The organism is Pelomonas sp. Root1237 (assembly GCF_001425055.1).
In the GTDB taxonomy this organism is placed as follows: domain Bacteria; phylum Pseudomonadota; class Gammaproteobacteria; order Burkholderiales; family Burkholderiaceae_C; genus Pelomonas.
Window position 1 is genome coordinate 168577 of sequence record NZ_LMDK01000017.1, and the last position, 111445, is coordinate 280021.

103 protein-coding genes, 2 pseudogenes and 1 riboswitch (2 of these 106 running past the window's edge) are annotated in these 111445 nt (G+C 67.9%); of the genes and pseudogenes, 62 read left to right on the forward strand and 43 right to left on the reverse strand.

The features are described from left to right. A protein-coding gene (locus ASC91_RS18735) for an MORN repeat-containing protein (RefSeq protein WP_056200125.1) crosses the window boundary here: on the forward strand, window positions 1-814 show its final stretch. The gene continues 893 nt to the left of window position 1, outside the view; the window shows 814 of its 1707 coding nt (coding positions 894-1707); its start codon lies off the left edge, out of view; its stop codon occupies window positions 812-814. Between the two features lie 65 nt (window positions 815-879). Further along, the gene (locus tag ASC91_RS29575; protein WP_056200133.1) at window positions 880-1068 is read left to right on the forward strand and encodes a hypothetical protein; all 189 of its coding nucleotides are present in this window, start codon (window positions 880-882) and stop codon (window positions 1066-1068) included. Between the two features lie 278 nt (window positions 1069-1346). On the opposite strand, the gene ASC91_RS18745 is transcribed toward ASC91_RS29575, so the two are convergent. From ASC91_RS18745 to ASC91_RS18760, 4 genes are all read right to left on the reverse strand, one after another. Beyond that, window positions 1347-2198, reverse strand: a complete 852-nt coding sequence (locus ASC91_RS18745; RefSeq protein ID WP_056200136.1) for a hypothetical protein — start codon at window positions 2196-2198, stop codon at window positions 1347-1349. Between the two features lie 69 nt (window positions 2199-2267). Next, window positions 2268-2843, reverse strand: a complete 576-nt coding sequence (metW, locus tag ASC91_RS18750) for a methionine biosynthesis protein MetW (RefSeq protein ID WP_056200139.1) — start codon at window positions 2841-2843, stop codon at window positions 2268-2270. Beyond that, on the reverse strand, window positions 2840-4012 hold the full coding sequence (locus ASC91_RS18755; RefSeq protein WP_056200142.1) for a homoserine O-acetyltransferase: 1173 nt from the start codon (window positions 4010-4012) through the stop codon (window positions 2840-2842). Before ASC91_RS18755 ends, metW begins: the two co-directional genes overlap by 4 nt. Window positions 4013-4053: 41 nt before the next feature. Then, a riboswitch (SAM riboswitch) is annotated at window positions 4054-4129 on the reverse strand. Between the two features lie 3 nt (window positions 4130-4132). Next, a complete protein-coding gene (locus ASC91_RS18760) occupies window positions 4133-5704 on the reverse strand; it encodes a methyl-accepting chemotaxis protein (RefSeq protein ID WP_056200145.1) in 1572 nt (523 codons plus the stop codon). 130 nt (window positions 5705-5834) lie between these two features. Between ASC91_RS18760 and ASC91_RS18765 the strand changes: the two genes are divergently transcribed. From ASC91_RS18765 to ASC91_RS18780, 4 genes and pseudogenes are all read left to right on the forward strand, one after another. Further along, window positions 5835-6464 (forward strand): TetR/AcrR family transcriptional regulator, encoded by a 630-nt coding sequence (locus ASC91_RS18765; protein WP_056200148.1) that lies wholly within the window; start codon window positions 5835-5837, stop codon window positions 6462-6464. A gap of 9 nt (window positions 6465-6473) precedes the next feature. Further along, window positions 6474-7415 carry an HlyD family secretion protein gene (locus ASC91_RS18770; protein ID WP_082532812.1) on the forward strand — a complete coding sequence of 314 codons (942 nt, stop codon included), beginning with the start codon at window positions 6474-6476 and terminating at the stop codon, window positions 7413-7415. Continuing rightward, window positions 7412-8161, forward strand: a pseudogene (ccmA, locus tag ASC91_RS18775) (heme ABC exporter ATP-binding protein CcmA); the annotation flags it as partial. The gene ASC91_RS18770 and the pseudogene ccmA, both read left to right, overlap by 4 nt. 83 nt (window positions 8162-8244) lie before the next feature. Then, window positions 8245-9372, forward strand: a complete 1128-nt coding sequence (locus ASC91_RS18780) for an ABC transporter permease (protein ID WP_056200152.1) — start codon at window positions 8245-8247, stop codon at window positions 9370-9372. On the opposite strand, the gene ASC91_RS18785 is transcribed toward ASC91_RS18780, so the two are convergent. After that, window positions 9373-9999 (reverse strand): glutathione S-transferase family protein, encoded by a 627-nt coding sequence (locus ASC91_RS18785; RefSeq protein WP_056200154.1) that lies wholly within the window; start codon window positions 9997-9999, stop codon window positions 9373-9375. Between the two features lie 120 nt (window positions 10000-10119). Here ASC91_RS18785 and ASC91_RS18790 point away from each other — a divergent pair, with 120 nt between their 5' ends. Continuing rightward, window positions 10120-10752 carry a DUF6515 family protein gene (locus tag ASC91_RS18790; RefSeq protein ID WP_157281813.1) on the forward strand — a complete coding sequence of 211 codons (633 nt, stop codon included), beginning with the start codon at window positions 10120-10122 and terminating at the stop codon, window positions 10750-10752. Between the two features lie 89 nt (window positions 10753-10841). Here the strand turns inward: ASC91_RS18790 and ASC91_RS18795 are convergent, their stop codons facing one another. Then, window positions 10842-11840 (reverse strand): XdhC family protein, encoded by a 999-nt coding sequence (locus ASC91_RS18795; protein WP_056200158.1) that lies wholly within the window; start codon window positions 11838-11840, stop codon window positions 10842-10844. A gap of 119 nt (window positions 11841-11959) precedes the next feature. Here ASC91_RS18795 and ASC91_RS18800 point away from each other — a divergent pair, with 119 nt between their 5' ends. The 4 genes from ASC91_RS18800 to ASC91_RS18815 all read left to right on the forward strand — a co-directional run bounded on the left by ASC91_RS18800 (window position 11960) and on the right by ASC91_RS18815 (window position 16185). Further along, window positions 11960-12451, forward strand: a complete 492-nt coding sequence (locus ASC91_RS18800) for an ester cyclase (protein WP_056200161.1) — start codon at window positions 11960-11962, stop codon at window positions 12449-12451. Window positions 12452-12567: 116 nt separating this feature from the next. Then, on the forward strand, window positions 12568-13044 hold the full coding sequence (locus ASC91_RS18805) for a (2Fe-2S)-binding protein (RefSeq protein WP_200955308.1): 477 nt from the start codon (window positions 12568-12570) through the stop codon (window positions 13042-13044). Between the two features lie 2 nt (window positions 13045-13046). Further along, the gene (locus ASC91_RS18810) at window positions 13047-15404 is read left to right on the forward strand and encodes a xanthine dehydrogenase family protein molybdopterin-binding subunit (protein WP_056200164.1); all 2358 of its coding nucleotides are present in this window, start codon (window positions 13047-13049) and stop codon (window positions 15402-15404) included. Between the two features lie 10 nt (window positions 15405-15414). After that, entirely contained in the window at window positions 15415-16185 is a 771-nt protein-coding gene (locus tag ASC91_RS18815; protein ID WP_235532029.1) for a xanthine dehydrogenase family protein subunit M, read from the forward strand. Here ASC91_RS18815 and ASC91_RS18820 read toward each other — a convergent pair. Beyond that, the gene (locus ASC91_RS18820; protein WP_056200170.1) at window positions 16182-16850 is read right to left on the reverse strand and encodes a hypothetical protein; all 669 of its coding nucleotides are present in this window, start codon (window positions 16848-16850) and stop codon (window positions 16182-16184) included. The genes ASC91_RS18815 and ASC91_RS18820 overlap by 4 nt on opposite strands. A 72-nt stretch (window positions 16851-16922) precedes the next feature. On the opposite strand from ASC91_RS18820, the gene ASC91_RS18825 reads away from it, so the two are divergent. From ASC91_RS18825 to ASC91_RS18835, 3 genes are all read left to right on the forward strand, one after another. Continuing rightward, complete coding sequence (locus ASC91_RS18825) at window positions 16923-17393, forward strand: (2Fe-2S)-binding protein (protein WP_056200173.1); 471 nt, start codon at window positions 16923-16925, stop codon at window positions 17391-17393. 166 nt (window positions 17394-17559) lie between these two features. Beyond that, the gene (locus ASC91_RS18830) at window positions 17560-19887 is read left to right on the forward strand and encodes a xanthine dehydrogenase family protein molybdopterin-binding subunit (protein ID WP_056200177.1); all 2328 of its coding nucleotides are present in this window, start codon (window positions 17560-17562) and stop codon (window positions 19885-19887) included. A 149-nt stretch (window positions 19888-20036) separates the two neighbouring features. After that, a complete protein-coding gene (locus ASC91_RS18835; RefSeq protein WP_056200180.1) occupies window positions 20037-20738 on the forward strand; it encodes a PEP-CTERM sorting domain-containing protein in 702 nt (233 codons plus the stop codon). Window positions 20739-20979: 241 nt separating this feature from the next. Here the strand turns inward: ASC91_RS18835 and ASC91_RS18840 are convergent, their stop codons facing one another. The 4 genes from ASC91_RS18840 to ASC91_RS18855 all read right to left on the reverse strand — a co-directional run bounded on the left by ASC91_RS18840 (window position 20980) and on the right by ASC91_RS18855 (window position 28323). Continuing rightward, on the reverse strand, window positions 20980-21693 hold the full coding sequence (locus ASC91_RS18840) for a queuosine precursor transporter (protein WP_056200182.1): 714 nt from the start codon (window positions 21691-21693) through the stop codon (window positions 20980-20982). A gap of 293 nt (window positions 21694-21986) precedes the next feature. Next, complete coding sequence (locus ASC91_RS18845; RefSeq protein ID WP_056200186.1) at window positions 21987-25292, reverse strand: PAS domain S-box protein; 3306 nt, start codon at window positions 25290-25292, stop codon at window positions 21987-21989. A 2-nt stretch (window positions 25293-25294) separates the two neighbouring features. Then, the gene (gene pyrF, locus ASC91_RS18850; protein ID WP_056200190.1) at window positions 25295-26098 is read right to left on the reverse strand and encodes an orotidine-5'-phosphate decarboxylase; all 804 of its coding nucleotides are present in this window, start codon (window positions 26096-26098) and stop codon (window positions 25295-25297) included. Continuing rightward, complete coding sequence (locus tag ASC91_RS18855) at window positions 26098-28323, reverse strand: bifunctional diguanylate cyclase/phosphodiesterase (protein WP_056200193.1); 2226 nt, start codon at window positions 28321-28323, stop codon at window positions 26098-26100. The genes pyrF and ASC91_RS18855 overlap by 1 nt, the downstream gene beginning before the upstream one ends. 73 nt (window positions 28324-28396) lie before the next feature. Between ASC91_RS18855 and ASC91_RS18860 the strand changes: the two genes are divergently transcribed. Then, window positions 28397-28906, forward strand: coding sequence for a GNAT family N-acetyltransferase (locus tag ASC91_RS18860; RefSeq protein WP_056200196.1), 510 nt, complete (start codon window positions 28397-28399; stop codon window positions 28904-28906). A 160-nt stretch (window positions 28907-29066) separates the two neighbouring features. Here ASC91_RS18860 and purB read toward each other — a convergent pair whose 3' ends face one another. From purB to ASC91_RS18885, 5 genes are all read right to left on the reverse strand, one after another. Further along, window positions 29067-30443, reverse strand: a complete 1377-nt coding sequence (purB, locus tag ASC91_RS18865; RefSeq protein ID WP_056200199.1) for an adenylosuccinate lyase — start codon at window positions 30441-30443, stop codon at window positions 29067-29069. 33 nt (window positions 30444-30476) lie between these two features. Then, complete coding sequence (locus tag ASC91_RS18870) at window positions 30477-31520, reverse strand: M48 family metallopeptidase (protein WP_056200202.1); 1044 nt, start codon at window positions 31518-31520, stop codon at window positions 30477-30479. Window position 31521: 1 nt separating this feature from the next. Then, the gene (locus ASC91_RS18875; RefSeq protein ID WP_056200205.1) at window positions 31522-32697 is read right to left on the reverse strand and encodes a YjgN family protein; all 1176 of its coding nucleotides are present in this window, start codon (window positions 32695-32697) and stop codon (window positions 31522-31524) included. A gap of 101 nt (window positions 32698-32798) precedes the next feature. Then, window positions 32799-33824, reverse strand: coding sequence for a M48 family metallopeptidase (locus tag ASC91_RS18880; protein ID WP_056200208.1), 1026 nt, complete (start codon window positions 33822-33824; stop codon window positions 32799-32801). Then, window positions 33824-35011, reverse strand: a complete 1188-nt coding sequence (locus ASC91_RS18885; protein WP_056200210.1) for a YjgN family protein — start codon at window positions 35009-35011, stop codon at window positions 33824-33826. Before ASC91_RS18885 ends, ASC91_RS18880 begins: the two co-directional genes overlap by 1 nt. 426 nt (window positions 35012-35437) lie before the next feature. Here ASC91_RS18885 and ASC91_RS18890 point away from each other — a divergent pair, with 426 nt between their 5' ends. Beyond that, window positions 35438-36061, forward strand: a complete 624-nt coding sequence (locus ASC91_RS18890) for a glutathione S-transferase family protein (protein ID WP_056201274.1) — start codon at window positions 35438-35440, stop codon at window positions 36059-36061. On the opposite strand, the gene ASC91_RS18895 is transcribed toward ASC91_RS18890, so the two are convergent. Beyond that, window positions 36058-36705, reverse strand: a complete 648-nt coding sequence (locus ASC91_RS18895) for a response regulator transcription factor (RefSeq protein WP_056200213.1) — start codon at window positions 36703-36705, stop codon at window positions 36058-36060. The two genes, ASC91_RS18890 and ASC91_RS18895, sit on opposite strands and share 4 nt — an antisense overlap. A gap of 128 nt (window positions 36706-36833) precedes the next feature. Continuing rightward, the gene (locus tag ASC91_RS18900; RefSeq protein WP_056200216.1) at window positions 36834-38492 is read right to left on the reverse strand and encodes an FMN-binding glutamate synthase family protein; all 1659 of its coding nucleotides are present in this window, start codon (window positions 38490-38492) and stop codon (window positions 36834-36836) included. Window positions 38493-38836: 344 nt separating this feature from the next. On the opposite strand from ASC91_RS18900, the gene sppA reads away from it, so the two are divergent. Further along, window positions 38837-40717, forward strand: coding sequence for a signal peptide peptidase SppA (sppA, locus tag ASC91_RS18905; protein WP_056200219.1), 1881 nt, complete (start codon window positions 38837-38839; stop codon window positions 40715-40717). 42 nt (window positions 40718-40759) lie between these two features. On the opposite strand, the gene ASC91_RS18910 is transcribed toward sppA, so the two are convergent. Then, on the reverse strand, window positions 40760-41380 hold the full coding sequence (locus ASC91_RS18910) for a glutathione S-transferase N-terminal domain-containing protein (protein ID WP_056201277.1): 621 nt from the start codon (window positions 41378-41380) through the stop codon (window positions 40760-40762). 54 nt (window positions 41381-41434) lie between these two features. Between ASC91_RS18910 and ASC91_RS18915 the strand changes: the two genes are divergently transcribed. From ASC91_RS18915 to ASC91_RS18925, 3 genes are all read left to right on the forward strand, one after another. After that, a complete protein-coding gene (locus tag ASC91_RS18915) occupies window positions 41435-41914 on the forward strand; it encodes a hypothetical protein (RefSeq protein WP_056200222.1) in 480 nt (159 codons plus the stop codon). Next, complete coding sequence (locus tag ASC91_RS18920) at window positions 41911-43395, forward strand: hypothetical protein (protein WP_056200224.1); 1485 nt, start codon at window positions 41911-41913, stop codon at window positions 43393-43395. Before ASC91_RS18915 ends, ASC91_RS18920 begins: the two co-directional genes overlap by 4 nt. 116 nt (window positions 43396-43511) lie before the next feature. After that, the gene (locus tag ASC91_RS18925; protein ID WP_157281815.1) at window positions 43512-44090 is read left to right on the forward strand and encodes a hypothetical protein; all 579 of its coding nucleotides are present in this window, start codon (window positions 43512-43514) and stop codon (window positions 44088-44090) included. A gap of 18 nt (window positions 44091-44108) precedes the next feature. Here the strand turns inward: ASC91_RS18925 and ASC91_RS18930 are convergent, their stop codons facing one another. The 3 genes from ASC91_RS18930 to ASC91_RS18940 all read right to left on the reverse strand — a co-directional run bounded on the left by ASC91_RS18930 (window position 44109) and on the right by ASC91_RS18940 (window position 46561). Next, window positions 44109-44411, reverse strand: a complete 303-nt coding sequence (locus ASC91_RS18930; RefSeq protein WP_056200232.1) for a putative quinol monooxygenase — start codon at window positions 44409-44411, stop codon at window positions 44109-44111. Continuing rightward, window positions 44408-45817: an amidase gene (locus tag ASC91_RS18935; protein ID WP_056200235.1), complete on the reverse strand. Its 1410-nt coding sequence runs from the start codon at window positions 45815-45817 to the stop codon at window positions 44408-44410. Before ASC91_RS18935 ends, ASC91_RS18930 begins: the two co-directional genes overlap by 4 nt. Window positions 45818-46024: 207 nt before the next feature. Further along, a complete protein-coding gene (locus ASC91_RS18940; RefSeq protein WP_082532814.1) occupies window positions 46025-46561 on the reverse strand; it encodes a peroxiredoxin in 537 nt (178 codons plus the stop codon). Window positions 46562-46656: 95 nt separating this feature from the next. Here ASC91_RS18940 and ASC91_RS18945 point away from each other — a divergent pair, with 95 nt between their 5' ends. Further along, a complete protein-coding gene (locus ASC91_RS18945; protein WP_056200238.1) occupies window positions 46657-47529 on the forward strand; it encodes a hypothetical protein in 873 nt (290 codons plus the stop codon). Here the strand turns inward: ASC91_RS18945 and ASC91_RS18950 are convergent. The 3 genes from ASC91_RS18950 to ASC91_RS18960 form a co-directional block, all read right to left on the reverse strand. After that, window positions 47511-48296, reverse strand: coding sequence for a DNA-binding domain-containing protein (locus ASC91_RS18950; RefSeq protein ID WP_056200241.1), 786 nt, complete (start codon window positions 48294-48296; stop codon window positions 47511-47513). The genes ASC91_RS18945 and ASC91_RS18950 overlap by 19 nt on opposite strands. Beyond that, entirely contained in the window at window positions 48293-49114 is an 822-nt protein-coding gene (locus ASC91_RS18955; protein ID WP_056201283.1) for a DUF692 domain-containing protein, read from the reverse strand. Before ASC91_RS18955 ends, ASC91_RS18950 begins: the two co-directional genes overlap by 4 nt. Window positions 49115-49247: 133 nt before the next feature. Then, the gene (locus ASC91_RS18960; protein WP_056200244.1) at window positions 49248-49502 is read right to left on the reverse strand and encodes a hypothetical protein; all 255 of its coding nucleotides are present in this window, start codon (window positions 49500-49502) and stop codon (window positions 49248-49250) included. Between the two features lie 226 nt (window positions 49503-49728). Between ASC91_RS18960 and ASC91_RS18965 the strand changes: the two genes are divergently transcribed. Genes ASC91_RS18965 through ASC91_RS18980 form a run of 4 tightly spaced genes read left to right on the forward strand, consistent with a single transcriptional unit; the run spans window position 49729 to window position 54281 of the window. Further along, the gene (locus tag ASC91_RS18965; protein WP_056200247.1) at window positions 49729-50610 is read left to right on the forward strand and encodes an N-acetylmuramic acid 6-phosphate etherase; all 882 of its coding nucleotides are present in this window, start codon (window positions 49729-49731) and stop codon (window positions 50608-50610) included. Further along, complete coding sequence (locus ASC91_RS18970; RefSeq protein WP_056200250.1) at window positions 50607-51887, forward strand: MFS transporter; 1281 nt, start codon at window positions 50607-50609, stop codon at window positions 51885-51887. The genes ASC91_RS18965 and ASC91_RS18970 overlap by 4 nt, the downstream gene beginning before the upstream one ends. Then, window positions 51884-53017, forward strand: a complete 1134-nt coding sequence (locus tag ASC91_RS18975) for an acyltransferase family protein (protein WP_056200261.1) — start codon at window positions 51884-51886, stop codon at window positions 53015-53017. The genes ASC91_RS18970 and ASC91_RS18975 overlap by 4 nt, the downstream gene beginning before the upstream one ends. A 4-nt stretch (window positions 53018-53021) precedes the next feature. Further along, window positions 53022-54281 (forward strand): glycoside hydrolase family 10 protein, encoded by a 1260-nt coding sequence (locus ASC91_RS18980; RefSeq protein WP_056200265.1) that lies wholly within the window; start codon window positions 53022-53024, stop codon window positions 54279-54281. Window positions 54282-54290: 9 nt separating this feature from the next. On the opposite strand, the gene ASC91_RS18985 is transcribed toward ASC91_RS18980, so the two are convergent. Continuing rightward, entirely contained in the window at window positions 54291-56066 is a 1776-nt protein-coding gene (locus ASC91_RS18985; RefSeq protein WP_056200268.1) for a S8 family peptidase, read from the reverse strand. A 182-nt stretch (window positions 56067-56248) separates the two neighbouring features. On the opposite strand from ASC91_RS18985, the gene ASC91_RS18990 reads away from it, so the two are divergent. Next, on the forward strand, window positions 56249-57520 hold the full coding sequence (locus tag ASC91_RS18990) for a glycerophosphodiester phosphodiesterase family protein (RefSeq protein ID WP_056200271.1): 1272 nt from the start codon (window positions 56249-56251) through the stop codon (window positions 57518-57520). Window positions 57521-57526: 6 nt separating this feature from the next. On the opposite strand, the gene ASC91_RS18995 is transcribed toward ASC91_RS18990, so the two are convergent. Next, window positions 57527-58009 carry a GNAT family N-acetyltransferase gene (locus ASC91_RS18995; protein ID WP_157281819.1) on the reverse strand — a complete coding sequence of 161 codons (483 nt, stop codon included), beginning with the start codon at window positions 58007-58009 and terminating at the stop codon, window positions 57527-57529. Between the two features lie 49 nt (window positions 58010-58058). Next, on the reverse strand, window positions 58059-58622 hold the full coding sequence (locus ASC91_RS19000; protein ID WP_056200277.1) for a flavodoxin family protein: 564 nt from the start codon (window positions 58620-58622) through the stop codon (window positions 58059-58061). 184 nt (window positions 58623-58806) lie between these two features. On the opposite strand from ASC91_RS19000, the gene ASC91_RS19005 reads away from it, so the two are divergent. Next, a complete protein-coding gene (locus ASC91_RS19005; protein WP_056200280.1) occupies window positions 58807-59457 on the forward strand; it encodes a hypothetical protein in 651 nt (216 codons plus the stop codon). A gap of 19 nt (window positions 59458-59476) precedes the next feature. Here ASC91_RS19005 and ASC91_RS19010 read toward each other — a convergent pair whose 3' ends face one another. After that, entirely contained in the window at window positions 59477-61000 is a 1524-nt protein-coding gene (locus ASC91_RS19010; protein WP_056200283.1) for an aldehyde dehydrogenase family protein, read from the reverse strand. Window positions 61001-61402: 402 nt separating this feature from the next. On the opposite strand from ASC91_RS19010, the gene ASC91_RS19015 reads away from it, so the two are divergent. Together ASC91_RS19015 and ASC91_RS19020 are read left to right on the forward strand one after the other, a co-directional pair. Further along, on the forward strand, window positions 61403-63151 hold the full coding sequence (locus ASC91_RS19015) for a PQQ-dependent methanol/ethanol family dehydrogenase (RefSeq protein WP_056200286.1): 1749 nt from the start codon (window positions 61403-61405) through the stop codon (window positions 63149-63151). 174 nt (window positions 63152-63325) lie between these two features. Beyond that, window positions 63326-63634 carry a high-potential iron-sulfur protein gene (locus ASC91_RS19020; protein ID WP_056200289.1) on the forward strand — a complete coding sequence of 103 codons (309 nt, stop codon included), beginning with the start codon at window positions 63326-63328 and terminating at the stop codon, window positions 63632-63634. A 622-nt stretch (window positions 63635-64256) separates the two neighbouring features. On the opposite strand, the pseudogene ASC91_RS28935 reads toward ASC91_RS19020, so the two are convergent. After that, a pseudogene (locus ASC91_RS28935) lies at window positions 64257-64541 on the reverse strand (phage integrase N-terminal SAM-like domain-containing protein); the annotation flags it as partial. A 203-nt stretch (window positions 64542-64744) separates the two neighbouring features. On the opposite strand from ASC91_RS28935, the gene ASC91_RS29580 reads away from it, so the two are divergent. The 10 genes from ASC91_RS29580 to ASC91_RS19065 all read left to right on the forward strand — a co-directional run bounded on the left by ASC91_RS29580 (window position 64745) and on the right by ASC91_RS19065 (window position 75631). Continuing rightward, window positions 64745-65119 (forward strand): hypothetical protein, encoded by a 375-nt coding sequence (locus ASC91_RS29580; protein WP_157281821.1) that lies wholly within the window; start codon window positions 64745-64747, stop codon window positions 65117-65119. 562 nt (window positions 65120-65681) lie between these two features. Further along, window positions 65682-67214, forward strand: coding sequence for an IS1182 family transposase (locus tag ASC91_RS19035; protein WP_056200297.1), 1533 nt, complete (start codon window positions 65682-65684; stop codon window positions 67212-67214). Window positions 67215-67398: 184 nt separating this feature from the next. Further along, a complete protein-coding gene (locus ASC91_RS29585; RefSeq protein ID WP_157281823.1) occupies window positions 67399-67701 on the forward strand; it encodes a hypothetical protein in 303 nt (100 codons plus the stop codon). Between the two features lie 494 nt (window positions 67702-68195). After that, window positions 68196-68639 carry a hypothetical protein gene (locus ASC91_RS29590; RefSeq protein ID WP_157281825.1) on the forward strand — a complete coding sequence of 148 codons (444 nt, stop codon included), beginning with the start codon at window positions 68196-68198 and terminating at the stop codon, window positions 68637-68639. A gap of 49 nt (window positions 68640-68688) precedes the next feature. Further along, window positions 68689-69123, forward strand: a complete 435-nt coding sequence (locus tag ASC91_RS19040) for a hypothetical protein (RefSeq protein WP_157281827.1) — start codon at window positions 68689-68691, stop codon at window positions 69121-69123. Between the two features lie 470 nt (window positions 69124-69593). Further along, window positions 69594-69998: a ribonuclease E inhibitor RraB gene (locus tag ASC91_RS19050; protein ID WP_162247820.1), complete on the forward strand. Its 405-nt coding sequence runs from the start codon at window positions 69594-69596 to the stop codon at window positions 69996-69998. Window positions 69999-70428: 430 nt separating this feature from the next. Beyond that, a complete protein-coding gene (locus ASC91_RS29595) occupies window positions 70429-70818 on the forward strand; it encodes a hypothetical protein (protein WP_157281829.1) in 390 nt (129 codons plus the stop codon). A 1211-nt stretch (window positions 70819-72029) separates the two neighbouring features. Next, the gene (locus tag ASC91_RS29600) at window positions 72030-72287 is read left to right on the forward strand and encodes a hypothetical protein (protein ID WP_157281831.1); all 258 of its coding nucleotides are present in this window, start codon (window positions 72030-72032) and stop codon (window positions 72285-72287) included. A gap of 76 nt (window positions 72288-72363) precedes the next feature. Next, entirely contained in the window at window positions 72364-72924 is a 561-nt protein-coding gene (locus tag ASC91_RS19060) for a hypothetical protein (RefSeq protein WP_056200311.1), read from the forward strand. A 271-nt stretch (window positions 72925-73195) separates the two neighbouring features. Beyond that, window positions 73196-75631 carry a glycoside hydrolase family 2 TIM barrel-domain containing protein gene (locus ASC91_RS19065; RefSeq protein ID WP_056200314.1) on the forward strand — a complete coding sequence of 812 codons (2436 nt, stop codon included), beginning with the start codon at window positions 73196-73198 and terminating at the stop codon, window positions 75629-75631. A gap of 316 nt (window positions 75632-75947) precedes the next feature. On the opposite strand, the gene ASC91_RS19070 is transcribed toward ASC91_RS19065, so the two are convergent. From ASC91_RS19070 to ASC91_RS19100, 7 genes are all read right to left on the reverse strand, one after another. Then, window positions 75948-77105 carry a hypothetical protein gene (locus tag ASC91_RS19070; RefSeq protein WP_056200317.1) on the reverse strand — a complete coding sequence of 386 codons (1158 nt, stop codon included), beginning with the start codon at window positions 77103-77105 and terminating at the stop codon, window positions 75948-75950. A 142-nt stretch (window positions 77106-77247) separates the two neighbouring features. After that, window positions 77248-77949 (reverse strand): hypothetical protein, encoded by a 702-nt coding sequence (locus ASC91_RS19075; RefSeq protein WP_056200319.1) that lies wholly within the window; start codon window positions 77947-77949, stop codon window positions 77248-77250. A gap of 2 nt (window positions 77950-77951) precedes the next feature. Beyond that, a complete protein-coding gene (locus ASC91_RS19080; protein ID WP_056200322.1) occupies window positions 77952-78446 on the reverse strand; it encodes a hypothetical protein in 495 nt (164 codons plus the stop codon). Continuing rightward, complete coding sequence (locus ASC91_RS19085) at window positions 78443-79051, reverse strand: hypothetical protein (RefSeq protein ID WP_056200327.1); 609 nt, start codon at window positions 79049-79051, stop codon at window positions 78443-78445. The genes ASC91_RS19080 and ASC91_RS19085 overlap by 4 nt, the downstream gene beginning before the upstream one ends. Beyond that, window positions 79051-79695, reverse strand: coding sequence for a hypothetical protein (locus ASC91_RS19090; protein WP_056200330.1), 645 nt, complete (start codon window positions 79693-79695; stop codon window positions 79051-79053). Before ASC91_RS19090 ends, ASC91_RS19085 begins: the two co-directional genes overlap by 1 nt. Beyond that, window positions 79692-80627, reverse strand: coding sequence for a pyrroloquinoline quinone biosynthesis protein PqqB (gene pqqB, locus ASC91_RS19095; protein ID WP_056200333.1), 936 nt, complete (start codon window positions 80625-80627; stop codon window positions 79692-79694). The genes ASC91_RS19090 and pqqB overlap by 4 nt, the downstream gene beginning before the upstream one ends. Window positions 80628-80859: 232 nt before the next feature. Next, the gene (locus ASC91_RS19100; protein ID WP_235532030.1) at window positions 80860-82980 is read right to left on the reverse strand and encodes a sigma-54-dependent Fis family transcriptional regulator; all 2121 of its coding nucleotides are present in this window, start codon (window positions 82978-82980) and stop codon (window positions 80860-80862) included. Window positions 82981-83220: 240 nt separating this feature from the next. On the opposite strand from ASC91_RS19100, the gene pedF reads away from it, so the two are divergent. The 7 genes from pedF (at window position 83221) to ASC91_RS19135 (ending at window position 93804) form a co-directional block, all read left to right on the forward strand. Continuing rightward, window positions 83221-83682, forward strand: coding sequence for a cytochrome c-550 PedF (pedF, locus tag ASC91_RS19105; protein WP_056200338.1), 462 nt, complete (start codon window positions 83221-83223; stop codon window positions 83680-83682). Then, a complete protein-coding gene (locus ASC91_RS19110) occupies window positions 83679-84500 on the forward strand; it encodes an ABC transporter substrate-binding protein (RefSeq protein ID WP_082532818.1) in 822 nt (273 codons plus the stop codon). The genes pedF and ASC91_RS19110 overlap by 4 nt, the downstream gene beginning before the upstream one ends. Window positions 84501-84535: 35 nt before the next feature. Continuing rightward, window positions 84536-86653, forward strand: coding sequence for a TonB-dependent receptor (locus ASC91_RS19115; RefSeq protein WP_056200344.1), 2118 nt, complete (start codon window positions 84536-84538; stop codon window positions 86651-86653). Window positions 86654-86666: 13 nt separating this feature from the next. Further along, window positions 86667-87608 (forward strand): beta-propeller fold lactonase family protein, encoded by a 942-nt coding sequence (locus tag ASC91_RS19120; protein ID WP_056200347.1) that lies wholly within the window; start codon window positions 86667-86669, stop codon window positions 87606-87608. Window positions 87609-87629: 21 nt separating this feature from the next. After that, window positions 87630-90116 carry a TonB-dependent receptor gene (locus ASC91_RS19125; RefSeq protein WP_056200351.1) on the forward strand — a complete coding sequence of 829 codons (2487 nt, stop codon included), beginning with the start codon at window positions 87630-87632 and terminating at the stop codon, window positions 90114-90116. Window positions 90117-90354: 238 nt separating this feature from the next. After that, window positions 90355-91485 (forward strand): porin, encoded by a 1131-nt coding sequence (locus ASC91_RS19130; protein WP_056200353.1) that lies wholly within the window; start codon window positions 90355-90357, stop codon window positions 91483-91485. 210 nt (window positions 91486-91695) lie between these two features. Continuing rightward, window positions 91696-93804: a TonB-dependent siderophore receptor gene (locus ASC91_RS19135; protein WP_082532819.1), complete on the forward strand. Its 2109-nt coding sequence runs from the start codon at window positions 91696-91698 to the stop codon at window positions 93802-93804. Window positions 93805-93826: 22 nt separating this feature from the next. On the opposite strand, the gene ASC91_RS19140 is transcribed toward ASC91_RS19135, so the two are convergent. Continuing rightward, window positions 93827-94555 (reverse strand): ABC transporter substrate-binding protein, encoded by a 729-nt coding sequence (locus ASC91_RS19140; protein WP_056200356.1) that lies wholly within the window; start codon window positions 94553-94555, stop codon window positions 93827-93829. A 360-nt stretch (window positions 94556-94915) separates the two neighbouring features. Between ASC91_RS19140 and ASC91_RS19145 the strand changes: the two genes are divergently transcribed. Continuing rightward, a complete protein-coding gene (locus ASC91_RS19145; protein WP_056200359.1) occupies window positions 94916-95581 on the forward strand; it encodes a type 1 glutamine amidotransferase domain-containing protein in 666 nt (221 codons plus the stop codon). Window positions 95582-95658: 77 nt separating this feature from the next. Here the strand turns inward: ASC91_RS19145 and ASC91_RS19150 are convergent, their stop codons facing one another. Further along, a complete protein-coding gene (locus tag ASC91_RS19150; protein WP_056200362.1) occupies window positions 95659-96219 on the reverse strand; it encodes a cytochrome b/b6 domain-containing protein in 561 nt (186 codons plus the stop codon). Between the two features lie 111 nt (window positions 96220-96330). Between ASC91_RS19150 and ASC91_RS19155 the strand changes: the two genes are divergently transcribed. Then, a complete protein-coding gene (locus ASC91_RS19155) occupies window positions 96331-96576 on the forward strand; it encodes a hypothetical protein (RefSeq protein ID WP_056200365.1) in 246 nt (81 codons plus the stop codon). Between the two features lie 211 nt (window positions 96577-96787). Then, window positions 96788-96922 carry a hypothetical protein gene (locus tag ASC91_RS30680; protein ID WP_268795277.1) on the forward strand — a complete coding sequence of 45 codons (135 nt, stop codon included), beginning with the start codon at window positions 96788-96790 and terminating at the stop codon, window positions 96920-96922. A gap of 137 nt (window positions 96923-97059) precedes the next feature. On the opposite strand, the gene ASC91_RS19160 is transcribed toward ASC91_RS30680, so the two are convergent. Next, window positions 97060-98406 carry a hypothetical protein gene (locus tag ASC91_RS19160; RefSeq protein ID WP_157281835.1) on the reverse strand — a complete coding sequence of 449 codons (1347 nt, stop codon included), beginning with the start codon at window positions 98404-98406 and terminating at the stop codon, window positions 97060-97062. 134 nt (window positions 98407-98540) lie between these two features. Here ASC91_RS19160 and ASC91_RS19165 point away from each other — a divergent pair, with 134 nt between their 5' ends. From ASC91_RS19165 to ASC91_RS19180, 4 genes are all read left to right on the forward strand, one after another. Next, window positions 98541-99377, forward strand: a complete 837-nt coding sequence (locus ASC91_RS19165) for a class I SAM-dependent methyltransferase (protein ID WP_056200370.1) — start codon at window positions 98541-98543, stop codon at window positions 99375-99377. 192 nt (window positions 99378-99569) lie between these two features. After that, the gene (locus tag ASC91_RS19170; protein ID WP_056200374.1) at window positions 99570-100016 is read left to right on the forward strand and encodes a hypothetical protein; all 447 of its coding nucleotides are present in this window, start codon (window positions 99570-99572) and stop codon (window positions 100014-100016) included. 204 nt (window positions 100017-100220) lie between these two features. Next, window positions 100221-100955: a hemerythrin domain-containing protein gene (locus ASC91_RS19175; RefSeq protein ID WP_056200377.1), complete on the forward strand. Its 735-nt coding sequence runs from the start codon at window positions 100221-100223 to the stop codon at window positions 100953-100955. Window positions 100956-100967: 12 nt separating this feature from the next. Then, window positions 100968-101366, forward strand: coding sequence for a hypothetical protein (locus ASC91_RS19180; RefSeq protein WP_157281837.1), 399 nt, complete (start codon window positions 100968-100970; stop codon window positions 101364-101366). Window positions 101367-101488: 122 nt separating this feature from the next. On the opposite strand, the gene ASC91_RS19185 is transcribed toward ASC91_RS19180, so the two are convergent. Further along, the gene (locus ASC91_RS19185) at window positions 101489-101770 is read right to left on the reverse strand and encodes a hypothetical protein (protein ID WP_056200383.1); all 282 of its coding nucleotides are present in this window, start codon (window positions 101768-101770) and stop codon (window positions 101489-101491) included. 169 nt (window positions 101771-101939) lie between these two features. On the opposite strand from ASC91_RS19185, the gene ASC91_RS19190 reads away from it, so the two are divergent. The 3 genes from ASC91_RS19190 (at window position 101940) to ASC91_RS19200 (ending at window position 104947) form a co-directional block, all read left to right on the forward strand. Then, window positions 101940-102611, forward strand: coding sequence for a hemolysin III family protein (locus tag ASC91_RS19190; protein WP_056201287.1), 672 nt, complete (start codon window positions 101940-101942; stop codon window positions 102609-102611). Between the two features lie 389 nt (window positions 102612-103000). Further along, window positions 103001-104593, forward strand: a complete 1593-nt coding sequence (locus ASC91_RS29605) for a hypothetical protein (protein WP_056200386.1) — start codon at window positions 103001-103003, stop codon at window positions 104591-104593. A 48-nt stretch (window positions 104594-104641) separates the two neighbouring features. Continuing rightward, window positions 104642-104947 carry a DUF1330 domain-containing protein gene (locus tag ASC91_RS19200; RefSeq protein WP_056200388.1) on the forward strand — a complete coding sequence of 102 codons (306 nt, stop codon included), beginning with the start codon at window positions 104642-104644 and terminating at the stop codon, window positions 104945-104947. Window positions 104948-104954: 7 nt separating this feature from the next. Here the strand turns inward: ASC91_RS19200 and ASC91_RS19205 are convergent, their stop codons facing one another. Next, entirely contained in the window at window positions 104955-105863 is a 909-nt protein-coding gene (locus ASC91_RS19205; protein WP_157281839.1) for a hypothetical protein, read from the reverse strand. A 429-nt stretch (window positions 105864-106292) separates the two neighbouring features. Between ASC91_RS19205 and ASC91_RS19210 the strand changes: the two genes are divergently transcribed. The 4 genes from ASC91_RS19210 to ASC91_RS19220 all read left to right on the forward strand — a co-directional run bounded on the left by ASC91_RS19210 (window position 106293) and on the right by ASC91_RS19220 (window position 108148). Continuing rightward, on the forward strand, window positions 106293-106505 hold the full coding sequence (locus ASC91_RS19210; protein ID WP_056200393.1) for a cold-shock protein: 213 nt from the start codon (window positions 106293-106295) through the stop codon (window positions 106503-106505). Between the two features lie 77 nt (window positions 106506-106582). Then, complete coding sequence (locus tag ASC91_RS28950) at window positions 106583-106798, forward strand: hypothetical protein (RefSeq protein WP_082532821.1); 216 nt, start codon at window positions 106583-106585, stop codon at window positions 106796-106798. Between the two features lie 88 nt (window positions 106799-106886). Then, window positions 106887-107153 (forward strand): translation initiation factor IF-1, encoded by a 267-nt coding sequence (gene infA / locus ASC91_RS19215; RefSeq protein WP_056200396.1) that lies wholly within the window; start codon window positions 106887-106889, stop codon window positions 107151-107153. A 122-nt stretch (window positions 107154-107275) separates the two neighbouring features. Continuing rightward, on the forward strand, window positions 107276-108148 hold the full coding sequence (locus ASC91_RS19220; protein WP_056200400.1) for an alpha/beta hydrolase: 873 nt from the start codon (window positions 107276-107278) through the stop codon (window positions 108146-108148). Here the strand turns inward: ASC91_RS19220 and ASC91_RS19225 are convergent. Continuing rightward, window positions 108126-109250 (reverse strand): low specificity L-threonine aldolase, encoded by a 1125-nt coding sequence (locus tag ASC91_RS19225; RefSeq protein WP_082532822.1) that lies wholly within the window; start codon window positions 109248-109250, stop codon window positions 108126-108128. The two genes, ASC91_RS19220 and ASC91_RS19225, sit on opposite strands and share 23 nt — an antisense overlap. Window positions 109251-109384: 134 nt before the next feature. On the opposite strand from ASC91_RS19225, the gene ASC91_RS19230 reads away from it, so the two are divergent. Together ASC91_RS19230 and ASC91_RS19235 are read left to right on the forward strand one after the other, a co-directional pair. After that, window positions 109385-110059: a DUF3348 family protein gene (locus ASC91_RS19230; protein ID WP_056200403.1), complete on the forward strand. Its 675-nt coding sequence runs from the start codon at window positions 109385-109387 to the stop codon at window positions 110057-110059. After that, window positions 110059-111445: the 5' portion of a hypothetical protein gene (locus tag ASC91_RS19235; protein WP_056200406.1), read on the forward strand. It continues 1127 nt past the right edge of the window; 1387 of the gene's 2514 nt are visible here — the first part of the coding sequence; it begins with the start codon at window positions 110059-110061; the stop codon falls past the right edge of the window. The genes ASC91_RS19230 and ASC91_RS19235 overlap by 1 nt, the downstream gene beginning before the upstream one ends.

Sequence of the window (111445 nt, forward strand, 5' to 3'; positions counted from 1 at the left end):
CCCGCCTGGGCTGCGCCAGGCAGCAGCCGCACCGATCACGCCCCTCGCCCAGGCCACAGCAGCGCCGGTGCCGGTTCCCGAGCCCAAGCTTTTCGATCGCATGGCCGGTGACACGCGCTACGTTGGCCAGTTCGTGCGCAATGACGACGACACCGTCACGGGCTCCGGTCGCGTCGAGTGGAAGAACGGCGACGTCTACGAAGGCCCGCTGCTGCGCAGCCAGCGCCAGGGCGTCGGCGAGATCCGCTGGGCCGCCGGCCAGCGCTACAAGGGCGACTGGGTGGCCGACCGCGCCACCGGCCGCGGCACCATGAGCTTTGCCAACGGCAATCACTACGAAGGCACGTTGATGGACGGCCAGCCAGAGGGCGAAGGCAAGCTGACCTATGCCTCGGGCGACGTCTACAGCGGCCAGATCCGCCAGGGGCTGCCGCATGGCCGCGGCAGCTATGTCTGGATGAGCGGCCAGCGCTACGAGGGCGAATGGGTCAACGACAAGCCACAGGGCCAGGGCAAGATGCGCTTCAGCAACGGCAACCAGTACGAAGGCCAGATGGCCGCCGGCCTGCCCCAGGGACGCGGCCGCATGATCTTCCCTGGCGGCGACGTCTACGAGGGCGAGTTCGACGCCGGCAAGGCCCACGGCCAGGGCAAATACGCCTGGCGCAGCGGCGAGCGCTACGAAGGCGCCTGGGCGCGCGGCCTCAAGCATGGCCAGGGCACCTTCCACTGGCCCAGCGGCGATCGCTGGGAAGGTGTGTTCAAGGACGACGAGCGCACGGACGAGGGCTTCATGGTGCGCAAAGGCAGCTGAGGGACGGCCCGAGACTGCCGCCTCCGTTACGCTTGCCCCATCAGCTTTTCTTTTGGAGATCCACGATGAAGACCCTGCTCACCGCCCTCGTCACCGCCCTCGCCATCGCTGCCCCGGCGGCCGAGGCGCGCGTGGCCCAGCACCACAAGACCAGCCAGGCCAGCAGCGGCATCCATGCCAAGACCGCCGCCAAGAAGACGACCAAGGCCAAGCACAAGAAGGCGGCCAAGAAGGGCCACAAGAAATCGGCCTGAGCTGCTGAAACCTAGGAGGCTGTCGGGCTTGGGGTCGGGTGCGCGCCAGGGCGAGTTGCGGGGTGAGACAAGGCGCGGGCGAGGCGTGTGGCGGGCCACACAACGAGTTCGCAACGCCGGATCGCCCCGCAAATCGCCCTGGCCCTGCGGGTTGGGCCTGCAAGGGCGCCGATCCTGCGTTGCAAATGCTCGCGGTACGCCCGGTACCGCTGCGCTTTGCGCCTTGTCTCAGCACCCTGCAGGCCCAACGCGCACCCGACCCCAAGCCCGACAGCCTCCTAGGGCCGGATGAAGTAGCGCGCCGGGATAGCACGCGTTGCCTCACTCAGCCCGGGGTTGTCGATCTGCAGCACGCGGCGCTCGGCCAACCGGGCCTGCGCGAGCCCCGCATGCCGGGCAGCGAACAGCGTGTTGAACGAGCCGTCTTCGAAGGCCCGCGTCAGCCCCTCGGTGATGGCCGCGTGGCGCTCGCCGTCCCCGCGACGCACGAAGAGCAGGCGCGCGAACGGGTAGACCAGGGCGAGGTCGGGCTCCACGACAACATCCGGCGCCAACGCCTGCCATTGGGTCAGCAGGCCGTGGATCTCGTTCAGGCCCAGGGGCAAGTAGTCGAAGCGGCCCGCCTGCAACTGGCGGAACAACGTCGGCAGATCGCTGCCGCTAACAACCCCCAGGCCGGCGGCGAGCAGCAACTGCGTATCGGGCCAGTCCTGGCCCTGACCGGCACGCAGCCGGGCGAGGCCGGCCAGGTCGTGCACCGCGCGGAACGCGGGCACCATGCCGGCACGGACCAGCAACAGTCGCCAGCCACTGAGGCCTCGGTCGACAGGCAGGTGCACCGGCTGAAAACGGGCTTCGAAGGCTCGACTGGTGCCCATGTCTATCACGTCGATTTCGCCCGTCTCAAGCTGGTACAGCGAGCGCCGGTAGTTGGTGGACGTGGGCGCCAGCAACAGCTCGAAGGGCCGCCCCCATTTCTGCAGCGCCAGGCGCAGCCCTTGGAAGCCGAAGGCCTCTTCGCCCTGGTCGTTGACGCGCGGGTAGACGAAGCGCAGCGGCGCGGCCTCAGCCCGCACCCAGGGCGCCACACCGGCAGCCAGCATGGAGGCGAGGAAACGAGCGCGCAACATGTAGCGAGCCTAGCGAATCAAGGCGCGCCGTGGGCTAGGGTTTGAGTCCGTTGCGCGCCGGCCGGGTGCTCACTCTCGTTCGAACTTGAACACGGCCACGCTGGCCATCAGATTGGGCCGCGTGCGCACCACGCCGCCATCCTGCAGGCCGAAACTGTCCAGGATCTTGAGCCGGTTCTTGCGCGCCAGCACGCCGAAGTCGGCAAAGGTGCCGACGCGGATATTGGGTGTGTCGTACCACTCGTAGGGCAGGGCTCGGGTGACTGGCATGCGTCCGAACAGCACCTGCAGCCGGTTGGGCCAGTGGGCGAAGTTGGGGAAGCTGACGATGCCCATCTTGCCCACGCGCGCCGTCTCCTTGAGCATGGCCTCGGCGTTGCGCAGGTTCTGCAGCGTCTCCAGCTGCAGCACGACGTCGAAGCTCTGCTCCTCGAAGATGGCCAGGCCCTCTTCCAGGTTGCGCTGGATGACGTTGACACCGCGCTTCACGCAGGCCAGCAGGTTGGCGTCGTCCAGTTCCACGCCGTAGCCGCTGCAGCCCTTGTGCTTGATGAGGTGCTCAAGCAGCTCGCCGGTGCCGCAGCCCAGGTCGAGCACACGTGAGCCGGGCGGCACCAGCGCCGCGATGGCCGGGTCGAAGCTCATATGGCCACCCCCTTCAGCTGCAAGCCGGCGGGCCGCTCCAGGCTCGTGGCGATGCGCTCGAAATAGGCCCCCAGCACACCGTGATAGCGCGGATCGTCGAGCAGGAAGGCGTCGTGACCATGCGGCGCGTCGATCTCCGCATAGGACACGTCCAGCCGGTTGTCGAGCAGGGCCTTGACGATCTCGCGTGAACGGTCGGGCGAGAAGCGCCAGTCGGTCGTGAAGCTGACGATGAGGAACTTGGCGCGAGCGGTTGCGAAGGCGCGCGTCAGGTCGCCGCCATGCTCGGAGGCCGGGTCGAAGTAGTCGAGCGCACGGGTGATGAGCAGATAGGTGTTGGCGTCGAAGTAGTCGCTGAACTTGTCGCCCTGGTAGCGCAGATAGCTCTCGATCTGGAACTCGATGTCCTGCGTCGAATAGCCCAGCGCACCGCCCTTGAGCTCGCGGCCGAACTTCTCGGCCATGACGTCGTCGCTCAGGTAGGTGATGTGGCCGATCATGCGTGCCACCCGAAGGCCACGCTTGGGCACCACGCCGTGGGCGTAGAAGTGGCCGCCGTGAAAATCGGGGTCGGTGACGATGGCGCGGCGCGCGACCTCGTTGAAAGCGATGTTCTGCGCCGACAGATTCGGCGCGGTCGCGACGGCAATGCAGTGGCTCACGCGCTCGGGATAGCGCAGCGCCCAGTCCAGCGCCTGCATGCCGCCCAAGGACCCACCCAGCACGGCTGCCAGCTTCAGGATGCCGAAGCGCTCGACCAGGCGGGCCTGGGAATCCACCCAGTCCTGCACGGTGATGACGGGGAAGTCGGCGCCCCAGGCCCGGCCCGTGGCGGGGTTGACATGCATGGGGCCGGTCGAGCCGAAGCAGGAACCGAGGTTGTTGACGCCGATGACGAAGAACTTGTCGGTGTCCAGCGGCTTGCCCGGGCCGATGAGGTTGTCCCACCAGCCCTCGCTCTTGGCTTGGCCGGCCAGGGTGCCGGCGACATGGTGGCTGGCATTCAGCGCATGGCAGACCAGCACGGCATTGCTGCGCTCGGCATTGAGCTGGCCATAGGTCTCGACCATCAGGTCGTAGGCCGGCAGGCTGGCCCCGCTGCGCAGCGGCAGCGGTTCGTCGAAATGAAAACTCTGCGGCGACACGTCGCCGACGCTACGGCCCGTCATGGCCTTACTCCAATAAAAAACCGGCGCCACTGTTGCGGGACGCCGGCTGATCGGAGCCCTGTTTAGCGGCATTTATTGAGCGCCCGCAATCCGGAACAAATCGGCGCTATGCGGCGGATTCTAGGCGTTCCCGTCGAGCCTGAACTGCGCCACCGCGCCCGTCAGCAACTGCAGCTGCTGGCGCAGGCTGTCGGCGGCGGCGGCAGACTCCTCCACCAGCGCAGCGTTCTGCTGCGTCATGTGATCGAGCTGGCTGACCGCGCCGTTGATCTGGCCGATGCGCGAGCTCTGGTCGGCCGCACCGGCCGCCACCTCGCCGATCATGTCGCTGACCTTTTGCACGTTGTCGACGATCTCCTGCATGGTGGTGCCAGCATGCTGCACGAGCCGGGAGCCCGTCTCGGTGCGCTCCAGGCTGGCCGCGATCAGCGACTTGATCTCGCGCGCCGCGTCGGCCGAGCGCTGCGCGAGCAGGCGCACCTCGCTGGCGACGACCGCGAAGCCGCGCCCCTGTTCGCCGGCGCGCGCCGCCTCGACGGCCGCGTTCAGCGCCAGGATGTTGGTCTGGAAGGCGATGCTGTCGATCAGTCCGAGGATGTCGCCGATGCGGCGCGAACTGGTGTTGATCTGCTCCATCGTCGCGACGACGTCGGCCACCTCCTGGCCGCCGCGACGCGCGACTTCGGCTGCGCCTTCGGCCAACTGGCGAGCCTTGCCGGCGGCATCGGCGCCATGGCGCACGCCGCTGGTCAGGTCTTCCATCGAACTGGTCGTCTGCTGCAGGCTGGACGCCGCCTGCTCGGTGCGCTGGCTCAGGTCCTGGTTACCCGACGCGACCTCGGTGCTGGCCGTCTCGATGCTCATCGCCGAGGTCTTCACCTGCCGCACCAGGTCGCGCAGGCTGGATTGCATCGCATCCAGGGCGCGCAACAGCTCGGAGGCTTCGTCGCGACCGACGATGCGGATGGCGTTGTTCAGGTCGCCGCTGGCGATGGACTGGGCCACGCTGCCGGCATAGCGCATCGGGCTGGTGATGGTGGACGAGTTGATCAGCGTGAGCGGCACGACGAGCACCATGACGAGGACCAGCACGGCCAGCGATCGCCAGGCGATGCGGCCCATCTCGGCGCCGAACTCGGCCTCGGTGGCCTTGGCCTGGGCATCGATGAGGGCGGCGATGCTCTCAACGCGCTTCTCGGTCTCGCGCATCGCTGCCTTGGGCCGGTTCAACATGCGGTCGGCCACCTTGGCGGTGTCAAAGCCGCCGGCCTCGATCTGGTTGAGCACCGGCTGGGCCGCCGTGCGGTAGTCCTGCAGGAACTTCAGCGCCTCGGCCGCCACGGCCTTGTTCTCCTCCCGCGTGCCCTCCTGCAGGCCCTGCAGCGCCGCTACCAGACGCTGGGCTGCGGCGTCCCAGCGCTGGCGGAACTGCTTGACCTGCTCGGGCGTCTCGTAGGCGATGACCATCTCCTTTTCCTCCAGCCGCACGTCGGCCAGCCCCTGGCGGATGGCGGCCAGGTGCTGCAGGTCGCGCATCGCATGCGTGGTGACGTCGACATTGAGCGCCATCAGCTGGCGGCCGCCAAGCAAGCCGGTCACGCCCAAAGCGGCAAACATCAGCAGCACCAGCAAGATGGCCCCGTGCATGCGGGTGCGGATGGTGAAGCTGCGCATCCAGGTGGCGAGGTCCATGTTCGTGTCTCCTAGTTAGGCCGCTTGGGCAGCGGCCTCGTTGCCTGCATGCTAGTGAAGCGGCTACTGATGGCAAGCGACCTTTTGCCGCAACTTGTGGTTACTGAACACTTGACCAATAATCGCCGACATGCCCCGCCCCAGCCAGGATCAGGATCAAGCCCTGCTCGCCGCCGGCGCCGCCCTCTACCCGGGGCTCGGCTGCGCGGGTCTGTCGGTGCGCCGCGTGGCCGAGGCGGCCGGCGTCAACCCGGCCATGGTCCACTACCACTTCGGCAGCAAGGACGCCTTCCTGCGCGCCTTGCTGCAGCGGCATTACGAGGAGATGTTCAGCGCGCTGTCGCTGAGCAGCCAAGGTGAAGCCGATGTCATGGAGCGACTGGCCACGGCCCTGCTGGGCGTGGCGCGCTTTGTGCGCGAGCACCGGCCGCTGATCGCGCGGGTCTGGGCCGATGCTCAGGCCGGTCAGGGCGTGGCCCAGGATTTCTTGCGCGCCAACGCGCCGCGCCACCTGGGCGTGCTGCTTGCCCTGCTGCAGGAGGCCGAGGCGCGCGACTGCCTGCCGCGGCAACCGCTGCTGACACGCTTTTCCTTCCTGATGGGCGCAGTCGTTGCGCCGCTGATCCTGGTCGGCGGCATGAAATCCATCGATGTGGTCCCCCCCGCGCTGCTGGCCGCGGTGGACGACGAAGTGCTGTCGGATGCGGCCTTGCAACGGCGCATCGAATGGGCGCTGCTCGGCCTGGCCAGCGGCGTCTGAGGAGTCGACATGAAACGAATCCTTCCCTTGCTCGCCGTGCTGCTGGTCGGCTGCGGCGACAAGCCGCCCGAGGGCTGGACGGGTTATGCCGAGGCCGAATTGGTCTATATCGCGCCGCCGGTGGCCGGTCGGCTGGCCACGCTGGCCGTTCGCTCCGGCGAGGCCGTCACCGCCGGCCAGGCGCTGTTCGAACTGGACGCGACACCCGAGGTCGCGGCCGACGCCGAGGCCAGCGCACGCGCGCGAAGCGCGCAGGCCCAGGCACAGGATGCCGACAAGGGCCGGCGCGGCCCTGAGCTGGCCGTCACGAAGGCTCAACTCGACCAGGCCCGCGCTGCTGAACGCCTGGCCAGCATCGACCTGACGCGCCAGCAGGAGTTGCTAGGCCGGGGCTTCGTCGCCCAGGCTCGCGTCGACGACGCCGCGACGGTGCTGGCTCAGGCCCGTGCTCGCGTGATGGAGCTGGACGCCGCGTTGCAAGTGGGCCGGCTGCCGGCGCGGGATGACGAGCGCAATGCCGCCCGCGCTCTGGCCGACGCAGCCCAGAGCGGCCGCGCGCAGACAGCCTGGCGCGTCGAGCAGAAGCGCCAGAGCGCGCCCATGCCGGCGCGCGTGCAGGACGTCTTCCTGCGTCCCGGCGAGTGGGTGGCCGCCGGCCAACCCGTGCTGGCCCTGCTGCCGCCGGCCAACCGCAAGGCGCGCTTCTACGTGCCGCAGTCGGCGCTCGGCGGCTTGAAGCTGGATGCGCCGGTGAACTTGCGCTGCGACGGCTGTGGCGCAGCCATTGCGGCGCGCATCAGCTTCATCGCCGCCGGCCCGGAATACACGCCACCAGTCATCTATTCCAACCAGCAGCGCGACAAACTCGTCTTCCTTGTCGAGGCGCGGCCGGTGAAGGCCGAGGACGCGGAGCGCTTGCATCCGGGGCAGCCGTTGGATGTCACGCCATGACGGCGCCGAGCGCAGGGCCGCCCCAAGCCGGCGCGCATCCCCTCGGGGGATCGGGCGCGGTACACCGCGACCGAGGGGCCAGCGACCTCGAGCTGGCCATTGATGTCCGGGGGCTGAGCAAGTCCTACGGCAACCGCAAGGTGGTCGACGGCGTCGACATGCAGGTCGCCACCGGCCGCATCGTCGGCTTCCTTGGCCCCAATGGCAGCGGCAAGACGACGTCGTTGCGCATGCTGTGCGGGCTGCTGACGCCCGACGCCGGGGAAGGGAAGGTATTGGGCCTGGACTTCCGCCGCCAGGCCGCCGAGGTCAAGCGCCAGGTCGGCTACATGACGCAGAAGTTCGGCCTCTACGAAGACCTGTCGATCCGCGAGAACCTGGACTTCATCGCGCGGCTGTTCTCGATGGAAAACCGCAAGCAAGCCGTCGACGATGCGCTGGAGCGCCTGGGCCTGAAGAGCCGCGAGAAGCAATTGGCCGGCGCGCTGTCCGGCGGCTGGAAGCAGCGCCTGGCCCTGGCCGCCTGCCTGCTGCACAAGCCTCGCCTGTTGCTGCTGGATGAACCCACGGCCGGCGTCGACCCCAAGGCGCGGCGCGAGTTCTGGGACCAGATCCGCCAGCTCGCTCAGGAGGGCATCACCGTGCTCGTGTCCACCCACTACATGGACGAAGCCGAGCGCTGCGACGAGCTGGTCTACATCGCCTACGGCCGCGTGCTGGCGCGTGGCACGGCAGCATCCGTCGTGCAGGAGGCGGGCGCCAAGGATCTCGAAGACGCCTTCGTCAAGCTCGTCGGCCAGGCCACTGACAACTATTCGGAAGCGCACTGATGCAGTCCCTGGCCCGCATCGTCGCCATCGCGCTGAAGGAAGTGCAGCAGATGCTGCGCGACAAGCTCACCTTCGCGATGGCGGTGGGCGTGCCCATCATGCAGCTGGTGCTGTTCGGCTATGCCATCAACACCGACCCCAAGGGCCTGCCCACGGCCGTCGTCTCGCAGGACACCAGCCCGATGGCACACAGCCTGGTCGCGGCGCTGCAGACGAGTGGCTACTTCCACATCGTCGAGAGCGGCATCGCGGAGTCGCGCGGGGACGCGCTGCTGCAGAGAGGCGACATCCAGTTCCTCGTCGTCGTACCGGACGACTTCGGCGCCCGCGTCGTGCGCGGCGAGAAACCGGCCGTGCTGATCGCGGCCGACGCGACCGACCCGTCGGCCGGCGGCAACGCCATCGCCGCGCTGAGCCAACTCGGCCAGACGGCGCTGAACCGCGACCTGCGCGGTGCCCTGGGCTCGCGGGCCCCGCAGCCCCTGCCCTTCGAGGTGCGCATCCAGCGCCGCTACAACCCCGAAGGCCTGTCGCGCTACAACATCGTGCCCGGGTTGGTCGGCACCATCCTGACGATGACCATGGTCATGCTGACGGCGCTGGCCATGACGCGAGAACGCGAGCGCGGCACGATGGAGAACCTGCTGGCCACGCCGGTGCGGCCCTTCGAGGTCATGGCCGGCAAGATCCTGCCCTATATCGTGCTGGGCTATGTGCAGCTGGGCGTCATCCTCGGCGCGGCCTTTGCGCTCTTCAACGTGCCCATGGTGGGCAGCGTGACGCTGCTGCTGGCCATGATCGGCGTCTTCATGCTGGCCAACCTGGGCGTGGGCTTCACCTTCTCGACGCTGGCGCAGAACCAGCTGCAGGCCCTGCAGCTGACCTTCTTCTTTTTCCTGCCGTCCATGTTGCTGTCGGGCTTCATGTTCCCTTTTCGCGGCATGCCGCAATGGGCGCAATACCTGGGCGAGGTGCTGCCGCTGACCCACTTCCTGCGCATCGTGCGCGGCGTCATGCTCAAGGGCTCGGGCGCAGCCGAGCTGCTGCCGGAGTTGTGGCCCATGCTGGCCTTTCTGGCCGCGGCGGGTGGCATCGCATTGCTGCGCTACCGGCAGACTCTCGACTGATCAATAGACGGGATCCGGCAGCTTTTCCTTGGCCACGACGCGCTGCGTTGCCGCCCGCTCGAACACCCGCTTCAGATAGGCGCCCAAAGCCGGCCGCGTCTTGGCCGGGTTGGCCTGCATGCGCGTCCAGCGGCACAGCATGAAGGCCAGCGGGTCGATGGCCGTGAATTGGTCACCCAGGAACCAGTCGCCGCCATGGCGGGCCAGCTCGGCGTCCATCTGGTCCAGCATGGGCGCGATCTGCGCCTCGGCACGGGCCTTCACCTCGTCGGCGTTGGCGGCCATGCGGTCGGGGTAGAAATAGTGGATCAGCATGGCCTGCAGCGTGTTGGTCAGCCAGACCATCCACTTGTAGTACTGGGCCCGCTCGGCGGTGCCGGGCGCTGGCGCAAAGCCGGCGTGGCAGTCGGCCAGATGCATCAGGATGGCGGCCGTCTCGTAGAGCACGAGATCACCGTCGACCAGCACGGGGATCACGCCGTTCGGGTTGAGCTTCAGATAGGCCGGCGACTTGTGCTCGTTGTTGGCACGGTCCACCTGGCGCAGCGTGTAGGGAATGCCCATTTCCTCGAGCAGGAGATGGGGCGCGAAGCTCGCGTTGCTGGGGTAGTAAAACAGTTCGATCATGGCGGTGCGACAGGCTGGGAACAGGAAGCGGTGAACTTTACGTGGCCGCAATGCCACCGCAGTGCACCCGCGCGACGCTGACGGCGTTGGCAATCCACCCCTGACTTCGGGTTGAAGACGATGAAGACTCTGCTCCATTCCTCTGCTGCGGCCCTGCTGGCGCTGACCGCTGTTCTGGCCGCACCGGCCGCCCACGCCGACGTGCGCGTTCGCGCCAACATCGGCATGGTGTTCGACAACCGCTACCACCACGACCACTACTACCCCGCGCCCGGCTATGTGGCACCCCACGTGCCCTACGGCTCGGTCATGATCGGCGCCGGCCCGGGGCGCTACTGGTTCCACGGCGGCGTCTGGTACCAGCCCTATGGCCCGCGCTACCGCGTCGTGCTGCCACCGGTCGGCGTGGTCATTCCGCTGCTGCCACCGGCCTATGTCACGCTGACGCTGAGCGGCCTGCCCTACTACTACGCCAACGGCGTCTACTACCGGCCGGTGCCGGAAGGCTACGTCGTCACGACACCGCCGCCCGAAGCCGCCACGGCCCAGGTGATGCCGGCACCTGCGGCCCCGGCGCCGAGGCCCGAACCCATCGTCTATCCGCGCAACGGCCAGTCGCCCGAGCAACTGGAGAACGACCGCCGCGACTGCAACCGCTGGGCGACGACTCAGCCGAACGCGCAGGCCGACAGCAGCGTGTTCAACCGCGCCATCGAAGCCTGCATGGACGGCCGCGGCTACACGATGAAGTAACGCCTCTCTGGGGCCGAGCGCCGGGCCGCTCCCAAGCCGGCCCGTCAGGCGATGTGCTCGCGGCTCAACGCCGCGAGCATCGCCGTCCCCTAGGGGGACCGACCAGGCGCGTCCGCGTTCAGCGAGACGCGACTGGGCGAGGGGCGCCCGTACCTCACGGCGGTCATCTCCGCCAGGATGCTGAGCGCAATCTCCGGCGGCGTGCGCGCACCGATGTCCAGGCCGACGGGGCCATGCAGGCGATCCAGCTCCGCATCGGTCAGCCCGAAATGCTCGCCCAGCCGCGCACGGCGCTTGGCCTGGTTGACGCGCGAGCCGATGGCGCCCACATAGAAGGCCGCGCCCTTGAGCGCCTCCATCAGCGCGAGGTCGTCCAGCTTGGGGTCGTGCGTCAACGCCACGATGGCCGTGGCGCCATCGGGCTTGAAGGCGATGACGACGTCATCGGGCATGTCGCGCGTCAACGTGACGCCAGGGATGGCGAAACCATCGGCGTACTCGGCGCGCGGGTCGCAGACGGTGACGCCATAGCCCAGTGCCAGCGCCATCTGGGCGAGGTAGTCGGTCATCTGGCCGGCGCCGATGACGAGCAAGCGCCATTGCGGGCCATGGTGGCTGACGAGCTGGGTGTCGGTCAGCGTCAAGGTGTCGGCACCCGGCTCGGCGTCGGCCAGCGTGGCGATGCCGGTTGCCAGGTCCAGCGTGCGGCGCACGCGCTCGCCGCGCTCCAGCCGTGCCAGCAACGCGTCGACACCCGACTGCGGCCCCAGTGGCTCCAGCATCAGCTCCAGCGTGCCGCCGCAGGGCAGGCCGAAGCGGCGCGCCTCCTCGGCGCCAACGCCGTAACGCAACGGCGTCGGCCGGGCCAACTTCAAGCTGCCCGCACGCAATTGGGCGACCAGGTCGTCCTCGATGCAACCGCCGGACACCGAGCCGGCGATCAGCCCGTCGTCGCGAACGGCCACCAGCGACCCGACCGGCCGCGGCGCCGAGCCCCAAGTGCGCGTGATCGTGCCCAGCACGACGCCACGTGCCTCGGCCCGCCACGCGGCGGCCGTGCGCAAAACGCTGAGATCGAGGTTGTCCATGTCTTGTCGGTGAGGTCAGCCGCCACCATACCGCGAGCGGCGCCAGCTTGCAGCGACCATGACGTGCGGCCACACACGGGCCGCTTCCTACACTGGCCAACCCTCGTTGAAAGTCCCTCATGAAGAAAGCCTTTCTCGCCACCCTCCTCTTTGCCAGTTTGGCCAGCCTGGCCGGCTCGGCCCTCCCCCAGCTGCCGGTCCAGGCCCAGCCCGACCACGCCAAGCTGCTGGCCAGCAGCGACCCCAAGCTCGCGGCCAACAAGCGCCTGGTTTACAACTTCTGGCGCGAAGTCTTCGAGGGCGGGCACATGGAGCTGGCGGACCGCTACCTGGCCGAGTCCTATATCCAGCACAACCCGGAGGTGCCGACCGGGCGCGCCGGCTTTGTCGACGTGTTCTCCAAGGTCGCCACACCCAAGCCCATCGAGGCCCGCGTCAAGGCGCCGCTGGTTGCCATCGTGGCCGAGCGCGATCTGGTGATCCTCAGCTTCGTCAGCGAGCTGCCCGACCCCAAGGACGCCACCAAGACCTACACGACCACCTGGTTCGACATGTTCCGCATCGAGAACGGCAAGATCGCCGAGCACTGGGACCCCGACACCAAGCACTGACACCCGCCGGGCAGCTGACTGCCCATCTATAGGGGTTTGCGCAGCCCCTGCCTGCCCGACGGCAGGCGACGATAGCCTCGCGACGGCCACCCAGGCCGCACCGAGGAGACATCGAGATGGGCATTCCTATCAAGCTGGCAATAAACGGGCGGACGGTGAGCCGCGAGGTCGCGCCCGACCAGTTGCTGGTGCAATTTCTGCGCGAAGACCTGGCACTGACCGGCACCCATGTCGGCTGCGACACCGCGCAATGCGGCGCCTGCACCGTCCACTTGAACGGCCGGGCGGTGAAGTCCTGCAGCATGCTGGCCGTGCAGGCCGACGGCGCGGCGGTAACCACCATCGAAGGCCTGACTGGCGCCGACGGCGTCTTGCATCCCATGCAGGCCGCTTTCAAGGAATGCCACGGTCTGCAATGCGGCTTCTGTACGCCGGGCATGGTCATGAGCGCCATCGATCTCGTGCAGCACCACGACTGTTCCAGCGAGACCGCCATCCGCGAGGGGCTGGAGGGCAATCTCTGCCGCTGCACGGGCTATCAGAACATCGTGCGCGCCGTGCAGGTCGGTGCCCAAGCCATGAAGGGAGCCTGACCATGAACGCACCCAAGGAAGGCTTCATCGGCCAGAGCGTCAAGCGCCGCGAGGACGCGCGCTTCCTGACCGGCCGCGGCCAGTACACCGACGACATCGTGCTGCCACGCCAGACGTTCGGCGTCTTCGTGCGCAGCAGCCACGCCCATGCGCGGCTCCAGCGCGTGGACACCGCCGCGGCGAAGGCGGCCGAGGGCGTGCTGGGCGTCTACACGGGCGAGCACTTCCGCGACGTCGGTGGTCTGCCCTGCGGCTGGCTGATCAACAGCATCGACGGCACGCCGATGAAGGAGCCCAAGCACCCCATCCTGGCTGACGGCAAGGTGCGCTACGTGGGCGACGCGCTGGCCCTGGTCGTGGCCGAGACCCTGGCCGAAGCCAAGGCCGCGGCGGCGCTGGTGGAGGTGGACTACGAGGAGCTGCCGGCGGTAGCCGACACGGCCACGGCGGCCGGCCACGCGGGCACGGTGCACGACGAAGCCACGGACAACCGCTGCTACACCTGGGGCTGCGGCGACAAGGCCGCGACCGACGCGGCTTTTGTCAACGCGCCGCACATCACCAAGCTCCAGTTCCGCAACAACCGCCTCATCCCCAACGCCATCGAGCCACGCGCCGCCAACGCCAGCTACGACCCCAGCAGCGACCACTACACGCTCTATGTGGCCAACCAGAACCCGCACGTCGAGCGCCTGCTGATGTGCGCCTTCGTGCTCGGCATTCCCGAGCACAAGCTGCGCGTCGTGGCGCCCGATGTGGGCGGCGGCTTCGGCTCCAAGATCTTCCTGTACGCCGAGGAGACGGCGCTGGTCTGGGCCAGCAAGCAGCTGGGCCGGCCGATCAAGTGGACGGCCGAGCGCAGCGAGAGTTTCCTCAGCGACGCCCATGGCCGCGACCATGTGACGACGGCAGAACTGGCCACCGACAGCAACGGTGCCTTCCTGGCCATGCGCGTGCACACGACGGCCAACCTCGGCGCCTACCTGTCGACCTTCGCCTCCTGCGTGCCGACCATCCTGTACGCGACGCTGCTGGCCGGCCAGTACACGACGCCGAAGATCTACGCCGAGGTCACCGGCGTGTTCACCAACACCGCGCCGGTGGACGCCTACCGCGGTGCCGGCCGGCCCGAGGCAACCTATGTCGTCGAGCGGCTGGTGGAAACGGCCGCGCACGAGCTCGGCATCGATCCCGCCGAGATCCGCCGCCGCAACTTCATCAAGGAGTTTCCCTACGCGACGCCAGTCGGTCTGACCTATGACATCGGCGACTACGACGCCACGCTCACGCAAGTGCAGCAGCTCGCCGACGTGGCGGGCTTCGCGGCCCGCAAGGCCGTCAGCGCGGCCAAGGGGCTGAAGCGCGGCATCGGCTACTCGACCTACATCGAAGCCTGCGGCCTGGCGCCGAGCAATGTCGCCGGGGCGCTCGGCGCGCGCGCCGGCCTGTTCGAGGCCGCCGAGGTGCGCGTGCATCCAACCGGCAAGGTCACCGTCTTCACCGGCAGCCACTCGCATGGCCAGGGCCATGAGACGACCTTCGCGCAGGTCGTGGCCGACCGCCTCGGCATTCCGCTGGAAGACATCGACATCCAGCACGGCGACACCGGCAAGGTGCTGTTCGGCATGGGCACCTATGGCAGCCGCTCCCTCGCCGTGGGCGGCGCGGCCATCGTCAAGGCGGTGGACAAGGTCATCGCCAAGGGCAGGAAGATCGCCGCCCATCTGCTGGAGGCGGGCGAGGGCGACATCGAGTTCAAGGACGGCGAGTACCGTATCGCCGGCACCGACCGCGCCATCCCCTTCGCCCAGGTGTCGCTGACGGCCTACGTGCCGCACAACTACCCGCTCGACAAGCTGGAACCCGGCCTCAACGAGAACGCCTTCTACGACCCGAGCAACTTCACCTATCCGGCTGGCAGCTATGTCTGCGAAGTGGAGGTGGACCCCGCCACCGGCGTCGTGCGCATAGCCCGCTTCAGCGCGGTGGACGACTTCGGCAACATCGTCAATCCGATGATCGTCGAAGGCCAGGTGCATGGCGGCTTGGCGCAGGGCATCGGCCAGGCGCTGCTGGAGCATGGCGTCTACGACCCGGAATCGGGTCAGCTGCTCACGGGCAGCTACATGGACTACGCGATGCCGCGCGCCGACGACCTGCCGAGCTTCACCGTGCAGACAGCCAAGGGCACGCCCTGCACGCACAACCCGCTGGGCGTGAAAGGCTGCGGCGAAGCCGGCGCGATCGGCTCGCCGGCCGCCGTGATGAACGCGATCTGCGACGCCATCGGCGTCAAGGACCTGGCCATGCCGGCCACGCCGTGCACGGTCTGGACGGCGCTGCAATCGGCCAAGGCCTGAGGAGATGACGATGAACTACCAAGCCGCATCCTCCGTCGCCGCCGCCCGCCTGGGCGCGGAAGACAAATTCCTGGCCGGTGGCCAGTCCCTGCTCGGCGCCATCAAGCTCGGCCTGGCCGCGCCCGCAGGCCTGGTCGACGTGCGCCGCCTGCCCGAGTTGCAGGGCATCACGGTCGATGCCAAGACCGTGCGCATCGGCGCCGCGACGACGCACGCGACGGTCGCCGCCTCAAGCGACGTGCAGCGCGCCATCCCCGCGCTGGCCGACCTGGCCGGCCGCATCGGCGACCGCCAGGTGCGCAACGTCGGCACGCTGGGCGGCAGCCTGGCCAACAACGACCCCGCCGCCTGCTACCCGGCCGCCGTACTGGGCTTGGGCGCCACCATCCACACCAGCAGCCGCCAGATCGCCGCCGACGACTTCTTCCAGGGCCTGTTCACGACGGCGCTGCAGGACGGCGAGCTGATCACCGCGGTCAGCTTCCCCATCCCGAAGGCGGCCGCCTGGCAGAAGTTCAAGCAGCCGGCCTCGCGCTTCTCGCTGGTGGGCGTGTTCGTGGCGCGCCTGGACGGCGGCGTGCGCGTGGCGGTCACCGGCGCTGGGCCGGGTGTGTTCCGCTGCAGCGAGCTGGAGACGGCGCTCGGCCGCGACTGGAGCGCGGCCGCGGCACGTGCGGTCAAGGTCAGCGCCGATGGGCTGAACAGCGATCTGCACGGCACGGCGGCCTATCGTGCGGCGCTGATCCCGGAGCTGGCCGCGCGGGCCATCGCAGCGGCTTAGCTCGCGGTCTTTTCGCTCTCCTGCGCCGCCACCACCGCCTCGCGCCACAGCCGCGAGGGAATGAAGGTGCGCAACTGCTCCATGGCCTTGTCGATCAGGGCCGGGTGCAGGCCATGGTCGAGATGGGGCAGCAGATCGGCCGTCACATCGGCACCGAGGTCGACCAGGGACTGGGCTGCGTCCACCAGGTGGCGGTAGGGGAAGCGCTGGTCCGCCAGCCCATGCAGCAGGTGCACGCAGACGTCCTGCGGCGCATGCTCCGGCCGGGCCAGGTAGCCGCCGGCAAAGGCCAGCACGCGGCCGACGAGTTCGGGTTCGGCCTGCACGGCCTCCAGCGCCAGCAAAGCGCCGTCGCCAACACCGGCCAGCGCAACGCGCTGCCAGGGAAGATCCAGTTTGCGGGCCTCCAGGCGCAGGCGCTCGATCAGATGGGGCAGCGCGGCGCTGACGCCCTCGGCGCCGGGCGCAGCGTCCAGCCACCAGCGGCAGCGGCCCTCGGCGTCGCGCAGGGGCGGGTGCAGATTGAGCGTCAGCGCGTTGGGATATTGGGCATGCAGGGCCGCGGCCAGCGGTGCGAGGGTGTCGGGGCCATCGGGGGCGATGCCGCTGTCAGGGAGCAGGGCGAACAGCAGGCCGGGCGCTGTTGCATCTTGAGGGAGGCTCATGACGCCATTTTCGGTCCTGCCCGCTATCCTGCGCTGCTGTTTTGATGTTTCGCCCCACCCGGGCCCGCCTTGATGGAACTGAAAGTAAACGGCCAGGCCATGACGCTGCCAGGCATCGCCAGCGACCCGGCGATGCCGCTGCTGTGGGCGCTACGCGACGGCCTGAACCTGACCGGCACCAAGTTCGGCTGCGGCATCGCCGCCTGCGGCGCCTGCACGGTGCATGTCGACGGCGCAGCAACGCGTTCCTGCGTGACGCCGGTGGGCGCTGTGGCGGGCAAGTCCATCACGACCATCGAAGGCCTCGCAGGCAAAGACCATCCCCATGCATTGCAGCTCGCCTGGCTGGCCGAGCAGGTGCCGCAATGCGGCTACTGCCAGAGCGGCATGCTGATGGCCGCCGCGGCGCTGCTGGCCAAGAACCAGGCCCCCAGCGACGCCGACATCGACGCGGCGATGACCAACCTCTGCCGCTGCGGCACCTACCCGCGCGTGCGCGCCGCGATCAAGCAAGCGGCCAGACAGATGAAGGCCAAGCCATGAGGCGGGCCGAGCGCAGGGCCGCTCCCGAGCCGGCCCGCATCCCCTCGGGGGCTGAGGCCCGACTTCGCCAGCCCGGTGGGCTGGCGATGCCTGCCGAAGAGCTGCGGCACCGACCGCAGCGCGGCCTGCAAGGCCGACCGATGTACCCATCGGGCGAGGGGCCGACATGAAGCGACGGACGCTGCTCTTGACCGGGGCTGGCGCGTTGGGGGCGCTGATCGTCGGCTGGGGCTTCATGCCGCCACGCTCACGCCTGGGCAACGCCCACACGCTGCCGCCGGTCAACGGCGAGGTCGGGCTGAATGGCTGGATCAAGATCGCCGCCGATGGCACTGTGCTGCTGGCCATGAACCGCAGCGAGATGGGCCAGGGCGTGCATACCGCACTGGCGCAGCTGGTGGCCGAAGAGCTCGACGTGCCGCTGCACACGGTGCGCCTGACGCCAGCCGGCCATGACGCCATCTACGGCAATATCGCCACCTCCCTGGGCAATATCCCTTTCGGTCCACGCGACCACGAGCGCCGCGCCTTCAGGTTCTCGTCCTGGGTCACGGCCAAGGTCGCTCGCGAGCTCGGGCTGAACCTGACAGGTGGCTCCTCGACCGTCGCCGACGCCTGGGATGCACTGCGCCTGGCGGCCGCCACGGCGCGCGCCCAGTTGCTGGGCGCCGCGGCGCTGAAGCACAAGCTGCCGGTGGCCGAGCTGTCGGTCAAGGCCGGCGTCATCCACCATGCAAGCGGCGCGCTCAGCCACTATGGCGAGCTCGCCACCCAGGCGGCGCTGACACCGCCTGGCGACGTGGCGCTGAAGCCGCGCAGCCAGTGGACGCAGATCGGCCAGGCCCTGCCGCGCCTGGACCTGGCCGCCAAGGTGGACGGCAGTGCGCGCTTCGGCCTGGACGTGCGCGAGCATGGTCAGGTCTTCGCCACCATTCGCCACTGCCCCATGCTGGGCGGCGGCCTGGGGCCGGCCAACGTCGACGCGGTGCGCGCGCGGCCCGGCGTGCTGCGCGTCGTGGCCCTCGGCCCCATCGCGGGCTCCACGGCGGCCTATGCCGTCGTCGCCCGCACCACTTGGCATGCCTTGGAGGCCGCCAAGGCGCTGGACGTGCAATGGCAGCCGCCGCCGAACGGCAGGCTGGATTCCAGGGCCATCCTCGCGTCGCTGGAGAGTGAGGCGCGCCGCGCCCACGAAGCCGGCGATGGCTTCGCCTTCCTGAAGCAGGGTGATGTGAAAGCCGCGTTGGCCGGGGCCGCGACGAAACTGGAGGCTATCTACAGCGCGCCTCATCTCGCTCACGCCACCATGGAGCCGATGAATTGCACGGTCCAAGTGCTGGACGGCCACGTCAGCGTCTGGGCGCCGACCCAGGTGCCGGGCTTTGCGCGCGACATCGCCGCGCGCGTGGCCGGCGTGACGCCGGAAGCGGTGACGGTGCACGTGACCTATCTCGGCGGCGGTTTCGGCCGGCGGCTGGAGGTGGACTTCATAGCCCAGGCCGTGCGCGTCGCGCTGGAGATGGGCGGGCTGCCGGTGCAGTTGGTCTGGTCGCGCGAGGAGGACATGACGCACGACTTCTATCGCCCCGCCGAGGTGGCCGTGCTGCAGGGCGGGCTGGACGCCCAAGGCCGCCCTGTGGCGCTGGCCATCACCAATGCCGCGGACGCCCTGCTGCCGCGCTGGGCCGAGCGCGTCATGCCCGGGCTGGCGCCGACGCTGGACGTGCTGAACCGCAACGCCTTCCCCGATGGCCGCGCGCCGGCCGCCCTCTTCAAGCGCGGCGACGCGCCCGACAAGACGGCCTCCGAAGGATTCTTCGACCTGGCCTATGCCATCGCCAACACGCGCGTCGCCCACCAGGCCACGCACAGCGGCGTGCCGGTCGGCATGTGGCGCGCCGTGGGTCATTCCCACCACGCCTTCTTCAAGGAAAGCTTCATCGACGAGATGGCCCACGCCGCCAAGGCCGATCCGGTGGCCTTTCGCCTGGCGCTGCTGGAGGGCCTGCCGCGCCACCAGGCCGTGCTGAAGCGCGCGGCCGAGGCGGCCGGCTGGGGGCAGCCACTGCCAACGGGCGTGGCGCGTGGTGTGGCCGTGCACGAGAGCTTTGGCAGCGTCGTGGCCCAGGTCGTGGAAGTGACGCGGAACCAGGGGCCCAGCGTGAAGCGGGTCGTCTGCGCCATCGACTGCGGCACTGTCGTCAACCCCAGCATCGTCGTGCGCCAGATGGAGAGCTGCATCGTCTTCGGGCTTACAGCCGCGCTGTGGGGACGCATCGACATCGTGGGCGGCGAGGTGCAGCAGAAGAGCTTCCCCGACCACCCGCTGATGACGCTGGCCCAATGCCCTGTCATCGAGACCCATCTGATGCCCAGTGACGGCCTGCCCAGCGGCGTCGGCGAGCCTGGCTTGCCGCCGGTTGCGCCAGCCCTGGCCAATGCCTGGTTCGCGCTGACGGGCGAGCGCCGGCGCAGCCTGCCGCTGCGGGCCTGAGGGCAGCCGCCCCCCTCGTTCACGGGGTGTCGATGCAGCTGACAGTCGTGCTCTCCGTCGCACGAAGCGGCCGCTTACCGCCCAGGAAGAATGGGCAATGGCGCGAAGTTTGCGTGCCGTAGATCATTTCTTCTTTCGAGGGCGGCGCCATGAGAACTCTTCAGCATCTGCTTGCCACCGCCCTCCTCGCGGGCACCGCGTTTGCCCAGGCCGCACCCGTCTACTGGACCGACTGGCAAAGCAGCAATCCCAACGCCGCCGGCTTCGAGGGCTATGGCGTCATCACGACGACCACCGCCACGGTCAACGTGACCTATACCAACCGCCAGGGCGTCGGTTTCTACGACACCGGCAGCGGCTTCGACTATTGGGCCTACGGCACGTCCTACACCAGCAGCGCCGTCGACAACCGGCCTACCGGCTCTGACCAGATCGCACTGGCGGCTGCCGGCTCACAGACGCTGCACTTCTCCCAGGCCATCGCCAATCCGGTGTTTGCCTTCATCAGCCTGAACGGCAACGGCTACGGCTTCGACCAGGACTTCGACATCCTCAGCGTCGGCTGCGGCTACTGGGGTTGCGGCAATGTCACCAAGAACGTCATCGACCACGGCGGCGGCGTGTTCGAGTACCAGCTTATCGGCAGCGGCGAGCCCCACGGCGCCATCCGCTTCAAGGGCAGCTTCGACACCGTCACCTGGAACAGCCTGACCAACGAGTACTGGAATGGCTTCACGGTTGGCGTGCAGGGTACGGCGGTCGAGGTCTTCGGCCTGCCCGAGCCCACGGGCCTGGCGCTGACCAGCCTGGCACTGGTCGTCGCGGTCGGCGCGCGCCGTCGCCGCAGCTGAACCCACAGTCCTCCATGAAAAACGGCGGCCCGCGGGCCGCCGTTTTGCTTTGGGCCCGCGGTATTCCGGACCAAGCGCCGGGCCTGCCATTGGCCAGAGGCCAATGGCCTTCCGTAGGCACAAGCAGTCCGCAGGGACTGCTTGTGTCCGGCTCCAGTTCACCAAGCCGGCCCGTCTGACGATGTGCTTGCCGGTCGATCCGGCAAGCATCGCCGTCCTCCAGGGGGACCGGGCGAGGGGCTCACACTTTTATCGAGAACGGGTTGAAGTTGGTGCCGCGGTCGTAATGGTCTTCACCTTCGGCGCGCTTCAGGAAGGCGACGACCTTGGCAGTCAGCGGGTACATGACGGCCTCCCAGATGGTCTTGAACAGGTACTGCGTGACGATGACGGCGAAGAGCTGGTCGTTGGGCCAGATGCCGTAGAAGGCGATCAGGAAGAAGACACCCGTGTCGACCAGTTGGCCCACCACCGTGGAGCCGACGATGCGTGCCCACAGCATGCGGCCCTGCGTCGCGATCTTCATCTTGGCCAGCACGAAGCTGTTGGCAAAGCTGCCGCAGGCAAAGGCGATCATCGAACCCGCGACGATGCGCCAGGTGTTGCCGAACACGGCGTCCAGGTGCGGCTGGTAGGCCGCCATGAAGTCGTTCTGCGCCGGCGGCAGGTTGACGACGACAAAGGCCATGAAGGCCGAGAACACCAGGGCGCCAAAGCCGGCCCAGACGACGCGGCGGTCGCGGCCGTAGCCGTAGACCTCGGTCAGGATGTCGCCAAAGATGTAGCTGATCGGGAAGAAGAACAGGTCGGCGCCGAAGGTGACCGTGCCGATGACCGGCAAGGTCAGCTGGGCCGCCTTGGCCGCACCGATCAGGTTGGAGCACAGCAGCACGCAGACGAAGGCCGCCATGATCAAGTCGTAGTACTTGAAGCTGCGGGGCGCTGATGGGGTCATGGGGCTCCTCCTGTTGGAGCCGGCATTGTCAGTGCGATAGGGCCTGTTAACGCTATGGCAAGGGGTGGCGAAGGCCATCCGCCAGGGGCCAATCAAGGCGCAGCGCGCCGCCCGCATTGATATGCGGGCCAGCGGTGCAACGCGGAGTGGCCCCTGGCGGATGGCCTTCCCTTTGGGTTGTGGCCAGCAAAGCCGCGCGCGGCGTTGCAAATCCTCGCCGGGCACCCGGCCCGGCTGCGGTTTGCGCCTTGCCCGTGGCTTCGCTGGTCACAACGCGACCCCTTGCCATAGCGTTAGCAGGCCCTCGTGAGACGCAGCAAGGTCTGATGCAGCTTGGGCGTGTCGATCGGCTTGGTCAGGAAGTCGTTCATGCCGGCGGCGAAGGCATCGTCGCGCTCCGAGATCAGGGCCGCCGCCGTCAGCGCGACGATCGGCAGCTCGGCAGCCGAGAAATGCTTGCGCAGTTCGCGCGTGGCATCGTGCCCGCCCATGACGGGCATCTGCACGTCCATCAGCACAATGTCGAAGGGCTTGCCGACGCTGGCCGCGGCCAGCACGGCCTCGATGGCCTGGCGGCCGTCGCTGGCCTGGGCGACCTCCATGCCCCATTGCTCCAGCTGAGCCACGGCGATCAGCATGTTGACCGGGTGGTCCTCGGCGATCAGCACGCGCCGGCCATGCAGGGCCTCATGGGTCGCGCTCTGGGCACGCGTCTCGCGCGGCTGGTGGGCCATGGGCGCCGGCGCGGCGGGCAGGGGCAGTTCGGCCCAGAAGGCCGAGCCCTCGCCCGGGGCGCTGTTGACGCCGACTTCGCCGCCCATCAGCATGGCGAGTTCGCGGCAGATGGACAGGCCCAGGCCCGTGCCACCGAAGCGTCGCGTCGTCGACTCGTCGGCCTGGGTGAAAGGCTGGAAGAGCCGGCCCTGCTGTTCGGTCGCGATGCCGGGGCCGGTGTCGCGCACCTCGATGTGCACCCACTCGCCGGCGCTGCCGCGCGCGTTGGCGGGCAGGGCCTTGACGCTGACCGTGACGCCGCCGGTCTCGGTGAACTTCAGCGCATTGGTCAGGTAGTTGGACAGGATCTGGCGCGTGCGCAGCGGGTCGCCGAAGACCCAGCTCGGCAGGGCCGGGTCGATCTCGACGGCGAAGGTCAGGCCGCGCGCCTGGGCCAGCGTGAGGTAGGCCAGGCGGATGGAGGCGAGCAGCTCGCGCAGCGAGAACGGCTGGCTCTCCAGCGTCAGCCGCCCGGCCTCGATCTTGGACAGGTCCAGGATGTCGGAGATCAGCCCGGACAGGCTTTCGGCGCTGTCCATCATCTGGTTGAGATAGTCGCGCCGCTGCTGGTCGGAGAGGTCGGGCTGCTGGGCCAGGCGGCCCAGGCCGAGCAGGCCGTTGAGCGGCGTGCGGATCTCATGGCTGGTGTTGGCCAGGAAGGCGCTCTTGGCGCGGCTGGCGGCCTGGGCCTCGTCCTTGGCGTGGGCGAGCTGCTGCTCGACGCGGCGGCGCTCGGTGACGTCCTCGATGATCCAGATCGTGCCGCCGCGGCTCGGGTGGGCCGGGTCGACGGCCTGGGCGAGCAGGCGGGCCAGGAAGGTGGAGCCGTCGCGGCGGCGCATGATGCGCTCGGCCTCGACCTGCTGGCCGCCCGCGAGCTGCGGCCCGAGGTCGCGGCCCACGGCCTGCCACTCCTCGACGCCGGGCCAGACGACGCTGCCATGCTGGCCGATCAACGCGCCGCGCTCCCAGCCGAACATGGCCTCCACGCGCGGGTTGGCCAGCACGAACTGCTGGTCGCGCGTGAGGGCAATGCCGATGGACGCGTTCTCCAGGATGGCGCCATGCACGAGGCGGGTGCGCTCGCTCTCGCTCACGTCGCGCGCATACAGCACGAGGTAGTTCTGCCCGTCCATCTCGAAAGGCGCGACCGACACCAGCATGGAGACGGCGCTGCCGTCCTTGCGGCGGAAGCTGATGGGCACGTTGTTGGCGAGGCCGTCGCGGTGGATGGCCTCGCGGATGGCGGTGCGGTCGGCGGCGTTGTGCCAGATGCCGATGTCCTCGGCCGTGCGGCCCAGCACCTCGGAATTGCTCCAGCCAGTCAGGCTTTCGAAGGCCTTGTTGACCATCGCATAGCGGCCGCTCTCGGCCTCGGTCAGCGTGATGACGTCGGGGCTGGTGGCCACCAGGTGCGACAGCAGGCCCTCCGAGCGGCGCAGCGCGTCCTGGGCGCGGCTCTGCTCGGTCTGGTCGGTGAAGAAGGTCAGCGTGGCCGGGCCCGAGGCGGTCTCGACACGCACGCTGGTGGCCTGCACCAGGCGGCGCCGCCGCGACAGCGTGCGCAGCCGGTACTCGGCCATGGGCTGCATCGCGCCCGGGGCCATGCCCTCCAGCCGTGCGGCCTGCTGGCGGGCGGTCTCGTCGTCACCAGGCTCGTAATGGCTGAACAGGTCCTGCCCGATCATGCTGGAGCGCTGTGCGTAGCCGAACATCGCCATGGCCGCCGGATTGGCGTCGACGACGCGGCCCCAGCGGTGCAGCACCAGCGGGCTGGGCGAGCGGCGAAACAACTCGCGGTAGCGCGTCTCGGTCGCCTGCACGGTCTGCTCGGCGGCCACTTCGCCCGTCACGTCACGGCCCACGCCCCAATAGCCGCGGAAATTGCCCTGCGCGTCAAAGCGCGGCTCGCCACTGATGGAGACCCAGCGCGCGCTGCCGTCCATGCCGACGCGTCGCGCCACCATGCCATGGAAGGGTCGGTGCGATTCGAGATCGGCGCGGTGAGCGTCGAGCTCGTCATCGGACAGGCCCATGCCGTCGATTTCCCACGGGGTCTTGCCCAGGCGGGAATTGAGGTCCAGGCCCGAGGTGCCGGGCCTTTCCTCGGCGACATGGGTGAAGCGGAACTCACGGTCCATCTCCCAGTACCAGTCCACGGCCATGCCCAGCAGGCCGCGGAAACGCGCCGTGCGCTCGTCGGCCTCGGCCAGCGAGCGCTTGACCATCCTCAACAGGCCCAGGCCGGCCACCAGGCCCGAGCCCAGCAGGCCGAACTGCACGATGACACGCAGCACGAGGCTGGACGCCCCCATGGGATGCGTGACCCAGCCCAGTGCCTCGCCGGCGCCAAGGCCCGCCAGCGCGACGGCGCCCAGCAACGTCAGCACGGCGCCGGCAAACAGGCCCAGCAATCCCGTGGCGAAGGCGACGACCAGACTCATCAGCGGCAGGCACAGCGACCACAGGCCCAGGTCGCGCGACACGGCAGCGGCCACCGGCAGGGCCAGTACCAGCGCCATCATGCCCAGCGTGATGAGAGGCTGTTCCTTGCGGCGCGGCGCGCGCGAGAGCACGACCAGGCGCAGCAGGGCCAGCACCGAAATCAGCAGCGCCAGCGCCACCGGCGGCCAGCCGTCCAGCCATTCACCGCGCTGGCGCGTGAGCCACAGCAGCGCGGCCACCGGCACGAAGACCGGGCCGCAAGCCATCAGGAAGACCAGCGAGGCCTGCCAGCGCATGCTGGTTTGCAATCGTTCCCGCTGCTGCTCGGGCGGTTCGGCGTGCCCGACGAGGCTGCTGAGTTCTTCGCCGGTTCGCACCATGTTCAGACGAGCGACAGTCTGGTGGCTTCGGCCACGGCGCGGGCGCGCTCGGCGAAATCGGCACCGCTGCTGGCGTAGAGGATGGCGCGCGAGGAGTTCACGACCAGCGGCGCACTGCGGCCCGCGGCCTGCACGACGGCCGCCGCATCGCCACCCTGTGCGCCAACGCCCGGCACCAGCAGCGGCAGGGTCGGCGCGAGCTCGCGCACACGGGCGATCTCGCCAGGGTAGGTGGCGCCCACGACAAGGCCGAGCTGGCCATTGCGGTTCCACTGCGTCTCGGCCAGATGGGCCAGATGCTCGAACAGGCGCGGTTGGCCGGGCACGTCGGCCAGGCGCTGCATCTGCCAGTCGTCGCCACCCTTGTTGGAGGTGCGGCACAGCAGGATGGCGCCCTTGCCTTCATAGGCGAGGTAGGGTTCGACGGAATCGAAGCCCATGAAGGGCGACAGCGTGACGGCGTCGGCCTGGTAGCGCACGAAGGCCTCGCGGGCGTATTGCTCGGCGGTGGAGCCGATGTCGCCTCGCTTGGCGTCGAGGATGACGGGCACGCCGGGCGCGACCTCGTGGATGTGCGAGATGAGGCGCTCGAGCTGCCCTTCGGCGCCGTGGGCGGCGAAGTAGGCGATCTGCGGCTTGAAGGCACAGACGAGATCCTTGGTCGCGTCGACGATTGCCGCGCAGAAGTCATAGAACTTCGACGCGTCGCCGGCCCAGGCGCCCGGCAGCTTGGACGGCTCGGGATCGAGGCCGACGCAAAGGCGCGATTGGGGAGTCAGGGCTTGGAGCTGGGCGACGAAGGTCATCAGTAGGCGGAAATGGGAAGGGTTCGGGCAAGGACGAATTCTGCAAAGGCCTCGGCCGGCAGCGGCCGGCTGAACAGATAGCCCTGCACGGCATGGCAGCCCTGGCGGCGCAGGAAGGCGAGCTGGCCCTCGGTCTCGACCCCCTCGGCCAGGGTCTGCAGGCCCAGGGCGCCGGCCATGCGGATGACGGCGTCGACGATGGCGCGGTCTTCGGCGTCGTCGGTCAGGTCGCGCACGAAGGACTGGTCGATCTTGAGCTTGCTGACGCGGAACTTCTTCAGATAGCTCAGCGATGAGTAGCCGGTGCCGAAGTCGTCGATGGACAGATGCACGCCGCGGGCATGCAGTTCGTTCATGACGGTGATGGCGACGGCCGGGTTGTCCATGGCGGCGCCCTCCGTCAGCTCCAGCTCCAGGCGCCCGGCCGGCATGCCGACCTCGTCCAGCACGCGGCCAACGAGCTCGGGCAGGTCGTCATGGCGGAACTGCACGGCCGACAGGTTGACGGCCATCGTCAGCCCGGGCAGGCCGGCGGCATCCCAGCGACGCAGCTGCGACAGCGCTTCACGCAGCACCCATTCGCCGATCGGCAGGATCAGGCCTGAGGTCTCGGCCACCGGGATGAACTCGGCCGGCGAGACCCAGCCCAGCTCGGGATGGTTCCAGCGCAGCAGGGCTTCGGCGCCGACGATGGTGCTGTCGCCATCGGCATCCAGCGAGAACTGCGGCTGGTAATGCAGGCTGAGCTGGTTGCGTTCCTGGGCGCGGCGCAGCGCGTTCTCCAACTGCAGGGCACGGGCCGACTGGGCCTGCATCTCGCTGGTGAAGAAGCGGTAGGCGTTGCGGCCGTCGCGCTTGGCGCGGTACATGGCCGCGTCGGCGCATTTGCACAGCGTGTCGAAGTCGTCGCCGTCGGTCGGGAACATCGCGATGCCCATGGACGGCGTGACGGTCAGCTCCTGCTGCTCGACGTGAAAGGGCGCGCTGGCCAGCGCCATCAGCTTGGTGGCCAGGTGGGCGGCGCCAGCGATGTCGGTCAGCGGCAGCACCAGCACGAACTCATCGCCACCCATGCGGGCCACGGTGTCCTGCTCGCGCACCGCGCCACGCAGCCGTGAGGCGAGCTGGGTCAGCAGGCTGTCGCCGACGCGGTGGCCGAGGGAGTCGTTGACGTTCTTGAAGTGGTCCAGGTCCAGGAAAAGCACGGCCAGCGGCTCGTCGCCGCGGCGCGCAATGTCGATGGCCTGGCTGGCGCGGTCGGCCAGCAGGTGGCGGTTGGGCAGGCCGGTCAGGCCGTCGAACAGGGCCAGGCGCTCGGCGCGTGCCTCCGCCGCCTGCTGCTCGGCAATCTTGAGCTCCAGGGCTGCGACGGTCTGGCTGAGCTGCTCGGTGCGCTGCACCACCAGGGCCTCAAGCTGGGCCTTGGCCTGCACCAGCTCCAGCTCGGCCTGCTTGCGGGCGGTGATGTCCTGGGTGATCCAGATCGAGCCGCGCGACAGGTCGCTGCGGTCAATGGCCTTGCTGCGCACCTCGCAGTAGATGGAGGTGCCGTCCTTGCGGGCGAGCAGCATCTCGGCGTGGAAGGCGTCGCCGCGCGCCAGCGGCGCGTAGCAGGCGTCGCCAGCGGCCTTCCAATCCTCGTCGGTCAGGTACCAGGCGCGCGACAACTGGCCGTCGAGCTCGCCCGGCGCATAGCCGAACAGTTGCTCGAAGGCGCGGTTGCAGCGCGTCACGCGGCGGCCGCGCAGGAAGACGATGCCGACCATGGCGTGGTCGAAGATGAGCTGCTGCTCGGCGTGCAGGTCCTGCAGCGTGGCATCGGCCAGCTTGCGCTCGTGGATGTCATCGACGATCCAGATCGAGCCGTCGGCCGGGTCGTCGGCATGGATGAGGCGGCCCGTCAGATGGGCCCAGAACAGCTCGCCGTTCTGGCGCCGCATCAACTGCTCGTCGCGGAAGGTTTCGCCGGCGGCCAGCACCGGGTAGGCCCGGGCGCCCAGGCTGCGGGCGTCCTGCTCGCTCTCGTACAGCTCCAGGCTGCTGGTGCCAACGGCCGCATCCGGGCTGTCAAAACCGAAGATCTCGGCGTAGCGCTGGTTGCAGCGCACCAGGGTGCGCGCCTTCACGAAGACGACGCCGACGCCCGCGTTGGCCAGGATGACATCCAGTTCGCGCAAAGCCTGGCTGAGCGCGGGGTTGTCGCTGGAGTCGGGCGCGAAGCTCATGAACGGGCTATACGGCGGCAGGGGTCCGGTGGGCGGGCAGGAATTGGAGCATGACCGGTTATTGTCTGACCTCATGCATATCCTGGATACCGAACGCCTGTCGCTGCGTGAATTCACACCGCTAGACGCGCCCTTCCTGCTCCGCCTGGTCAACGAACCGGGCTGGATCCGCAACATCAACAACCCCGGCGTGCGCACCGTCGACGACGCCCTGGCCTGGGCCGAGGGGCGGCTGTTCAAGGCCTACCGGGAGCTCGGCCACGGCTTCTGGGCCCTGGAGCGGCGCACCGACGGCGTGCTTGTGGGCATGTGCGGCCTGTTCAAGCGCCCCGCCCTGCCCGAGCCCGACCTCGGCTATGCGCTGCTGGCCGAGCATGAAGGCAATGGCTACGCGCTGGAGGCGGCGCAGGCCTGCGTGGCGCATGCGAAGGCGGCGCTGGGCTGGCCGGTGCTGATGGCCATCACGGCCGTTGACAACACGCCCAGCGTGGCCCTGCTGGGCAAGCTGGGCTTCATCGAGCAGGGCCAGGAACAGCTCGAGGGCTACAACGATCTCTCGAGGGTGTTCCGCTTGGCTCTCTAGCCAGTTGGGGACAGAGCKRCTCGCTTGCGCTCGCTCGGTCTGTCCCGCAAAGCTTCCCTAATCAGTTGGGGACAGAGCTACTCGCTTGCGCTCGCTCGGTCTGTCCCGCAAAGGGACAGAGCTACTCGCTTGCGCTCGCTCGGTCTGTCCCGCAAAGCCATTAGATTCGCTTGGCCAGGTCTTGCGCCAGGCCGGTGTAGCTGCCCGGCGTCATCTTCAGCAACCGGGCCTTCTCGGCCTTGGGCAGGTCCAGCCCTTCGATGAAGGCGCGGATGGATTCCTGCGTGATGGCCTTGCCGCGCGTCAGCTCCTTGAGCTGCTCGTAGGGGTTGGGCAGGCCGAAGCGGCGCATGACAGTCTGGATGGGTTCGGCCAGCACTTCCCAGGCGGCGTCAAGGTCGTCCGCGAGCGCGGCTTCGTTCACTTCCAGCTTGCCCAGGCCCTTGGCCAGCGAGTCGTAGCCCAGCAGCGCATAGCCCAGGCCGACGCCCATGTTGCGCAGCACGGTGGAGTCGGTCAGGTCGCGCTGCCAGCGGCTCACCGGCAGCTTTTGGCTCAGGTGCGTCAGCACCGCGCTGGCCAGGCCGAAGTTGCCTTCCGCGTTCTCGAAGTCGATGGGGTTGACCTTGTGCGGCATCGTCGAGCTGCCGATCTCGCCGGCCTTGGTGCGCTGCTTGAAGTAGCCCAGGCTGATGTAGCCCCAGACATCGCGCGACCAGTCGATCAGGATGGTGTTGGCGCGCGTGAACGCGTCGAACAGCTCCGCCATGTAGTCGTGCGGCTCGATCTGGATCGTGTACGGGTTGAAGCTCAGTTTGAGCTGCTTCTCGATGACGGTCTTGGAGAAGGCTTCCCAGTCGTGCTTGGGCCAGGCCGACAGGTGGGCGTTGAAGTTGCCGACCGCGCCATTCATCTTCGCCAGCGGCTTGACGGCGGCGATGCGGGCGCGCGCCGTGACCAGGCGCGCCACCACGTTGGCGATCTCCTTGCCCACCGTCGTCGGGCTGGCCGTCTGGCCGTGCGTGCGGGACAGCATCGGCACGGCGGCGAACTGGTGGGCCATCTTGCGCAGCGTGGCGACGATGCCGTCCAGCGCCGGCAGCATGACCTCGTCACGCGCGGCCTTCAGCATCAGCGCGTGGCTGGTGTTGTTGATGTCTTCGCTGGTGCAGGCGAAGTGCACGAACTCGGACGCGGCGAGCAGTTCCGGCTGGCCTTCGAAGCTGCGCTTGATCCAGTACTCGACCGCCTTCACGTCGTGGTTGGTCGTGCGCTCGATGGCCTTGATCTCTTCCGCATCGGCCTCGCTGAACTTCTTGACGAGCCGGCGCAGGCGCGAGCGGGCGGATGACGACAGCGGCTTGAACTCCTTGAAGCCGGCGTCCGACAGCGCGATGAACCACTCCACCTCGACCTGCACGCGGCGGTGCATCAGGCCGTACTCGGACAGCAGCGGGCGCAGGGCGGCCACCTTGGCGGCGTAGCGGCCGTCCAGCGGCGAGAGGGCGCTGATGGCGGAGTATTCGGACGTTGTCATGGCGGGCCGGCGGAGCGTGGAAAACCCGCGATTCTAGTTTTTGGGGGCTGCGGGGCCTTCGGCCTTGAAGAAGGCGATGCGCTCACTGTCGCCAGGATGGGAGCTGAACGCAATGGCCAAAGGGCTCTCGGCACCGCCATACTTTTCGCGGATGCGTTCGAAGAAGACAGCGATGCGCGCCGGGTCGACACCGCCCCGGCTGGCCAGTTCGCGGGCAAAGGCGTCAGCTTCGCGCTCGTAGTCGCGTGAGTAGCCTTTGGTGAGCAACGCGATGGGCAGACCATTGAGCAGGCTGGAATAGTCGCCCAGCCACAACGCCGTGACGGCGGCCGTGACGCCCGCGCGCAAGCCCATGCGCAGGCCGTGGCGGTGCCTGACATGGCCGGCCTCGTGGGCGAGGATGGTCAGCACCGCGTCGGGCTCGCCCTTCAGCATTTCGAGGAGTTCGTCGGTCACGCACATTTGCTCGCCGGGCAGCGCAAAGGCATTGGGTCCCAGCGCAGGGGTGGTGCGCCGGAAATGCAGCTGCCAGTGCTCAGGCAGGTCGCGCATGCCGGCAGCGCGCGCCGTGGTCAGCATGCGCTCGAAGCGCTGGCGCCAGGCCTGCTGCTCTGCCTCGCTGAGCTGGGTGGGTCGCACCATCTGCCTGTCGATCAGCGCCATGGCCTGCTCGCCGATTGGCTGCTCGGCGCTGAGGGGCACGCGCTCGACGAGGCGGTCGCTGGCCCAGGGCAGGCCCCAGCGCCAACCAGCAGCGAGCAGCACCGTGAGCAAGGCCAGAGACATCAGCGCCAGATGCCAGCTGAGTTGCCAGCGCGCGACGAGGCCCGGCAGTTGGCCGATGCTGTCGGCCCAGGCGTCGAAGGCGGCGGCATCGGGGAAGCTGATCACACCCGCGCCGCGCAGCAGGATCTGCCTTTGGCCATGGCGCATCCGCTCGGGCCATTGCACCTGATCCAGCGGGGTGGCGCGGTCGCCGAAGCGCAGCGCGCCGTTGTGGAGGCTCACCTCGACGGGCTGGGCCATGCCGCATTGGCCGTCGAACCAACGGCCGGTGATGAAAGTCGATGCGCTCATGTCAGAGCCCCACGTCCATGCCGAAGAAATCTCCCGCCACCTCGCCGCTGGCGTCGGTGCGCTCAGTCCCGGCAGGCGCCACCCATGTGGCCGGGTCCGTGCTGCTCTCGATGCTCACGGACTCCAGCCGTAGCCGCATGGTGGCGATGACGGCGAAGGGCCGGTACAGGCCCAGCGTGGCGACGATCAGCAGCCAGTTCTTCAGCGTCAGCCCCCTCAGGCCGGAGAGTTCGCTGCGAAAGCGCAGGGACGCGCTGTGGGTATTGCCCCAGACGAGGTTCTGGATGCGCGAGGCGTAGTAGGGCAGCACGACGCTGCCGACGAACAGGTAGAGCATCCCCGCCCAGGCAAGCCCGAAATAGGTGCTGCTACCCTTGGCGTCGATCTTGCCGGTGGTGGCCAGCCCCAGCAGGCTGCCCAGGACGAAAGTGCATATCGAGACGACCACCAGCATCAGCACCGCCAGCATGACGGACTTCAAGCCGACGAAGTAGACCGAGCGCGTGTGCAGCCGGATGCCACTGTGCTTGCCGGCGATGCGGTAGCCGCTGTTCTGGTAGCGCTTGATCAGCGCCGTGGACCAGGGCGCCGCCAGCAGGGCGGCCAACTGCAACGCCTGCCCGAGCCAGGCCAGGACGCCGCCGCCTGGGCCCTCACCCTTCAGGCTCCAGGCCAGCGCCAGCGCGGCAGGCACGAACACCGGCAGGTAGGCGAGATAGGCTGCGCCCAGCGACCCCTCAAAGCCCATCCGCAAGCCACGCCAGCTGGTGTTGCCGAGGCGGAACTGCATCGATGCCCGCCACAGCGCCGGCCAGGCGGCACCCGCCAGCACGAAGGCCAGCAGCGCCGCCATGGGCGAGAACTCTCCAGCAAACGTGTAGACGAGCATCAGCACGGCCATCAGCACAAAGCCGCGGAACATCTTCCACGCGTCGCCGTGGAAGGCGAGCGCTTCGCCGTCGATCAGCGTGTTGGCGTAGAGGTAGCGGATGCGTCGCATCTTGGCGAACGGCAGGTAGAGCCCGCAGCTCAGCAGGATGAACAGCAGGTTGACGGCCCAGATGCGGAAGTACTCGCTGCCGGAGCCGGTGAAGCGGATCTCGAGAACACGCGGCGCGGGCTCGGCGTTGGGCGGGGGCAGATCGGCCGTCGTCGGGACGGCTGCGGCGGTGTGCATGGAAACTCCCTGGGTGAAGGCGCCGCCGTCTGCTGCAGCGGGCTGCCCGTGACTGTGGCATTGCCGGCGCGCGTCACGAGCTCCGCTCGCGACGTGATTGTTCACCGCTGACTGAAGAAGGCGATGCGCTCCTCGTCTGCGGGGTGGGACGAGATCGCGATGGCCAACGGGTTGTTGTCCACCGTTGCATGCTTCTTGGCCAGACGCTCGAAAAACACGGCCATGCGCGAGGTGTCCACGCCGCCGGCCCGGGCCAGCGTGCGGCCGTAGAGGTCAGCCTCGCGCTCGTTGTCGCGCGAGTAGGCGTTGCTCGCCAGCAAGGCCGGCGCCGCGGCAAGCAGCGTGGAGAAGTCGCCCACGATGACCGAGGCGACGACGCCGACCGCACCCGCCCGCAGCATCAGCCGCAGGCCGTGACGGTGACGCACGTGACCCAGCTCGTGCGCCAGCACGGTCATCACCGCGTCAGGCTCGTCGGCCAGCAGTTCCAGCAACTCGTCGGTGATGACGATGTCGCCGCCGGGCAGCGCAAACGCATTCGGTCCCAGCGCCTTGCCCCCGTTGCGGAAATGGATCTCGAAGCGCTCCGGCACCGCCGGCCCACCGTCAGCGTGGGCTCGCGCGATGGCCTTGGTCCAACGGTCTTGCCAGACCTGTTGCTGGGCCGCGCTGAGGGCGCTCGGCTTGAGCCAATCGCCGTCCAGACCGTTCAACAAATGCTCGCCCAGGGTCCGCTCAGCGGATTGGGGCAGCGCGTCGACGGCGGTGTCGACCGCCCACGGCAGTCCCCAGCGCCAACCCGCTGCCAGGCCCGCCGCCAGCAACACCAGCGCCAGCAGCGCCAGCAGCCAGCTCTGCTGCCACTGCACGATGGCGCTGTCACTGCGACCGGACGCGCTCGCCCAGGCATCAAAGGCCGTGGCATCGGCAAAGCTCAGCAGGCCGCCGCCAGGCAGCAGGATCTGGCGCTGGCCATGGCGCTGGCGTTCGGGCCAGGTCAGGCCTGACAGCGGCGCGCTCTGCTCACCGAAGTGCAGCGTCGCACCGTCCATCCAGACCTCAATGGGCCGCGCGCGGGCGCTGCGCCCATCAAACCAGTCCGCGGCGAGGCGGGGCGAAGCATCCATCACAGGCCCATGTCGATGCCGAAGAAGTCGCCGGCGATGTCGCCCGTCGCGTCGGCGTGGCCGGCATGGGCTGCGGCCACCCAGTCGGCCGGGTCTTCGTCGCAGCCGATGCTGACGGCCTCCAGGCGCAGCCGCGCCGTGGCGATCGCCGCGAAGGGCCGGTACAGGCCCAGGGTCAGGCCGGTCAGCAGCCAGTTCTTCAGCGTCAGGCCGAACAGGGACGAGAAGCTCAGCGTGCTGCGAAAGCGCAAGGCTTCGCTGCGCGTGCCGCTCCAGGCCAGGTTCTGCATGCGTGCGGCGCTGTAGGGCATGACGACCGCGAAATACAGCAGGTAGGCGAGCAGCACCCCAAAGCCCAGCGCGGCCATGCTGACGACACGACCCATGCTCTGCTGCATGGTGCTGCCCAGCGCGACGAACAACGCGATCAGCACGCCGGAACCGATCATGGGCAGCAACGAGACGCCGATGGTCTTCAGCCCGAGCAGATAGACCTTGGCCACCGACAGCTTGAGCCGGGCATGCTGTCCGGCGATGCGGTAGCCGTTGTGCTGGTAGCGCTTGAACAGGGTCAATGACCAAGGCATCAGGACCATCATGCCCAGCAGGCCGACGACGTTCAGCCACAGCGCGGGCGTCATCTCCTTGGCCGTGCCTGCGTCTGCGGAGGCCATCAGTGCGGTGCCGGCGACCATGGCGATGGCCGGCAGATAGCTGGGTGCGCAGGCCAGATAGGCCCCTTGCAGCGACCCCTCGAAGCGCAGGCGCAGGCCGCGCCAGCTGGTGTTGCCCAGGCGAAACTGCATCGAGGCCCGCCACAGGGCCGGCCAGACGGCGCACAGGATCAGGAAGGCGATGAAGGCCGCCAGCTGCGACAGCCGGCCCGCGCCGCTGTAGACACCCATCAACACGACCAGCAGCACGAAGCCGCGGAACATCTTCCACGGGTCGCCATGAAAGCTCAGCGCCTGGCCATCGACCAGGGTGTTGGCATAGAAGTAGCGGATGCGCCTGGCCTTGGCGAAGGGCAGGTACAGGCCCAGCGTGACGAGGATGAGCAGCAGGTTGACCGACCAGATGCGGAAATACTCGCTGCCCGAGCCGGTGAAGCGGATGTCGAGCACCCGCGGCGCAGCGGGCGGCGTGGCGACGGGGGCCGCATCGGCCGCGGCGTCGAGGTCTTGCATGGAATCTCCCTGTTAGCGGGCCGCTGTTCAGCGCGGCGTGCCGGCCGAGACTTTGGCGGTGGCCAGCGTGCCTGGCAACTCTGGTTTGTCAGGCCCCGTGATGTGATTTTTTACGGCTGCCTGAAGAAGGCGATGCGCTCTTCGTCGCCCGGGTGGCTTGAGAACGAAGCCGAAAAAGACCTGGACCGAGTCGTCGCGGTCGTGTCGGAATCAAGCATTCATCCTCCCTCGGATGTCCTTTGTCCCGGCTTCCGGGGACGGCGCCGGTGTCTGAGCGGCAGCACTGTGCAGGGCGCCCTCCCTGCTGGCAACCCCTGCTTGCGGTGGCTGTCGGCCCCAGCCGACAGGCCTTTTTCACGGGCAGTCCGCCAAGAAGCGCTCGCTAGAATCGTTTCGACTTGTGATCCCCTTGCCTGCCCTATGACGATGAAGTTGATCGGTTCTCTCGCCAGCCCTTACGTGCGCAAGGTTCGCATCGTGATGGCCGAGAAGAAGCTCGATTACCAGTTGGTGCTTGAAGACGTCTGGGGCAGCGACGCCATCCTGAAGATGAACCCGCTGGGCAAGGTGCCCTGCCTGGTCATGGAAGGCCAGGATTCGATCACCGGTGCCGTCTTCGACTCGCGCGTCATCGTCGAGTACGTGGACACGCTGTCACCCGTGGGCAAGCTGATCCCCGAGCGCGGCCGCGAGCGCTGTGAGGTGCGCACCTGGGAGGCCCTGGCCGACGGCATCGTCGATGCCGGCATCCTCGTGCGCCTGGAGCGCACCTGGGCGCACCGCCCCGCGGAGCAGCGCAGCCCGGCCTGGATTGACCGTCAGCTGACCAAGGTCAACGCCGCGTTGGCCGCGATGAGCCAGGGCCTGGGCGAGAAGGCCTGGTGCTCGGGCAACCATTTCTCGCTCGCCGACATCTCCGTCGGTTGCGCCCTGGGCTGGCTGGAATTCCGCTTCCCGGAGATCAACTGGCGCGAGGACTACCCCAATCTGGCTCGCCACATGGACAAGCTGTCCCAGCGCCAGAGCTTTGCGGACACCGTGCCTGCCTAGGCGATCAGCAGTTCCCGCGAACGCACATGCAGCAGACGCACCAGGCGCCAGATGCGGCGCTCGATTTCGGCAACGTCCAGCTTCCACAGCGTCGCGATCTCGGCCAGTAGCAGGCCTTGCGCCAGCAGCGTCAGCAGATGACGGCTGGCCTGGTCGATCTGGCGGCCGGCGGGGCTGGCATCCAGCGGCGCTGCGGCCTGGCGGGCCGTGACGATGGGGCTGCGCTCGATGCCGAAGGCCGCCAGGGCCTGGCGGGCCAGCTGAGGGTTGAACATGGAGCGGCGTTCATGCAGGCGAGTCAGCGCCTGGACGAGGCCGGCACCGCTGCCGTCGTCCACGTGATAGGCATTGGCGCCGGCACTCAGCGCGGCGAACAGCTGCAGGTCATCGGCCGTCGGCGTCAGCAGCAGCAGCTGGGGCCGCACCGGCAGGCGGCCGAGTTCATGGGCGACACGCATCGCATGGCTGTCGACCAGGCGCAGGTCGCTAGCGACGATGTCGGGCGCCAGCGCGGCGAGTTCGTCCAGCGCGTCGGCCAGCAGGGTGCTGCTGCCGGCCAGCTCCACGCCGTCGGCCTGCAGCAGCAGCGAGCGCGTGCGCTGCAGCGTGGGCTCGCTGAGACGGAGGAGATAGACGGTGGGCATGATGCGCGGATGTAACCGCTGCGCATTGTGCGCGTTTTGGTCGCCATCCCCCTAACTTGTAGGCGCCATCCCCCGCGGGCGCGGGCCCCTCGTCCAAGGAGGGGATCGCCAGGCGCCCGGCCCGAGATTCACGCGGCAGCGGTACGTTCGATGGCGCCCTGGGGCGCAAAGCTGTGGGCGCTGGCCAGCGGCCAGTAGATCCTGAAGGTGTTGTGCCTCATGTCGCCGCGCAGCAGCGAACCCGGCTCCACGAAAGGCAGCAGGTTGGCCAGCAACCTGACCTCGTGCTTGTCCAGGCGGTGCACGATGTGCTGGGCCGTGATTTCCTGCGGGTGGCACAGGCCGGCGGCCTCGACGAGTTCCTTCAGCGCCTTCAGCGTGCCCTGGTGAAAGTTGGCGACGCGCTGGGCCTTGTCGGGCACGACGATGGCGCGCTGGCGCACCGGGTCCTGCGTGGTCACGCCCGTCGGGCAATGGCCGGTGTGGCAGGCCTGGGCCTGGATGCAGCCCAGAGCGAACATGAAGCCGCGCCCGGCGTTGCACCAGTCGGCGCCCAGCGCCATCAGGCGCACCAGGTCGAAGGCGGTCGTGACCTTGCCGGCGCAGCCGATCTTGATCTTGTCGCGCAGGTTCAATCCGACCAGCGAGTTGTGCACGAGCAGCAGGCCCTCCTGAACCGGCGCGCCGACATGGTTGGTGAACTCCAGCGGCGCGGCGCCCGTGCCGCCTTCGGCGCCATCGACGACGATGAAGTCGGGCGTGATGCCGGTCTCCAGCATGGCCTTGCACACAGCGAACCACTCCCAGGGGTGGCCGATGCAAAGCTTGAAGCCGGTGGGCTTGCCGCCCGACAGCGTGCGCAGCCTGTCGATGAACTGCATCATCTCGATGGGTGTCGAGAAGGCGCTGTGCCGGGCCGGTGAGATGCAGGCCACGCCCTCGGGAACGCCACGTGCGGCCGCAATCTCCGCCGTCACCTTCGGGCCGGGCAGCACGCCGCCGTGGCCGGGCTTGGCGCCCTGGCTGAGCTTGAGCTCGATCATCTTGACCTGCGGGTCGCGGGCAGCGGCCTCGAAGCGCTCGGGGCTGAAGCTGCCATCGTCATTGCGGCAGCCGAAATAACCCGAGCCAATCTCCCAGATCAGGTCGCCGCCATGCACGCGGTGGTGGGCGCTGATCGAGCCTTCGCCCGTGTCGTGGGCGAAGCCGCCGAGCTTCGCGCCCTTGTTCAGCGCCAGGATGGCGTTGGCGCTGAGCGCACCGAAGCTCATCGCCGAGATGTTGAAGACGCTGGCCGAATAGGGCTGGGCCCGGCCCGCGCCAATGGTGATGCGGAAGTCGTGGCTGGTGAGATGGGTCGGCGCCAGGGAATGGTTGATCCATTCATAGCCGCGCGCGCTGACGTCCAGCTGGGTGCCGAAAGGGCGCTGGTCGGCCTCGCCCTTGGCGCGCTGGTAGACGATGGAGCGCTGGGCACGCGAGAACGGCGCGGCATCGTTGTCGCCCTCCAGGAAATACTGGCGGATCTCCGGGCGGATGAACTCCAGCAGGAAGCGCAGATGGCCGATGACGGGATAGTTGCGCAGAATGGAATGACGCGTCTGGCGGGTATCGCGCAGGCCGAGCAACGTCAGGCCCAGGAAGACGACGACCAGCACGCCGTCGACGAGCCCGCCCATCCAACCGATGGCGAAGAACAGCGCCAGCAGGCCGCACAACATCCACGTCAGATAGCGCAGCGGGAAATATTCGTTGATGCGTCGTGTCCAGCTGGGCCAGGCAAGCATGAGGGGTCCTTAAACCGTGACCGACGGATGCTAAGGCCGGAGGAGCCTGAGCGGCAGCGGGCGTGGCCCGCGTTGTGACTGGCAAGGGCGCAGGCTAGGCGCGAGGAGGCAGCGGGTGCGTACCCGCAACGACGAGCAACAACGCCTGCGCCCTTGCCAGTCACAACCCGGAGGGCCGAGCGATTTGCGGGGCCATGCGGCGTTACCGGCTCGTTGTGGGTCCCTACCCACGCCTCGCCGGCGCCTGGCCTGGCCCCGCAAATCGCCTCGGCGCGGGCCACGCCCGCTGCCGCTCAGGCTCCTGACCTCACAATTGCCCGCATCAACCCTCAAGGTAGCTGTCGATGAAGTCCTTTTTCTCCACGCTGGGCTGGCTGTTCTCCAAGGCCTGGTGGCTGCTTGACGGCACGCGCCGCGCACTGATGAATCTCTTCGTGCTGCTGCTCCTCGTCATCTTCGTCACCGCCGTGATGACGCGCGGTCCCAAGCCGCTGGCCGACAAGACGACGCTGGTGCTCAAGCTCGACGGCAGCCTCGTCGAACAGTTTTCCGGCAGCCCCCGCGAGCAGCTGGCCGCCCAGGCCCGCGGCCAGAGCGCGCCGCACCAGACACGGTTGCGCGACGTGCTCGCCGTGCTCGACCAGGCCGCCAAGGACGACAAGATCAGCGCCCTGCTGCTGGACGTCGAGGAGCTGCAAGGCGCAGGTCTGGCCGGCCTGCACGAGGTCGTCGGCGCGCTGCAGCGCTTCAAGCAAAGCGGCAAGCCGGTGCTGGCCTATGCCGACAGCTACAGCCAGCGCGGCTACTTCCTCGCCGCCCAGGCCGGCGAGGTCTATCTGCATCCCATGGGCATGGTCGGCATCGAAGGCTTTGGCCGCTACCGCACCTACTACAAGGACGCGCTGGACCGCATCGGCGTGACGCCGCACGTCATCAAGGTCGGCACCTACAAGAACTTTGCCGAGACCTACACGGCCAATGGCCCCAGCCCCGCGACGCTGGAGTCCGAGGGCCTGGTCTATGGCGAGCTGTGGAGCGGCTTCACCGGCAGCATCGAGGCCGCACGCAAACTGGAGGCGGGCAGCATCGCCAAGGGCATCGCCGGGCTGCCGCAACTGCTTGCCGCCACGCAGGGCGACACGGCCAAGCTGGCCCTGCAGGCCAAGCTGGTCGACGGCCTGAAGACGCGCGACGAAATGCGCGAACTGCTCATTGCCAAGGGCGCCAAGGACGAGGACAGCAAGAGCTTCCGCCAGATCTCGCTGAACCAGTACCTGGCCTATGTGAAGGACGCCGGCACGCCCAACAAGTTGCAGCCCGGCATTGGCATCGTCGTGGCCGAGGGCGAGATCGTCGATGGCGATGCCGGCCCGGGCCGCATTGGTGGCGACTCCACGGCCCGCCTGATCCGCAAGGCCCGCGAGGACGAGGCCATCAAGGCCATCGTGCTGCGCGTGAACTCGCCGGGCGGCAGCGCCTTCGCCTCCGAGATCCTGCGCCGCGAGCTGGAGCTGACCCGCAAGGCCGGCAAACCAGTCGTCGTGTCGATGGGCGACGTGGCGGCCTCGGGCGGCTACTGGATCTCCATGGCCAGCGACACCGTCATCGCCGACGCCGGCACCATCACCGGCAGCATCGGCGTGTTCGGCATGCTGCCCACCGCCGAAGGGCTGATGGACAAGCTGTCGCTGCACACCGGCGGCGTGACGACGACGTGGCTGGCCGGCGGCTACGACCCGCGCCGCCCGCTGGACCCGCGCCTGCAGGCCACCGTGCAGGCCAGCATCGACAACATCTACGGCCGCTTCACCAGCCTCGCGGCCCAGGCGCGCAAGAGCACGCCGGAGAAAATTGATGCCGTCGCGCAGGGCCGTATCTGGACGGGCTCGCAGGCCAAGGAGCGCGGCCTCGTCGACCGCCTGGGCAGCTTCGACGACGCCGTGCAGACGGCCGTCCAGTTGGCCAAGCTTGAGGTCAAGGAGGGCGAGAAGCCGCGCCTGGCTTATGTGGAGCGCGACCTCAGCCGCAGCGAGCGGCTGCTGGCGTCGCTGACCGACACACTGGCGCCGTCCATCGCCGGGGCCATCGGCAACTCACTGGGGCTGGACGCCCTGCCCGTGCCGGTGCGCGAGGAGCTGGCGATGCTGAAGGATCTGTCGCAGTTCGCCGCCCGCGGCCAGTGGGACAAGGCCGCCGCCGTGCACTGCCTGTGCGGTGCTCCCTGACCTGCGAACCGATTAACTGGCCGGCGTCTGCCAGCCCCCGCTTCATGGCCAGTGGCGTTGGAACACTGCGGCGACCTCGGGATGCTGCTCCACGCGCAGCAACTGGGCGAAGAAGCTCGGCCGCTCGGCCTGCAGGAAGGGCCGCGACCCCGACCACTTGGACACCACCGTGGCCAGCAGCTCCAGCGCGCCGGGCACGCCGGCCTCGAAGCCGATCTCGAACTGGTCGGCAAACAGCCGCCAGTGCTCGTGCAGGCGGGCCCGCGTGCCGGCGCGGATCTGCGCCTTCATTGCGTCGTCGCAGGGCTCGCACCAGCGCTCGGGGTAGTCGATGACGCTGATGGCCGCATAGCAGTTGGCCGCCACATAGACCAGGCCTCGGATGGCGCGCGCCCGCGCGCTGGCGTCGGCGGGCAGCAGCAACCCCGGCGGCACCGTCAGGCCCAGGTGGATGAGGATGGCGGCGCTCTCCGTCAGCACCGTGCCGTCGGCCAGCACCAGCGTCGGAATCTGCCCCAGCGGATTCACGCGCAGCAGCTCATCGCGCCCGGGCCCGGGGTTCCACGAGGCTGCGTCCACGGTCGTGTAAGCCAGGCCGGCGCGCGCCAGCGCCGCCTCGATGACCGCCGAACCCGAACCCTTGGTGCCGTACAAGGTCAACATTGCCATGACTCCTTCATCGAGCGTGCTCTCGAGCATGCAAAATCGTCTCACATCATGAGCCCCGGCCCCTCACTTCCCCCTTCCCGGCATCCGGTCGTCAAGCCCAGCTTCGGCCGCGTCAGCGTCGGCGTGCATGGCCGCGTCATGGTGTCGATCGCCGAAGGACCTTTCGACGCACCGCTGATGGCAGCCGTCAAGCGCGCCGTCGCGCTGGCCGGCAAGCGCCTGCCGGCCGACCGCCGCTTCGGTGACCTGCTCGAGATCCGCGGCAGCCTGCAGATGGACGCCGATGCGCTGCAGGAGCTGCGCGCCAGCATCGATGCCTTCGGTTCGCGCGGCATCGTCTCCCTGTCCACCGTCTTCCTGGTGCGCCCCGGCATCCCCGGCATCGAGCGCCTGCCGGCGCTGATGGACATCTGGCGCGCCAGCCGCCCGGTGCGCCGCGCCGACAACTTCGAGTCTGCCTGGGCCCTGGTCAACGCCGACCTGGCCGCAGCCGGCCTGCCGACGCAAGAGCCGCCAGTGCGCCGATGACAGACGCGCCCGGCCTGCAATGGCCCCTCGATGCCAAGGGCAAGCGTGCCACCGGCGCGCCGGGCCAGCGCATCATCGCGGCCGCCTTGCGTGGGCTGGACGCAACCGCGGCCGACGCCGTCGCCGCCGAACACGACTGGCGCCACGCCTACCCCGCCCATTGGTGCGCCCTGGTGCAAGCTCAAGCGGCCCGTCCCGTGGGTGTCGTCGCCTCGGCACGCGCCGGCCTCGCCGCGGCCTGGCGCGAACTGCCCTTCATGCGCGCCGGCCAAGCCCACGCTCTGGCCGACGCAATGAACACGCCCCAGCGCCGCCTGCAAACGCTGCAACTGCGCGGCAGCGGCGATGCGGCACCCGCCCGCTGGACCGTGCCCCACCAGGGCCGCGAGCTGCATGGCGATGCCCTCGCCCGCCAGATCGACCGCTGGGAGAAGGGCGGCATCTGCGAGGCCGCCCACGCGGGCGCGCTGCGCGACTGCCTGGCCCACCCCGAATGGTTCGACCTGTCCGACCAGCACCTCGTGCTGCTCGGCGCCGGCAGCGAGGCCGGGCCGCTGGCCTGGCTGGCGAAGTGGCGCGCCAATCTCGTCGGCATCGACCTCGCCCGCGCCGCGACCTGGAAGCGCATTGCCGCCATCGTCGCCGCCGGCAATGCCACGCTGATCGCGCCCGTCGCGCCGGACCAGCCGCTGGACGTCGCCCATGCCGGCGCCGACCTGCTGGCCGACACGCCGGAGATCGCCGCCTGGCTGGCGTCTCGGCAACAGCCGCTGTCCATCGCCAACCTCGCCTACCTGGACGGCGAGCGCCATGTGCGCGTGTCCCTCGCGATGGACGCCATCAGCGCGACGCTGTGCGCCGCCGACGCCCGCACCCAGCTCGCCTACATGGCCACGCCGACCGATGTCTTCGCCGTGCCGGAGCAGCTGGCGCGCGACGTCATGCGCCGTTATGCCGAGCGTGGCCTCGTCAAGAAGCTGGGCCAGTTCGGCGCACGGCTGGGTAGCGGCGGCCGCGGCTTCGCTCCGCATATCGAGGGGCTGATCGACGCGGGTGATTTCGGCAGAGACTCTGGGACATGGGGCCTGGTCGACGCGCTGGTCGTCGAACAGGGCCCGAACTACGCGCTGGCCAAGCGGCTGCAGCAGTGGCGCGCCCTGGTGGCCCGCGCCGATGGGCACCGCGTCGCCTTCAACGTGGCGCCCAGCACCACGACGGCCTCAGTTGTCTCCAATCCGCTGCTGGCAGCGGGCTTTCGCGGCGCCAAGGCTTTTGGCGTCGAGGTCTTCGCGCCGGCGACGACGAATGCGCTGATGGCCGCGATGTGGGTGCATCAGTTGCGCACCGAGGCCCGCGACTTCGCGCATCCACTCAAGCTGCTGGTGCACACCGCCAACCATGGCGGCCTGTGGCGCCTGCCCTATCGGCCACGCTCGGTGCTGCCGATGGCCGCGCTGCTAGGGTTCGTCAAGCGGCGTTAGCCGCTGCCCTGGGGTTCGTACGGCCCCTCATCTTCGGGGCCGGGTCGCCCCTGTCTGCGCCTAAAGTGGCATCGCCCCGGAGGCGCACCCGCGCACCCCGGCACCAGGGAGAAAAAATGCACACCATTGCCGCGATCGCCTGCGTCTTGGCCTGTCTGCCGAGCCAGCAGGCCCAGGCCAAGACCTACCAGCTCACCTTTACTGCAACGCATTTCACGTCGGTGCTGGCACCCGCCCCTGCGCCGCAGGATCCGGTGTCGGGCTCGATCATCTTCCAGGCTGATGCGCTGGGCCAACCGGTCACCAGCATCGGCGCCATCGACCTGAGCATCGCAGGTCACAGCTACAGCTTGGCAGACCTTGCCTTCGAGAACTGGCAAGGTGCGCCGTTTCCGCCGTCCTACACCTTTGGCGGCAAGGGCAACGGCGCCGGCGGCGTGGCGCCCGGCGTGAATGACTTCTTCATCACGTTGAGCGGAGTCAGCGGCTACCACGACATCAGCTTCCTCTACTCGGTCGCAGGCACTGCCCAAAGCTCCTGGATCGCTTACAACTACTCAGACCGTTTTGCCAGCGACATCATTTCGAGCATCGTCGAGATTCCCACCGCTGTACCTGAGCCGTCACAAGCGCTGCTGCTCGTCGCCGGCATAGCGCTGTTTGCCGGCCGGCTGCGAGCCCATCGCAAGACCTGATCGATTGCGCGAAGCGCGTCAGCCGCCTGCGCTGATCACGTTCGCATCGAACAACTCCAGCTCCGGCGGCTCGGACGCCATCGTTGCCAGCGCCCTGCCGAACTCGCGCGAGGCCGGCACGCGGAAGTGGGCTTGCAGGGCCGCCATGTCGCTCCACTTCTCGACGAAGACGAGGCGCAGCGGGTTTTCGGTGTCGCGATGCACCGCGTGCGCAATGCAACCGGGTTCGGCGCGCGAGCGCTCGACGTGTTGATGGCTGAGCTTCAGCACCTCGTCGAAATGCTCGGGGCGGGCGGTGACATGGCCAAGGACGAGGATCATGGTGGGCTCTCCCGGAAGGGCCAGGGGCGTTGCTCAGATCGCAACCGCTCCCACGCTGCGCCCAAGGCCAGCACGCCAGCGTCGTCGAAGCGCCGGCCGATGATCTGCAACCCAATCGGCAAGCCACTCGACGTGAAGCCCGCATTGATGGACAGCGCCGGCTGCTCGCTCATGTTGTAGGGCAGCGTGAAGGCGATGTGCTCAAAGGGCCGCGCCGGGTCGTGCAGCGGGCTGGCCAGGTGGGCCGGGTAGGCCGGCATGGGCGCGACGGGCGACAGCACGAAGTCAAAAGGCTCGCAGGCCGCATTGGCCGCCTCGCGCAAGGCCTGCATCTGGCTGTAGCCGCGAAAGACCGTGCCGCCGTCGTAGCCGGCCGCGGGCGCGACCCAGCCGAGGATGTAGGGCAGCACCTTGGCACGCTGCTCGGGGGCGAGGGCGGAGATGTCCAGCCAGGAGCGCATGCGCCAGAAACGGTCGATGCCGTCGGCCATCTCGCGCGTCGTGAAGGGGGCGAGCGGCTCGACGATGGCGCCAGCCTGCTCGAAGGCACGCGCCGCCGCGACCACCGCGGCCTCGACCTCCGGCTGCACGGCATCGCCCCAGCCGGCGTCAAGCATCAGCCCGATGCGCAGGCCATGCAGTTCCAGCGGCCGCGGCGTGACCGAGCCCGGCGGCAGCTGCGTGGGGTCGCGCGCATCCGGCTGCGCGAGCACGGCCAGCATCAGCGCGGCGTCTTCGACGGTGCGCGTCAGCGGACCGGCGACCCGGCCGGCATAGCCCGGCTTGATGGGCACGCGGCCATGGCTGGGCTTGAAGCCGACCAGGCCGCACCAGCCGGCCGGCAGCCTGATGGAGCCGCCGATGTCGGTGCCCAGGTGCAGAGGGCCATAGCCGGCCGCGCCCGCTGCCGCGGCGCCAGCGCTGGAACCACCAGGCGTCATCACCACGTTCCAGGGGTTGCGCGCCGGCTCGGCATACAGGCTGGACAGGCCCGAGCTCAGCATGCCGTAGTCGGGCATGGTGGTGCGCGCCCAGGCGATGGCACCGGCCTCGCGCAGCCGCGCGGCGGGCGGAGCCTCGAAGTCGGCAGTCGCGTCATCCGCCGTCGCGGCAGTGCCCAGCCGGTAGCTCGCGCCGGGCACGGCGATGTTCTCCTTCAGCGTGACCGGCACGCCGTCCAGCGCCAGCGCAGTGCCGGCACGCCAGCGCGCCTCGCTGGCGCGGGCCGCGGCCAAAGCGCCCTCGGCATCCATGGCGCACAGTGCGTGCAGTTCGCCCTCACGCTTGCCGGCCTGGGACAGCACGGCGCCCATCACCTCGACGGGCGACAGTTCGCCGCTGCGGTAGGCGGCGATCAGCTCGGCCGCCCCCAGCCCGAAAACGGCAGTTGACCGCTCGCTACTCATCGCAGGCCTGACGCTTCGACAAGACCGCTTGCCAGCCTCGCATGCCACTTCGATCACCAGCGCTGCACGTCCGCTGGTCTGGCGCTTCGGGCTGCCGGCTGCGTTGTTCTTCCTTGCGGGCACGAGCCCGCTGCGTCGTCTCGCCTTGCGGGCAACCCGCCTCGCCAGCCCCTCGGACGCGCACAACCGCCGTTTCCGGGCCGGCAATCATTTCTTCAGTTGCTGAGCCGCCTTCAGCATCGCGTCGATGTGGCCGTCCGGGTTCATGCTGGCATGCACAGCAGCGACCTTGCCGTCGGTGCCGATCAGATAGGACACGCGGTCGGCCATGGTGCCGGGCACCATCTTCAGCGTGACGTCGTAGTCCTTGATGACCTTGCCGCCGGCGTCGGCCGCGACGGCGAACTTGTTGCGGCAGGCCTCGACGCTGAACTTCTTCAGCGTCTCGATGTCGTCGTTGGACATGCCGATGACCGTCGTGTGCAGCGCCTTGAACTTGTCGGTCGCCTCGGCGAACTGGTGGGCCTCGACGGTGCAGCCGCTGGTGAAGGCCTTGGGATAGAAGTACAGCACCACCGGGCCTTGCTTGAGGGCCTCGGCCAGCTTGAACTTGAAGGATTGGCCGCCGACGGCGGCGTCAGTGCTGAAGTCGGGGGCCGGAGCGCCGACGCTGAGGGCGGCGTGGCCTGGCAGGGCCAGCAGCAGGGATAGCGAGGCAAACAGGGGAGCAAGGCGCGACGACATAACGACTCCAACAGGTGAACAATCACGGGGCCGGCACCAACAACCAAAGCCGGCTTGCGCCTAGTATCCACTCGCTCGAATTTCAAGGTGTACCGATGACCTTTTCCTCCTGCTGCCGCGTGACGGCGCCCTTGCTGTTCTCCCTGCTCGCCATGGCAGGCTGTGGCGGCGTAGGCCACGACGTCGCTGACGTCGTCGGCGCCATGGCCGACGGCATCGTGTGCGGCCTGCGCAACTGCACCGAATCCTCGACGCTGAACGTCGACGAGATCAGCCCTCGCTTCAGCGCGGCCCAGGCAACGGGCGACAACCGCGTGGTGGTGGACGGCTTCCTCGGCAAGTCCGCCAACGTACTGACGACGGTGCTGATGGCGCCGGATGAGCGCCTGTCGGTCAGCGTCGACGGCGGCCCCGAGGTGACGATGAGCAATCCCGACGGCGAGCGTCTGGGCTACACCGCCAGCTTGGCCGCCGCGAGCGCCCAGCCGGTGGTGCAGCTGGTGTTCACGCGGGCCGGTGTGCGCCATGTGAGCCAGGTCACGCTGCCCGTTGGCTTCACGGTGCTGCAGCCCACTGGCAACCCTTTGCTGACACGCAGCGGCGCCGCCCTGCCGGTGCGGCTGAACCTGTCCGGCGTGAACGACGCCGTCGCCACGGGCAGCGGCAGCTGCAGCCGCAGCGATGGCAGCAGCTTCACGATCAAGAACGAGAATCTGGGCGCACGCATCGAGGGCAGCGTGGCGGGCGGCTACCGGCTGGAGCCGGCCCTGGTGGACGACAACCTCAACATCGCCAGCCGCAATGCCAACAACAGCGATCCCAAGACCGCGGCCGTCAGCCGTTGCGAGCTCACGGTGACCTGGACCAAATCCTCTCGCGGCACCATCGCGCCGACGATGAACGGCCACGGTACTTTCCTCGGCGAACGCCAGGCCAGCCACCCCCTGGTCTACGACGCGCGCTCCTGAAGCAGACTGTCAGCGAGCCAGCGCTGCAGGGCGCCGACGACGGCGGGCGCTGCGGCCTCGGAGTCGCCGAGGGCATGGGCGGCGCGCTCGCACAGCAGGGCGAAGGGCAGGCCAGCGGCGACGCCGTCGAGCAGAACCGCCTCCAGCGGCTCCAACGAGCGCCAGCGGGTCTCGCCGGCCTGGCGCCAGGCCAGCAGCGTGTGTTCATGCGCCACCGGCTCAGGCAGCTCGGGTTGGTCGTCGCCGGACTCCGGCTCCCACTCGCGCAGCACGCGCCAGGCGGGCTCGATGGCGTAGGCCAGCACCACGCGCTGCACGCTGGGCTGCAGGTGCAGCACCAGGCCGGCCCAGTCGTCTGCGCCAAGTGCGGCCAGCGAGGCCGGCTCCAGCGGGGGTGCCTGGGCCGCATCGAAGGCGCCACGCAGAGCCCAGTCCATGCGCGCGAAATCGATCAGGCTGGCATGGGGCACGAGTTCATCGTCTGCTGCGGCCATGAAGTCGGCCAGCTCATGGCCGAACCAGCGGATGGACGGGTGCTGGCTGGGCCGCGCGGCGAGATAGGCCTGGCCCAGGGCGTCGAAAGCCTCGTCGCCCAATGCCCGGGCGAGCACGGTGTAGTTGTCGGTCAGCGCCGCCACGAGGCGGGCCCGATAGGCATGGCGGTAGACCTCCAGGCCCGTCGCGTGGTCGCCAGCGAGCAGGTCGGCCGCGTCGGCACCGTCGCGGATGGCAGCGGCCAGTCGCTGCTGTTGCTGGATGACGCTCATGAGGTGGTCGCCAGGCGGCGGGCCACGGCCAGTTCGGCCAGCAGGCTTTCCAGCGGCGGAATGTGGTCGTCGCGCTCGATCATCGTCGGCACCGCGCCGAAGCGCTTCACGGCATGCTGGTACAGCGCCCAGACCTCGTCGCGCACCGGGTGGTCGTGGGTGTCGATGACGATGTCGCCGCGGTCCTCGTGGCCGGCGAGGTGGATCTGGCGCACGGGCTCGACGGGAATCGCATCGAGGTAGGTAACGGGGTCGAAGCCGTGGTTGCGGCCCGAGACATAGACGTTGTTGACGTCCAGCAGCAACTGGGCGCCGGTGGCCTTGAGCAACTGGGCGATGAAGTCCCACTCCGTCATCTCGTCGGCCGCGAAGCGCACATAGCTGGAAACGTTCTCCAGCACCAACGGCCGGCCGAGGATGTCCTGCACCTGGGCAATGCGGCCGCCCACATGGTCCAGCGCCGCTCGCGTCAGCGGCACCGGCAGCAGGTCGTGCAGCTGGCTGTGGGCGTCGGCGCTCCAGCAGAGGTGGTCGGACACCCAGCCGGGTTCAAGCCGGTCCGCCAGCGCTTTCAATTCGCGCAGATAGCCCAGGTCCAGCGGTGCGGGCCCTGCCACGGACAGCGACACGCCGTGCATGACCAGCGGGTAGTCCGCGCGGATGCGCTCCAGATGCGCCATCGGCGGGCCGCCGGGCACCATGTAGTTCTCGGAAATGATCTCCAGCCAGTCGGGCCGCACGGTGGCATCCACGCCCGCCTCGAAGGCCGCGTAATGCTCGACGCGCAAGCCGAGGCCAAAGCCTTGGATGTGGGTCATGGCGAGAAAAAGGAAACGGCGCGGCACCGAAAGGTGCTCGCGCCTCATCAAGCGGCAGCCGTGGATCTGGCTTTGCCAGGCCACTGGCTGCGCCCCCTTGAGGGGGAGACGCGTGAGCGTCTCGGGGGTGGGCTTATTTCTCGACTTTTCCGCCAGCCTTGGTGCACTCGTCAGCGCTCTTCTTGCTGACCCAGCCCTGGCCCTTGCAGCCGTTGTGGCCCTTGCAATCGCTCTTGGCGGTTTTGCACTCGGAAGTGCCCTTGCAGCCGTTCACGCCGGAGCACTTGACCATGCCGTCGGCGGCCATGGCGGTCGTCGGCACGGCGGTGGCGAACAGGGCAGCAGCGGCGGCAGCGATGCCCAGGCCAGTCTTGAGGGATGCGTTCATATCGAGTCTCCAGGAGATAAAAGTGGATGAATGTGAGAGGTTTCACCACAGGCCGATTCCGGATGCATCCGACATCGACTTGCCAGCTTCTGTCGGGGGCCATGCCCAACTCCTTACAACCGACAGGCAGATTCTGATTACCTGACGTTATGGCTGCAATGGCGCGTGGCATTCGTCATGGTCCGGCGCCAGCCGCTAGAGTCCGTCAGCTTCGCTTCCGATCCCCATGCTGAACACCGAAACCCCAAGCACCCGGCATCCCGACCTGGACACTTACGCCACGCCGGCACTGCTGGATGCATTCATCGCCGATCAGGTCGATGCCGTCGCAGCCGTCAAAGCCGCCGCGCCTCAGCTCGCCGCCGCCGTGGACGCCGCACTGCCGCGCATCCGCGCCGGCGGCCGGCTGCTGTATGCCGGCGCCGGCACTTCCGGGCGGCTCGGCGTGCTGGACAGCGTGGAGCTCTACCCCACCTTTTCCTGGCCACGGGAACGGGCCGTCGCCGTCATCGCCGGCGGCCAGGGCGCGATGTTTGTCGCCGTTGAGGGCGCGGAGGATGACCGCGCCCAGGGTGCCGCCGACCTGAACGCGCTGAACCCCGGCCCCAACGACGTGGCCCTGCTGCTTGCAGCGTCCGGCGGCACGCCCTATGTGCTGGGTGCCATTGAGGCCGCCCGCGCGGCCGGCGCGCTGACCATCGGCTTTGCCAACAACCCCGGCGCGCCGGTCACCCAGCAGGCAGAGATCGGCATCACGCTGGACACCGGCGCCGAGGTCATCTCCGGCAGCACGCGCCTCAAGGCCGGCACCTCGCAGAAGATCGCGCTGAATACCTTCTCGTCGGCCCTGATGGTGCGGCTCAACAAGGTCTACGGCAACCTGATGGTGGACCTGAAGGCGACCAACGTGAAGCTCGTCAAGCGGGCGGTGGCGCTGACCGTGCGCGCTTCGGGCGCGAGTGAGGCCGATGCGCAGGCTGCGCTGGCGCAATGCGACCACCATGTGAAGACGGCGCTGGTGATGCTCAAGCGCGGTGTCGGTGCGCGCGAGGCGCAGGCCTTGCTGGACAAGGTCGATGGCAGCGTGAGCCGGGCACTGGCTGCGTGAACACCCAGCAACGCTCGCCCTGGGCGTGGATCCCGACGCTCTACTTCGCGCAGGGCATCCCGTACGTCGTCGTCATGACGCTGTCGGTGGTGCTCTACAAGAACCTCGGCATCTCCAACACCGACATCGCCCTCTACACCAGCTGGCTCTACCTGCCCTGGGTCATCAAACCGCTGTGGTCGCCGTTGGCCGAGTTGTTCGGCACCAAGCGGCTCTGGGTCACGGTGCTGCAGTTCTTCGTCGGCACGGCGCTGGCCGGCGTGGCGCTGACGATCCCGACCGACAAGGTCTTCCAGCTGTCGCTCGCGGTCTTCTGGCTGATGGCGTTCGCGTCCGCCTCGCACGACATCGCGGCCGACGGCTACTACATGCTGGCCCTGCCGCAGCACCAGCAGGCCGCCTTCGTGGGCGTGCGCTCGACCTTCTATCGCCTCGCCAACATCGGCGGCCAGGGCGGCCTGGTCTATCTCGCCGGTGAGCTGACCGAGCGCAGCGGCAGCGTCGTGCAAGCCTGGACCTGGGTGTTCTGGCTGCTGGGCGGGCTGTTCGTGCTGCTGGCGGCCTGGCATGCGCTCGTGTTGCCCCGGCCTGCGGCCGACGTGCAAGGCCCTGGCCGCGGCGCGGCGCGCGGGCTGGCAGCCGAATTCATGGCCGTGTTCGCCAGCTTCTTCAAAAAGCCCGGCATCGCCATCACGCTGGGCTTCCTGCTGCTCTACCGCTTCCCCGAGGCACAGCTGCTCAAGCTCGCCAGCCCCTTCCTGCTCGACCCCGTCGACAAGGGTGGCCTGGGCCTGTCCACCAAGGCCGTTGGCATCGCCTATGGCACGGTCGGCCTGACGGCACTGACGCTGGGTGGCCTGGCCGGCGGCTGGGTCATCTCCCGCATCGGCCTGAAGCGCGCGCTGTGGCCGCTGGTGCTGGCCATGCATGTGCCCAACGTCGCCTTCCTGCTGCTGGCCATCACGCATCCGACCAGCCTCGCCGTCATCAGCGGCGCGCTGGCCGTCGAACAGTTCGGCTACGGCCTCGGGTTCACGGCTTATCTGATGTACATGATCCACGTCGCCGATGGCGCCCAGAAGACGGCGCACTACGCCATCTGCACCGGCTTCATGGCCCTGGGCATGATGATTCCCGGCATGTGGAGCGGCTGGCTGCAGGACCACATCGGCTATGTGCCCTTCTTCGCCTGGGTGCTGGTGGCCACGCTGCCGAGCTTTGTCATGGCGGCGCTGATCAAGGTGCCGGACAACTTCGGCAAAAAGGTCGAGGCGTGAACGGCCGCCTGCTCAGCCTCGATGCCTTCCGCGGTTTCGCGATCGCGGCGATGCTGCTCGTCAACAACCCCGGCGACTGGGGCAACGTCTACGCGCCGCTGCTGCACGCGCACTGGAACGGCTGGACCTTCACGGACTGGGTCTTCCCCTTCTTCGTCTTCATCTCCGGCATGGCGATGACGCTCAGCCTCGCGCGCCGCGCGCAGGCCGGCGCCAACAAGACGGCGCTGCTGCTGAGCACGTCACGCCGGGCGCTGGTCATCATCGGCATCGGCCTGCTGCTCAACCTGATTCCCAGCTTCAATTTCGAGACCCTGCGCATCCCCGGCGTGCTGCAGCGCCTGGGCCTGTGCACGCTGGCCGCGGCGCCCATCGTCATCTGGTGCAGCGCACGCGGCGTGGCGCTGTGGGCCGTGCTGCTGATGGCCATCTACACGCTGATGCAACTCTGCCTGCCGGTGCCCGACGCAGACGGCATCGTTCACGTCGGCCTGCTGGATCCGGGCAAGGATGCCGGTTCCTGGCTGGACCGCCTGCTGCTGGACGGCCACCTGTGGAAGCAGGCCAAGGTCTGGGACCCCGAGGGCCTGCTGCCCACGCTGCCGGCCGTGTCGACGCAACTGCTGGGCGTGCTGGCCGGCTATGTGCTGGCCTCCAAGAAGCAGCCCGCCGACAAGGCCATGACCTGGGTGCTCTATGGCCTGGCCGCGCTGTGGCTGGGCCAGGTGCTCGACTCGCTGCTGATGCCCATCAACAAGTCGCTGTGGACGCCGTCCTTCGTCTTCGCGATGGCCGGCTGGGCCTTGCTCGTCTTCGCCGTCTTCTACTGGCTGCTGGATGCCATGCCACAACCGCTGGCCCGCCAGCGCTGGGCGCGCGTGTTCCACCCGCTGGTCGTCTTCGGCATGAACGCCCTCTTCCTGTTCGCGCTGTCGGGCCTCGTTGCCAAGACGCTCTACACCGTCAAGTTTGCCGACGGCGCCAGCCTCGGCCGCGCGCTGTACGCGCCACTGCGCGACTCGGGCCTCGCACCGAAGAGCGCCTCCCTGCTGCACGCCATCGCCTTCGTGCTTTGCATGTACGCCATCGCCTGGCTCATGTATCGCAAGCGCTGGTTTATGAAAGTCTGATGCCATGAAACGCCGCGACCTGCTCAGCCTCGCCTCCGTTCCGCTGCTTTCCGCCTGCGCCACGGCGCCCGCCCCCGTGCCGCCGGGCGAGGCAGCGCTGGCGGCCACGCCGCCAGCGCCCGCAGGATCGGCCGCCACCGCTCTGGCCCCGCCGCCCCGCGAATGGCGCGCCGCCTGGATCGCCACCGTCGCCAACATCGACTGGCCCAGCAAGCCTGGCCTGAGCGCTGAAGCGCAGCAGGCCGAGATCAAGTCCCTGTGCGACATCGCCGTGCGCATCGGCCTCAACGCGTTGATCCTGCAGGTGCGCACCAGCGCCGATGCCCTCTACGAATCCAAGCTGGAACCCTGGAGCGAATACCTCACCGGCACCCAGGGCCAGCACCCCGGCTACGACCCGCTGGCCGTCTGGCTGGCCGAGGCTCGCGCCCGCGGCCTGGAGCTGCATGCCTGGATCAACCCCTACCGCGCCCGGCACAGCACGGCCAAATCCGCGCTGGCCGAGACGCACATCGGCCGCAGCCGCGACTGGGTCAAGCGCTATGGCGACCAGCTCTGGATGGACCCGGGCGAGCCCGCCGCCGCCGAGCAGACCCTGGCCGTGGCGCGCGACATCCTGAGCCGCTATGCCGTTGACGGCATCCACATCGACGACTACTTCTACCCCTATCCCATCAACGATCCGGCCACCAAGCAGGAGGTCGACTTCCCCGACGAACCGAGCTGGCAGCGCTACACGGCCAAGGGCGGGTCCCTGAGCCGGCACGACTGGCGCCGCTACAACGTCAACACGCTGGTGCAGCGCCTGTACGCGCTGGCCCATGAAGTGCGCCCCGGCACGCGCGTCGGCGTCAGCCCCTTCGGCATTCCCAAGCCCGACGCGCGCCCGGCCGGCATCAGTGGCTTCAGCCAGTACGACAAGCTCTATGCCGACGTGGAGCTGTGGCTGCGCGAGGGCTGGATGGACTATCTCGCGCCCCAGCTCTACTGGCCGCGCTCGCAGACGGCCCAGTCCTTCGAGCCGCTGCTGCAGGCCTGGCGCGCGTCCAACCCGCTGGGCCGGCCCATCCATCCGGGCCTGTTCACCAGCCGCATCAACGACACCGACAAGAGCTGGCAGCCCGACGAGGTGCTGGCCCAGATCGACATCATCCGGCGCGCCTCGCCGGGCAGCGGCCACATCCACTTCAGCATGGCGGCGCTGTCGCAGAACCGCAAGGGCATCGCCGACGCCTTGCGCAGCGGCCCCTACGCGGCGCCCTGAACGCCGGGCTCAGAACGCGTAGGCAATCTTGCGCAGCTGCACCTCGTAGCCGCGGTCACTGGTGCTCAGCGACGACGAGGTGCTCTTCACGCGCAGGTAGACGGCCATCGTCTTGCCCGTCGCGTTGAAGTAGTTCACTTCCGGCTTGCCGCCGATCAGCACGGCGCTCTTGATGAGCTTGCCGCTGGCGTCCAGCAGCTCCATCGTCGCGTTGAAGGAGAAGATATCCAGCAGCGTCGGCGGGTCCAGCGTCAGCGTGGTCTGCAGCGTCGTCGAAGCGGCCAGGTTGACCGAGTAGATGTCGACGAACTGCGGGTAGGCCGGCTGCAGCGTGCCGCGCACCCGCGCCGGGAACACGTTCAGGTATTGGGCCTGGGCCAGCGTGTCGTTGGGCTCCTTCTCCAGGCGCAAGCCGCGCGCCGCGATGATGGCCTGCTCGGCGTCGACGATGCCGGCACCACAACCCGTGCAGCTGCCCGGGAAGGCGCGCGCGGTGGACCGCATCAAGGAGGCCATGTCCGACGGCAGCACCGTCGCGTTGACGGCCGCCATCAGCGCGGCCACGCCGGCGACATGGGGCGCCGCCATGGACGTGCCGCGCATCCAGCTGTAGGCGTCGGCCACCGGGCCGCTCATGCCGGTGTTGGACAGCGACAGCACGTTGCCGTAGGTCGCGTCGCCGCCGGGCGCCGCGATGTCCACCATGTCGCCGTAGTTGGAATAGCTGGAGCGCGTGCCGACCTTGTTCGTCGCGGCCACGGCCATCACATGCTTGCAGTTGGCCGGCGTCTGCTTGGCGACGTCCTGGTTGTCGTTGCCGGCCGCGACAACGATCACCGCCCCCTTGTTGTAGGCGTAGTTGATGGCCGACTGCGTGATGCTGGCACAGGCCGCTTCGCCGCCCAGCGACAGGTTCATGATCAGCGCCGGGTTGGCGTTGGCCGGCACGCCGGCCACCGAGCCGCCGGCGGCCCAGACGATGCCGTCGGCGATGTCCGACGTAGCACCACCGCATTTGCCCAGCACGCGCACCGGCACGATCCTGGCCTTGGGCGCCACGCCGGTGACGCCCAGCGCGTTGTTGCCCACGGCGGCGATGGTGCCGGCGACATGGGTGCCGTGCCAGCTGCTGTTCTGGGCTGGTTTGTCGGCGCCGCACTGGTTGGCTGTGACGTTGTCGCCGGGGTCGCCGGCATTGCTGTCACGCCCGCCACCGTCGCCGGCGCGGGTGCTGTCGGTGATGAAGTCATAGCCCGGCAGCAGGTTGGCCGCGATGTCGGCATGCGGCAGTACGCCGGTGTCCAGCACCGCCACGCGCACGCCGGAGCCCATGCCGATGTCCCAGGCCTTGGGCGCGTTGATGCCACCGGTCGGGTCGCTCATGTCCCACTGGTTGGCCCAGTTCGTGTCGTTGGGCGTGAAGGTGGGCTGCATGACGTGGTCGATCTCGACGGACTCGATGCTCGGGTCCGACAGCTGGATGTCGCGTGCCAGTTGGGCCAGTGCGCTGGCCGGCACGCGCTGGGCGAGGCGGATGACGCGATGGCCCAGTGCGCTCTCGCGATCGAAAGCCACGCGCTGGCCGCGCGCCTCGCTCATGGCCCGAAAGCCCTGCAGCGCCGCCTTGGCGGCCACCGGCGTGCGCGCGCCGTCGCGGAACTTGATGATGAGGCCGGCGGCCTGGGGCTCTGTGCGGGCCTGGGTCTGGCTGGAGGCGGGGTTCATCACGCCGAACAGCGCGGCGGCGATGAAGCTGAGGGCGAAGGGCTTGTAGGTCGGGTGCATGGAAGGCTCCGTGTCAAAGAACCCTCATGCTCGACAGCGCCCGTTGCAGCCCCGCTTCAGTGGCGCACGCGGTTGGTTTCGTTTGTTGCGCGCGCCCCCTAGCTTGCGCGCGCGGCCGCCTTTGTCATGCCGGCTTCACGGCGGCTGCCTAGCCTGCCGGGCTTGAACCAACGGAGACATCCATGCGCCGCACCTTCACCCGCCTCGCACTGCTGCTGCTTGCCGCCGCCAGCCTGCCCGCCTGGGCCCACGATGCCGATGGCGACCGCCGCGGCGGCAACACCGGCATCGCCAGCGTGCAACTGGGCCCGCGCCCCTTCTTCCTCGTCAACGAGATGAACGACAGCCCGCTGAAGAAGCGCCTGCAGCATTGCGCCGCCTCGCGCGAAAGCTACAGGCCCACGCTGTTCTCCATCGGCCACCGCGGCGCGCCGCTGCAGTTCCCCGAGCACACCAAGGAGAGCTATGAGGCCGCCGCACGCATGGGCGCCGGCATCGTCGAGTGCGACGTGACCTTCACCAAGGACAAGGAGCTGGTCTGCCGCCATGCGCAGAACGACCTGCACACGACCACCAACATCCTCACCACGCCGCTGGCGAGCAAATGCATCAAGCCCTTCACGCCGGCCGCCTTCGACGCCGCCGGCACCCTCATCGCACCCGCTGCGGCCGAATGCCGCACCAGTGAGCTGACGCTGGCCGAGTTCAAGACGCTGCGCGGCAAGATGGACGCCTTCAACCCGCGCGGCCGCACGGTGGCCGAGTACATGGCCGGCACGCCGAACTTCCGCACCGACCTCTACGCCGGCCCCACCAGCGGCACGCTGCTGACGCTGAAGGAAGCCATCGCCTTGTTCAAGCAGCTCGGCGTGAAGATGACGCCCGAGCTGAAGGCACCCAGCGTCGTCATGCCCTTTGACGGCTTCACGCAGGCCGCCTATGCGCAGAAGATGATCGACGAACACAAGGCCGCGGGCGTGCCGGCGCGCGACGTCTGGGCGCAAAGCTTCGACCTCAACGACATCCTGTACTGGGTCAAGAACGAGCCGTCTTTTGGCCGCCAGGCCGTCTACCTCGATGACGCCAACGTGCCCGCCGACGTGCCCACCGCCGAGCAGCTCAAGGCCTACCGCGCCCAAGGCGTGCGCATCGTCGCGCCGCCGCTGTGGGTGCTGCTGGCCGCCGACACCAGCGGCAACCTGCTGCCCTCGCAGTACGCGCGCAACGCCAGGGCCGCCGGCCTGGACATCATCACCTGGTCGCTGGAGCGCAGCGGCATCCTGGCCGACGGCAACAACGGCTCCTACTACCAGACCTATGACAGCGCCATCACCCGCGAGGGCGACATGTTCCGCATGCTGGACGTGCTGGCCGAGCAGGTCGGCGTGATCGGCGTGTTCTCGGATTGGCCGGCCACCGTCAGCTTCTACGCCAACTGCACCGGGCAGAAGTAAGCCGGCTCAGGCAGGGCGGCGCGCCACCATGAGGTGATACATGCCGCGCAGCCCCGCCTCCTCGAAACCGCAGGCCGCGTACATGCGCCGCGCCGGGTTCTCGGGATGGACGGTCAGCGCGACCTGGGCATGGCCCGCCCGCCAGGCGGCGTCCAGCGCCGCCAACATCAGCGCCTTGCCGATGCCCTGGCGCTGGAAGGCCGGCCACAGGCCAATGCCCAGCTGCGGCGTGCTCGCATCCACCGACGCCAGGCCCACGCCCTCGGGCAGCACGCGCATCCAGCAGGCGCCCGCGTCCGCACCTTCTTGCACGGCCACAAGGCCGATGTCGGTCGGCCGTCCCCAGTCCTCGGCATAGATACGCACGCCGGGGTTGTCCAGCACCTCGCGCGGGCGCAGCGGTGCGGGCGGCGGGTCCCACAGCGCGATGTGCAGCCAGTCCCACAGCGTGGACTGGTCCTGCGGGAACAGCGGGCGAAAGTGCAGCATAGGCCCGAGCCTAACGGATCGGTCAGTCGCCAGTCTGAGGTCATGGCGATCACGCCGCCAGCAGCTTCGCCGCAGCGGCCATCGCGGCCTCGTCCTTCAGCACGTCGCCGGGCCGCGTGCCGTCGCCCAGCACGGCGCCGCCCCAGCGCATCTTCATGTAGCCGGCGCTGAAGCGCAGGCTGTCCACCAGGGGCGCAGCCAGGTGGGGCTCGTCGCCGCTGCTGGTGGCGCACAGCACATACATCGCCTTGCCGGCCATCTGCGGCTTGAAGTCCAGACCCGGCACGCGCATGAAGGCGCTCCAGTGGTCAAGGTAGAGCTTGAGCGGTGCGGGCAGGCTGTACCAGTACAGCGGCGAGGCGACGAGGAGGTCGGTCGCCCACAGCGTGTCGTCCAGCAGGCGGGCGAGGTCGCCAGTGGGGGCCGGGTACTGGCCAACGCTGTGCCGGATGTCCTCGAAGGGTGGCAGGGCCAATTCAGCCATGCGCCGCCAGCGCACCTCGGTGCCGGCGGGCAACGCCGCCACCGCGGCGCGGGCCATCAGTTCGGCGTTGCCATCGGCGCGGGTGCTGGCGAGGAGGATGAGGACGCGGCGTGCAGCGGTTTCGGTCATGGCGGCAGGGGTTGCTTGGGCAGGGCCAAATGATGGCGCCAAGCCCATGCCCTTTGCCCGCCGCGGGGCACGCCTGCGGCCTGCCGGCTGCCCCCTCCATCTGCGGGGCGCCCCCCAGGGTTTGGGGTGGGCGCCGGCAGGGCTTCGGTCGCCCAATGGTGCAACACCCCTCGGGAGACCCACCATGCGCCGTGCCCTCCTTGCTCTTGCCCTGTCCACCCTGAGCGTGGCCCAGGCCGCCAGCGTGTCCGTCTACAACAGCCTCGCGGCATGGCAGGGTGCCATCAGCGGGGCGGCGCAGACGCAGGACTTCTCCGGTTACTCGTCCGGCACCAATCTGACGGGCGTGGCGGTGCTGCCCGGCGTCACCCTGACCAGCAACCTCGGCCCGGTGCAGGCCTTCGCGCAGACGGCCACGGCCTTTGGCGCGCGCAACCTCGGCAATGCCTACTTCGAAGGCCATTACGCGCTGCCCTTCCTCGCCGCCGCGCTGGACATCACGGCCTTCGAATCCAGCCCCGGCGTGCCCAGCACCGCGGTCGACCAGGGCCTGCTGTCATTCCTCTTCAGCGACGGCACGACGCAGGACCTCGCCATCTCCGGCGGCAGCGGCGCGCCGATCTTCGTCGGCGTGATCTCGACCAGTGCCATCGCGGCCTTCCGCTGGACCGAAGCGCATGAAGGCAACGGCGGCAACGAAGAGACGGGGTTGGACAACCTGCGCGTCGCCATGCGCACGACCAATCAACTGCCCTTGCCTGGCTCGTTGCCGCTGGCGATGCTGGCCTTGCTGACGTCAGGTGTACTGCCGCTGGTGCGAGGCCGCCCGCGCTGATCGGCGCGAGCCGCTCCGCTCAGAAGAACCCGAGCGCGTTCGGCGAATAGCTGACCAGCAGGTTCTTGGTCTGCTGGTAGTGGTCGAGCATGGCCTTGTGGGTCTCGCGGCCGATGCCCGACTCCTTGTAGCCACCAAACGCCGCATGCGCCGGATAGGCGTGATAGCAGTTGGTCCACACGCGGCCGGCCTGGATGGCGCGGCCCATGCGGTAGGCGCGGCTGCCGTCGCGGCTCCACACGCCGGCGCCCAGGCCGTAAGGCGTGTCGTTGGCGATCTGCAGCGCCTCGGCCTCGGTCTTGAAGGTGGTCACGGCCAGCACCGGGCCGAAGATCTCCTCGCGGAAGATGCGCATGTTGTTGTTGCCCTGGAAGAGCGTCGGCTGGATGTAGTAGCCGCCCGCCAGGTCGCCGCCGAGATGGGCGCGGTCGCCACCGATCAGCACCTTGGCGCCTTCCTCCTTGCCCAGCGCGAGGTAGGTCTGGATCTTGTCCATCTGCATGGCCGAAGCCTGCGCGCCCATCATCGTGTCGGTGTCGAGAGGATTGCCCTGCTTGATGGCGGCCACGCGCTTCAGTGCCCGCGCCATGAACTTGTCGTAGATCGATTCCTGGATCAGCGCGCGGCTCGGGCAGGTGCAGACCTCGCCCTGGTTGAACGCGAACAGCACCAAGCCCTCGATGGCCTTGTCGAGGAAGGCGTCGTCCTCGGCCATCACATCCTCGAAGAAGATGTTGGGGCTCTTGCCGCCGAGCTCCAGCGTGGCCGGGATCAGGTTGCTGGCCGCGGCCTGGGCGATGACCTTCCCGGTGGCGGTCGACCCGGTGAAGGCGATCTTGGCGATGCGCTTGCTGGTGGCCAGCGGCATGCCGGCCTCGCGGCCGAAGCCGTTGACGATGTTCAGCACGCCCGGCGGCAGCAGGTCGGCGATCAGCTCGGCCATCACGAGGATGCTGACCGGCGTGCTCTCAGCGGGCTTGAGCACCACGCAATTGCCCGCGCCGAGTGCCGGGGCCAGCTTCCATGCCGCCATCAGGATGGGGAAGTTCCACGGAATGATCTGGCCCACCACGCCCAGCGGCTCCTGGAAGTGGTACGCGATGGTGTTGCCGTCGATCTGAGAGAGAGCGCCTTCCTGCGCACGCACGCAGCCGGCGAAGTAGCGGAAGTGATCCACTGTCAGCGGGATGTCGGCGTTCAACGTCTCGCGGATGGGCTTGCCGTTGTCCACGGTCTCGGCGTAGGCCAGCAGCTCCAGGTTCTGCTCGATGCGGTCGGCGATCTTCAGCAGCAGGTTGGCGCGGTCGGCCGGCGGCACGGCGGCCCAGCTCGCGGCAGCGGCGTGGGCGGCGTCCAGCGCCAGCTCGATGTCTGCGGCGCTCGATCGCGCGGCCTGCGTGTAGACCTTGCCGCTGATGGGCGTGATCACGTCGAAGTACTGGCCCTCCACGGGCGGCACGAACTTGCCGCCGATGAAGTTGTCGTAACGCGCCTTGTAGGCGATCTTGGCGCCGGCAGCACCGGGGGCGGCGTAAACAGTCATGGCTTGTCTCCTGCGAATGGGTTGAGGCATGTCCATCAACGCAGAACCCGTGCCAGCACACGGCGGGCACGCCAGAGCCCGCTGCACGGGTCGTAGCCAAGGGAAATCACCCTTGGGCTGTTGCAGGCTGGAGCAGTCCGGCACAGAACGGCACAGCGCTGCGCAAACACAGGCCGCGGCACCTGCCGGCAGTGCTCCAGGCGCCCGCTGTCACAGCGCGGCGCAGCCTGCTCACCGCGCTGACACCGGCCCCGGTGCAACCCTGCCCGCACGCCGCCGCATTGCTCCATCCCGCCGCGAAAACTGTGCGAATTCAACTGGCATGGAGCTTGCGCCTTGACCGGCCATCCGCACGCCGCCTCGGCTTGGCGGTGCATATCCATCAACAAAGGAGACAACGCCATGCAACTCAACCCTCTCGCCGCACTGCTGTCCGTGAGCTTCGGCCTGGTGGCCGCCGGCAGTGCCGCCGCCGCCGTGACCGACCAGATGATCGAGGCCTCGGCCAAGTCGGGCCAGGAAGTGCTGTCCTGGGGCCTGGGCACGCAGGGCCAGCGCCACTCGACGCTCAAGCAGGTCAACGTGGGCAACGTGGCCAAGCTGTCGCCGGTCTGGGCCTTCTCCTTCGGCGGCGAGAAGCAGCGCGGCCAGGAGTCGCAGCCGCTGATCCACAACGGCAAGATGTTCGTGACGGCCTCCTACTCGCGCATCTTTGCGCTGGACGCCGCCACCGGCGCCAAGCTGTGGAAGTACGAGCACCGCCTGCCCGAAGGCATCATGCCCTGCTGCGACGTCGTCAACCGCGGCGCGGCGCTGTTCGACAACCTCGTCATCTTCGCCACGCTGGACGCCCAGCTCGTGGCGCTGGACCAGGCCACCGGCGACGTGGTGTGGAAGGAAAAGATCGACGACTACGCCGCCGGCTACTCGGCCACGGCCGCACCCATCATTGCCCAGGGCCTGTTGCTGACGGGCGTGTCGGGCGGCGAGTTCGGCGTGGTCGGCCGTGTGGAAGCGCGCGACCCCAGGACCGGCAAGATGGTCTGGACCCGCCCCACCGTCGAAGGCCACATGGGCTACACCTGGGACAAGGCCGGCGTGAAGCACGAGAACGGCATCTCCGGCACGCAGGGCAAGAGCTGGCCCGGCGACCTGTGGAAGACCGGCGGCGCGGCCACCTGGCTGGGCGGCACCTACGACCCCAAGACCGGCCTGGCCTACTTCGGCACCGGCAACCCCGCGCCATGGAACAGCCATCTGCGCCAGGGCGACAACCTGTTCAGCTGCTCCACCGTCGCCATCGACGTGAAGACCGGCCTGATCAAGTGGCACTACCAGGGCACGCCCAACGACGGCTGGGACTTCGACGGCGTCAACGAGTTCATCACCTTCGACCAGGATGGCAAGCGCATGGGCGCCAAGGCCGACCGCAACGGCTTCTTCTACGTGCTCGACGCCACCAACGGCCAGCTCGCCAACGCCTTTCCCTTCGTGAAGAAGATCAGCTGGGCCACCGGCATCGACCTGAAGACCGGCCGGCCCAACTTCGTGCCCGAGAACCGCCCCGGCGACCCGACCGCCGGCGCCGACGGCAAGAAGGGCAACTCGGTGTTCTCGTCGCCCTCCTTCCTGGGCGGCAAGAACCAGATGCCCATGGCCTACAGCCCGGACACCAAGCTCTTCTACGTGCCCGCCAACGAATGGGGCATGGAGATCTGGAACGAACCCATCGCCTACAAGAAGGGCGCCGCCTATCTGGGCGCCGGCTTCACGATCAAGACGCTCAACGACGACTACATCGGCGCCCTGCGCGCAGTGGACCCCAAGACCGGCAAGATCGTCTGGGAGATCAAGAACAACGCGCCGCTGTGGGGTGGCGTGCTGACCACCGCCGGCAACCTGGTGTTCTGGGGCACGCCGGAAGGCTGGCTCAAGGCCGCGGACGCCAAGACCGGCAAGGTCGTCTGGCAGTTCCAGACCGGCTCGGGCGTCGTCGCACCGCCGGTGTCCTGGCAGCAGAACGGCGAGCAGTTCATCAGCGTCGTGTCGGGCTGGGGCGGCGCCGTGCCGCTGTGGGGCGGCGACGTGGCCAAGAAGGTCAGCTTCCTGGAGCAGGGCGGCATGGTCTGGGTGTTCAAGCTGCCGAAATAGGCCCACCCCCTACTCGCTTCGCGAGCCCCCTCAAGGGGGCGCCGTCAGTGGCCCGGCAAAGCGCTTGCGCTTCGGTGAAGGCTCATATCGCGCAGCGATGTGATGCCGAAGCCAAAGCCGGTTCCACGACGGCCGCTTGAGGGGCTCGTCTTGCATCCTCGCCTGGAGTTCCTGATGTCCCACCCCACCCGCCGCATCTTCATGATGCAAGCCACCTTGGCCACCCTCGCCTGCCCAGCCATCGCGCAGACATCGCCGGTCGACGAAGCCAGCGAGACCGCTGTCGCCCTGGGCTACCGGCACGACACCACCAAGGTCGACGCCGCCAAGTTCCCCAAGCACCAGGCCAGCCAGCACTGCGCCAACTGCCAGTTCTGGCAGGCCAAACCCACCGACGCGTGGAGCGGCTGCGCGATGTTCGGCCGCAAGGCGCAAGTGGCGAGGAACGGCTGGTGCACCGCCTGGGTCAAGGCGCCGGGCTGAGCCCAAGCCGGGCTCGCGGAACAGGAGCCCACTTGGTCGATCACACGGAAAAGCGGCTGTCGCCTTCAGGCTGGCTGCTGTCACCCAGACTTTGCGATCCAATGGCAGCTGTCCGCGGCAACGGTCATTGAACGGTTCGCAGCCTGAGCGACTGCTGGACCACCGGGACCGGCCACCCACCGATGCCCGCGCTTGGCGAGTCACCGGGCCGGTCAACGACAGCTATCGCGGCCGCAGGCCCGAACGACGCGGGCGTCAGCAACGTGACCAAAGCGGAAGTACCGATGTCCAGTTCAGCCCGGCGCCGCCATGAGTATTCGCGCAGCGACCAGCGGTGGCCGGCGGTGGTCGCGTACGACTGCATCACAGTCCGCCAAGGGCCGCCGCATCGATCCGCTGAGCCAGGGCATGTGTAGGTTGCCAGCGCCCGCCCTGCGCTACGAAGCGATCCGCGGCGTCCAACACCTCGCGGGGCCGTCGCGCTCGAGCAAACACGGCGTCAATCGCCAAGCCTGCCAGGGCACTCTGCTGCCGATGCATCCGGTCGGTATCGACACGACCCTGAGGGTCGAACGTCAGCACGAAATACACCCTGCGGACAATGTGAAGCACGGTGCGGCCGCTGGCTGTGCGTGGAGGGCGAGACATTGCGGTCATTGGCCAGGTACGTCAGGAAGGCCTCGACCTCCGGGCCGCCCATTTGCGCGGGGTGGCGAATGCCATGAAACCGGATGAAGGCCTTGAGCCAATAGGCATAGACCTCCTCGGTCCGCAGGCTGTAGTGCATCAGGCGCAGCCGCTCTCGCAACTGGTCAAGCACCCGCACCGAGCGAAGCGGCGGCAGCGCCGCCGATGGCGCGGGCCGCAGGTTTCCCCGAGCTGGCGAACTGAGTGAGCTGACTGGCATCATGGCCACTCCAGCGGCGCCGAACAGGCCCGGCGAGAACTTGTAACAACGTGCCGCTTTTGCCGGAAATTTAATGCTGTATAAAACAACAGTAGACTGGAAAATTCTGAATGTGAGTCAAGCACTTGCCACGATTCACCACGGCGATGTTGTGGCGCAGCTTGCCTGCCTAGGCAGCAGCGGCGGTCTCCCGAGAACACGTTATGCGTCTTCTTGATTCCGCGAAAAGCTTCGTGACCGCCATGCGCGCAAGCGCCGCCGCCGGTCGCGGATTTCGACTTCGCGATAGCGGGGACATGCGTGGTGCGCTGATACAAGGTCGTATCGGCCTGGCGATGCTGAGCAAGCCATATGTGCGCCGCTCGAATCCATCGGAAGCCTCGGCGCTTGTCTCGCTTACCGTTCTCGCCGAAGAGTCGGCAGGTCAACTGCTTGAGCAAGGTGCTGCCGTTACCGACCTTCTCGACGCAATCGCCACCATCAAGCGAATCGACGGGTATGGCGAATCGCATCTGCGATCATCACTTTCATTCTTGGAGGCGCGTCTTGCAGCAAGGTCTTCGGCGCCATCCGCATAACCCTTCTCTGCAGCGGACGGCTTTGCCGCCCGCTGAGCTCACACGTTATGGCGCACCATGAAGCCCGATGATTTTGTTCGTGCGCTTAGGTCAGACTGCGCCGACTCTGCGGTAACCGGGTGCCTCGACACATTTGAGAAGCCGCCAGGCCGAGCCCCAAGGGCTGAGCTGGTTCGAATCTCGCAGTGGTTTCACACGTTGTCGCTGGAGGACCGGGATCTATTGAAGTCCGCCTTGCAGCAAGTCGCGGACGCCACTCTTTTCGGAGTCCTCTGTGTCGTCGACGGCGTTCGACCAATTGAAGACTCGCCAGAGAAGTCCGAATTCACGCTCACTGCCAGCCGAGGAGGATCAAGTGCGCAGCTATCCCCGAACGAGACTTTTCTCCATGATCTCTTCCGCAGTGAGCCATAACCTTTCGCTGCAACGGACGGCTTCGCCGTCCGCTGAGCTCACACGTTGACGCTGTGCAATAACCCAACGACATGCGGTAAATCCGACTGTCACCGACGCAGGCGTGTCGGCACGATCGAAGTCATCACGCTGCAGCCGGATGAAGCCAATGCCACGCTACAAGCTCGTAGATCGCAGTCCCCGCTTTCTACCTGTTGTGCTGGCCGAGCAGATTCAACCTGGCACCTTCGAGTTCGCGCTGGATCATCTGGTCGATCATGAGTTGGACCTGAGCGCGCTGGATGCCAAGTTCAGCAACGATGAAGTCGGCGCCAGCGCCTACGACCCGCGCGTGATGCTCAAGATCGTGCTGCTGGCGTACAGCCGGGGCCTGGTCTCCAGCCGCAGCATCGAGCATGCCTGCCTGCACCATGTGCAGTTCATCGCCATCAGCGGCGACAGCCAGCCCAGCTACACCCACATCGCCAAATTCGTGCGCGAGTTGAAGGGGCAGATCCAGCCGCTGTTCACGCAGGTGCTGCTCACCTGCGACCGCATGGGCTTGATCGGGCGGCAGATGTTCGCCATCGACGGGGTCAAGCTGCCCAGCAATGCCAGCAAGGAGCGCAGCGGCACGCATGAGGAGCTCAAGCATCGGGCGCTGAGGCTGGACAAGGCGGCCGACAAGATCCTGGAACTCCATCAGGCGCAGGACGCTGGCGGCGAAGGCGTGCAAGCGCTTGACGCCAAGCGCCAGGCTCGCATCGATGAACTGCGCCGTGAAGCCCAGGCGACGCGCGACTTCGTGGCCCGCAACGAGCCACGGCGCAACGACAAGGGCCAGGAACTCAAGAGCAACGTGACCGACCCCGACAGCGCCAAGATGGCCACAGGCAAAGGCGTGATGCAGGGCTACGCCGCGCAGGCGGCGGTGGACAGCGAGAACCAGATCATCGTGGCCGCCGAGGTGACGGGATCAGGCTCAGAACAGCACATGCTGCTGCCCATGATCGAAGCGACGGCTGCGGTGCGCGCGCCCGACACCTTGATCACCGCAGACGCCGGCTACCACTCCAACGACAACGTGCAGGCCTTGTGCAAGGCCGCCATCCCGGCCCTCGTGGCCGACAACGCGATGCGCCAGCGCGACGAGCGCTTCGCAGAGCAGGCCAAGCACAAGGCGAAGGGCGAAGTGCTCGCCGACAAGCGAGCGCGAGGCGAAAGTCCCAATCCGAAGGTCAAGGGCTTCTTCGGCACAGGCGACTTCGTCTTCCACGGCGACAACACCTGCACATGCCCGGCGGGCTGCACGCTGCGAAGCAGTGGCGCGCTGTACAAGGTGGGGCTGTACCTGCGGCAGGACTTCAAGGCCAGCGCCAGCGATTGCACGAGCTGCGCGCAGCGCGCTCAATGCATCCGCAAGCCAGACGCCGCGCGCAGAACGGTGGCGCTGCACACCCGAATGCCTGACGATCCTCAAGACCCGCTGCATCGCATGCGCCAAGCCATCGACAGCCCCCGAGGTCGCCGGCTCTACAGCCAGCGCATCGCCACCGTCGAGCCGGTGTTCGCCAACCTGCGCCACAACAAGCGGTTGAGCCGATTCACGCTGCGCGGCAAGGACAAGGTCGGCACGCAGTGGCGGCTGTTCTGCCTGGTGCACAACATCGAGAAGATCGCCAACAGAGGCGAACGATCATGAGGAATGGGAAAGATGCGCAACGCGAGCAAGGCGCCGAGAGCGCCACGCAGGGCATTCACGAGGTCCAATCCAATCGGGCCGGCGGCTCGATGCATCAAACGATGAAGAATTCCTCAGCATCCACGGTGATCAGCCGCTGCGGGCATCGCAGAAATCGGGTTATTGCCCAGCCTCGTTAAACCGCATGACGCCCCAACAGAAGAAGCAGTTGAGTCTTGCTAGGGACCGCCGAAATACATACGGCGAGAACAGCAAGTCTTCGCGAAAGAACATTCCCTTGTCGAAGGCGCTCGACATTCGGTCCGAGCGTCGTGCCCAAGATTCCGCGTTGGCAAAGGCTATGGTGGCAACGGACATCGACCAACTGGACGCGGCTGACAACTCCGTGCGGGCAACCAAGCCACGGCAATGGCGGAAGTCTCCTGATGAGCCGCTCGGGCACGTCCTTATTTCAAAGAGCAAGCGCTCGGCGAAAAATGAGGTTTAACCATTTGCTGCAGCGGACGGCTTCGCCACCCGCTGAGCGCAGACGTTGAAGCTCATGTACCGCTGCCCGAGTTGCACTGGTTTTATCTCGTGGTGGCGAGCCGCCAATGCCACGCTGGCGGTTCCCACGACTTGCGAAGGATGCAGTGCGTCCCTGACCGCGCCTGATTCAGCAGTTTTTCCATGGGCACTGGCTCTGTACGTTGGCCTTGGTCTGCCAACCTTGGGCTGGTCTGGGGTCTCAGGGCCGTGGGCAGTTGTGTTCATAGGCGTTGGCTTGTTGCTTATCGCCGTCAACGAATTTCGCGCCTACAGATCCGGAACGCTGGTCGTTGTATCCAAAGATCGGCAACGCCGTGCGCAGTTGGTTGTAGCGGGCTTTCTTTTGACGGCGGTCCTAGGTTTTGCCGCACTAGCATGGTGGTGATCTTCAACCTTTCGCTGCAGCGGACGGCTTCGCCGTCCGCTGAGCTTGCGCGTTAGCCAGACAGCGCTATGCCCCAACGAGCCGCACCATTCGAAGCGATCGCTGCCTGCCACGCGACGCTTAGCGACGTCGCATCTGCTGAGATTCGGAAGTGGCTGCCGGATGTGGTGCCGCCAACCGTCGGTCTCGGGGCGCTTGGTGCTGCTCTGGTGTCAACAGAACGGGAGATTAGCGACGAGTCGCTCGATCGGATTGCGTCATGCGTCGAAGGCTTTCTGCTGACAAGTGACGCCGACGCCGCAGCGGTCGCCACCGGTTTTTTGGAGGCCATCTCAAATCTTTCCGAAGACTACTCGGCCAGTGTGGAGCGGATCGTTCGACACCTCGGCGACCAAGCAGTGGCGCACATTCGCGCGTGGGACAAATTCACCGGCGTCAACACTCCGGGAATCGTGGCAGTGCCGGCTAACCCTGCGCTGCAGCGGACGGCTTCGCCGCCCGCTGACCTTTGACGTTATGCCTCAGGAATGTTCCGTGGTACGAAGTGACAAGCTCGCGAAATTGATCGCGGTTTTCGACCAATTCCATGACGGCATCGCCGAGCTCGACGATCCGACGGCGAAGCGCCTGGTGAACAACTGGACTGACATCCGAGACCAATATGTGACGGCAACTGTTGCTCCTCGATCAGCGCTTGCTGCAGGCATGGAACAAGGTCTTCGCGAGACACCAATCTTGGTGCAATCCATGCAGCCCGAGGCGCGCAAGTGCGCCGTCCATGCATTGGCGGCAGCAACGTCAGCCCACTACCCAGATTTCTTGGCCAAGGAAGCAGAGCGCCTCACAAAGATCAAAACGCGAGGCTCCATCCGTGGCGAGGCCGAGTTCTACTTCGTGCGTCATCGGATCGATTTGCTGGAGGGTGACCCTAGGCAAGAAGAAGAGCTTCGCCTGCTTTACGAGTTGACTGACAGGTTCGAAGGTAAGCGCAAATGAGGCCTAACTGGTCAACCAAGTTGGACGCCTGCGGCGCCGCTTGTCTTCAACGTTAGATGTCACTGTGCAATGAGTAGCGCCGCCGTCGTAGTCCTCGTGGTTCTTGGTCTCGCGTATGCCGCCTTCGCGGTCCCTGCGATGTTGCAGTTCTACTCGTACTGCGAGCTAGTAGCAGCGGCGACTGGGCGAACCGCTGAGCTCCACAGCTTGAAGGGTCAAGACGACGGAGGGAACAATGCATTTCAGCGAGAGCAGCTTCACAAGCTTCGAAATGGAGAGTTCACGCAGTTCGAGGACCCGACGCTAGTTGCGCGGGGTGCTGTAGTTGCCCGTAAGCTGAGTATTTCGTTCTGGGCAGCGGCAGGGCTTGTTCTCTCCGTTGTGGCAACTCACCTATGGACGCGGTGACGTCTAACTGGTCATTGGTGTGGGACGGCTCCGCCGCCCCACAACTCGCACGTTAGATGGCTATGGCTATTTCAACCATGATGGCAGTTGGCCTTGGCATCGGGGCGACGATTGGCATCGCGCTGCGGATTCTCAAGAGAGTCAATCAGCCGGCTGCGCCCGACGTCCGTATGTTGTCGCAGCTCAGACGAGCGGGATCTAAGCTGGATCAACCTCATAAGATCGATTTCTTCCTGCATTTGCCTGAACATGGCGCCGCGTCGGTCGTCGCTGAGATTCTCTCGATGCGCGACTTTTCTGCGGTCGTGCTTCCAGACGCCGAAGGCAAGGCCAGTTGGACCGTTCAAGCTTCTAGGACATTGATCCCTGGCGCCAACTCGCTCGTCGAGATCCGCCAACAACTGTCGCGGTTAGCCGGTGAGCACGGTGGAACTTACGACGGTTGGGGAGCCGAGGTTGTGCGGTGAAACCGCCATCTAACTGGTCATTGCAGCCGACCCGCGCCAGCTTCGCTGGCTGGTCGGCTGAACTCCGACGTTAGCCAGACTCCGGAATGCGTTCCCGACCCGTCATCCGATTCGCCTGCAATTTCATCGCCGCCTTGCTCGTGGTCTTTGCCCTCTGGTGCCTCCTTTGGTTGATTTCGTCGTCGAGCATGGCGTTCACTGAATGCGCGGGGGCGTATGAACTGTTCTCACCGAATCCACGGTGTCGGCAGCCGTCAATCGCGGGCTTGCTTGCCTTCGCTGGGTTGCTCGGAGCGGTTGTCGCCGTAGTCGTAGGAAGGCGGTTTCGCAAGTGAGCTATCTTTGCCACTCGGCCATGCGCCGCGAGGCTAACCGATCGCTCCAGCGGACGGCTTCGCCGTCCGCTGAGCTCGCACGGTTGAGCATCGCAATGTACCCACTGCTTGAGTCGCGCGAGGCCGCCGTGGAATGGCTTGCCGCCAAGGGCTTGTACGCTGCACCTCGAGACTGGAGCTTTGGCGAATCAGTTGTCGCAGCGTCTGGGCGACAGGTCTTGCTTCAAGAAAACGGAGAACCAATTCGCATCGAAGGCTTGACAGAAGAACTGGTCGTCTACGCCAACATGATTTGCATCTATCCGGAGCGAGAAGGTTGGTCAGTCGCGCATCTTTCCGGGGGAAAGCCAGGCGCTCAAAGCTACCTTTCCTTGGGTCAAGCAGCCTTTGAAGCAGCCAAGCTCCTTGTTGAAGCGGCATCAGTCGATGGAGCGTCACGCGATGCCCAACCCGTCATGGCAGCGGACGGCTTCGCCGCCCGCTGATTTCAAACGTTGGGCAGCGTAGAAGGCGCACATGGGTAAGCAGAGGAGCGTTCAAGTACGGGCCGTTGATCGAGGCGTTGAAATCGTCGACGTCGCACGCTCGTTTGCTGATCATCCAGAACGGTTTGAGTGGCTTCGGGCGATGCTTGCAACCCGCGGGTACGACGCTGGCGCCGGCATGTTGGTAGCACTCCGGTCTGTTCCCGATCAGGGCTGTTGGGTGCACTACGGCATGTGGCTAACCAAATCCGGGGCCTTCCTGAAGTTTGTGGCGGACGAGGCGTTTGGCTCACGGCTGTTAGAAGGCTCAGGTCGGCTGGAAGACTTCGAGCTAGAGGACGTTTCGGACCAAGTTGCCACTTCAGCGCATCTACCGGGAACTGGGAAGTCTTTTGGATGGTTGGCGTTGGACGCGATGCGCCAAATGGGCATGCGGAATGCGAAGTAGGCGTGAGCATGGAAAAAAACGCCGCCCAACCTTTTGCTGCAGCGGACGGCTTCGCCGCCCGCTGAACTCGCACGTTATGCGTCCTGAGATCAAACGCCTCTTGCTGCTGGGGCCGTTGCCTGCGGAGTCCGATGCCACGGTCGAGCATGTACGCCAGTTTGAAGGAGTGCTTCGCTCCGTCGCTAAGCCTGTGTCAAATGAAGAGGCCCGCGCTTTGGTCAAACTGTTTGGGCAGGACAACTGCTTTGGCCTTGCATGGTCGCTTCTTCATCTGATCGAGTCCGCACCAGCTTGGCCTTTAGTGGATTGCTTGGCGAACTTGGACAATGAATGGGTGGCATCTCTGAGAGATCGAGCGGTTCGTGGAGGGGTGCTGTGATGCGGCGAGCTACACGCGTCGCAACGCATAACCTTTCGCTGCAGCGGACGGCATCGCCGTCCGCTGAGCTCGCACGTTAGAAATCAGGGGGACATAGATGTCGGATAAGCAAAGTGAGACAAGAAAACGTTACCTTGGCGTCGGCATAGCACTGGGTGTGTCTATAGGCAGTGGTCTCGGAGTCGCTCTTGGTAACTTGGCGCTTGGTGTCGCCATTGGCATTGCTCTCGGAGTAGCGTACGGCGTATTCATTGGCAAAAAGATCGTCGATGCGGCATCACAGACGGATGGTGATCCTGATTCCTAACCATTTATTGCAGCCGACCCTGGTCGGCTTCGCCGTCCGGTCGGCTGAATTCCAACGTTGGGCATACAGGAGATAACTTGACAGCCGCGCCGCTCATTTGTGTCCGCTGCAATTTGCCGGTGAAGAAAAACGCAGAGTCGTATGAAGTTTTCGAGCGCATGCATTGGCTCTGCTTTCATCTGGAATTCGAACATCAGGGAGATCCTGATGAACCGTGCGGTGATCCCGGCTGCCCGTGGTGGCACATTGAGGTTCTTCGGCGGAAGCTGGGCGAGCTTGGTTCAGACCCAGCTGCGGTCATCAAAGCGGCCATCGACGAGCGGTGGCGCTTGTGAGCATCCGGCTGCCCAACCTTTCGCTCCAGCGGACGGCTCCGCCGTCCGCTGAGCTTGCACGTTGAACCTCTCTGCGATGCACTTCCGTACCTTTCTGAAGACTGGCGTCGAAGTGCTGCACCTCGGCACGCAGCACTCCAATGGCAATGCCTGGCCCCTCGAACACTGGAAAGCCAATTCCGGCAGGTGGCGCTTGTTCACGCCAGGCATTGATGCCTACTTAAACCAAAGGCTCGTTGAGCGCTCCTTCGGTACATCAATCGAGAACTTCATCCTGCTGCTAGAGATTGCTGATTTCGCGGCATGGGGAATCGGCGTAGCCTTCGCCGGACCGACTGGTTACTCTTCATACAAACCCAAGACCCGCGAACTTCGCAGCGTCGGACAAATTGATTGGCTCGATGTCCAGATGCTCACGCCTACACAGCAACTCCAGGCGTATCGAACCGCAACGGTCTCCGCGATTCAGCGAGCCTCCGAGGCTACTAGGAAGCCAAAAGACTTCGAGTTTGCAAAGTTCGCACAGGCGGTTGACGAAGCGCTCCGGGGGGCCAAGGTTTCGCAGGTGTCTCGGTCGGCTTTTGAGGCGAACGAGGTTCAACCCTTCGCTGCAGCGGACGGCTTCGCCGCCCACTGAGCGCGAACGTTGGGCGACAGCTTTGTGAGTTGACCGGCCGATGATCCCGCCAGAGTGAACTTCCGCTCATGGCCGAAACGAGCCCTCTGCCACTACTTGGGCGCCAACAGCCCGTAGGCTGAGGTGAACAAAGTGAACCCCAACGGTACCGGCGCGTAGACGCTGGGGTTTGCGATGCTCATCCCAACCTACGGGCTGCAGCCCGCTGATTTCGGACGAAGCCCCGTGGGGGCTGGGGCTGCCTCTCGAGATTTTCATTGGACACAAATTGATGTTGAGGCTCAACAAGTTCACGCGCCGCTTGCCATGGGCGCTGATGCTGGCGCTCGTCTCGATCACGTCGGCCGCTGAGGAACGCCGTCTCTCAATGGGCTGGCGTTTCATGGCGGGGGAGGTCAAGGGCGCGGAGCGGCCCGACTTCGACGACGGCGCATGGCGCCAGGTGGCCGTGCCGCACGACTTCTCCATCCTGGACAAGGCGGACGGGGCGCCACCCTTTGATCCCGCCACCGTGGGTGGCCGCGACTCCGGCTACATCCCGGGTGGCACCGGCTGGTACCGGCGTCATCTCACGCTGACTTCGGCCGAAGCCGCCCGCGTGGTCCGGCTCAAGTTCGAAGCCGTCTACATGGACTCGGACATCTGGCTGAATGGCGAGCCTGTGGGACAGCATCGCTACGGCTACACCGCATTCACGCTGGACCTGACAGGCAAGGTCAAGGCGGGCGACAACGTCATCGTCGTCCGGGCGCGCCATGAGGACTCGTCGTCGCGCTGGTATGCCGGCTCGGGCCTGATCCGCCCGGTGGCTGTGGAACTGCTGGACCCGGTGCACATCGACCCCGACAGCGTGGCGGTTGCGACCCGCGCCGCGACCGCTCAACGGGCGGACCTGGACGTTCGCACACGCCTCTCCAACCGCCAGGTCAAGCCACAGCAGGTGGAAGTGGTCACGGCCGTGACCAGCGTCGACGGCAGCGAGACCGTCGCCCGCGCCAGCAAGCGTTACGTCGTGCCGGCGCGCGGCCAGGTGGATGCCGGGCAAGCGCTGGCCGTGGACAAGCCCAGGCTGTGGGGGCCGTCGGCACCGCATCTCTACCTGCTTCGCCAGGAGGTGCGCGTTAACGGTGTCGCGACCGATGTGCGCCTGACCCGTTTCGGCATCCGTACCGTGGCGATCGATGCGAAAAACGGCTTGCGCATCAATGGCGAGAAGGTGCTGCTGCGCGGCGGCAACATCCACCACGACAACTACATGCTCGGCGCCGCCGGGCTTCCCGATGCGGATGCGCGCAAGGTCGCGCTGATGAAGGCGGCCGGCTACAACGCCATCCGCAACGCCCACAACCCAGCAAGCCAAGCCACCCTGGACACTGCCGATGAGCTCGGCATGCTCGTCATCAACGAGGCCTTCGACGCCTGGCGAAACAGCAAGACCAGCGCCGACTACGCGCGCTTCTTCGCTGACAACTGGCAGAAGGACTTGGACAGCCTGATCATCAGCGGCCGCAATCACCCCAGCGTGCTGTTCTGGAGCATCGGCAACGAGATCCGGGAGCAGGGCACGCCCGAGGGCGCGAAGACCGCACGGATGTTGGTCCAGCGGGTCCGCCAGCTCGACGCGACCCGGCCGGTGACCCAGGCGGTCAGCATCGACTCCCCGACGATCGCCAGCGCATATGGCGAGCTCGACGCGGCCGGCTACAACTACATGCCCCACCTGTTCGAACGCGACCACGAGCAATACCCGTCGCGCGTCATGTACAGCGGCGAGTCCCTGTCCCGCCACGCCTTCAACTACTGGCGCCCGGTGGAGACCCTGCCGTGGGTGATCGGCGATTTCGTGTGGACCTCCTTCGACTACCTCGGCGAGGCCGGCATCGGCTGGGTGAACGCCAAGCAGGACTGGAAGACCTGGGGCCCATATCCGTGGCACCTGGCCTATTGCGGAGAGATCGACGCTACCGGGCGCAAGCGACCCGCCGCCTACTACCGCCAGGTACTGTGGAAGACCGGCATCGACCCGATCGCGGCCTTCGTCGAGCAGCCGGCTGGCACTCGCGCCTTCCCGCACCATCCCTTCCCGGAAGGCGACCCGCACAGCGACTGGACGCTGGAGGACGTGCATCCCAGCTGGTCGTGGGGCGGCCAGGAAGGCAGGCCGCTGAACGTCGCGGTGTACTCGGAGTTCCCGGAGGTCGAACTCTTCCTCAACGACAAGAGCCTGGGGCGGCAGGCCGTAGGCCTCGCCACTGAATACAAGGCCCGGTTCGTCGTGCCCTATGCGCCGGGCCGCCTGCTGGCGGTCGGCTATCGGGACGGCAGGCGCGCTGGCCAGTGGGAGCTGCGCACAGCGGGTCTGCCGGCGGCGTTCAAGGCGACCGCGGATCGGTCGCAGCTGAAGGCCAATGGCGAGGACCTGGCCTACGTGACGATCGAGCTGGCCGACAGCGACGGCGTTCCCATCTACGCGCGCGCCGGTGATCGCCAGGTGAAGGTCAGTGTGACCGGCGCCGGCGTGCTGGGCGGCGCGGGCAACGGCGATCCCGTCGATGCGAGCAGCCTGCAATCGGGCGAACGCAAGACCTTCCACGGTCGGATGGTGGCGGCAGTCCGCGCGGGCGCTTCGCCCGGCCCCATCGTGGTTGAAGTTGCCGTCGAGGGCCTGCCGACGCAGCGGATGCGGCTCGATGTGATTGCGCGATGAAACCGCAGTAGCGCAGCGCTGGTCTGGCTGCTGGCCTCGTACAAGGGCCTGCCCAACGTGCTGATGCTGATGACGGGCCTGATCGGCGTCTACACCTTTGGGACCCGCCGCACCACGCTGGGCCGGCGCATCTATGCCCGACCATCGCTCACCCGTGCAAGCCCTTCAAGCTTGGCAGGTCTCCAAACCCCATTTGTTCAAGCGCGCCGTATACAAACAGGCGGGTCTTGACACCTAGCCACGCGCGATGTCGTTGATCCCATATGCCGCCGCTTGCGTTGGGATTCGCGATGCTCACCCCATTGGCCTACCGAGCTCAGGCCGGCTGCAGCAGCATGCGGCCGAGCGCCTCGGGCCCGGCCGGCTGGGCATCGGGGCGCAGCAGCGCGCGGGCCGCTGCGTCGTTGCGCAGGTGCGCGTCGAAAAAGGCCGCCTCCCAGCCGCCCGTCTCGGCGTTGGCCGCTTCGTTGAAGCCGTGGGTCTGGCCCTTCATCTCCACCACCCAGGCGGGGCCGCCCACGGCGCGCGCGGCGGCCAGCACGTCGGCGGCCGGCACGTTGCTGTCCAACTCGCCGCTGACCGCAAACCAGGGCCGCTTGACGGCAGCGAGGCCGGCGAAGTCAAGGCCGAAGTTCCAGAAATTCGGGCCGGCACCCGGAGGCAGGTTCACGGGCAGGCCCATGGCCCGTGCCGCGGCCATGCCGATGCCGGGAAAGGGCACCGTCCCGAAGCCGGCCTTGATGCGCTCGTCGGCCAGGGACAGGCCGCGCCGCGCGGGGTTCAAGCCGCCCATCAGCGTGAGCACGGTCAGGCCGCCGGCACTGCTGCCGGTGGCGCCGATGCGGGCGGCGTCGATGTGGTCTGCGTAGTGTGGGTGGGCCAGCACATGGTCCAGCGCCGCGCGCACGGCCAGGCTGCGCAGGGCGAACATTTCGCTGCCGCCCGGCGTGCGCCTGTCACCGTGGTAAACGTCGACCACGATGTAGCCCTGCGAGGCCAGGTGCGCGAGCTTTCCGATGTGCCACAGCCCATGCGTGCCCTGCCCGCCGGAGTGAACGATCAGCGGGTAGCGCGCCCGCTCGTCGGCAAACAGCGGCGCCTCGCCGGGCCGCTGCATGTGCGGCAGGCGATACCAGCCGGTCTCCTCAGGGAAGGTGTAGTCGGGGCGGCGGTTGTCGGCCGGTGTCGGGTAGAACACCGTCAGCACCACCGGCAGGCTGCGTCCGGCCAGCGCCCCGGCATACGGCCAGTCCTTGGGCACCTTCACGTCGATCACCAGCGTGGCCTGGCGATCGCTGATCAGCTGGTCCAGGTACAGCGGGCCTTGCGGCGACAGGCTGCCGATGAGGTAGTCCGCCATCGGCGCTGCGGTCGCCGGCTCGGCCTTCATGCAACTGCTGCCCACCGCGTAGGGGCCGTTGCCGGTCGTCCACCCTGCGGCGCCGGCCGCGCCAGCAAAGGGTGCCAGCAGCATCCCGCCCAAGAACCTTCGGCGCCCCAAGCGGGCTGCCGTCACACGCGAAACATCCAACACAGGCTTTGTTCCTCCCTCGGCCGACACGGCCGGGGCGCAGTGTGCCGTGCCAGGGAACGGCCCGGCACTCGGCCCATGGGTATTACTGCCAGGACTCGAGCTCCAGCGTCCGCGAGCCGCCTACCAGCATCGGTGAGGTGGAGGGCTCGCTGCGTTCCAGCTTCACGAGGCCGACGCCGCGGCAATACCACTCCAGCGTCGTCAGCGGCTGGTCGCGGTAGCCGGTGATGGCATCGACGAAGATCTTCACCGTCGCGCTGCCACGCACGCGCAGGCAGGGCGAGAAGCTGCCCGCTGGCGTGCGCACCACGTCGGACACCGCCTCGATTTCATAGGTCATGGGGATGTTCGGATGGCTGTGCTTGATCTCGCGCGGGTACTCGGCCGTGCGCATCAGCAAGTAGGCCGTCGTCGGCGCCTGCCATTGCGTGCCGACCACGAACGGCGCCTTCAGCACGAAGCGGCCCGGCGCATCGGCCACCGGGTCGGCCTGCATGTCGCTCTTGCTGGCCACGCGCACGATGCCGCTGGCGTCGGCACGCAGCCAGTAGTTCACGCCGCTGTCGCTGCGGCGCTGCCAGGCGGGTTGGTCGTCCAGCACCAGCGTGGCCGAACCCAGCGTGCGCAGCGTCAGGCTCTCGCGCTCGGACGTGTCCGCACCGCTGCGCGTCGTGACGGTATAGGTCCAGCGATGGCCGGCTTCGAGCGGGAACCAGGACTGGCTTTCGGGCGTGCGGCCGCAGCCGGTCAACACCATCGAAGCGAGCAGGAGAGCGCGACTCATACTCATTTCTCGGGCAGTTGCGGCAGCGGCATGTCGCGCAGCTTCACCTGCTGCTCGTCGCTGCCCGGCCGCAACCTGGCCAGGCCCTTGCGGCCGGCCTTGGGCTCGGCCGTGCCCAGCTGGGCGATACCGTTGCGCACCTTCTTCAGGCCCTCGTTGAGCAGGGCATGCAGGTCCTTGCTGTAGGGCAACTGGTAGGCACGCGGCTGGGCGGCGGGCCTGCCGTCTTCCACGGCGTTGACCCAGACATAGAGGGCCCCGTCGCGCTTGCCGGCGGGCTCCTCGATGACGGCGGCCAGCAGCACGAAGCGCTCGGGCAGCGGATCGCCGCTGGGCCAGCCCCACAGCGTGTGGATGGCACCCTCGGCGTAGAAGTAGAAGCAGCTCACGCCGACCACCAGCAGGCCGCGCAGCCACACCGGCCAGCGCGACTGCAGCAGGGAAAGCAGACACAGCAGCAGCAGTGCGGCAAAGCTGAGGATGATGGGCAGAGTCATGGTCTTTGCATCAGACTTTTTGGAAGCGTGTTGACGTTGACGACGCCGCCGTCGGGCTGCAGCGTGAAGCGCACGGCGGTGGCCTCGTCGCCCTTGCGGGCCAGCTTGACCGTGCCGTAGAAGACGACGTCGGCGCGCGGGTTGACCTTGATGACCGTCACGGTCACCGGCACCGGCTGGCCGTCGTTGGACTGGTAGTACTGGGCGTTGACGATGTGCTCTCCGGGCACGATGCCGCGGATGCTCACCACCTCTTGCCGGAAGGGGCTCTGGATGCGCTGGCCGTTGACGATGGTGGCGGCGTTGGCGTCACCGCGGTCGTCGCGGTCCAGGTACATCAGCCCGGCCTCGCGCTGGCGGAACCACACCAGGTTGCCGCCCGGGTCCTGCACCCAGGTGTCGATGTCGTTGGGGCTGTTGTCGGGCCAGGCCACGTTGATCAGGTACTCGGCCTTGGACGGCACGTCGCCGGCCTTGGTGGCGCGCGGGTTCATGGCCAGCAACGCGACGATGAAGCAGAAGACGAAGCCGATCAGCAGGTTGAACAGCATGTCGTAGAAGGGGTCGACCTCGGCCTCCCTTGAACCCCGGCGCAGGCGTCGCATCACGCACCGTCCTTCCGGAGCGCGGCGCGCTGGATATCGGCGACCAGTGCGTCGGCGAAGCGATCAAGCCTTGTGAGTTGCAAACCCAGCAGGATGTTGCCCACCAGGCCCACCATGGTCGTCAGCAGGGCCACCCCGAGACCGGCCGTCAGGCTGCGCAGCAGCTCCTGCGACTGCGCCGGGTCGAAGCTCTGCAGCTTGCCGATGGTCAGCGCCAGCATCGAGAAGCCGATGACCTTGCCCAGCAGCCCGAGCTTGAGCTGGATGCCGTTGACCCACCAGGCCGTGCCGTGCGGGCCATGGCTGTGCTCCAGCAGCAGCTCGGTGGCGATGTCGCCAGGCGCGCCCAGGTATTCGGCCGCCCAGCAGGCCTCGTCGGCGCGGGCAAGCCGCGGGTCGGCGAGCAAGACACGCTGGCGCTGCAGCTCGCGCGAGCGCTGGCCGCACCACAGCGTGGAGCACAGGAAGACGGCAATGATGACCAGCGTCAGCCCCGTGGGGTCGGCGCCCAGCAGCAGCGCCCAGACGCCGCGCACACCCAGCAGCCAGGTGCAGAAGGCCAGGCCGCCGACGAGGGTCAGCCATTCCAGCCACAGCGGCTCGGCCGGGCGCGCGGGCCGGGGGGCGGCGGTCGCTGTGCTCACAGTTCAATCTCCATGCCGTCGTGCGCCACCTCGATGCCATGCGCCAGCAGCTCACGGCGCTGGGCGCCGCCGCGGTCGAGGATGGGGTTGCTGTGGTGGATGTGGGTGAGCACCTTGCGCGGCGCGCCGCTGGCCTGCAGCGCGTCGATCATCCCGGGCCGTTCGCCGTGGCGGCTCTGCGGCAGGTGGCCCTTGTCGCTGGCGCTGACCGACCCGACGCCGGCCTCCTGCATGCCATGCTCGGTCCAGAAGCTGCCGTCGACGACGACGCAGTCGGCCCGGCGCATCCAGGCCAGCTCGGCCTCGCCGACCTCGGCCAGCGCCGGTGACAGGAAGACGCGCCGGCCCGTGCGCCGGTCCTGCACCTGCAGCGCGATGCACTCGCCTGCTGCCTCGCTGCGCAGCCGCGCATGCCGCGGCGCCCGCGCCGGCACGGCCACGGCGGCAAAGCTCAGCGCCGGAAAGCCCGGGATCTCGAAGCTCGCGCTGCGCACGTCGCCGGCGATGGGCAGCATGCGCCAGCGCACGCGGCAGTAGCTCTCCAGCACGTGCAGCAGCGGCAGCTCGGCCGTCAGGTCCTCGAACACCAGCGGCGTGGCATAGACCTCCAGTTCGCGGCTCTCGCGCAAGGAGAGCAGCCCGGCGACGTGGTGCAGCCGCGAGTCCAGCAGCACGACGGCGCGGATGGGCATGTCGCCCGCGTGGGCCGGCTGCAGCGCGGGCGTGGCCCGGATCTGCTGCGGCAGGTCGGGGCTGGCGTTGATCAGCAGCCAGCCCTCGCCGGGCCGCCCGTCCTGCGAGATGGCGATGGCGCTTTGCGTGCGCGCGCTGGCGTCGAGCTCACCGCGGCGCCAGCTGCTGCACAGCCGGCAGTGGCAGTTCCACAGCGGGAAACCACCACCCGCGCCGGAGCCGAGGACGAGGAGCTTCATGGGAAGCCGCGCAGAAGAAGACGGGACATGGGAGCAGGCAGTCAGCAGGTCGATGCACCCAGGGGTGCAAGACCCGTGCCTTGCCAGAACGCCGTTGCAGCCGGCGTCAATGAGGGGTTTTGCTCCAGTTCGGCACAGCGCGGTGCAGCACTCCCCCCGGGAAAGTCCCGGGCCTGCATTGAGGCCCGGGAACAACGGTTAGGGCCTGTTAACGCTACGGCAGCAGGCCGCGTTAACAGGCCCTGGGCGTGTTCCAGCGCAGCCGGCGGTAGATCGTGTTGCGGCTGATGCCCAGCTGCTTGGAGGCCAGCGAGATGTTGCCGCCCGCTGCGTCCAGCGTGGCGCGGATCATGTCGATCTCGGCCTGCTCCAGCGTGCGCGCGCTCGCGGGCTCCGCGGCAGCTGCGGCCGGTGCGACCAGTGCAGGAAGCGCGGCATGCGGTTCGAAGGGCGGCCAGGCCGGCGCCAGCGCGGGCGGCGGGGCCGGTGTCATGCCGCCCACAGCGCGCTGCATGTCTTCGAGGAAGTCATCCGACAGGTGATTCGTCGTCACCAGCCGCTCGCCCGCCGACATCACCGCCGCCGTGCGCAGCACATTGGCCAGCTGGCGGATGTTGCCCGGCCACTGGTAGCGGCGGAACATGCCCAGCACCTGGGGGCTGAGCTCGGGCGTGTCCTGCGGGCGCTCGGCCTGCAGGATGCGCCGCACGATGGCTTCCACGTCGGTACGTTCGCGCAGCGCCGGCAGGCGCAGGGCCAGGCCGTTGAGGCGGTAGTAGAGGTCCTCGCGGAAGGTCTGCGCGGCAATCATCTCGCGCAGGTTGCGGTGCGTGGCGCCAATGACGGCGATGTCCACCGCGATGGACTTGGTGCTGCCCAGCGGCGTCACGCTGCGCTCCTGCAGCGCGCGCAGCAGCCGCGCCTGCAGCGGCAGTGGCATGTCGCCGATCTCGTCCAGGAACAGCGTGCCGCCGTTGGCCTGCACCAGCCGCCCCGGCGCACCCTTGCGCCGCGCGCCGGTGAAAGCGCCTTCCTCGTAGCCGAACAGCTCGGCCTCGATGAGGCTCTCGGGGATGGACGCGCAGTTCACGGCCACGAAGGCCTGGCGGGCGCGCACCGAGTCGTGGTGCACCGCGCGGGCCAGCAGCTCCTTGCCTGTGCCGGTCTCGCCGAGGATGAGCAGCGGGATGCCGCGGTCCAGCACACGCTTGACCTTCTGGATGACGGTCTCCAGCTGCGGGTCGCCGGTGCGCAGGTATTGCAGGCCGGAGAAGCGCTGGGCGCCGTTGGCCGTGGCCGCCGTCGCCACGATGTCCGCCGGCTGGGCCGGCGCGTCCGGGCTGGGCACACCGCCAGTCCATTCGCCTTCGCGCAGCGAGCTGGTGCCCTGCGAGGGCTCGCGCGCATCGATGACGTCGGCCATCTCCGCATTGCGCAGCCCTCCCACCACCGGGCGCGAGGGCCAGTCGAAGCGAGCGCTGACGAAGAAGCTCTGGCCCGTAGGCAGGCACAGCTGCATCGGCGGCGACATCGGCATGCGGAAATGGTCGTAGATGGCCGCCGGCGTCGTGCCCAGCAGGCTGCTCAGGCTGCGCATGCGCAGCTCCGCGCCGCTGACGCCGAGCTGGTCCAGCGCGGCGCGGTTGGCGCCCAGCAGCCGGCCTTCCGGCGACACGACCAGGATGCCTTCGAGCAGCGTGCCGATGAATTCGGGCCGGCTGTGGAAGTGCAGGCGCAGGCGGTTGTTGTAGTCGTCCGAGAGCCAGTGGTTCTCGATCATGCGGGCCGACATGCGCACCAGGCCCATGGTGTGCTGGTGGTAGCCGCGGTGGTCGCCCGTCACGTCCAGCACGCCGAGCATGTTGCCGCGCGGGTCGAAGATGGGTGAGGCCGAGCAGGTCAGGAAATTGTTGGCGTGGATGAAGTGCTCGCCGCCATGCACGAGCGTGGGCACCTCCTCGAACAGCGCCGTGCCGATGGCATTGGTGCCCTTGGCATGCTCGGCCCAGTTCTCACCCGGCGCCAGCGCCACGCGGTGGGCGCGGGCCAGGAAGCTGTCGTCGCCCACCGCGTGCAGGATGGTGCCCTGCGCGTCGGTCAGCACGATCATGCTTTCGGTGTTGACGATCTGCTCGTAGAGCAGCTGCATCACCGGCGCGGCGTGGGTGTACAGGCGTTGGTTGCGTTCGCGCGCGAGGTTGAGGTCGCTGCGGATCATCGGGTCCAGCCCGCTTTTCTCGTGGCGCTTCAGGCCCAGCGCTTCGCTGCGCTGGTGGCTGCGCTCGATGAAGGCCTGTCGTGGGGGCCCCGGCGGCGCCGGGCTGGCCGGCGCTTCGGTCTCGATGGTGGGCATAGAGGCTCTCATGCGCCTGCCTGTTGCAGGCTTGTCTCGGCGGCGGCGCGGTCGGTGCCACGCCTGTCTGTGTCTGGCGGCCATCGTGTCCCAAAGCGGTTCGGCTGTCCATGACACAGGTCAAGCGCCGACACGGTCGGTGTTCCAGGTTGGAACAGTTCCGTCCTGGCATGTCGCTTGCAGCGCAGGGATAGAGCCCGAACGGGCCTGCAAACCCAGACAACGACCGGAGACAAACCCATGAAATTCCATCCCCGCTACATCGCCGGCAGCCTGTGTGTCGCGGCCGTCGTGGCCTGGGCCCACGGCGACGTCACCCCCCAGGCCGTGGACACCAGCAGCCTGCCCCAGCTGGGCGAAGGCTGGCGACCCGAGAACCCGTTTCGCGGCGATGAGGCCGCCATCAAGATCGGCAGCTCGGCCTTCAACCAGAACTGCGCGCGCTGCCACGGCCTGGAGGCCATCTCGGGCGGCATTGCGCCCGACCTGCGCCGGCTGGACAACGACTGCAGCACGCTGAAGGACGCCGCCAAAAAGGCCGCCTGCGTGAAGGAGAACGACGACTACTTCCTGAACACCGTGCGCCACGGCCGCAGCCGCAACGGCGCCGTCTACATGCCGCCCTTCGAGGGCGTGTTCACGCAGGAAGCGATGTGGGCGATCAAGTCCTACCTGGAAGTGCGCCGGGAGAAGCCGCTGTGAACCGGCGCCACATCCTCGCCTGGGCCGCCGCCAGCGCCCTCACCGGCACGGGGGCGGGCGCCGCCACGCTGGCCCAGGTGCGCGAGCGCGGCCGGCTCATCGTCGGCCTGTACGAGGACATGCCGCCCTTCCATGTGAAGGGCAAGGGCATCGACATGGAGCTGGGCCAGGCGCTGGCCGAGGCCCTGGGCGTGAAGTTCGCGCCGCTGGCCTTCAATGCCGACGAGAACATGAACGACGACCTGCGCAACATGGTCTGGAAGGGCCACTACCTCGGCCACGGCCCGGCCGACGTGCTGATGCACGTGCCGGTGGACCGCCCGCTGATCGAGGCCACGCCGCAGGCCCGCATCTTCGGCCCCTACTACCGTGAGCGCGTCATGCTGGCGCGGCGTGTGGATGAGCTGCCACGGCTGGAGACGCTGTCCCAGCTCGGCACACGCCGCGTGGCCGTGCCCGGCCAGACGCTGGCCGGCTGGCTGATGATCGGTGCGGACGGAGGCGCCTACCGGGAGCAGCTGCTGACGCAGTTCAAGGACGGCTGCGAGGCCGCCCGCGCACTGCAGCGCGGCGAAGTGGCCGCCGCCGCCGGCCTGGCGTCGGAGCTGGAGACGGTGCTGGCCGGCGACGCGGCCTACCGCATCGAGCCCCTGCCGTCGCCGCGTGCGCCGCGCGACGGCTGGGCGGCCGGCATGGCCGTGAAGCGCGACGCCACCGACCTCGCCCAGGCCCTGCAAGACGCGTTGAACCAACTGGTCAGCCAAGGCCGCGTCGCCGAGATCTTCACCAAGTACAAAGTGGCCTGGCGTCCGGCCTGAGAGTTGAGCCGGCCCGACCGCATCTGGAGATACCCATGAACAAGAGATTCGCGCCCGCGGCGCGAAGGACGGCACTCGCGCTGGCAGCCGCCAGCGCGGCCGCCCACGCCGCACCCGCACCGACCGTCCTCGAACCTGTCGTCATCACCGCCACGCGCACTGAAGCCACGCCTTTCGACGTGCCCGCTTCCATCAACCGCATCGACGGCGACGCGCTGCGCGCCGGCCGCGCCCAGGTCAACATCTCCGAGGGCCTCGGCGCCGTCCCGGGCCTGCTGGCGCGCGACCGCCAGAACTACGCTCAGGACGTGCAGATCTCCGTGCGCGGCTTTGGCGCGCGGGCCAGCTTCGGCATCCGCGGCGTGCGCGTCTACGTGGACGACATCCCCGCCACCCTGCCCGACGGCCAGGGCCAGATCACCAACGTCGAGATCGGCACCGTGGGCCGCGTCGAGGTGCTGCGCGGGCCGTTCTCGGCGCTGTATGGCAACTCCTCGGGCGGCGTCATCAGCATCTATTCCGAGAACCCCGCCGGCCCGCCGCGCCTGGACGCCGGCGTCAGCTTTGGCAGCGACGGCCTGCGTCGCGTGGCCGCGTCTGCCAGCGGCACCGCAGGCGCCATCGGCTACACGCTGGGCGCCAGCCGCTTCGAGACCGACGGCTACCGCCAGCACAGCGCCACCGAGCGCCGCCTGGGCAACGCGCGGCTGAACTTCAAGCTCGGCGCCGACACGCAGCTGACGCTGATCGCCAACAGCGTCGAGTTGCCCGAGGCGCAGGACCCGCTCGGCCTGACCCGTGCCCAATGGCAAACCGACCCGCGCGGCGTCGACCCCGGCGCGCTGAGCTTCAACACCCGCAAGACGATGAAGCAGCAGCAGGGCGGCCTGGTGCTGGAGCACGGCATCGACAGCGCCAACACCCTGCGCGTGATGGTCTACCAGGGCCATCGCACGACGATGCAGTTCCAGTCCATCCCGGTGGCCACGCAGGCCAATGCGCTGCATCCGGGTGGCGTCATCGACCTGGCGCGCGACTACCAGGGTGCCGATGTGCGCTGGCGCTGGAAAAGTGCCACCGCCAGCGTCATCGCCGGCGTGGCCGCCGACGAGCTGAGCGAGCACCGCGTCGGCACCCAGAACTTCATCGGCACGACGCTGGGCGTGCAAGGTGCCCTGCGCCGCGACGAGCGCAACCACGTCAGCAACGCCGACCCCTATCTGCAGGCCGAATGGCGGCCCACGCCGGCCTGGCTGCTCAACGCCGGCGTGAGGCGCAGCAAGGTCGACTTCCGCTCGACCGACGCCTACATCACCAAGACCAACCCCGACGACAGCGGCGCCGCCAGCTACTCGGCCACGCTGCCGGTGCTGGGCGCAAGCTTCGCGGTCAGCGAGCGCCTGCGCGTCTACGCCGCCGCCGGCCGCGGCTTCGAGACGCCCACGCTCAACGAGCTGGCCTACCGCCCCAGCGGCGCCACGGGCCTGAACTTCGGCCTGCAGGCGTCGCTGAGCCGCAGCATCGAGGCCGGCATCAAGGCCCGGCCCTGGGACGGCGCCGAGTTAGCGCTGGCGCTGTTCCAGACCGGCACCGAGCACGAGATCGTCACGCAGACCAGCCTGGGCGGCCGCGCCACCTACCAGAACGCCGGCGCCACACGCCGCCGTGGCCTGGAAGCCTCGGGCTCGTTCCAACTCGCGACCACGCTGCAGGCGCAAGTCGCCGCCACCTGGCTGGACGCGCGCTACCGCGACGGCTTCCTGACCTGCACCGCCACGCCCTGCGCTGCCGCCAACCAACAGGTCAACGCCGACAACCGCATCCCCGGCATTGCCCGCACCGCGGTCTATGGCGCGCTGACCTGGCAGCCCGCCAGCGGCTGGCGCTTCGGCGCCGAGGCGCGCGCGCTGAGCAAGGTCTACGTCAATGACCTCAACAACGACGCCGCCCCCGGCTACGCGACGCTGGCCGCACACGCGGGCTACCAGCTCAGCCTCGGCCCCTGGGACCTGGGCGCCCTGCTGCGCGTGGACAACCTCGCGGGCCGCCGCTACGCCGGCTCCGTCATCGTCAACGACGGCAACGGCCGCTTCTTCGAGCCCGCACCGGGCCGCACCTTCCTCGCCAGCGCCAACCTGAGCTATCGCTTCTGAACCGGAGACCTTCATGGCCCGCCTGTTGCCCACCCTGACCCTGCTTGCCGCGGCAGTCACCCAGGCCCATGCCGGCCCGCTGGCCTATGTGTCCAACGAGGGCTCGGGCACGCTGAGCGTCATCGACACCGCCACCGACGCCGTGCTCTACGAACTGCCCGCGGGCGCCAAGCCGCGCGGCGCCGTCATCAGCCCTGACGGCCGCCGCGCCTACGTGAGCGACCAGCCCGGCAACCGCCTCGTCGTCATCGACCTGACCGCGCGGCGCCAAACCGGCGAGATCCCGCTCGGCGAATCGCCCGAAGGCCTGGGCCAGTCGCCCGACGGCCGTTGGGTCGTGGCCGCCGTGGAGGAGGCCAACGAGATCGTCTTCGTCGACACGCGCACGATGGCGCGCAGCTTCGCCGTCAAGGTGCGCGGCAAGAACCCCGAGCACGCTGTCTTCAGCCCCGACGGGCGCTGGGTGCTGGTCAGCGCCGAGGAGGGCAGCGCGGTGGACGTCATCGACGTGGACAAGCGCGCCCAGGTCGCGCAGATCCCGGTCGGCACGCGGCCGCGCGGCATCGGCTTCTCGCCCGACGGGCGGCGGGCCTTTGTAGCGGCCGAGATGTCCAGCGAGATCTACGTCATCAACATGCAGACCTTCTCGGTGCAGGACAAGCTCATGGCCGGGCCCAAGAGCAATGGCATCAGCGTGCACCCCGACGGCAAGCGCGTTTTCATCTCCAACGGCGGCGATGCGACCGTCTCGGTGCTGGACGTGGAGCGCATGGCCCTGGTCGCCACCATCCCGGTCGGCCAGCGGCCGTGGAACATGGCGCTGACGCCCGACGGCCGCAAGCTCTATGTGGCCTGCGGGCGCTCAGGCGCGGTGTCGGTCATCGACACCGAGACGCTGCAGCGCGTGGCCGAGGTGGCGGTGGGCAAGCTGCCCTGGGGCGTGGTGATCCGCTAGCAACGGCAACCGGGGAACCCCATGACTCACCGCCACAGCAGTTGCTGGGCGGCGCTGGCACTCGCCTATGCGTCCGCCTCACACGCCCAGATCCAGCTCGAACGGGTTCAGGTCGTCGGTGTGTCGCCGGTGGCCGGCGTCGACATCCCGCGCGACTGGATCCCCGCCGCCGTGCAGACCGCCCGCGCCGCCGACCTGGAGCGCAGTCAGGCCCTGGACCTCGCCAGCTTCATGAACCGGCGCCTGGGCAGCGTCCACCTCAACGAGATGCAGGGCAACCCGCTGCAGCCCGACGTCAACTTCCGCGGCTACACGGCCTCGCCGCTGCTGGGCTCGCAGCAGGGGCTGTCGGTCTACCTCGACGGCGTGCGGCTGAACCAGCCGTTTGGCGACGTGGTGAGCTGGGACCTGATCCCCAAGGCGGCCATCGCTTCCATCGCGCTCAACCCGGGCTCCAACCCGCTGTTCGGCCTCAACACCCTGGGCGGTGCGCTGAGCGTGCAGACCAAGGACGGGTTGAAGCAACCGGGCACGTCGCTGCAGCTGACGGCCGGCTCACACGGCCGCCGCGCCGCCGAGTTCGAGGTGGGCGGCGGCAGCGCCGGCGGCACGCACTGGTACGTCACCGGCCACAAGTTCCGCGAGCGCGGCTGGCGGGTCGATTCAAAGTCCGACGTGAACCAGCTCTTCGCCAAGCTCGGCCACCGCAACGCTGACACCGACATTGCACTGACCGCGTCGCTCGCCGACACCGACCTCAACGGCAACGGCCTGCAGGAGCAACGCCTTCTCGAACGTGACCGCGCCAGCGTCTACACGCGCCCGGACAACACCCGCAACCGCGCGGCACTGCTCAACCTCGCGCTTTCTCATTCGCTCGGCGAGCAGTGGACGCTGGCCGGCAACGCCTACGTCCGCAGCATCCGCACGCGCACCTACAACGGCGACCTGAACGACGACGCGCTCGACCAGTCGCTCTACCAGCCCAGTGCCGCCGATCGCGCGGCGCTGGCGGCGGCCGGCTACACCGGCTTTCCCACCGCGGGCGAGAGCGCGGCCAACACGCCCTTCCCGAAGTGGCGCTGCATCGCCCAGGCGCTACTGAAGGACGAGCCTGGCGAGAAGTGCAACGGCGTCATCAACCAGACCCGCACGAACCAGCACAACGCCGGCTTCAACGCGCAGCTCGGCTACGACGGTCGGCTGCTTGGCTTGCCCAGTCAGTCCCTGATCGGCGCGGCAGCCGACTTCAGCCGCAGCCGTTTCGTGCAGGGCTCGGAGCTGGGCTACCTGAATGCCGACCGCAGCATCACCGGCGTCGGCGCCTTCGGTGATGGCGTGGGCGGCGGCAACGTGGACGGCGCGCCCTACGACACCCGCGTGGACCTGGCGGGCCGCACACGCACGCTCAGCCTGTTCGCCAGCACCGTGCTCACGGTGGCGAGTGGCACGCACCTGACCGTGTCCGCCCGCTACAACCACAGCACGGCGCGCAACCGCGATGCCATCACGCCAGGCGCCGGCCCGGGCTCACTGGACGGCGACCACGCTTTCAGCCGCCTCAACCCCGCGCTGGGCCTGACCTTCACGCCGGTGGCCGGCGTCAACGCCTGGGCCGGCGTGAGCCAGGGCAGCCGCGACCCGTCCTCCATCGAGCTGGGCTGCGCCGACCCGGCCAACCCCTGCAAGCTGCCCAACGCCATGGCCGGCGACCCGCCACTCAGGCAGGTCGTCACGACGACGGTGGAGGCCGGCATTCGCGGCGCCGCCGGCGGGCCACTGGCCTGGAGCGTCGGCGTGTTCCGCTCCGACAACCGCGACGACCTGCTCTTCGTCGCCGACGACGCGGCAGGCTTTGGCTACTTCAAGAACTTTGGCAAGACCCGCCGCCAGGGTGTGGAGCTGGGCCTGAGCGGGCAGCCCGCCAAGGGCCTGGCGGCGGGCATCAACCTCACGCTGCTGGACGCCACCTACCGCACGGCCGAGCGCGTCAACGGCGCGTCCAACAGCAGCAACGATGCGGCGCAGGCGGGCTTGCCCGGCGTGAACGGCAATATCGCCACCCGCCCCGGCGACCACATGCCGCTGGTGCCGCGCCGCATGCTCAAGCTCTATGCCGATCTCGACCTCGGCGATGCGTGGTCGCTCGGCGCCGACGCCATCGCGATGAGCGGCGCAGCAGCGCGCGGCAACGAGAACGGCCTGCACCGGCCCGATGACACGTACTACCTCGGCGCGGGCCGCAGCGCCGGCTACGCGGTGGTCAACATCAACGCGGCCTGGAAGCCGATGAAGGGGCTCAAGCTCTTCGCCCAGGTCAACAACCTGTTCGATCGCGACTACGCCACCGCCGCGCAGCTCGGGCCGACGGGCTTCGACAGCGCGGGCAATTTTCAGAGCCGGCCCTTCGCCGCCAACGCGAACGGCGACCGCCCGTTGCGCCACGCGACGTTCTACGCGCCAGGCGCGCCGCGCAGCGTGGCGGTGGGCGTGAAGTTCAACTTCTAGCGAGAAGCCCTCGGGCACTGCTGCGCGCCGCCACACCCACGCTGCACGGCGGCACAGCGCGCGCCCGCGCCACGCAACAGCCCGCGTCGGGGCACACCCGCAGCAGCGTGCCAGCGCGGCACGCGTCATGGCTCCCACTGCGCCGCGCGGCAACGCCCGCGTGGGCACTTCGCTCCAGCCCGGTACTGGCACAGCGCTTGCGCAAAGCACCCTGCCCAAAACCACAACCGGAGACAACATGAACATCAACACCCGCACCTTCATCGCCGCCGCGCTCACCGCCGCGGGCACAGCCCACGCCGCCGACTTCAAGGCCGGCGAATGGGACCTGAGCCTGGGCGGCATCATCAACGCCTACTACACCCACACCAGCTGTTCCGGCTCGCAGACCGTCGGCGGCGTGGCGCTGGCGACCAAGGGCCTGGGCTGCGGCGGCACCGATGGCCGCACCGTCATCGGCAACGGCCTGCTGCCCAATGCCCTCACCACCACGGCCAAGACGCGCCAGGACGGCTATGACATCCAGGCCACGCTGATGATCGGCGCGGCCGTCGCCTCGGGCGACGCCATCTCCAACAACAGCAACGTCGACGTGCGCCAGGGCTTTGTCACCTTCGGCAATGCCGACATGGGCAGCGTCAAGCTCGGCCGCGATTACGGCCTGTTCGGCCAGTCCGCCATCCTCGGCGACATGACCCTGCTCGGCGCCGGCGCCCCCGTCAGCGCCACCCAGCGCAACCGCGTCACGCTCGGCCACATCGGCTCCGGCTACACCTACCTCGGCACGTATGGCCAGATCGCCTACAGCCTGCCCGCCAGCGGCGGCTTCTCGGCCACCGTCGCGCTGATGAGCCCCGTCGACGCCGGCGCCGCCATCGGCCGCAACGAGCCGCAGCTGCAAGCCCTGGCCACCGCCAAGTTCAATGGCGGCAAGGCCTGGGTGGGCGTCAAGCACCAGAAGTTCGAAGGCACCGGCGGCGCTGCCAGCTTCACGATGAACGGCGCCGAGGTCGGCGCCAGCGTCAGCCTCGGCGCGCTGGGCTTTGCGGCCAATCTGCAATCGGGCAAGGGCCTGGGCGTGCTGTCCGACGGCGACAGCGGCAACCGCAAGCAGACCAACGTGCTGCTGCAAGCCACCTGGCAGGCCACGGCCAAGACCAAGCTCGGCCTGAACTGGGGCGAGAGCAAGCTGAAGGATGGCGTGGCGAGCGACCTGCGCAGCAACACCAATGTGACGGCGGGGCTGTACTACGGGCTGACGAAGAGCGTGACGCTGGTGGGGGAGGTGAGCCGGACGACGTCGAAGCCGGTGACCGGCAGCGACGCCAAGATGAGCGGCGTAGCACTGGGGGGGATCGTGTTCTTCTGACCTATCGCACGGCCCTCGCGGCGACGCGGCGAGGGCGTTAATCCTGGCAAATATCTGATTCGCGTTGCACGGCTGCGAAAGCAGTCCGCGCCGCCGCCGTGCGGGTCGCGCGGCGCAGACTCCTGGCAGGCCTGCCAGCGCCGAGGCAAACTGAGGCCCGATTGACCCGGAGCTGACTTGCAATCCAGGCGCCGCTCTTTTCATGCCGCGATGGCGGCACTCATCCAGGCGGCTTGCTGTGCCGGCGCCTGGTCGCAGCCCGTAGCCATGCCACCGGTCACTGCGGCCGGCACCGAAGGCAACAAGTTGGAGGCCGTGAGAGTTGAAGCGGCCAGGCAGCCCTATCGCAGCCTCTTCGTCACCGGTGCGATGAAGACCGACACGCCGATCCGCGACCTGGCGCAGAGCGTGCGCGTGCTGTCGGCCGACATGCTGGCGGACGCGGGTGTGACCCAGTTGGCCGACGCGCTGGAGCTCGGCAGTGGCATCGCCAGGCAGAGCAATTTCGGCGGGCTGTGGGACAGCTACGCGATGCGCGGCTTCACGGGCGACCCGAATTTCGGTTCCGACTACATGGTCAATGGCTTCAACTACAGCCGCGGCTACAACGGGCTGCGCGATACCGCCGCCACCGCCATGATCGAGCTGCTGAAGGGGCCGGCCTCGGCGCTCTACGGGCGCGGCGAGCCGGGCGGCACGGTCAACATCGTGACCAAGAAGCCGCTGTTCCAGCCCGGCCATGCGCTGGAGGTCTCGGGCGGCAGCTTTGGCCGCCTGCGCAGCACGGCTGACCTGACCGGCCCGTTCAGCGAGCGCCTGGCCTACCGGCTCAACGCCGCCAGCGAGAAGGGCGACAGCTACCGCGACCATGTGCGCTCCGAGCGCCATATGGTGGCGGCGTCCCTGCTGTGGCGGGCCGGCGATGCCACCACCGTGTCCTACGAGCTGGAGCACGCCAGGCAGCGCGCCAACTTCGACCGCGGCATCGTCGCGATCCGCGGTGAACTGGGCCGCCTGCCCCGCTCGCGCTTCCTGGGCGAGCCCGCTGACGGCCCGCACGCCACCGAGACGACAGGCCACCAGATCTTCATCCAGCACGACTTCAACGACGACTGGGCGATCCAGGCCGGCTTCAGCCACCGCGACAGCTCGATCAACGGCATCTCGACCGAGGCGCGCTTCCTGCTGGCTGACGACCGCAGCCTGGTGCGCCAGCGCCGCAGCCGCGACAACTCGGCGCTGGACATGTCGGGCCGCTTCGAACTGCTGGGCAGGCTGCGTGTCGGCGGCTTGGTGCACCGGTTGCTGGTCGGCGCAGATGCCTACAGGTTCATCGACCATCGCAAGCAGTACCGCGTTGCCGAAGCCTCCGTGATCGACATCTACGAGCCGGTCTATGGCCAGGTGGCCCCGCCCATGCCCCTGACCACCTGGACCCGCGAGGCGCAGCGCTCAAGGTCGGTCTACGGCCAGGATCAGATCGACCTGTCGCCGCAGTGGAAGATGCTGCTGGGCGTGCGCCACGACAGTTACGACCAATCGCTCCTGAACCGCCGCAACGGCATCACGATCGCCCAGTCCCTCAGCGCCACCACGCCGCGCGTCGGCCTGGTCTACCAGCCGAGCAAGACGCTGTCGCTGTACGCCTCGGCGTCCAGGAGCTTTCGCCCCAACAGCGGCGTCAGCCGCGCGTTCCAGTCCTTCCCCGCTGAAGCGGGCAGGGCCGGCGAGCTGGGGATCAAGTTCGACACCGCGGACGGCAAGACCAGCAGCACGCTGGCGATCTACAGGATCGCGAAGAACAATGTGCTGACCCCCGACCCGCTGGACCCGAACAACTTCTCGGTGGCTGCCGGCGAGGTGCGCAGCCGGGGCCTGGAGTTCGACATCTCGGGCGAAGTCCTGCCCGGGCTGCGTCTGACGGCTGCCTACGCCTGGACCGATGCCCAGGTGACCCGCGACAGCAATGCCTTCCTGGTCGGCCGGCGCCTGGCCAACGTACCGCGCCAGAGCGCCAATCTGATGCTGGTGCAGGCCTTCCTGCTGGGAGCCAATAGCGCGACGTTGGGCGCGGGCATCAACCATGTGGGCGAACGCGAGGGGGCCGTGGCGCCGCTGGTGGCAGCCGACAACTTCAAGCTGCCGGGCTACACCACGCTCAAGCTGATCGGCTCGCTGCAACTGGGCAAGCAGTGGCGCGCGTCCGTCGATATCGACAACCTGCTCGACCGGCTGTACTACAGCAGTTCATATATGCAGGCCTGGGTCTTGCCCGGCGGGGGGCGAAGTTACATGCTCTCGGCGCGTTATCAATTCTGAGCTCGCGGCACAGCTGCGTCACTCACTCAGTATATTTTTTGAGTATGGCCTGAAAGGCGCCGGAGCTTTTCAGCTTATCGAGCGCCGCCTGCCAGCGAGCGATTTCCGCATCGGAAATGTCCTTGCTGCAGGCAATGTATATGGGAGAGGTGATCAGTTTGACGGGCGTTTGAACGACCGCATCCAACGAATAGTTCATTTGCTTCAATAGATGGATGACGCCCAACGGTGAATCGCTGACGGCCAAATCGCATCTGCCGAATATCAACATCCTGTAAACGGCTTTGCCGTCGGATGCGCCTGCCTCGAGGTTGGTGAAGCCTGCTGCCTGCATCCTGGAAGTCGTCAGGCCACCGCGCCGGGAGCAGATCGAGCGAACCTTCTTGGTGTCCTCGAGTGTCGAGACTTCAAGAGGATTGCCTTTGCGCTTGTAGAAATAAATGGAACTGTCGCCCAGCGGGCCAATCCATTTGTATTTGGTCTCGCGTTCCGGGGTTCGCAACATCGTGATCAGCATCGTTCTTTGATTGCCTTCCAGCGATGCTTTGGCGCGCATGCTGGGCATCAGCTGAATATCGATATCTGCGTTGAGCGCCTGGGCAATCGCCCGGACGACTTCCACCGAAAACCCTGTCAGTGCGCCATCTTCACTGTAGTTATATGGGGCCCACTCCTCCGTGACGATGCTCAGCCTCCGATCCGCCGCCCAGCAAGAACCGGCCAGAGCGCAGGAAACGGCGAACGCGATCATGCACCCAGCCTTTCCGGCGTTCGAAGCACAGTTCACAGCCATATTCGAGCCCTTGTATTCCTTGACGGTTGGCGGCTCAAGTCCCAACTGCAACACTTGGCGGTCAATGAGGCAGTGAGGGCAGGGACTGTTGCAAGGCTTGCATGATCACCCGAAAGCGCCAGTTCCAGCGAGCCCGCGGCTGAACGCGCTGCTCGGGCCGCAGATGGTGCTGCACACCCAGCTCTGACGGCCCGCGTCGCGAGCTGACGGAAGAAGCGAGCGCTTTCAGTGTGCGCGCGGTCGCGAGCGGCATTGCCGCCTACAAGGCCCGAGCTGACAGCAACCTAGATTTGCGCGTAGCCACTTTGAAGACCATCCATGCGCGCCCTTTTCGTCACCACCAGTGCCACACAACTCTCGCCTGAACATCAGACCGGCCTGTGGCTGGAGGAGTTCGCCGTGCCCTACCTGGCTGCCATCGAGGCCGGCATCGCCGTCACGGTCGCATCGCCCCGGGGCGGCCCCGTGCCGCTGGACCCCAAGACGGAACCGAGCGACAAGCAGCGCAAGGAATGGGCCATGCCGCTGGAAGCGCTGGGGCACAGCGTCACGCTGGCGTCCGTGCAGGGCGAGACCTTCGACGCCGTGTTCATCCCCGGCGGCCACGGCCCGATGATGGACCTGGCCAAGGACGCCACCTTGCACACGCTGGTAGCGCGGCACGACGCGGCCGGCAAGGTGATTGCGGCCGTCTGCCACGGCCCGGCCGCGCTGGTGCACGCAAGGCGCGCCGACGGCCAGCCTTTCTTCCAGGGCCGCCGCGCCACCGGCTTCACCAATGCGGAAGAATTCCTGGCGCGGTTGAAGGCCGTCGTCCCCTTCCTGCTGGAAGACGAGATGAAGGCCAGCGGTGCTGATTTCCATTCCGCGCTGCTGCCCCTGCTGAGCCACGTGGAACAGGACGGCAATCTGATCACCGGCCAGAACCCGAATTCGAGCGAAGCCGTGGCGAAGGCCTTGGTCGCGGCGCTCTCGGGCTGCTGACCTTTGCATCGACGCCTTGAACGGCGGCGTTGCCGCCTCCATGACCCGGCAACGCCGCTTGCGGCCGAGCCAGCGGCTCAGCGCTTGCTCGGCCAGGGCAGCATGGCTGCCAGCACACCGTCGCGGCGCAGGAAGTGGTGATACAGCGCGGCCAGCGCGTGCAGGCCGGCCAGCCACATCAGCACGTCGCCGAGCAGGCCGTGCACGTCGCCCCAGTCCGCCGCCTCGCCCAGGCGCGAGCCGGCGACCCAGGGAAACTCATCCACCCGCACGCCGCCCAGCAGCGTCAGCGGATGGTGCTCGCTGCCCAGGGCCAGCAAAGCCGTGGCCGGCAAGGCCAGCATCAAGGCCCACAGCACGACGTGCACCAGCTTTGAGAGCCCATGCATCCACGTCGCCATCTCGAAGCGCGGCTTGCCCGGCCGCAGCGCCACCCACAGCAGGCGCAGCAGCGTCAGCGCCAGCACCAGCAGGCCCAGGGACTCATGCCAGACGATGTCCAGCCGCGTGGCCGGGTCGATGCCCTTGCGCATCATCCGCCCGAAGCCGCCCGGCCCCAGGATGAAGGCCACGGTCACGGCGATGGCCGTCAGCCAGTGCAGGGCGCGGCTGAGGGGGTCGTAGCGGGGGGTGGGCATGGGGATGGTGCGGCCAGAACTGTTGTAGCGATTGTGGTGGGCTCGGATTGACGGGGAGTTGACATACGGCAAGGTGTTGACCGGCGGCGACGCGGCAAACGCAAACGGCGAATGGTGCGGCTGCAGGTCGGCTGGCGGGCCACGGCCAAGCTCCGGCTGAACCGGGGCGAGAGCAAGCTGAAGGATGGCGCGGCGGCCGATCTGCGCAGCAACACCAACGTGACGGTCGGTCTGTACTACGGGCTGACCAAGAGCGTGACGCGGGTGGGGGAGGTGAGCCGCACCACTTCCAAGCGGGTCACGGGCAGCGAGGCCAGGATGAACGGCTTCGCGTTTGGCGGGATCGTGTTCTTCTGAGGACAGGGGCGCCGTCGCGTCGATGCCGCGGCTCAAACCGACGCCCGATGCGGCGGCTGCGTTCAGGGGCGCGGACTTTGGATTTAAGACCTGACCCCGAATCCCGTGACCCCGAATCCCGAATCCCGGAGATTTAAGACTTGACCCCGGGCCCGCGCTGGCCGCCCACGTCGGCTACCAGCTCAGCCTCGGCCCCTGGGACCTCGGCGCCATGCTGCGCGTGGACAACCTGGCGGACTGCCGCTACGCGGGCTCGGTCATCGTCAACGATGGGAATGGGCGCTTCTTCGAACCGGCGCCCGGGCGGACTTGGCTGGCGAGTGCGAACGCGAGTTATCGCTTCTGAGCAGCAGACCAACTTGCTGCTTCAACGCTGGGGCCGGGCCTACAGATTTGAGACCTGACCCCGAACCTCCGAACCTCCCGTGACCCCGAACCTCCCGCTGTACAGGCGGGTGCGCTGACTGATGTCAGCGCTGCAGCTCAATGCGGTCCAGCAGTTTGAGCTTCAATCTTGACCGCAGGCCAAGGAACCGTGATCCGCACCTCGCATGACTTTCGCCAGTCGTCAATGTTGGTCCGGCCCCATATCGAGACAGCGCGCTGGTCTGACGTCATTGCGTCGATATATAGGTTCTTCGCGCCAATCGCGACGCTTTCTGGAACGGAGCACCGAGTCGCAAGTTCAGGCGAGCGCACCAAACTAACCGCCATGCCCCACTGAACGTCTCGTTCTAGGTCGAAGCCCTGAACCCATACCGAGTACGGGGCGTTCCAAGTCATGCTCGCGGTGAGAAGCAGTCCTTGTTCTGCGAACAGGTGGGTTTGCCTATCGGCCAAGGCCTCGCGCAATTCGTGGGTCTGTGGAAAAAAGATGAGCCGCGAGCGAGAGACATGCTGAGGTCGCAGCGTGGAGATACCTTCCTGATAGACATCACGCCAGTCCCGCTCGAGGTCACGGTTAACGTGCGTTTGCACTTCCAGGGGCTCAATCGTTCCAACGACGGGATACGGAGGTAAGCGGGCATCAAAGGTTATGCGGCGACCACGGTCCAGGACCAAAGGACGCCCGTCATTGCCCGTCACGCGCAAAGTTGGGTGCAGCTTGCGAATCAAGTCGACAAAGCTGGACGACTGAGCGTCCCTTCTGTAGTCCGCGTAGACCTGCAACGGTTGTCCTGCCGTCTGGTATTGCCAGAACGGGACGGATACCAGAACTTCGTCGCTGCCGCTACGCCGCAGCACCCAACGAAGCTCCCGGCGGGACGCTCGGTCGGTATCCACGGACAGTCTCAGTTCGCTCGCGAGCTCTGAAACGAATCCGAACTTCAAGCAGCTGCTGGGTTGCACCTGCATATCGTGGATCTTGTGCCACAGGTCACCGTATCGCCGCAACGCCACACACCCCGGGTCGCCGGACTGCGTCAGCTCGAGACGAATGAACGGTCGTTCAGCGCTAATTTGGGCCAATAAGGGGCGAGGATCTTCAAGCTCTTCGAAAAGCCACTTTGATCCGACGACATCCAACTCCACCCACGGCAGTTTGGCCTCGATCAACAGGCCATAGACGGCGTGGCGAATGTTGATTGGTCCGGTGTAGAGGCCATTGGTTTCGAAACTCCTGTCCAGCTCTTTCAACTGCTGTCGCGCCTGCTCGTCCGCCTTCTTCATCGAATCTTGATCTGAGCCAAACAGCAAACGGTGCAGCAGCCCGAAGGGGGCGGCGACGACGACAGCTGGCCACAGCAAACTCTCCAGGCCAGTGAGCCCCACAGGTTCAGCCCTGGCAACCGTGCCCACGACCAGACAGGAAGCGATTGCTGTGTTCATACAGCGCCGCCTCCACGCGGCCCCTGTGTTCTTGGCGTTTGGCATCGTTCGAAAGCGGCGTTCGAGCAACGGAGTCCGTAAAACTGGATTCTGTACTGCGGTCCGGGATCAGGTCTCAAATCTACAGTCCCAGCATGAAAAATGACTTGAGCACTGCCCTGCAAGACACCTTCCTCGACTTCCCGCTGCTTACCACCGCCCTCCGCCAGTGCGCTGCCCGGCCAGAGGACACCCAGGTCTATGCATCCCCCGCCGCCTTCGAAGCCTTCATCCGCGGCGGCGGCAATGTGCCGCTGTATGAGTGCGTCAGCGTGGAGCTGGCGAGCCACTACGCGCCCGATGTGCACTCGCTGCTGGACATCGGCTGCGGCGACGGCCATGCCCTCTTTCCGGCGCTGGCCGCCGCTGCCCACCCGCACGCACTGGAGCGCCTGACGCTGGTGGAGCCCGCGAGCGCGCTGATGGCCAGCGCCGTGGCGCGAGCCCAAGCCGAGCAGCCCACGTTGCCCTTGCAGGCGCTGAACGAGGGCCTGGGCGCCTTCGCCGCCAAGCTCGGGCCTGATGCGCGCTGGGACCTCGCCCAAGCCACCTTCGCGCTGCAAGCTATTCCCGAGCCCGAACGCTGGGCCGGCCTCGCGCGGCTGCGCGCCCACGTGAAGCGGTTGGTGATCGTGGAGTTCGACATTCCCGACCTGCAGCGCGGCACGGACGCCTATGTGGCCTCGCTCGCGCAGCGCTACGAGCGCGCCCTGGGCGAGTACGAGGGCGCCACGCGCGAGCTGGTCGCGCAGGGCTTCCTGATCCCGATGTTCCTCGGCCAGCTCGACGCGCAGACAGCCGCGACGAACTGGGAGCACCCGGCGCCGGTGTGGCGCGAGAAGCTCGAAGCCCCGGGCTGGCGCGTGACGCGCCTGGCGCACATCAGCGACTACTTCTGGGCCCCGGCCTTCATGCTGGTGGCCGAAGCTTGAACTGACGGCGCATCCAGGCCGCGGGCACGGGCGCCCGCCCCTCCTGCCCCCCCCGATCATCCTGAAGATGAAGGACGCTTCGCCACCCTGGCGCCGCCCACCTCACCGCAAACGGGGCCGCGGGCGCACAGTGCGCCGGCGCACCACCGCGCGAACGCATTCACCGGCGTCGACGGTGAGGAGAACTTCAAAATGAACTACGCAAAGCACATGCTGACGGGGCTGTTGGCGGCAGGTTTGATGATGGTTGGCACTGCGGCATCCGCCCAGGACTCCAGCTACAAGCCGGGCACGGTGTGGAACTTCTCCCATATCAAGGTCGAGCCCGGGCAGTTCGAGAACTACATGGACTTCCTGGCCAAGACCTGGAAGAAGTCCAACGAGTTCGGCAAGAAGGAGGGCTACATCGTGTCGTACCACGTGTTCTCGGTGAACAACGCTCGCGAGGGCGAGCCCGACCTGATCCTGGCCATCGAGTCCAAGGACTACCTGACGACCGCGCAGCAGCTGGAAGTGCAGAAGAAGTACGAGGCCTTCATGGCCATGGACCAGCACAAGATGGACGCGGCCTCCGGCGAGCGCAAGGTGATGCGCAAGCTGGCGGGCGGCATGGAGTTGCAGGAGCTGGTGCTGAAGTAAGGCAGCCCGCCCATTCAGCTGTGCCAGCATGCCCTCCGGCACGGCTGGATGGAAAAAATACCAATATCCACGAGCACTTAGCAAACTCTTAAGGTTCGGCTAGCAAGCATTTAGCGGCGCGCCGCCGCCCCGATTCCTACAGTGACTGCACGGTTCGATGCCAGGCGCAGCGAGCCATTCGACACACCACCCAGGGAATCCGAGATGCACACCTCACCGCAAGAAATCCTCGCCGTTCGCGGCACGGCCACGGCGCCGCGTTTTGACATCTACGCCAGCATTCACAAGGGCCTTCGGCTGATGCTCGCCGACCTGGTCGCCAGCGCCGGGCGCGTCGACCCGGGCGACCCGGCGTCGCTGCAGCAGCTGGCCAGCAAGGTCGAGGCGGCGGCGGATTTCTGCGCGTCGCATCTGAAGCACGAGAACGCCTTCGTGCACCCCGCGCTGGAACGCGCCCAGCCGGGCACCAGCCAGCGCATCGCGACCGAGCATGTGGCGCATGAGCGCGACATCGAGGCGCTGCGCGGCCATGCCCGCGCGCTGGCCGATTGGCCGGCGCAGGACCGCGCCGCCGCCTGCCGGGCGCTGTACCACGCAGTGAGCCTGTTCGCGGCCGACAACCTGGCGCACATGCACCTGGAGGAGACCGAGCACAACGCGGTGTTGTGGGCGCATCTGGACGATGCCGGCATCATGGGCATCCACGGCCAGATCCTGGCCGCGCTGTCGCCCGCCGAGATGATGGCCTCGCTGCGCTGGATGCTGCCGGCCCTGGCGCCGGCGGAGCGCTTGGTGCTGCTGGGTGGCATGCGTGCCAACGCGCCGGCGCCGGTGTTTGGCGCAGTGCTGGCCATGGCGCGCGAGCAGCTCAACGACGACGACTGGGCTGCGCTGGCGCGCGGCCTGGGCCTGCCGGTTGCACCTGGCCTGGCGGCCTGACGGAGGCCCATGATGAACAACAACAAACGCTATGGCGCCTGGTGGCTTCGCATGGCTGCGCTCTACCTCGTGGTGGGCGTGTCACTGGGCAATTACATGGGCGCAACGCACGACTTCGGGTTGCGCTCGGTGCATGCCCACGTCAACCTGCTGGGCTGGGCGAGCATGCTGGGCTTCGGCCTGGTGGTGCAGCAGTTGGCCGACACGCTCAGCCCGCGGCTGGTGGCGCTGCAGTTCTGGCTGCACCAGCTGGCGCTGCCGGTGATGCTGTCGGCACTGGCGGCACTGATGCGCGGCAATACAGCGGCCGGGCCGCTGGTGGGGCTGGGCTCGGTGGTGGTCGGGGTGGCGGTGCTGGCCTTTGCCGCCAACGTCTGGCGCGGCACCGGCGCCAAGCTCAGGGCTGCCTGAGCTCCAGCTCGCCGCAGACCTGCAGCTTCAGCCGCCCGCGCCCGCGCCAGCGCGCCGCTGGAGAACAAGACCCCGTCGCAACGCTCGTTGAGTGTGACCAGGAGTGCGCCGCCGAGCGGCTTTCAGTGCGCGTGCGAAGCCGCGCCGGCGGGCACCTCGGCCCGGGCTTGGCAGTGCTTGTCCATCATGCTGCCAGGCGCGCTGGCGGCGCGGCCGGGTTCTGCGGCGTGGCGCTTGCACATCTCGTCCATCATGCCGCCGCCCTTGCCGCCACCCTTGCCGTCTTCTTTGCGTGCGCCGTCGGCCGCAGCGGCGTGGGCGCCATGGCCCGGCGGCACGGGAGCGGCGCAGCCCGCCAGGGCGAGCACCAGGGCCAGGGCGAGGGCGGGGGTGAATGGCTTCATGCGGCGACTCCAACGGGTTGGCGCCAGCTTGCGCCGCCGCGACTGCGCCGCGTTTGATGCGGGTCAAACGCGGTGCTCGTGCTTTTTCAACCCCCTCAAACCTTGGGTCGGAACCGTCATGCCACGCTGGCATGCTTGGCTCATCGCTCAGCAGTACGAGACGACCCTCATGTTGCACACCGCCCCCACCCCCGACCGCGACCAGACCCTCGGTGAAGAGATCGCCAACGCCATCAGCCACGGCCTGGGCGTGGTGCTGGCCATCGCGGCGCTGCCCATCCTGGTGATCCGCGCGATGAACCATGGCGGCACAGCCGATGTGGTGGCCGCGGCGATCTTCGCGGCCACGATGATCCTGCTGTACGGCATCTCGACGCTGTATCACGCCCTGCCGAACAGCCTGTGGCAGGGCCGCGCCAAGGCGGTGCTGCTGCGGCTGGACCACGCGGCCATCTACGTCTTCATTGCCGGCAGCTACACGCCCTTCACGCTGGGCGTGCTGCACACCGGGCCGGGCGTGACGCTGTTGATCGCCGTCTGGGCGGCGGCGGCGTTCGGCGTGGCGATCAAGCTGCTGAACCGGCTCAAGCACCGCTTCGTGTCCACGGGCCTGTATCTGGCCATGGGCTGGGTGGTGGTGTTCGCGGCCGGGCCGCTGGTGAACAGCCTGCCGGCCGCGGGCCTCACGCTGCTGATCGCCGGCGGCCTGAGCTACACGCTGGGGGCGTTCGTCTTCCTGCTGGACAACCGGGTGCGCTACTCGCACTTCGTCTGGCACCTGTTCGTGCTGGGCGGCAGCGCCTGCCACTTCTTCGCGGCGCTGTTCTACGCCTACACCTAGACTGCGCGCGAGCCATCGGGCGCGATCAGGCACGACAAACTGAAGTGCCCGCCGGAGGCGGACTCAGGGAGATAACAAGCATGTCGATTCCAGACCCGTGCCCGGCGCCGCCGGCGCGCTTGGCCGGTCGTTGGCGCCTGGGCATGGGCGCCACTGCCATGGCGGCCGCCTTGTCCGCCTGCGGCGGGGGCGGAGGTTCTGCACCCGCGCCTGCGCCCACACCTGCGCCTGCGCCCACACCCGCACCTGCACCCGCGCCTGCACCTGCCCCCTCACCGGCACCTGCGCCCGCCCCAGCTCCAACGCCTGCACCGGCACCCGCCCCAGCACCCGCCCCAGCGCCTGCCCCGGCACCCGCCCCGGCTCCAGCACCCGCGGCCTTCGAGCCCGTGCCCGCGACATCGGCGGCCAGCTACATCTGGCAGCGCAACTTCGGCGGCAACCCGCTGGCGTCGGCCAGCGGCACGACGATGAACATGTTCGACGCGGCCGAGCCGGTGCTGACGCAGTACACGTGGATGAACCAGTTCGCCACGGGTGGCGGCATCTTCTGGATCGGCCCGCAGCCGCAGAGCGGGCTCTTCCTCGGCACGACTGCGCCGGCGCTGAAGCTGCAGGTTGGGCTGGTGCCGCACGCCATCTGGCCGATGGCGTCCAGCTCCGTGGGCACGCTGGATTCGCCCAACTGCCGCCCCAGCAATGGCGCCTACGTGGTGCACGACGCGGCCTATGCGGCCGATGGCAGCCTGAGCAGTCTGGCCGCGGATTTCACGGCCGGATGCTCGCTGGGCTATGCCGCCTACGTGAGCGGCGCCATCCGCTACCGGTCGGCCGTGGCCGCGGCGCTGGACCGCAGCTTCGCCGTGGCCGGCGCGGACCGCACGCTGAACGAGGGCGAATCCCTGCGCCTGGACGGCTCGCTCTCCTGGAACCCTGCCAGCAGGTTGCGCTCCATCGAATGGACCCAGCTGTCGGGGCCGAGCTTCGACCTGTCCAACTGCCGGCTGGGCATCTGCGACACCTACACGCCGCTGGTGGCAAAGGGCGGCGCTCAGGCGAAGTTCAGGTTGACGGCGGTCTCGGAGTCCGGCAAGTCGGCGACGGCCGATCTGATCATCAGCGTGCGCAGCTGGCAGGACACGCAGTCGCGGGCCGACATCTGGGGCAGCGGCCACGTCTCGAGCGGTAGCGACTTGCGCATGTCGGAATCGGATGGCGTGTTCGATGTCCCGGTCAAGGGCGGGACCGAGGCCATCTTTGCCGACCAGACGGCGGAGCGCATTCGCTGGGTGTTCAACCCCAACGGCAATGCTGCCTATGACAGCATGGAGCTTGTGCTGTCGAACACGGCCGGACTTGCGCTCACGCCGGGCAGCTATGCCGGCAACCTGCGGGCCGGCTTCGAGCCGGGGGCCGGCCCGGCAGCCAGCGCCAGCTATGCCGGCCACATGTGCAACTCCTCCGAATGGGAAGCCCTGGTGGCCGAGATGGACCGCGACCCCACCCAGCTGACGACGGTGAACCGTGGCGCCGTCACGCTGCACATTGGCTGCACCGAGGGCGGTGGCGAGCTGCAAGGCAGCTATCTGCGGCTGTGGCTCCGCTACACGCCAATGTCGCCGCCGGTGGTCAGGGTCACTGCGCCCACCACGGCCACGGCCGGCCAGGCCGTGATGATCCAGGACGCGGGCAGCACCACCGCGAACGGTGGCGAATGGCTGCGGACATGCAAGCAGATCTATGGGCAGGCCAGCGCCAGCATCGAATTCCTCGCCAACGGTGCCTGCAAGGTCACGCCATCGGCCAGCACGCCCAACAACAGCAAGGTCGTCGTGGCCTACGAAGTGCTGGACGGCAAGGGCCAGTCGGGCGTGGCCCTCGCCGAACTCTTGGTAACCGGCGGCCCCGCGGCGGCGGCGCAGCTTGGGGGCAAGCCCGCGTTCCAGGCGGCGACGCAACCCGCCCGGCGGACGGCGCGATGACGCGTCACACTGGGGCCTGACCCGAACTTCAGCTGGAGTGCCCCCCCCATGCCCAAGGCTTACTGGATCGCCCGCGTCGACGTCAACGACCCCGAGCAATACAAGCTCTACGTGCAGCGCAACGACGCGGTGTTCGCCAAGTTCGGCGGCCGCTTTCTCGTGCGCGCCGGCCAGTTCGACAACCCCGAGGGCACCTGCCGCGGCCGCAATGTGGTGATCGAGTTCCCGAGCTACGAGGTGGCGCTGGCCTGCTATCACTCGCCGGAGTACGCGCCCCAGATCACGCTGCGCCAGGCCGCGGCCGAGGCAGACATCGTCATCGTCGAGGGCTATGACGGGCCGCAGCCGGGTTGAACCGCGATCAGTACACAGATGCGCGAACGCGCTGCCTGCGACGCAGGATGGTCGCCATGAGCGCAAGGCCGACCGCACAGTAGGCCAAAGCCGACGCTTCCGGAACGGCTGTCGCGGCAATCGTGGACCCGCCCCAGACAGACACGCCGAGTTTCAAGCCTCCCGTCGTAGCCATCGCCGTCGTGTTCTCGAAGCTCGCCTCCAGCCAACCGCTCTGGGCCAGGGACATGGGTTTGAACTGCGTCCATGTCATGAGGACGGGGTCCCAAGTCTGCGTCGATGACGCATAAAGCCGAGTCTCCTGCTTCGACGTCAACGTTGATCCGTCCGCGGCGAGCGCGCCGATCTCGACGTAGGCCAAGCCGCCGGCCCATTCAAGTTGCAAGGCGCCGTTCTGATCCATCACAGTGCCTATCGTGGTGCTGGCCTGCACATCCGTCAGGATGCGAAGTTGCAGCCGCGTGCCGGCGCCGAGCCGGAAGTCGACATAGCCGGCATAAAAGGGCGGACTGTCCCAATGGGCACTCGCGTCGTAGAGGGCCGTGGACCATTGATCGCCGCCAGACCAAAGCGCCGAACCCGACGCCGCCATGGACACCGGACCGTACATGTCGGTCATATAGGACGCGTTCATGTTGGCGTTGCCGTTGTCCAGCGTCACACTCTTCGGCTGCCCCAGCCTGCTGCTCATGACGTTCTGCTCTACGTGCTGATCGCCCAGATCCACTTTCCCTGAAGCCACGCTCAGAGGGGCGGAATTGGAAATGAAGCTGAAGGACGGGGCAATGCCGTCCGTTGGATTCGCGTCAGTGACCACCAATTGAACGCGAGTGATCTTGGCAGTTGAGTTGCTGGCAGCCCACACCGGGGCGCAAACAGCGGCGGCAAGCAGCGCCACCCACGATGTCTTTTTCATTGGTCGACTCCCTTTAAGCGCGCGCAGTTTAGGGGCGGCCTGAAAGGTAAATTCCCCGCAACCGGGGGGGGCGGTGGTCTGTGTTTACCCGCCGGTTTTGTGTGAAGCGCTGTTGACGCTGAATCGCCCCGCCTGCCTAGCGCCTCGCGCATGTTCTGCCCGCAACCGTGACCTAACGACGCCGCACGCAGGTTGCTGCGCCGGTGTCCTACAAGGGCTTTGGGGCGGCGTGGTACATTCGCCGCATAGATTCGCACAAGACCGTTTCCTCAAGGTCTTATCTGCAGCCCCGCTGGCCACCCCCTGGCCCTTCTTGCGAGCGGCTCGCTTCAGCAACTCCCCGGTGAGTGTTCTTGAGTGTTTCTGTCTCCGCACGGCATGACGCCGACGGAGTATTTTTTCCATCTATACATTCCAAAAAGGAACACCATGACTACAGAAACCGGCACCGTGAAATGGTTCGACGACGGCAAGGGCTTCGGCTTCATCACGCCTGACAACGGCGGCAAGGACCTCTTCGCCCACCACAGCGAAATCAAGAACGCTGGCGGCTTCCGCTCGCTGGCCGAAGGTGCCAAGGTGTCGTTTGAATCGACCCAAGGTGCCAAGGGCCCGCAAGCCTCGAACATCCGCACGCTGTAATTTGTGCAAGGGCGCCTTGGGCGCCCAACCGCCGCCGGCAAAGACCGGCGCGGGAGCCCCACAAAAAGAAGAACAACATGAACAATAACAATATCGAGGTGGGACGCTTTTTGGTTTCACCCATGACCCAAGCCCGCGAGGGCGGCGGTTTCGACGCCCTGGTGTCGATCCGCTCCGGTCGCGGCATGGCCAGCGTGGATCGCATCATGCGTTTCACGCCACAGTTCATCAGCCCGCAGGCAGCATTGCACTACGCGCGGAATGAAGGCCTTGCCTGGGCGCGCTGCCATTGAGGAGCGCGCGGCGGTCACCGGCCGCATCAGACGCCGGCACGGCCACGTGCTCGGCCTCCCGTCTAACTTTCGCAACGGAGCCCCACACTTGGCCAAAGAAGAACTGATCGAAATGCAAGGCGTCGTGGATGAAATCCTGCCCGACTCGCGCTTTCGCGTGACGCTGTCGAATGGCCACAAGGTCATCGCCTACACGGGCGGCAAGATGCGCAAGCATCACATCCGCATCCTGGCCGGCGACAACGTGTCGCTGGAGATGTCGCCCTATGACCTGAGCAAGGGCCGCATCACCTTCCGCCACCTGGAGCGTCGCGGCCCGCCGCCGTCCGGTGGTGGCAGCCAGCAGCGCCGCTGAGCCCTCGCGGCTCAAACCCCGCTCAAACCCCGAATCGGCCGCCATGGCATGCCTGGCGGCCGTTTCCATTGGTGCGCTTGCAACATCCAAGCTCGCGCCCACCGCGTAGGCTCTGCGTTCCCATGTTGAAAGCCGCCCTCTTCCTGCTCGGCGCCCTGCTGTTGGCGGGGGTGCTGGTGGCCTACGCGCCGGTGAAGGCGCTGAACGTGCTTGCGCCCGTTCACACGCACACGCGCACGGCCGGCCTGGCCTACGGGCCGGGGCCGCGCCAGCAGCTGGACGTGTACCAGCCGGCCCGCGCGGCGCCGCGTGAGGGCTGGCCGGTGGTGGTGTTCTTCTACGGCGGCGCCTGGAACCGCGGCAAGCGCGGCGACTACGCCTTCGTCGGCGAGGCGCTGGCCTCGCGCGGCATCCTGACGCTGGTGGCCGACTACCGCCTCTACCCGGAGGTGCGCTACCCCGACTTCCTGCGCGACAGCGCCGCAGCGCTGGCCTGGAGCCTGAGCCACGCCGCGGGCCTGGGCGGCAACCCGCGGCGGGTCTTCGTCATGGGCCACAGCGCCGGCGCCTACAACGCCGCCATGCTGGCGCTGGACCCGCGCTGGCTCAAGCAGGCCGGCCACACGCCACGCGAGCTGGCCGGCTTCATCGGCCTGGCCGGGCCCTACGACTTCCTGCCCATCGAGAACCCCGACGCGAAGCCGGTGTTCTTCCACCCCGACTACCCGCCTGGCACCCAACCGCTGGAACACGCCAGCAAGGCCGCGCCGCGCAGCTTCCTGGGTGCGGCAAGAGACGACTCACTGGTCAACCCGCAACGCAGCACCCAGGGCCTGGCGACGCGGCTGAAAACCTTCGGCGTGCCGGTGACGGTGAAGTTCTACGACCGCGTCGGCCACACGACGCTGATTGCCGCGTTCGGTGCGCCGCTGCGCTGGCTGGCTCCGGTGCTGGAAGACGTGACCGGTTTCGTCAACGGCCCGCCTGAGCGCTGAGCACCGCCCGCCGCAGCGCGGCCAGGGCCTCATGGTCGGTCCAGCTGTCGGCGGCGTCGCCGATGACGACCTCCACCATTGCGCCACCCGCCAGCACATGCGAGGCCACCGTCCGTGCGCCCAGCCAGAAGCCGTCGCGCCGGGCCACCTCCAGCAGGCCTTCGCGCAACACTTCGGGTGCCACCGGCAGGTGCAACTGGAAGGCATTGACCTGCGGCTTCTCGGGCGCCACGCGCCAGCCAGGTTCGGCCACCAGCAAGGCGGCCAGCGCCTGCGCGCGCTCGCGGTAGGCGGGCATGCGCGGCAACTGCGTGCGCAGGCCGTGCAGCGCGCTCAGCACGTAGGGGTGAACGGTGAACAGGTTGCCCGCCAGGCGGGTCTGCCAGGGCGCGATCTGGGCGATGAAATCCTCACTGCCGGCCAGCACGCAGCCGGCCAGGCCGCCCAGGCCTTTGTAGAAGGACACGTAGACCGAATCCGCCAGCGCGGCGATCTCGGCCAGCGGCCGGCCGTAGTGGGCCGAAGCCTCCCAGAGCCGCGCGCCGTCGAAATGCAGCGGCACACCCGCCGCGCGGCACCAGGCGCTGATGGCCATGAGTTCGTCCCACTCGGGCAGGCGGTAGCCGGCCCGGCGCAGCGGCAGTTCGACCACAACGACCGCCGGCTGGCCGGGCAGCGAAGCCAGTTGCGCGGTGCCGAAGGGCTCGTCCGTCATGCCGATGCGCAGGCCGCGCAAGCCCAGCAGCTTCTCGAAGGCCTCGGCCTCGTCGATGGCGATATGGCTTTGCGGGTGCAGCGCCACCGGGCCGTCGCCCTCACCGCAGTGCACGCGCAGCGCCGCAAGCTGGGCGGCCACGCCCTTGTGCATGAAGCGCGCGGCCGGCTTGCCGAGCAGGGCGGCCACCTCGGCCTCCAGCGCCTGGATGGCCTGACCCTGGCCGTAGACGTCCAGCGGCAACTCGGCTTCGGGCAGTTCGGCCAGCGCCAGCAGGGACTCGCGTATGGACAGCGGCGGGCGGTGGCCATTGAGCCAGCGGGTGCAGCGCTTGCGCAGTTCGGTGTCGGCGTTGAGGGTGGTGTTGGAGTAGCTGGCAGAGGGCATGGCCGGGAGTGTCGCCTGCCTCTCCAAGCCGACGCTGGCGACAACGCCGCGCCGGGCGGGAATGCCCTTTTGATCGGGGTTCACTAAACTCTCGCCCTTTTTCCTCGCGCGCGCCGTACAGGCGCGCCAGCCCCATGCAAGCCCTCTCACCGCAGCCCCTCGCACCCGAGCCCTTGGCCCGGCTGCTGCTGCAATGGGGCGTCGCGCCGGTGGCGGCAGCACCCGTGGCCGAGCGCCTGGGCGGCTGGCTGGGCTGGGCGGAGGCCATTGGCCTGTCCCAGTTGCTGGCCACGGCGCCTGCAGCCGGCGCCAACGTCGCCGCCCGCCGCGAAGCGGTGGATTGGGCCGACGCCGCGCTGGCCCGCCTGCAGGAAGAGCTGACCGCCGCCTTCGACGACGCCCTGCTGGCGCGCGAATCCGCCGAATCCGCGCCAGAAGGCGTGCCGCTGGCCGACCTGCTGGCGCCCTACCGCCTGCACCACGCCCAGCAGCAGCGCAGCATGGCCGCGCGCGTGGCCACACTGCGCGAGCGCCTGCGCCCCCGGCTGGCCGAAGCCTCGGGGGCGCTGGCCCGGCTGGCGCAGCTGGACGCGGTGTTCGAACGCGCCATCGTCGCGCAGGAGCGCCCGCTGCTGGCCAGCCTGCCCGCGCTGCTGACGAAACGCGCGACAGATCATCACGCCACCGACCCGCGCCGCTGGCGCACCCGCTTCTGGGCCGACCTGCAGCGCGCGCTGCGCGCCGAGCTGGACCTGAGATTGCAACCGGTGCAGGGGCTCATTGAAGCCCTGCATCAAGCTGATTCCTGATGAACCGCTTCCTGAACGCCCTCTATTCCCTCGCCCTGGCCGCCGGCCTCGCGGGCATTGCCAGCGCCGCGCTGGCCGCCGCCCGCCACCACCCGGTGGCGCTGGCAATGACGCTGCTGATCGCGGCCTTCTTTGCCATCGGCATCTGGGAGCTGACCGCCTTTCGCCGCAGCAGCCGCGAGCTGGATGCCGCGCTGGACGCCGAGCCGAAAGAGGGTTGGGTCGCGGCATTGCCCGCCGCCCTGCGTGCCAGCGTGCAGCAGCGCCTGGAAGGCCTGCGCGTGGCCCTGCCCGGCCTGGCACTCGCGCCGGCACTGGCCGGCCTGCTGGTGCTGCTGGGCATGCTGGGCACCTTCATCGGCCTGGTCATCACATTGAGCAGCACGGCCAGTGCCCTGGGCCAGACGGCCGACCTGGCCGCACTGCGCACCGCACTGGGCGCGCCGGTGCAGGGCCTGGGCCTGGCCTTCAGCGCCAGCGTGGCCGGCGTGACGGGCTCGGCCATGCTGGGCCTGATGGTCGCGCTGGCAAGGCGCGAACGCGCGGCCGTGTCGGGCCAGCTCGACACCGCCCTGCTCGGCAAGCTGCGCCCGCTGACCGCCGCGCACCGCCGCGCACTGGAGCAGCAGGCCGCCGAAGCCGCCGCGGCCGAAGCGGCGCAGCAGCGCCAACTTGAACTCGTCGCCCAGTTGCAGCTGCATGCGAAACAGATGGCCGACCTGCTCGCCGCGCAGAACGACCGCTTCCACGGCGAGACGAGTAAGGCCTACACCGCCCTGGCCGCCAGCGTGGACACGACGCTGCGCAGCAGCCTGGCCGAGAGCGCCCGCCTGGCCGGTGCCGCCATCCAGCCCGCCGCCGAAGCCGCGATGGCCGGCATTGCCCGCGAGGCCGCAGCTTTGCATGAGCGTGTGGGCACGCAGGTGGCCGGCCAGCTCGGCGCGCTGAGCAGCCGCTTTGAGGCTGGCGTGGCGCAGATCGCCCAGCAGGGCGAGGCCGCTGCCAAGGCACAGGCGGAGGGCCTCGCCCAGCAGCGCGAGGCCGCACTGAAACTGCTGGCCGACACGAGCACTGCAACGCAGCAGGCGGTGGATCGCCTGGGTGAACGCTGGGCCGCGCAGGCGCAAGACCTGTTGGCCGCACAGGCACAAGCCGACACCGCCCGCGCCGCCGCGTTGGGCCGTCAGATTGAGGCGCTGGCCGAGCAACGTGCCGCCGCCCAGCAAGCCATCGCCGACACCGCCGGGCGCTTTGCCGCACAGACGCAGACGCTGCTGGACCGCGTGGCCGAGGCGCAAGCCCGGCAGCAGGCCCTGCAAGCCGAGCTGGACACTCAGCGCCGCGCCGAGTCCCAGGCCGACGCCGAGGCGCTCGCACAGCAGCGCG

Excerpts from the sequence above, each read along its gene's own strand:
- ASC91_RS18995 (WP_157281819.1), bottom strand. The coding sequence starts at position 58,009 with ATGCTGCACTTTCGCCCGCTGTTCCCGCAGGACCAGTCCACGCTGTGG.
- ASC91_RS19080 (WP_056200322.1), bottom strand. The coding sequence starts at position 78,446 with ATGACTCTGCCCATCATCCTCAGCTTTGCCGCACTGCTGCTGCTGTGT.
- ASC91_RS19210 (WP_056200393.1), top strand. The coding sequence starts at position 106,293 with ATGACTACAGAAACCGGCACCGTGAAATGGTTCGACGACGGCAAGGGC.
- pedF (WP_056200338.1), top strand. The coding sequence starts at position 83,221 with ATGAAATTCCATCCCCGCTACATCGCCGGCAGCCTGTGTGTCGCGGCC.
- ASC91_RS19200 (WP_056200388.1), top strand. The coding sequence starts at position 104,642 with ATGCCCAAGGCTTACTGGATCGCCCGCGTCGACGTCAACGACCCCGAG.
- ASC91_RS19160 (WP_157281835.1), bottom strand. The coding sequence starts at position 98,406 with ATGAACACAGCAATCGCTTCCTGTCTGGTCGTGGGCACGGTTGCCAGG.
- ASC91_RS18785 (WP_056200154.1), bottom strand. The coding sequence starts at position 9,999 with ATGATCGAACTGTTTTACTACCCCAGCAACGCGAGCTTCGCGCCCCAT.
- ASC91_RS18765 (WP_056200148.1), top strand. The coding sequence starts at position 5,835 with ATGCCCCGCCCCAGCCAGGATCAGGATCAAGCCCTGCTCGCCGCCGGC.
- ASC91_RS19135 (WP_082532819.1), top strand. The coding sequence starts at position 91,696 with ATGGCGGCACTCATCCAGGCGGCTTGCTGTGCCGGCGCCTGGTCGCAG.
- ASC91_RS29585 (WP_157281823.1), top strand. The coding sequence starts at position 67,399 with ATGACGCCCCAACAGAAGAAGCAGTTGAGTCTTGCTAGGGACCGCCGA.
- ASC91_RS30680 (WP_268795277.1), top strand. The coding sequence starts at position 96,788 with ATGCTGCGCGTGGACAACCTGGCGGACTGCCGCTACGCGGGCTCGGTC.
- ASC91_RS19060 (WP_056200311.1), top strand. The coding sequence starts at position 72,364 with ATGCACTTCCGTACCTTTCTGAAGACTGGCGTCGAAGTGCTGCACCTC.
- ASC91_RS19145 (WP_056200359.1), top strand. The coding sequence starts at position 94,916 with ATGCGCGCCCTTTTCGTCACCACCAGTGCCACACAACTCTCGCCTGAA.
- ASC91_RS18935 (WP_056200235.1), bottom strand. The coding sequence starts at position 45,817 with ATGAGTAGCGAGCGGTCAACTGCCGTTTTCGGGCTGGGGGCGGCCGAG.
- ASC91_RS19225 (WP_082532822.1), bottom strand. The coding sequence starts at position 109,250 with ATGCCCTCTGCCAGCTACTCCAACACCACCCTCAACGCCGACACCGAA.
- ASC91_RS19115 (WP_056200344.1), top strand. The coding sequence starts at position 84,536 with ATGAACAAGAGATTCGCGCCCGCGGCGCGAAGGACGGCACTCGCGCTG.
- ASC91_RS18800 (WP_056200161.1), top strand. The coding sequence starts at position 11,960 with ATGAAGAAAGCCTTTCTCGCCACCCTCCTCTTTGCCAGTTTGGCCAGC.
- ASC91_RS19010 (WP_056200283.1), bottom strand. The coding sequence starts at position 61,000 with ATGACTGTTTACGCCGCCCCCGGTGCTGCCGGCGCCAAGATCGCCTAC.
- ASC91_RS18845 (WP_056200186.1), bottom strand. The coding sequence starts at position 25,292 with ATGGTGCGAACCGGCGAAGAACTCAGCAGCCTCGTCGGGCACGCCGAA.
- ASC91_RS18940 (WP_082532814.1), bottom strand. The coding sequence starts at position 46,561 with ATGTCGTCGCGCCTTGCTCCCCTGTTTGCCTCGCTATCCCTGCTGCTG.
- ASC91_RS19005 (WP_056200280.1), top strand. The coding sequence starts at position 58,807 with ATGCGCCGTGCCCTCCTTGCTCTTGCCCTGTCCACCCTGAGCGTGGCC.
- ASC91_RS29580 (WP_157281821.1), top strand. The coding sequence starts at position 64,745 with ATGCGTCTTCTTGATTCCGCGAAAAGCTTCGTGACCGCCATGCGCGCA.
- ASC91_RS18945 (WP_056200238.1), top strand. The coding sequence starts at position 46,657 with ATGACCTTTTCCTCCTGCTGCCGCGTGACGGCGCCCTTGCTGTTCTCC.
- ASC91_RS29575 (WP_056200133.1), top strand. The coding sequence starts at position 880 with ATGAAGACCCTGCTCACCGCCCTCGTCACCGCCCTCGCCATCGCTGCC.
- ASC91_RS18965 (WP_056200247.1), top strand. The coding sequence starts at position 49,729 with ATGCTGAACACCGAAACCCCAAGCACCCGGCATCCCGACCTGGACACT.
- ASC91_RS19125 (WP_056200351.1), top strand. The coding sequence starts at position 87,630 with ATGACTCACCGCCACAGCAGTTGCTGGGCGGCGCTGGCACTCGCCTAT.
- ASC91_RS18840 (WP_056200182.1), bottom strand. The coding sequence starts at position 21,693 with ATGACCCCATCAGCGCCCCGCAGCTTCAAGTACTACGACTTGATCATG.
- ASC91_RS18910 (WP_056201277.1), bottom strand. The coding sequence starts at position 41,380 with ATGTTGACCTTGTACGGCACCAAGGGTTCGGGTTCGGCGGTCATCGAG.
- ASC91_RS18820 (WP_056200170.1), bottom strand. The coding sequence starts at position 16,850 with ATGAGCCTCCCTCAAGATGCAACAGCGCCCGGCCTGCTGTTCGCCCTG.
- ASC91_RS18825 (WP_056200173.1), top strand. The coding sequence starts at position 16,923 with ATGGAACTGAAAGTAAACGGCCAGGCCATGACGCTGCCAGGCATCGCC.
- ASC91_RS18930 (WP_056200232.1), bottom strand. The coding sequence starts at position 44,411 with ATGATCCTCGTCCTTGGCCATGTCACCGCCCGCCCCGAGCATTTCGAC.
- ASC91_RS18830 (WP_056200177.1), top strand. The coding sequence starts at position 17,560 with ATGAAGCGACGGACGCTGCTCTTGACCGGGGCTGGCGCGTTGGGGGCG.
- ASC91_RS18795 (WP_056200158.1), bottom strand. The coding sequence starts at position 11,840 with ATGGACAACCTCGATCTCAGCGTTTTGCGCACGGCCGCCGCGTGGCGG.
- ASC91_RS19150 (WP_056200362.1), bottom strand. The coding sequence starts at position 96,219 with ATGCCCACCCCCCGCTACGACCCCCTCAGCCGCGCCCTGCACTGGCTG.
- ASC91_RS19130 (WP_056200353.1), top strand. The coding sequence starts at position 90,355 with ATGAACATCAACACCCGCACCTTCATCGCCGCCGCGCTCACCGCCGCG.
- ASC91_RS18890 (WP_056201274.1), top strand. The coding sequence starts at position 35,438 with ATGAAGTTGATCGGTTCTCTCGCCAGCCCTTACGTGCGCAAGGTTCGC.
- pyrF (WP_056200190.1), bottom strand. The coding sequence starts at position 26,098 with ATGACCTTCGTCGCCCAGCTCCAAGCCCTGACTCCCCAATCGCGCCTT.
- ASC91_RS18745 (WP_056200136.1), bottom strand. The coding sequence starts at position 2,198 with ATGTTGCGCGCTCGTTTCCTCGCCTCCATGCTGGCTGCCGGTGTGGCG.
- ASC91_RS18855 (WP_056200193.1), bottom strand. The coding sequence starts at position 28,323 with ATGAGCTTCGCGCCCGACTCCAGCGACAACCCCGCGCTCAGCCAGGCT.
- ASC91_RS19085 (WP_056200327.1), bottom strand. The coding sequence starts at position 79,051 with ATGCGACGCCTGCGCCGGGGTTCAAGGGAGGCCGAGGTCGACCCCTTC.
- ASC91_RS18860 (WP_056200196.1), top strand. The coding sequence starts at position 28,397 with ATGCATATCCTGGATACCGAACGCCTGTCGCTGCGTGAATTCACACCG.
- ASC91_RS19220 (WP_056200400.1), top strand. The coding sequence starts at position 107,276 with ATGTTGAAAGCCGCCCTCTTCCTGCTCGGCGCCCTGCTGTTGGCGGGG.
- ASC91_RS18915 (WP_056200222.1), top strand. The coding sequence starts at position 41,435 with ATGAGCCCCGGCCCCTCACTTCCCCCTTCCCGGCATCCGGTCGTCAAG.
- ASC91_RS19155 (WP_056200365.1), top strand. The coding sequence starts at position 96,331 with ATGGTGCGGCTGCAGGTCGGCTGGCGGGCCACGGCCAAGCTCCGGCTG.
- ASC91_RS18895 (WP_056200213.1), bottom strand. The coding sequence starts at position 36,705 with ATGCCCACCGTCTATCTCCTCCGTCTCAGCGAGCCCACGCTGCAGCGC.
- pqqB (WP_056200333.1), bottom strand. The coding sequence starts at position 80,627 with ATGAAGCTCCTCGTCCTCGGCTCCGGCGCGGGTGGTGGTTTCCCGCTG.
- ASC91_RS18900 (WP_056200216.1), bottom strand. The coding sequence starts at position 38,492 with ATGCTTGCCTGGCCCAGCTGGACACGACGCATCAACGAATATTTCCCG.
- ASC91_RS19070 (WP_056200317.1), bottom strand. The coding sequence starts at position 77,105 with ATGCTGCTGGCACCCTTTGCTGGCGCGGCCGGCGCCGCAGGGTGGACG.
- ASC91_RS19185 (WP_056200383.1), bottom strand. The coding sequence starts at position 101,770 with ATGAAGCCATTCACCCCCGCCCTCGCCCTGGCCCTGGTGCTCGCCCTG.
- ASC91_RS18955 (WP_056201283.1), bottom strand. The coding sequence starts at position 49,114 with ATGACCCACATCCAAGGCTTTGGCCTCGGCTTGCGCGTCGAGCATTAC.
- ASC91_RS29595 (WP_157281829.1), top strand. The coding sequence starts at position 70,429 with ATGTACCCACTGCTTGAGTCGCGCGAGGCCGCCGTGGAATGGCTTGCC.
- ASC91_RS19120 (WP_056200347.1), top strand. The coding sequence starts at position 86,667 with ATGGCCCGCCTGTTGCCCACCCTGACCCTGCTTGCCGCGGCAGTCACC.
- ASC91_RS18985 (WP_056200268.1), bottom strand. The coding sequence starts at position 56,066 with ATGCACCCGACCTACAAGCCCTTCGCCCTCAGCTTCATCGCCGCCGCG.
- ASC91_RS28950 (WP_082532821.1), top strand. The coding sequence starts at position 106,583 with ATGAACAATAACAATATCGAGGTGGGACGCTTTTTGGTTTCACCCATG.
- purB (WP_056200199.1), bottom strand. The coding sequence starts at position 30,443 with ATGACAACGTCCGAATACTCCGCCATCAGCGCCCTCTCGCCGCTGGAC.
- ASC91_RS18835 (WP_056200180.1), top strand. The coding sequence starts at position 20,037 with ATGAGAACTCTTCAGCATCTGCTTGCCACCGCCCTCCTCGCGGGCACC.
- ASC91_RS29590 (WP_157281825.1), top strand. The coding sequence starts at position 68,196 with ATGCCCCAACGAGCCGCACCATTCGAAGCGATCGCTGCCTGCCACGCG.
- ASC91_RS18990 (WP_056200271.1), top strand. The coding sequence starts at position 56,249 with ATGCGCCGCACCTTCACCCGCCTCGCACTGCTGCTGCTTGCCGCCGCC.
- sppA (WP_056200219.1), top strand. The coding sequence starts at position 38,837 with ATGAAGTCCTTTTTCTCCACGCTGGGCTGGCTGTTCTCCAAGGCCTGG.
- ASC91_RS18875 (WP_056200205.1), bottom strand. The coding sequence starts at position 32,697 with ATGCACACCGCCGCAGCCGTCCCGACGACGGCCGATCTGCCCCCGCCC.
- ASC91_RS18885 (WP_056200210.1), bottom strand. The coding sequence starts at position 35,011 with ATGCAAGACCTCGACGCCGCGGCCGATGCGGCCCCCGTCGCCACGCCG.
- ASC91_RS18925 (WP_157281815.1), top strand. The coding sequence starts at position 43,512 with ATGCACACCATTGCCGCGATCGCCTGCGTCTTGGCCTGTCTGCCGAGC.
- ASC91_RS18815 (WP_235532029.1), top strand. The coding sequence starts at position 15,415 with ATGAACTACCAAGCCGCATCCTCCGTCGCCGCCGCCCGCCTGGGCGCG.
- ASC91_RS19000 (WP_056200277.1), bottom strand. The coding sequence starts at position 58,622 with ATGACCGAAACCGCTGCACGCCGCGTCCTCATCCTCCTCGCCAGCACC.
- ASC91_RS19020 (WP_056200289.1), top strand. The coding sequence starts at position 63,326 with ATGTCCCACCCCACCCGCCGCATCTTCATGATGCAAGCCACCTTGGCC.
- ASC91_RS18810 (WP_056200164.1), top strand. The coding sequence starts at position 13,047 with ATGAACGCACCCAAGGAAGGCTTCATCGGCCAGAGCGTCAAGCGCCGC.
- ASC91_RS18805 (WP_200955308.1), top strand. The coding sequence starts at position 12,568 with ATGGGCATTCCTATCAAGCTGGCAATAAACGGGCGGACGGTGAGCCGC.
- ASC91_RS19100 (WP_235532030.1), bottom strand. The coding sequence starts at position 82,980 with ATGCCCACCATCGAGACCGAAGCGCCGGCCAGCCCGGCGCCGCCGGGG.
- ASC91_RS18755 (WP_056200142.1), bottom strand. The coding sequence starts at position 4,012 with ATGACGGGCCGTAGCGTCGGCGACGTGTCGCCGCAGAGTTTTCATTTC.
- ASC91_RS19165 (WP_056200370.1), top strand. The coding sequence starts at position 98,541 with ATGAAAAATGACTTGAGCACTGCCCTGCAAGACACCTTCCTCGACTTC.
- ASC91_RS19035 (WP_056200297.1), top strand. The coding sequence starts at position 65,682 with ATGCCACGCTACAAGCTCGTAGATCGCAGTCCCCGCTTTCTACCTGTT.
- ASC91_RS18780 (WP_056200152.1), top strand. The coding sequence starts at position 8,245 with ATGCAGTCCCTGGCCCGCATCGTCGCCATCGCGCTGAAGGAAGTGCAG.
- ASC91_RS18920 (WP_056200224.1), top strand. The coding sequence starts at position 41,911 with ATGACAGACGCGCCCGGCCTGCAATGGCCCCTCGATGCCAAGGGCAAG.
- ASC91_RS19205 (WP_157281839.1), bottom strand. The coding sequence starts at position 105,863 with ATGAAAAAGACATCGTGGGTGGCGCTGCTTGCCGCCGCTGTTTGCGCC.
- ASC91_RS18980 (WP_056200265.1), top strand. The coding sequence starts at position 53,022 with ATGAAACGCCGCGACCTGCTCAGCCTCGCCTCCGTTCCGCTGCTTTCC.
- ASC91_RS19180 (WP_157281837.1), top strand. The coding sequence starts at position 100,968 with ATGAACAACAACAAACGCTATGGCGCCTGGTGGCTTCGCATGGCTGCG.
- ASC91_RS19170 (WP_056200374.1), top strand. The coding sequence starts at position 99,570 with ATGAACTACGCAAAGCACATGCTGACGGGGCTGTTGGCGGCAGGTTTG.
- ASC91_RS19050 (WP_162247820.1), top strand. The coding sequence starts at position 69,594 with ATGGCTATTTCAACCATGATGGCAGTTGGCCTTGGCATCGGGGCGACG.
- ASC91_RS18950 (WP_056200241.1), bottom strand. The coding sequence starts at position 48,296 with ATGAGCGTCATCCAGCAACAGCAGCGACTGGCCGCTGCCATCCGCGAC.
- ASC91_RS19190 (WP_056201287.1), top strand. The coding sequence starts at position 101,940 with ATGTTGCACACCGCCCCCACCCCCGACCGCGACCAGACCCTCGGTGAA.
- ASC91_RS19065 (WP_056200314.1), top strand. The coding sequence starts at position 73,196 with ATGTTGAGGCTCAACAAGTTCACGCGCCGCTTGCCATGGGCGCTGATG.
- ASC91_RS18960 (WP_056200244.1), bottom strand. The coding sequence starts at position 49,502 with ATGAACGCATCCCTCAAGACTGGCCTGGGCATCGCTGCCGCCGCTGCT.
- metW (WP_056200139.1), bottom strand. The coding sequence starts at position 2,843 with ATGAGCTTCGACCCGGCCATCGCGGCGCTGGTGCCGCCCGGCTCACGT.
- ASC91_RS18870 (WP_056200202.1), bottom strand. The coding sequence starts at position 31,520 with ATGAGCGCATCGACTTTCATCACCGGCCGTTGGTTCGACGGCCAATGC.
- ASC91_RS19140 (WP_056200356.1), bottom strand. The coding sequence starts at position 94,555 with ATGATCGCGTTCGCCGTTTCCTGCGCTCTGGCCGGTTCTTGCTGGGCG.
- ASC91_RS18760 (WP_056200145.1), bottom strand. The coding sequence starts at position 5,704 with ATGGACCTCGCCACCTGGATGCGCAGCTTCACCATCCGCACCCGCATG.
- ASC91_RS18880 (WP_056200208.1), bottom strand. The coding sequence starts at position 33,824 with ATGGATGCTTCGCCCCGCCTCGCCGCGGACTGGTTTGATGGGCGCAGC.
- ASC91_RS19230 (WP_056200403.1), top strand. The coding sequence starts at position 109,385 with ATGCAAGCCCTCTCACCGCAGCCCCTCGCACCCGAGCCCTTGGCCCGG.
- ASC91_RS18770 (WP_082532812.1), top strand. The coding sequence starts at position 6,474 with ATGAAACGAATCCTTCCCTTGCTCGCCGTGCTGCTGGTCGGCTGCGGC.
- ASC91_RS19175 (WP_056200377.1), top strand. The coding sequence starts at position 100,221 with ATGCACACCTCACCGCAAGAAATCCTCGCCGTTCGCGGCACGGCCACG.
- ASC91_RS19075 (WP_056200319.1), bottom strand. The coding sequence starts at position 77,949 with ATGAGTCGCGCTCTCCTGCTCGCTTCGATGGTGTTGACCGGCTGCGGC.
- ASC91_RS19015 (WP_056200286.1), top strand. The coding sequence starts at position 61,403 with ATGCAACTCAACCCTCTCGCCGCACTGCTGTCCGTGAGCTTCGGCCTG.
- ASC91_RS18790 (WP_157281813.1), top strand. The coding sequence starts at position 10,120 with ATGAAGACTCTGCTCCATTCCTCTGCTGCGGCCCTGCTGGCGCTGACC.